Origin of the sequence: Streptomyces sp. NPDC051909 (assembly GCF_040681095.1) — a bacterium.
Lineage (GTDB): Bacteria > Actinomycetota > Actinomycetes > Streptomycetales > Streptomycetaceae > Streptomyces.
Genome location: NZ_JBFAYA010000021.1, coordinates 1 through 108,917, shown reverse-complemented (window position 1 = coordinate 108,917; position 108,917 = coordinate 1). Strand labels below are relative to the sequence as shown.

Below are 108,917 nucleotides of genomic sequence, written 5' to 3'. Positions count from 1 at the left end.
CCGCTCGACCAGCGCCGCGTCCAGATCGGCCTCCAGACCGTTCTTCTCACCATCGACGATCCGTCGCTTCAGCCGCTCCTCCAACGGAAGCGCAAGCAGCTCCTCCGCCTTGCCGGCCTTCAACGACTTCGCCGTCGCGCCCTCGAACAGCTCAAGGAGCTTCTGCAACGGGTCATAGCCCTCCCGCCGCCGGTCGTAGATCAGATCGAGCGCGACCTCGACCTGCTCCGGCTCCAGGCGCGCGATCGGCAGGATCTTCGACGCGTGCACGATCGCCGAGTCCAGACCCGCCTTCACGCACTCGTCCAGGAACACCGAGTTCAGGACGATCCGTGCGGCCGGATTGAGCCCGAAGGAGATGTTGGAGAGCCCCAACGTGGTCTGCACATCGGGGTGGCGCCGCTTGAGCTCGCGGATCGCCTCGATCGTGGCGATGCCGTCGCCCCGCGACTCCTCCTGACCCGTGCAGATCGTGAAGGTGAGGGTGTCGATCAGGATGTCGGACTCCCTGATCCCCCACCGCCCCGTCAGGTCCTCGATGAGCCGCTCCGCGATCGCGACCTTGTCCTCGACCGTGCGGGCCTGGCCCTTCTCGTCGATCGTGAGCGCCATCAGCGCCGCGCCGTGCTCCCGCGCGAGGGTCGTGACCTGCGCGAACCGCGACTCGGGCCCGTCGCCGTCCTCGTAGTTGACCGAGTTGAGCACCGCCCGGCCGCCCAGCTTCTCCAGGCCTGCCCGCAGCACCCCCACCTCGGTGGAGTCGAGCACGATCGGCAGCGTGGAGGCCGTGGCGAAGCGCCCGGCCAGCTCCGCCATGTCGGCGGCGCCGTCCCGGCCGACGTAGTCGACGCACAGGTCGAGCATGTGCGCGCCCTCGCGGATCTGGTCGCGCGCCATCTCGACGCAGTCGTCCCAGCGGCCCTCCAGCATGGCCTCGCGGAACTTCTTCGAGCCGTTGGCGTTGGTCCGCTCGCCGATGGCCAGATACGAGGTGTCCTGCCGGAACGGCACATGGCTGTAGAGCGAGGACGCACCCGGCTCGACGACCGGCGTCCTGGCCGGCACGGCCGCGCCCCGCACCCGGTCCACGATCTCCCGCAGGTGCTCGGGTGTCGTACCGCAGCAGCCGCCCACCAGCGCCGGGCCGTAGTCCCGTACGAACGCCTCCTGGGCGTCCGCCAGTTCCCTCGGCGACAGCGGATAGTGCGCGCCGTCCGACGTGAGGACCGGCAGGCCGGCGTTCGGCATCACGGACACCGGGATCCTGGCGTGCCGCGACAGATGCCGCAGGTGCTCGGCCATCTCCGCGGGTCCGGTCGCGCAGTTCAGGCCGATCATGTCGATGCCCAGCGGCTCCAGGGCCGTCAGGGCGGCGCCGATCTCCGAGCCGAGCAGCATCGTGCCCGTCGTCTCGACCGTCACCTGCACGATCAGCGGCAGGTCCATGCCGAACTCGTCAAGGGCCCGCCGGGCGCCGATGACGGCCGCCTTCGTCTGCAGGAGGTCCTGCGAGGTCTCCACGAGCAGCGCGTCCGCGCCGCCCGCGAGCAGCCCCTCGGCGTTCTGCCGGTACGCGTCCCGCAGCGGCTCGTACGTGACGTGGCCGAGGGTCGGCAGCTTCGTGCCCGGGCCCATCGAGCCGAGCACCCAGCGGGTCCGCCCGTCCCGTGCCGTGAACCCGTCCGCGACCTCGCGCGCGATCCGCGCGCCCGCCTCCGACAGCTCGTACACGCGCTGCTCGATGCCGTACTCGGCGAGCGCCGCCAGGTTCGCGCCGAAGGTGTTGGTCTCGACGCAGTCCACGCCCACCGAGAAGTAGGCGTCGTGGACGGAGGCGACGACATCGGGCCGTGTGACGTTCAGGATCTCGTTGCAGCCCTCCAGGTTCTGGAAGTCGTCCATCGACGGGTCGGCGGCCTGGAGCATGGTGCCCATCGCCCCGTCGGCGACGACGACCCGCCTCGCGAACTCCTCACGGAGGGACGGCCTCGGGGATCCACTCATGTCAGCCCCCTCAGATGGGTGACGAGCGTCGCCGTGCAGCCGACGCCGTACGTCGTGCGGATCCGGTCCAGGAGGGAGTCCCGGTGCAGCCGGTACTCCTGCGTCCCCACGTAGTCGAGGACGGTCGCGGCGACCGCGCAGCCCAGCTGGGCCGCGCACCGCTCGGGCACGCCCCACAGGGTTCCGGCGAGGAAGCCGGCCCGGAAGGCGTCGCCGACGCCGGTGGGGTCGACCACGCCCGCGACCGGCACCGCCGGCACGGCGAGCGGGTCCCGGCCCTCGCCCCGGACGCGTACCCCGGCCTCACCATGGGTGGTGACCCAGGTGCCGACGTGCTGGAGCACCCGCGCCTCGCTCCAGCCGGTCTTCTCCAGGAGCAGCGCGGTCTCGTACTCGTTGGTGAACAGGAAGCGGGCCCCGTCCACCAGTTCCCGCACCTGGCCGCCGTCGAGCCGGGCCAGCTGCTGGGACGGGTCGGCGGCGAAGGGCACCCCGAGCTCGCGGCAGGCGCGGGCGTGCCGCAGCATCGCCTCGGGGTCGTCCGGGGAGACGAGCACCAGGTCGAGGCGCCCGGTGCGGGTGAGGACGTGGCGCAGGTCGATCTCGCGGGCCTCGGCCATCGCCCCGGCGTAGAAGGTGGCGATCTGGTTCTGCGCCCGGTCGGTGGTACAGACGAACCGGGCGGTGTGGAGCGACTCGCTGACGCGCACCGAGTCGGTGTCCACACCGTGGTCCTTCAGCCAGATCCGGTACGGCTCGAAGTCGGCGCCCACCGCCCCCACGAGGACCGGGCGCAGGCCGAGCACGCCGAGTCCGAAGGCGATGTTCGCTGCCACTCCGCCGCGCCTGACCTCCAGGTTGTCGGCGAGGAACGACAGGGAGACCGTGTCGAGCCGGTCGGCGATCAGCTGCTCGCTGAACCAGCCGGGGAAGGTCATCAGATGGTCGGTCGCGATGGATCCGGTGACAGCGATACGCATCTCTTCGCAGCTCCCCTCAGATCCCCGCGGCCTGCTTCAGCGCGTCGACCCGGTCGGTGCGCTCCCAGGTGAACTCCGGCAGCTCGCGGCCGAAGTGCCCGTACGCCGCCGTGGCCGCGTAGATGGGCCGCTTCAGGTCCAGGTCGCGGATGATCGCGGCCGGCCGCAGGTCGAAGACCGCGCTGACGGCCTCCTGGATCCGCTCGTCGGGCAGAGTTCCGGTGCCGAAGGTCTCCACGAACAGACCGACCGGCTCGGCCTTGCCGATGGCGTACGCGACCTGCACCTCGGCGCGCCGGGCCAGTCCCGCCGCGACGATGTTCTTGGCCACCCAGCGCATGGCGTACGCGGCGCTGCGGTCCACCTTCGACGGGTCCTTGCCGGAGAAGGCCCCGCCGCCGTGCCGGGCCATGCCGCCGTACGTGTCGATGATGATCTTCCGGCCGGTGAGGCCGGCGTCGCCCATCGGGCCGCCGATCTCGAAGCGCCCGGTCGGGTTCACCAGGAGCCGGTAGCCGTCGGACTCCAGGCTCACGCCCTCCTCGGCCAGCTGCTTCAGGACGTGCTCGACGACGTGCTCGCGCACGTCCGGGGCGAGCAGGCCCTCGACGGAGATGTCCGCGGCGTGCTGGGAGGACACCACCACCGTGTCGAGGCGGACCGGCCGGTCGCCGTCGTACTCGATGGTGACCTGGGTCTTCCCGTCCGGGCGCAGGTACGGCACGGTGCCGTCCTTGCGGACCTCGGTCAGGCGGCGGGAGAGGCGGTGCGCGAGCGCGATCGGCAGCGGCATCAGCTCGGCGGTGTCGTCGCAGGCGTAGCCGAACATCAGGCCCTGGTCGCCGGCGCCCTGGGCGGCGAGCTCGTCGCCCTCGCCCTCGACGCGGGACTCGTAGGCGGTGTCGACGCCCTGCGCGATGTCCGGGGACTGCGCGCCGATGGACACCGAGACGCCGCACGAGGCGCCGTCGAAGCCCTTCGCGGAGGAGTCGTAACCGATGTCGAGGACCGCGTCGCGCACCAGCTGGGCTATCGGCGCGTAGGCGGCGGTGGTGACCTCGCCGGCGATGTGCACCTGGCCGGTGGTGATCAGGGTCTCGACGGCGACGCGGGAGTGCGGGTCCTGGGCGAGGAGCGCGTCGAGGATCGTGTCGCTGATCCGGTCGGCGATCTTGTCGGGGTGGCCCTCGGTGACGGACTCCGAGGTGAAGAGGCGGCGGCTCATGCCTGCACCGCCGTCTTGAAGAAGTGCTGCTCGATGGCGGCGAGGGTCCGGATGGAGTCGACCTCCAGGGTCTCCATCTGGATCGCGGTGCCGCTCTCCTGCTCCAGCAGGAAGACGAACTCGACGAAGGACAGCGAGTCGATGAGCCGGTTCTCGATCAGGTCGAGGTCGGGGGCGATGTCCTCGCGCTCCGGGTGACGCTCGAGGATCCAGCTCTTCACCGTCTGCAGGCCGTCGGCCATGATGCTTCTCCTTTGAGCTACTGCTCGATCGAGGTGCTGGTTGCGTAGGGGGCGGTCGTGGGGGTGGGGGCGATGATCGGCGCGGCGACCGCGACCGCGTAGTCCACGTCGTGGCTGATGGACACGGTGATCTCGGAGATGCCGGACTCCCGGGCCATCCCGGCCGCGGGTCCGCGCAGCTCCACCAGCGGCCAGCCGCCCTCGGAGCGGCGTACGACGATGTCCGTCCAGGGCAGGAACCTGCCCCTGACGCGTAACGTCTTGAAGGCCGCTTCCTTGGCCGCGATCCGGCCGCACAGGCTCAGGATGTCGAGCCCGCCGGCCGTGCGGCAGTCGTCGAGTTCGCCGGGGGTGAGCATCCGCTCGAAGAACTTCTCCCCGTACTGCGAGAGGAGTCTGCGGACACGGTTGACGGACACGATGTCCATGCCGAGGTTCGCCCAGCCCAGGCCGCCCGCCGGCGGGGCCACGGGACGGGCCGGCACGTCAGATCACCGGCCCGGCCGCGAGACTCGCATCGGTGCGCATGCGGGCGTTCGCTTCGAGGACCGCCTCGGTCGCGGCGGCCCAGCCGCCGTGCCGGCGGGTCAGCGCCGACAGCCAGCGTTCCAGGCCGAAGGCGACGCAGCTGGTGAAGGCGGGACCGCCGGAGGACTCCAGGGTGATGTCGCAGCGGTCGCCGAAGAAGTTCCGGTGCGTGTTGACCGAGGCGATGGCCAGGTCCTCGTACAGGAACTCGTACTTCACCGGGGTGAGCCGCTGGAGGACGGCCTTGGAGCTGCCCTTGTCGAAGAAGGGGTCGCAAGCGGCCTCCCTGCGCAGCGGCAGGTCGAGCGCCGCGGCGAAGGCCTGGATGCGGGCGGTGAAGTCCGCCAGGTGGTGCTCGGCGTGCTCGCGCCCGCCGATGGCCACGATCTCCCGCATGCGGAAGCCGAGTTGGCGCCGCATCCCCTCGTAGTGGGTCTCCTTGCGGAAGCACCAGGAGCAGATCGTGACGAGGGTGTCGTCGGCGACCCGGGTGCCCTGGTGGGTCAGATAGACGGCGTAGCAGGACGCCGAGGGCAGTCCGAGCGCGGCCGGTTCGAGCGCGGCGGTCGGAAAGCAGCCGGTGTCGGTGGAGAAGGGCTCGGTCGCGCGGCGCTCCAGGTCGAGCGGGGCGGCGACGACGGCCTGATGGGGGAAGTTGTCGTAGTAGTCGAGCCGGGCCAGGTCGGCGGCCGGGAGCAGCGGGGGCATGGTCATCGGGCGGGCGCCCGCGGTCACGCCCCAGCCCTCGAAGGTGTCGTCGAGGAGGCGCAGCAGGCGCGTCCCCTCGGGGCCGAGCACGGGAAGTCCCCGTGTCGCGCCCTTGGTCTCCCCGGCGGTCTGCTTCGCGGGGGTCGTCACGGTCATGATCTCTTCACCTCTCGGGGCGGGTCCCGGCGCTCAGAGGACCGGCAGGGTGTCGTCGGAGAAGATCCCGATCTTCTGGAAGAAGGCCAGCGGCTTGCGGATGATCTTGCGCTCGACGGCGCGGCGGCGCTCGTCGGCGATCAGGCTCTTGCGCAGGGCGAGCGGGTCGGCGATGCCGGCGTCCTTGTACACCTGCGGGTTGTAGAGCGAGTTGACGCTGAAGACGACGTACCGCTTGAGGTACGCCTCGACCTCGCGGACCCGGTCGGCGCTGACCGCCTGGCACATGCGGGTGTAGAGCAGCGAGACCAGCTCGCGGCCGAAGGCGATGTGGCGGGACTCGTCCTGGTGGTGGATGCGGTTGACCTCGCGGATGGTGTGGCACAGGGACATGTCCTTGCCCATCAGCGAGTTGTGGTTGTCGACCAGCTCCTCGAAGAACAGGATGCGGGTGAAGACGAGGAAGTTCTCGATCTCGGGTTCCCAGGCGGAGTCCGCGCTCATGGCCGGGGAGCCGTAGATCTTGTTGCCGTAGCGCCGGCAGAACTCGGAGAAGAACCACATGTGTTCGTTCTCCTCGCCGATGAAGTGGTGGAAGAAGTCCGAGGGGACCTCGAAGCCCGGCATGTGGATGCGGCCGACGACCTCGATGAGGAGCTCGCGGATGCCGTGCACGTTGAGGCTGTAGAAGTTGATGGACTCCCACTTCGACAGGCGCTTGAGCGTGTCCTCGCCGAGCGTGTCGAAGTGGTCGGTGCCGTAGACGCTGAGCAGTTCCGGCGTCATCCAGAACTCGTTCTCCTCCAGCGTCTCGGGCCACTGGAAGGTCTGGTACGGGTTGTAGTAGTCCTCGACGGAGCGCTCGCTGAGGCGCGCGAGGACTTCCATGAACCGGTCGGTGATCGGCAGGGCGGCGGTGGTCGCCATCGGGCGGTCCCTTCGGAGTGGGGTTACGGCCGGACTTCGTAGACCGCGTTGACCGGGGTCTCGGTGGCGCGGCGCCAGCGGGTGAAGCCGGCCTCCTCGGCGATGGCGCGGAAGGCCTTCTCGCCGGAGTGGTTGCCGAGCGCGTGCGGGCCGCGCTGGGCGACCGCGACGGGCAGGCACATCACGGCGGACAGGGCCATGAACATGCGGGCGGCGGGGGTCTGGGTGTCGATGTCGGCGGGCGACACGTTCGACTCGACGAGCATCCAGGTGCCGTCGGCGTCGAGCGACTTGTGCACGTGCTGGGCGGCGGCGACCGGGTCGCCCATGTCGTGCAGGGCGTTGAAGAAGCAGACCAGGTCGTAGCCGGAGCCCGGGTAGTCGTCGGCCGAGGCGACGTCGAAGACGACGCGGTCGGACAGACCGGCCTCCTCGGCGAGCTGCCGCGCGATGGAGATGGCCTCCTCGGAGTAGTCGAAGCCGTGGACGGTGGCGTTCGGGAAGGCCTTGGCGATGAGCAGGGTGGTGTGGCCGACGCCGCAGCCGACGTCGGCGACGGTGCCGCCGGCCCCGAGCTTGTCGGTCACCTCGTGCAGGGACGGCAGCCAGTCGGGGACGAGCTTGTGCTCGTACGTCGGCTGGAAGAAGGAGCCCATGCCGGTGTCGAGCGCCGCGTCGTGCTCGGCCCAGCCGACGCCGTCGCCGGTCCGGTACGCCTCGACGAGCAGGTCCTCGGTGGCGTACAGCGCCTTCAGGGCGGTGAAGAACCCGGCGGCGTACGTGACGGCGGTCGGGTCGGCGAGGACCTCGACGTGGTCGGCGGGCAGGGTGTACGTGAGCGAGCTCGGGTGCCGCTCCACGTACCCGGCGGAGAGCTGGGCGTGCAGCCACTCCTCGATGTAGCGCTCGTTCGTGCCGGTCTTCTCGGCGAGCTGCTCGGCGGTGAGGGGGCCGCTCTCCGCCAGCGCCTTGTAGAGGCCGAGCCGCTCGCCGAGGGCGACGGTCAGTCCGCGCACGGCCGCGCCGGCGTCGGTGATGACCTTCTGGTGGAAGTCGTGGGCGCTCATGCGGCCACCTCCTGCGGGCTCGAAGGGAGGTCACACGTGAAGAGGAAGGAGCGGGGCACGCGCGGGACGTCGCGGGCCGGCACCGGGTAGGGCCAGCGGTCGAAGTCGGCGCCGGGCTCGCCCGGCTGCTTGACCTCGCGCACCGCCCAGCCGCAGGCGTCGAGCAGCGCCTCGGGCTCCTCGGTGCCGAAGAGCCACGGGTTGCCGTCCTCTTCAAGGGCCTTCATGAAGGACCGGGCGAGCGGGTTCTCCAGGGCGGCCTTGGAGATGACGTCGCCGAGCAGCACGGAGCCGGGGGCGGCGTGCGCGGCGAGCAGCGAGATGAGGGTGCGGACGGCCTGCTCGGGCAGGAAGAACAGCAGGCCCTCGACGACCCAGAGGACCGGCTCGTCGCTCTTCCAGCCGGCCTCCTTCAGCGGGCCGGTCCAGTCCTGGGTGAGGTCGACGGGGACGGTGATCCGGGTACGGCCGGCCGGCGCGGGCTCCTGGGCCAGCATCTCGGCCTTGGCCGCGAGGAGCGCCGGGCGGTCCAGCTCGTAGACGGTGACGCCGTCGGGCCAGGGCAGCCGGAAGAAGCGGGTGTCCATGCCGGCGGCGAGGAAGACGACCTGCTTGATGCCGCGCTCCTCGACCGTCTTCACGATCTGGCGGTCCAGGTAGGTGGTGCGGATGGCGAGGAACGGCACGGTGCCGCCGCCGGCGTAGCGCTCGAGCAGTTCGAAGCCGATCTGGTCGGCGACGGTGCGCGCGTAGGGATCGGCGAACAGCCGGTCCTCGCGCTCGGTCTCCAGGGCACGCGCGGCGGCGGTCCACTGGGCGGTGCGGGATACGGCCTCCACGGGAGGTCTCCCTTCACTGGTGGCTTCAGGGGTCGTTTCAGGGGTCGCTTCAGGGGTCGTTTCACAGGTGGGGGGGGTGTTCGGACGGCCGTGTTCAGGGCCGGGCCCGACGGCGGACGGATCCGTCGGTGCCTCAGGCGCTCATGGCCGCTGCGACAGGGCTCTTCCTCGTACCGCCGCAGCACCCGGCGGGGTCCGCGGCCGCGGGCATCGACGACAGATGACCGGCCTCGGAACCGGCGGGACGGCGCCGGAAGATGCTGTGCAGGATCATGCTGAACACGGCCGTCCCGTCGGCGGCCACCAGCGTGCAGCGCGGCTTGACGGTGCCGCTGGTGGGGTTGAACGGCGACGGGGTCGCGCCGAGGATCTCGACGCGCGCCTTCAGGACGTCGCCGGGGCGTACGGGACGCAGATAGCGGACCTCGTCGATGCCGGGCGAGCCCATGCAGGCGCTGTAGGCGAGCAGCCCGTCGACGTAGCGGCGCATGAACATCGCCTGCGTGTGGAAACCGCTGGCGATCAGTCCGCCGAACTGCGAGTCCTTGGCGAGCTCGGGGTCCGTGTGGAAGGGCTGCGGGTCGAAGCGCTTGCCGAACTCCAGCACCTCCTCCGCCGTGACGGTGACGGTGCCCAGCTCGTGGACGTCGCCGGGCCGGAAGTCCTCGAAGTAGCGCATCTCGCGCCCTCCTTGACCTAGGAGTGGTCGTTTCCTGGCATCACCCAATCTACGAATCGATCATTTATTTTGTCAACCCAAAAGAAGCCGGAACCTGCCCCTGAACCACCCCCGAACCACCCCCGAATCACCCCCAGTCGAGGGCCTGTCGGACGTCCGCCCAGAGGTCCTCGACGTCCTCGACGCCGACCGACATGCGGACGAGCCCGGGCGCGATGCCGGCGGCCGCGAGCGCCTCGGCGTCCAGCTCGCGGTGGGAGGTGGAGGCGGGGTGGGTGACCAGCGATTCCACGCCGCCGAGGGAGAGCGCGAGCTTCGCGACCCGTACGCCCTCGATGAAGGCCCGCCCGGCCTCCCGGCCGCCCGCGAGCTCGAAGGACAGCAGCCCGCCGCCGCCCGCGAGCACCTTGCGGGCCGTGGCGTACGAGGGATGGCCGCCCAGCCACGGGTAGTGCACGGCCGTGACGTCGGGGCGCGAGGCGAGCCGTTCGGCCAGGACGGCGGCGTTGGCGCAGTGCTCGCGCATCCGCAGCGGGAGGGTGGGAATGCCGCGCAGGGTCAGCCAGGCGGCGAACGGGTCGGCGCACGCGCCGAGTTCGACCGTGCGCGGCCAGACGGCGCGGCGCAGCGCGTCGTCGGCGAAGACGGCGGCACCGCCGAGGACGTCGGAGTGGCCGGAAAGGTACTTGGTGGTGGAGTGCACGACGACGTCCGCGCCGAGTTCGAGCGGCCGGCACAGGACGGGCGAGGCGAGGGAGTTGTCGACCAGGCTCGCGACCCCGATCCGGCGGGCGGCGGCGAGCAGCCCGGGCAGCTCGGGCACCTGCCCGGTGGGGTTGGCGATCGTCTCCAGGACGAGCAGCCGGGTCGCCGGGTGCTGTGCGGCCGCCTCGAACTCGGCGACGTCGTCACCGGATATGTACGTGACGTGGATGCCGTAGCGCGCGGCCAGGTCGGACAGGACGGCGTAGGTCCCCCCGTACAGGCAGCGCTGCGCGACCACCCGGTCCCCGGGCTTGAGCAGCGCGAGCAGCACCCCGCTGATCGCGCCCATCCCGGACGCGAAGGCGATGGCCCCGGCGCCCCCTTCGAGCCCGGCGAGGGTCTGCTCCAGGGCCCGTACGGTCGGATTGCCGCGCCGGCTGTAGACGTACTGCCCGTCGGGCCCGGCCATCGCCTCGGCGAGCTCGTCGGCGGAGGAGAAGGCGAAGGCGGAGGACTGGACGAGGGGCACGGAGAGCGGGTGACTGCCGGGCGGGAGGGGCGGGTTGGCGATGTGCACGGCACGGGTGGTGAGCTCCACGGTGTTCCTTCCGTTCTGGACCTGTGGATACGGGAAAGGGGCCGCCCGACCTCCGGCGTACCGGACATCGGGCGGCCCCTCGGGGTCGGTTCGGGGTGGGTCAGGCGTCTACGCGGAGACCTTCTCGCTCTGCGGGGCGGCGGCCGGGGCGTCGGCGGCGGGCGCCTTGTCGGACTTCATCACCAGGAGGGTGATGACTCCGCCGGCCGCGGCGATGATCGCGGCGCCGATGAAGGCGGAGGAGAAGCCCTCGGTCAGCTTGGGCAGGTTGCCGAGCTGGTCGGCGCCCTGCGACATGGCGACGGCGGTGAGCGCGGCGAGGCCGAGCGCGGAGCCGACGTTGTAGGTGGTGTTGACGATGCCGGAGGCGAGACCGGCCTGCTCCTGCGGGGCGCCGGACATGGCGGTCATCATCGTGGGGATGTAGGCGAGGGACATGCCGAGCGCGGCGACCAGCGAGGCCGGCAGGACGTCGACCAGGAAGGTGCCGGTGGGCTCGACGGCGGCCAGCCAGACCAGACCCGCGGCGAGGACGAGCAGACCGATGCCGATGAGGGGCTTGGCGCCGACCTTCGCCATCAGGCGGGCGGTGATGGCCGTCATGAAGATCATGAGGAGCACGGTCATCGGGAGCAGCGCGGCGCCGGAGGCGAAGGCCCCGTAGCCGAGGACCTGCTGGAGGTAGAGGTTGAGGAAGTACCACATCGGGATCCAGGCGGCGCCGAGCAGCGTCATCGCCAGGTTGGCGGAGCCGAGGCGCGGGACCCGCCAGACGCTGAGCGGCATGAGCGGCTCGCGGATGGCCTGCTGGATCACGAAGAAGAGACCGATGAGGACGGCGGCGCCGATCAGCTCCAGGACGGTGGCGGTGGCGCCCCAGCCGACCTCGGGGGCACGGACGACGGCGAAGACACCGAGGGCGAGACCGGCGGTCACGGCGACGGCGCCGATGACGTCGACGGAGCCGCGACGGGACTCGACGTTCGGGAGGAGCTTGGTCGCGGCGAGGGTCGCGAGGCCGATCGGGACGTAGATGACGAAGCACAGCTGCCACCAGGCCCACTCGGTGAACACACCGCCGAGGAAGACGCCGGCGGTGCCGCCGGCCGGGGCCGCGGCGCCGTAGAGGGCCATCGCCTTGCCGAGCTCACGCGGGTCGTGCATGAAGAGCATCATCAGCAGGGTCATCGCGGAGGGTGCGATGAGCGCACCGCCGACGCCCTGGACGGCGCGGCCGACGATCTCGACCCAGGCGGTCTGGGCGGCCGCCGCGACGATCGAGCCCGCGATCATGATCGCCCAGCCGGAGACGAAGATCCTGCGGGCTCCGACGAGGTCGGAGAGGCGGCCGCCGAGGAGCAGCAGACCGCCGAAGACGATCACGTAGGCGTTGAAGACCCACTGCAGCTCGCCCTGGGAGAAGCCCAGCTCCTGCTGCATCTTCGGCAGCGCGACGCCGATGATCGAGGTGTCCATGATGACCATGAACTGCGCGGCGGCGAGCACGGCAAGTGCCCACCAGCGCCGGGGATTGACGGTTGACATTGCCCTGACCCTTCACTCGCGGTTCCATACCCCTGGGGGGTACCTGCACGGAGGACCGTAGCATACCCATGGGGGGTATGTAAGAGTGAGATGAGGGCGCCGCGCGGAAGAGCCGGGAACGGCTGGAAACCGCTGGAGACCGCTGAAGGCCGCTGACCGCTGGAGACCGCTGGAGACCGCTGGAGACCGCTGGAGACCGCTGGAGACGAGTGCGCCCCGGAGTCCTGGGGACTCCGGGGCGCACTCGCCGTCCTTCCGGCCGTTCTTCCGTTCCGGCAGACCTGAGCCGCTCAGCGCAGTACGGCCTCCAGCAGGTCGGTCCCCAGCGCCGCCAGATCGGTCAGACGGGCGGAGTAGCGGACGTAGCGCCCCTGCCGCCGGGCCGTGACCAGGCCCGCGCGGCGCAGGACGGCGAGATGGCGGGAGACCTCCGGGGGCGAGAGCTCCCAGGCGCGGGCCAGCTCACCGTTGGTGTGCGAGCCGCGGGCCAGGGTGCGCAGCAGCCGCAGCCGTACCGGATGCGCGAGCGCTTCGAGCCGTAGCGTGACCGTCTCCAGTGACACCGGCTCCGGCGAACTCGCCTCGGCCACGGGGTACTGCACCACCGGCTGCCACCCGGGCGCGTGGACCACCACCAGGTGCGGACGGCCGAAGACACTGGGGAGGAAGGTGACCCCGGCGCCGTGGGCGGCGGTCGCGTTGTCCTGCAGCTTGTCCACGATGATGCTGTTGCCGTCCGGCGCCAGGGTCACGGCGCCGGAGACCGATGCGAGTGCCGCCCCGACGCCCTGGCGCTTCAGCAGGTCGTTCTTCAGGCGCAGGTCGGTGCCGAGTCGCACGGCGACATCCGCCCAGGCGGCGTCGAAGAAGGCCTCGGCGCACTGTTCGAGGGTGTGCCGCACCCGTGCCCGCACAGCGGCCGGGTCCGCGAGCAGCCGTTCCGCGAAGGTCTCCTGCAGCGCGCCGCGGGCCTGGGCCAGGTCCAGGGCCCGCTCGCGCGCCGCCGCGTCGGAGAGCGGCGACGGCGCGGCGAAGTGGACCCGGTTGCTGCCGCACGTGGTGACCAGCGCGGCGGTCACGTACGTCTCGTCGTCGATCCGGTCCACGTCGTCCAACTCCTCGGCGAGGGTGGCCCGGGGACGAGCCGGGACCAGGAAGTCCGCCCGTGAGGAACGCCAGAGGAACTCCGCCTCCCTGAGCCGCTCGGCCAGCTCCGGCCGCAGCCCGGCCCAGACGTCCCCGGCCCAGCCGGCGAGCTGCGGGTGATGCCCGGGTTCGGCCAGCACATGCAGCATCGCGGTCAGCTCGGCCAGCGGAGAGGCGGCGAACCTCAGTCGTCCGGACGGCAGGCCGCCGATGTCGATCCTCAGCGTCATCCCCTCAGCATCGCCGGTCGGACGGCCGACGACCGCGCCGTTTGACGGTGACCGTCAACCGACATGGCCGGCCCGGCGGCCGAACGGACCGTTGGCGTCATGGCAACTCTCACCAAGAACCCGACCCCGGCCCCGGCCCGGCGGGGAGTCTTCCGGCCGCGCGCCCTGGTCCGTGCCTCCGGAGGCCCCCGCTATGCCGTCGCCCTGGCCGTGGACGCGCTCGGCACCGGCCTGCTGCGGCCCTTTCTGCTGCTCTACGGGGTGACGGTGCTGAGGCTGTCCGCGTCGGCCACCGGCATCGCCATGACGGTCGGCGTCGTCACGGGTCTGGCGTGCATGCCCGCTGTCGGCCGATGGCTCGACCGGGGCGCGCGCAGCACGGTCGTGGCGGCGTCGATGCTGGTGCGGGTCCTTGGCGTGGCGCTGCTGCTCGCCACCCCGGCGGGGCACGTCTGGCTGTTCGCGACGGCGGCGCTCTTCCTCGGTATCGGCAACCAGGCGTGGCCCGCCGCCCACGCGGCCCTCGTGGCCACGGTCGCCCAGGGCCGCGAGCGCGACGCCGCTCTCGCGGGCGGCCGCGCCCTGCGCAACGCCGGCCTGGGCGTGGGCGCCCTCCTTGCCACCGCCTGCCTGGCGGGCGGCACCACCGCGCTACGGGCGCTGGCAGCCGTCACCGGACTCGCCTATCTCGCCGCGGCGGCCCTGGCACGGTCGGTCCACCTGCGCGCGGATCCGGCCGCCGCCCCGGCCGAGGACGGGGCCGACGGGCCGGTCGACGGACCCGCCGACGGGCCGGTCGACGGGCCCGCGCCCCGGATGCGCGCGCTGCTCGCCGCCAACGTGATCTACGTCTTCTGCCTCAACGTCCCCGAAATCGCGCTCCCCCTCATCCTGGTGACGCAGTTGCATGCGTCCCCCGTGTGGTCGGCGGCGATCTTCGTGGCCAACACGGTGCTCGTGGTCACCCTGCAGGTTCCGGTCACCGTCCTGTTGTCCCGCTTCTCCCGGCGGACCGTGCTGGCTCTCGCCGGCGTGGTCCTCGCCGTGTCCTACCTCGGCTTCCTCGCGGCCACCGCGCTGGAACACGGCTGGGGTGCTCCGGCCGTCGCCACGGTGTCCGTGGTCTGCACCCTCGGCGAGATCGTGTACGCCGGCAGCGCGACGGCGCTCGTCACCACCCTCGCCCCGGCCCATGTCCTGGGGCGCGCCCTGGCCCGCTTCCAGCTCTCGACGGGCTTCGGCCTCGCCGTGTCCCCGGCCGTCATCACCGCTCTCGCCTCCCGGGGCCCGGCCGCCCTCTGGGGCGGCCTCGCCGCCGCGACGCTGCTGTCCGCCGGCGCTGTCGCCACCGCCGAGAAGGACGCCTGAGGGGTACGCCGGGTCGCGGGCGGCAGAATGCCCTCATGACCGCCCCGATGAAGGCAGACCAGGCAGACCGGGAGCAGGAACTGCTCCACCGCTGGACCACGACGCTGCTCGCGGCGCGGGCCGGCCGCGAGGGGCCCGACCCCGTCCCGTACGGCCGCAATCTCCTCCACCGCTGGAATGAACCCCAGCGCCGCTATCACACCGTCGACCACCTGCGGGCGGTGCTGAGGCGCATCGACGAACTGGCCGACCAGGGCGGCGAGGGCGGGGAGCTGGAACTCGTACGCCTCGGCGCCTGGTTCCACGACGCCGTCTACCGTCCCGACCGCAGCGAGAACGAGGAGCGCTCCGCCGCCCTGGCGGAACTGGCCCTCACCGAAGCCGGTCTGACGAAGCACGAGGTCGCGGAGGTCGCCCGCCTCGTCCGCCTCACGGTCACCCACGACCCGTCCCCCGGCGACCTGAACGGCGAGACGCTCTGCGACGCGGACCTCGCGATCCTGGCGAGCGACCGGGATACCTACAGGGGGTATACGGCGGCGGTCCGCGAGGAGTACGCCTTCGTCCCGGACGACGCCTTCCGCGAGGGCCGCGCCGCCATCCTCCGCCACCTCCTCTCCCTGCCCCGCCTGTTCCGGACCCCGTATGGCGCGGCGGCCTGGGAGGAGCGGGCCCGGGAGAACCTGGAACGGGAGCTGAGGGAACTCACGGATTCGGCGGGATGAAGGCCTGAACGCGGTTCTGTAGTCTCCGAGTTGATCATTCGAATGATCAACGGATCAGCGTGAACGGGGAAGACATGAGCATGCGTGACATCCGAGCGGTGACCCGGGTCGTCGGCCGCCGAACCGCGCTGCGCTACCTGGCCATCGGCGCCGGAGCCTCGCTGCTCGCCGCCTGCGGCACGGGTAACGGCGGTGGCGGCAAGAGCAAGAGCGGGGACGGAAGCGGGAGTACGGGCGGGACCGGCGGGACCGGTGGCGGCCAGCCGAAGCCGAAGCCGACGGTCGCCGAGCGGGCCCTCACCGCGTTCGTGAGCGGCAAGTGGTCGATCACGTCGCAGATCGCAGGCGACGAGAAGCCCGTCACCTACACCGCGAACATCACCGATGGCTGGTGGACCCTGGAATTCGGCGAGGGCCAGACATCGAACAGCATGTGGGACATCTCCGGCGGCCGCCTGTCCGTGCAGGTGCCGGAGAAGCTGGGCAGCGGCGAGGACGGCGACGTGGAGGAGGCTGCGGCCTCGAACGTCCCCGCCACCGTGGGCGACGCCTTCTCCCTGGTCCTCCCCTGGCAGCCGCCCGGCGCCTCCGGCACCGGCGGCGGCGAGAAGCTCAGCGTGGACTACTCGGCCAAGACCGGCACGCTGCGCATCCGCCACATCGACGGCAGCAGCGTGAGCACGCACACCTGCACCCGGGTCTGACCGCCGCACAGCCCGTCCCGGAGTCCGAGCCGCGCAAATCCTGACTTCGTCAGGCCTCGGCCGGACGCCGGGCGACCGGACGGTCTGGCTCTGGGAGTACGACCCTGATGGCGGTGCTCGCCGCGCTCGCCGACTTCGGGCCGCACGCGCAGCGGGAGCCGGTGGTACGGCTCGGGGTGGACGCCAGTGACATGACCAAGGTGATCGACCAGCTGGCCGCGGCCGGCTGGGTCGAGCGGCGTGTCCTGCACGCCCTGCTGCTCCGTGTGTACCAGGAGCTGTAGGTCCCGACCCGTCCCGTCCCGCCCGTCCCGTATCGCGAGATGTTCACTCACCGAGGAATGACAGGCACAAACCGCAGGTTGCCCATGTCATGCCGCCTTCTTCCGCCGAGACCGCCGCCCCGCCCACCCGCATGCCCCTGGCCGTCTACATCCTCGGCCTCTCCGTCTTCGCGCTCGGCACGAGCGAGTTCATGCTCTCCGGGCTGCTCCCGCCCATCGCGGAGGACATGAACGTGTCCATCCCGCGCGCCGGCCTGCTCATCTCGGCCTTCGCGATCGGCATGGTGGTGGGCGCGCCGCTGCTCGCCGTGGCCACCCTCCGGCTCCCCCGCAAGACCACCCTGGTCGCCCTGATCACGCTCTTCGGCCTCGGTCAGGTCGCCGGCGCGCTCGCGCCGAACTACGCGGTGCTCTTCGTCTCGCGCGTGGTCAGCGCACTCGCCTGCGCCGGGTTCTGGGCGGTCGGCGCCGCCGTCGCCATCGCGATGGTGCCGATGGGCGCCCGCGCCCGCGCCATGGCCGTGATGATCGGCGGCCTGTCCATCGCCAACGTGCTCGGTGTCCCGGCCGGCGCCTTCCTCGGCGAGCACCTCGGCTGGCGGTCCGCCTTCTGGGCCGTCGCCGTCGCCTCCGCGATCGCCCTCGTCGGCGTCGTCACCCGCATCCCGCACATCCCCCTCCCCGAGACGAAGCCCCGGCTCAAGGGCGAGCTGGTCATCTACCGCGACCGGCAGGTGCTGCTCTCCGTCCTGGTCACCGCCCTCGCCGCCGGCGGCGTCTTCTGCGCCTTCTCCTACCTGGCCCCGCTGCTCACCGACGTGTCCGGCCTCGACAAGGGCTGGGTCTCCGGCGTCCTCGCCCTCTTCGGCATCGGCGCCCTCCTCGGCACGTACATCGGCGGCCGCGTCGCCGACGCCCACCTCTTCGGCGTCCTCCTCACCGGCATCACCGCCTCCACCGTCTTCCTCGTCGCCCTGGCCCTGTTCGCGTCCAGCCCGGTGGCGACCGTCGCGCTGACCTTCCTCCTCGGCGTCTCCGCGTTCTACACGGCCCCCGCCCTCAACGCCCGCATGTTCAACGTCGCGGGCGCCGCCCCCACCCTCGCCGGCGCCACGACCACCGCCGCCTTCAACCTCGGCAACACCGGCGGCCCCTGGCTCGGCGGCACGGTCATCGACGCCGGCCTCGGCTTCGCCTCCCCGGCCTGGGCGGGCGCCGCGATGACCCTCCTCGGCCTGGCCGCGGTCGCGCTCTCGCTCCGCCTGAGCACGTCCCGCTCGCGCGTGGTCATGGGCGTGTCGACGACGACGGAACCGGAGCGGACCCCAGTCGCATCCCGCTGAGCGACGACACGGCCGCCCACTGAGCGTCGGTCAGACGACCGACGGGCGCCCCTTCGGCCGGCGCAGCCCCGCCGCCGTCAGCCTGCGCAGCAGCTCCTTCGAACCGACCTCGACCGCGCCGGCCGCGACCGCCGCCGCGTAGTAGTCGGAGGGCACGTCGTAGTGGTCGCGCTCGAAGGCGCGGGGCGGGCAGCCGATCGACGCCGCGAAGACATGAAGCTCGTCGAACGAGACGTCGCTGACCAGGTGGGACCACATGCGGCCGTGGCCGGGCCAGGTGGGCGGGTCGATGTAGAGGGTCACGTCAGGCCGCCCACCGGGGCGACGACGACTCCCTGCTTGCCGCAGACCCAGTGCGGGTCCGGTCCCATCTCCGGCTCGACGTCGAGCGCGTGCGGGTCGCCGGAGGAGCAGACCGGGCACAGCGGCCAGCGCCCGTACCGTTCGAGGAGGGCGTCCTGGACGTCCTGGGCGACCAGGCCCGCCACGAACGCCCGGCCCTCCGGCCACTGCTCGACCCACCAGCGCCGGTGCGCGACGGCGTCCTCCACCATCGACACGACCTCGGCCATGGCGACCTCGCGGGCCGCGAGGTCGGCGAGGACCAGGGCGCGGGCGGCATGGAGGCACTGCTCCACGGGGTCGATGTCGTCCATGTTCACATTGTCACCCTTGTTCGGGCCCTTGACGGTCCCCACAGCCGAAAATATCTTTCACGTGTGACCAATGATGTGAAGGAAAGTTTCACCGGCGCGACCGGGCAGGCGCCGACCGGGCAGCCGGCGACCGGCCAGCCGACGACCGCGTCCGGCCAGCCCGCCGCCGCCCCGCCCGCCCCCGCAGCCCTCGCGGCGAAGGTGCGGACCCTGGCCCCCTCCATGACCCGCTCCATGCAGCGGGTCGCCGAGGCCGTCGCCGGGGACCCGGCCGGCTGCGCCGCCCTCACCGTCACCGGTCTCGCCGAGCTCACCGGCACCAGCGAGGCGACCGTCGTCCGCACCGCCCGCCTCCTCGGCTATCCGGGCTACCGCGACCTGCGGCTCGCGCTCGCCGGCCTCGCCGCGCAGCAGCAGTCCGGCCGCGCGCCCTCGGTCACCGCCGACATCGCCGTCGACGACCCGGTCGCCGACGTGGTCGCCAAGCTGGCGTACGACGAGCAGCAGACCCTCGCCGACACCGCCGCCGGGCTCGACACCGTCCAGCTCGGCGCCGCCGTCGCCGCGCTCGCCGCCGCCCGCCGCATCGACATCTACGGCATCGGCGCCTCCGGCCTGGTCGCCCAGGACCTCGGCCAGAAGCTGCTGCGCATCGGCCTGATCGCGCACGCGCACAGCGACCCGCACCTGGCGGTCACCAACGCCGTGCAGCTGCGCTCCGGCGACGTCGCCATCGCGATCACCCACTCCGGCTCGACCGGCGACGTCATAGAACCGCTGCGCGTGGCCTTCGACCACGGCGCCACGACGGTCGCCATCACCGGCCGCCCGGACGGCCCGGTGGCGCAGTACGCCGACCACGTACTGACCACCTCCACCGCCCGCGAGAGCGAGCTGAGACCCGCGGCCATGTCGTCCCGCACCAGCCAACTCCTGGTCGTGGACTGCCTGTTCACCTGTGTCACGCAGCGTACGTACGAGACGGCGGCCCCTGCCCTCGCGGCCTCGTACGAAGCCCTGGCGCACCGCCACACCCCCCGCAACCGCTGACAGCAGCCGAACGCCTGAGAGAGCCGCCCCCGTGCCCACGCCGTCCACTTCGTCCGCCTCATCCGCGTCGTCCGCGTCGTCCGCGTCGTCCGCGTCCAGTCACTCCGATGCCTCCGACCACTCCGACACCTCCGACTACTCCGAGCTGCGCGCCCAGCTCGCCACCCTCACCACCGAGGCCTTCCGCCCCGAGCTCGCCGAGATCGACCAGCTGCCGACCGCCGAGATCGCCGCGCTGATGAACCGCGAGGACCAGACCGTCCCCGCCGCCGTCGCCAGGCAGCTCCCGGCCATCGCCGCCGCCATCGACGCCACCGCCGAGCGGATGTCCCGCGGCGGCCGGCTGATCTACCTGGGCGCCGGGACCGCGGGCCGGCTCGGCGTGCTCGACGCCAGCGAGTGCCCGCCCACCTTCAACACCGACCCCTCCGAGGTCGTCGGCCTGATCGCCGGCGGCCCGTCCGCCATGGTCAAGTCCGTCGAGGGCGCGGAGGACTCGAAGGAACTCGCCGTCGAGGACCTGACCGCGCTCGGGCTCACCGCCGCCGACACGGTGGTCGGCATCTCCGCCTCCGGCCGCACCCCGTACGCCATCGGCGCCGTCGAGCACGCGCGCGCCCTCGGCGCACTCACCATCGGCCTGTCCTGCAACCTGGACAGCGCGCTCGCCGCGGCCGCCGAGCACGGCATCGAGGTCGTGACGGGGCCCGAACTCCTCACCGGTTCCACCCGGTTGAAGGCCGGCACGGCGCAGAAGCTCGTACTCAACATGATCTCGACGATCACCATGATCCGGCTCGGCAAGACCTACGGAAACCTGATGGTCGACGTCCGCGCCTCCAACGACAAGCTCCAGGCCCGCTCGCGCCGCATCGTCGCGCTGGCCACCGGGGCGCCGGACGAGCAGATCGAGACCGCGCTCGCCGCCGCCGACGGAGAGGTGAAGACGGCGATCCTGATGATCCTCGCCGACATCGATGCCAAGGCCGCCGACCAGCGGCTTCGCGACACCCACGGCCACCTGCGCGCGGCGCTGCACGCATAGGCCCCGAGCCCCCCGACCCCGCACAGCAAGGCACCACCGCACATGAGCACAGACGACAAGAACCGCGCCATCGCCGCCGCGATCCTCCCCCTCGTCGGCGGCCCGGAGAACATCGGCTCCGTGGCCCACTGCATGACCCGGCTCCGCCTCGGTCTGCGGGACCGCTCGCTCGTCCAGGACGAGGCCCTGAAGGCCCTGCCGTCCGTGATGGGTGTGGTGGAGGACGACACGTACCAGATCGTCCTGGGCCCGGGGACGGTCGCGAGGGTGACCCCGGAGTTCGAGGCGCTGGTGGCGGAAGCGGCGCCCCAGCCCCCACAGCACGGCGCGGCAGAACTGGCGGACCGGGGCGCGGCCATCAAGGCGGCGCAGAAGGCCAAGAACGCGACCCCCTTCAAACTGCTCCTCCGCCGGATCGCGAACATCTTCGTCCCGCTGATCCCCGCCCTCATCGGCTGCGGCATCATCGCCGGCCTCAACGGCCTGCTGATCAACCTCGGCGTACTGCCCGGCGTCACCCCGGCACTCGCCGCCATCGCGAGCGGCTTCATGGCGCTCATCGCGGTCTTCGTCGGCTACAACACGGCCAAGGAGTTCGGCGGCACGCCCATCCTCGGCGGCGCGGTGGCCTCCGTCATCGTCTTCGCGGGCGTCGCGAAGATCGAGGTCTTCGGCCAGACCCTCTCCCCCGGCCAGGGCGGTGTGCTCGGCGCGCTGGGCGCGGCGGTCCTCGCCGTGTACGTGGAGAAGTGGTGCCGCCGCTGGGTCCCGGAGGCCCTCGACGTCCTCGTCACCCCGACCCTGACCGTACTGGTCTCCGGCCTGGTCACGGTCTTCGGCCTGATGTACGCGGCCGGTGCGGTCTCCCAGGCCATCGGCGACTTCGCCGACTGGCTCCTCGCCCACGCGGGCGCGGGCGCGGGCTTCGTCCTCGGCGGCCTGTTCCTGCCCCTGGTGATGCTGGGCCTGCACCAGGCACTCATCCCCATCCACACCACACTGATCGAGCAGCAGGGCTACACCGTCCTGCTCCCGATCCTGGCGATGGCGGGCGCGGGCCAGGTCGGCGCGGCCATGGCGGTCTACCTTCGGCTCCCCCGCAACGGCTCGATCCGCCGCACCATCAGGTCCGCCCTCCCGGCCGGCCTCCTCGGCGTCGGCGAGCCCCTGATCTACGGCGTCTCCCTCCCCCTGGGCCGCCCCTTCGTCACCGCCTGCGTCGGCGGCGCCTTCGGCGGCGGCTTCGTCGGCCTCTTCAACATGCTGGGCGACAAGGTCGGCTCCACCGCCATCGGCCCCTCCGGCTGGGCCCTCTTCCCCCTCCTCGACGGCGACAAGGGCCTCGGCGAGACGGTCGCGATCTACGCGGGCGGGCTGCTCGTCGGCTATCTGGCGGGCTTCGTGGCGACGTACTTCTTCGGCTTCAGCAAGGAACTCCTGGAGGAGTTCGACGTGAACACGGAAGCGGAAGCGGAAGCGGAAGCGGAAGCGGAAGCGGAAGCGGAAAAGGACGGGGCGGAAAAGGAAAAGGACGGGGCGGGGAAGGCCGAACCGCCGACAGCGCCCACCGATGACGACCGACTGCCCACTCCGGCGTGATTCCGTACTGGAAGCTCGAATACGACCTCCGGGCCCGCCCTCGCGCCACACCGGCGCGGGGGCGGGCCCACTTGTACCGCCTGCTTGACACAAGCCCACCCCTCTGGCCATCTTGTACTCACCATTTGATACAAGTGCGCTCGGAGACCGTCATGCAGCCCCTCGACCCGCCCGTACCCCTGCCCCGCACCCTCCACGCGGGCCTGGCCGCCCGCTGGACGGGGCTCGTGCTCGGCGCCGGGCTCGCCTGGCTGCTGGCGGGCACCGACCGGCTCGGGATCGGACCCGGGCTCGGCCTGCTCGGGGCCGTGCCCGCGTTCGGGCTGTGCGCCGTGGCCGGGGTGCTCGTGGGAGACGCCCTGACGCCGAAGCAGACCGGCACCGTGCGCAGCGCCGCACTCACGCCGCGCCGGGTCCGCGACTTCCTGCCGCTCCGCCTCGTGTACGTGCTCACCGGCCAGGCCACCGTCCTGGTCACCCTGCTCACCGGCGCCGCGCTCACCGCCTCCGCCGACGACCTGGGCAGGGCCGGTCGCGCTCTCACCGCCGCCTGCGGCAGGCTGACCGAGTCGCACGGCCCCTGGCCCGGCCTGTTCTACGGCGTGCCGATCCTTGGCGCCCTCGCCCTCACCACCGCCGTCTGCGGCTACGCCCTGCACCGCGTCACCCGCCGCCCGGCCCCGGCCCCGACCGCGACCGCCGAGGCACGCGAGTCCGACGAACGGCAGCGCCACGACCACGCCCGCGCCCTCACCGCCGCCTGGGGCCTGACGGTCTGCGTCCCGCTCGCCGGATCCGCCTTCTTCGCCTGGGGCTCGCTGACCTCGCTGTCCTGCCTGGGCGCCACGGCCCAGACGCTCGGCTGGCTCCTGCTACCGGTCGCGGTGACGGCCCTCGGCACGGCGCTCTGGCTGCTGTTCACCCTCGTCACCCCTCGTACCACCACATGACCGGCGCGAACGGCACGAGCGGCACGAGCGGCACGAGCGGCACGAGCGGCACGAGCGGCACGAGCGGCACGAGCGGCACGACCGTACGCGTCGACACGGCGAGCCCGGTCCCCCCGTACGAACAGATCCGCGCCCGACTCGCCACGTTGATCCGCTCCGGGCGGCTCCCGACCGGCGAACGACTGCCCACCGTCCGCCAGCTCGCCGCCGACCTCGGCCTCGCCCCCGGCACGGTCGCGCGCGCCTACAAGGAGCTGGAGGCCGCCGGCCTGATCCGCACCCGCAGAGGCGCGGGCACGCGAGTCGCCCAGCCGCCGACGCGGCCGGACCCCGCCCCACTGGCCCGGCTGGCCGAGGAGTACGTCGCGGCCGCCCGCGCGCTGGGCGCGGACGACCAGGCGGTCCTGGCCGCCGTCGAGACCGCCCTGCGCTCCGCCCCCTGACGCCCTATCGGCAGGTCACATCGGCGGCCGGCCGCTCACCCGTCAGCAGGAAGCGGGTGACCGTCCGGTCGCCGCACGCGTTGCCGTTGGACAGGTACATGCCGTGGCCGCCGCGGTCGACCGAGACCATGCGGGCGCGGTCGCCGAGGGCCTCGCGCATCTTGAGGGCGGAGGAGTGCGGGGTGGAGGGGTCGCGGAGGCCCTGGATCATGAGGATGTTGGAGGGGCCGTCGGAGGTGAGGCGGGTGGGGCGCTCGACCGGGAGGTCCCTCCCGGCGCCCTTTCCGGCATCCTTCCAGGCGTCCTTCCAGAAGGAGCAGGGCGTGATGTTCACCGGCATGCCCGCCGTCAACGGGTGCGCGGCGCGGTCGGCGGCGACGGCACGACGGAAGGTCGGGACCTCGCCGCGCCAGCGCACGTCGTTGCACACCACGCCGACCGTGACGGCCGCGTCCGCGTCGGGCATCGGGCCGGCGAGCATCTGCGGCAGGACGGGGACCCCGGCCGGGTCGGAGGCCTGCTTGACCAGGCGCGCGAAGTCGGCGAAGGCGGCGTCGGAGTAGAGGGCGCTCTGGAGGGCCTGGCGCAGCAGGTTGCCGGTCAGCGGCACCCCGGGCGTGGTCGACGGCTTCGGCGCGCGGTCCAGGCGGGCGGCCAGGTCGAGGACCAGCGTCCGTACGTCCTCGGGCCGGTCCGCGAGCCGCAGGCCACCGCCCCCGGGAAGGTCCCGGTCCGGGTGCGCGGCCCAGGCCGCGAAGTCGGGGAAGCGGTCGTCGGCACCGCGCGCCATGTCGCGCAGCCAGCCCTGGGCGACCGTCGCCGGGTTCGGGTCGGCGCTGCTGTCGAGGACGATCCGGTCGGTGCGGCGCGGGAACCTCTGCGCGTACTGCGCGGTGACGTACGTGCCGTACGAGTTCGCCCACGCCGAGATCCGCCGCTCGCCGAGCGCCTGCCGCAGCCGGTCCATGTCCCGCACCTGGTTGGGCGTGGTCAGGCTGCGCAGCACGGCGCCGCCGTTGCGCGCGCAGGCCTCGGCCACCCGCCGCGACCGCTCGACGTTCTCGTCGATCGAGCCGTCGGCGGCGGGCCAGCTGCGCAGCGTCACCAGATGCCGGTCCGCCGCGTCGAGCCCGCAGTGCGCCTTCACGCTGCCGCCGACCCCGCGCGGATCGAAGGTCACCAGGTCGTACGCCCCGCCCAGCTGCTCCTTCAGCGCCGCGCCCTTCGTACTCAGCCGCTGCACGCCCGAGCTGCCGGGCCCGCCGGCCACCACGAGCAGGGTGCCTCGCCGGGCGCCGGGACCCGTGGCCCGGATACGGGACACGGCGAGGCCGACCTGGGGACCGCCGGGCCGGGCGTAGTCGAGCGGCACCCGGAGCGTGGCGCACTCCTGCCCGAGCCCGGCCGGCCCGCAGGCGCTCCAGGAGAGGGGCGGGGAGGCAGGGGAAGCAGGAAGAGCGGGGGAAGCGGGAGAAGCGGGGGCTGCCGGAGCGAGTCCAAGTGCCAGCGCGAGGGCGGCGGTTCCTGCGATGCCTGTGTAAGTTGTCATGGCACAAGACTTGTTGATTCACCATCAGCACCCCATCCGGCAGGCACGCCGGTACGGGGTGGGGCCAGCCCCCTAATATCCACGGCATGACCGACGCCCGAACCGCCGCCCTCGCCGCCGACCTCGCCCCCACCGGAACGCTGCGCGCCTCCATCAACCTCGGCAACCCGGTCCTCGCCCAAGGCACCCCGGAAGCCCCCGCCGGCATCACCGTCGACCTCGCCCGCGAGATCGGCGCGCGCCTCGGCGTGCCCGTGGAGCTGCTCTGCTTCGACGCCGCCCGCAAGTCGTACGAGGCGATGGCGACCGGCCGCGCCGACCTCTGCTTCCTCGCGGTGGACCCGGCCCGGGAGGCGGAGGTCGCGTTCACCGCCCCGTACGTCCTCATCGAGGGCGTGTACGTGGTGCCGCGCGACTCCGCGCTGCGCACCCCCGAGGACGTGGACGCGCCCGGCGTACGCGTCGGCGTGAAGGCGGGCTCCGCCTACGACCTCCACCTCGGGCGCACGCTGGCGCACGCCACCGTCGTACGCGGCGAGGAAGGCGTCGACACCTTCGCCGAGCAGGCCCTGGAGGCGGGCGCGGGCATCCGCCAGCCGATGGCGGCGTATGCCGCCGCGCACCCGGAGGTCCGGCTGATCGACGAGCGTTTCATGGAGATCCGCCAGGCCGTCGGCACGACCCTCACCCGCTCCCCGGAGACCGTCGCCTTCCTCCGCGCCACGGTGGAGGAGCTGAAGGCGAACGGCTTCGTCTCCGACGCCCTGGCCCGCGCCGGCCAGGACCCGGAGCTCCTCGCCCCGCCCGCGTGATGCCGAGTTCGAGCATCGCTCAGAACCGCAGCGGCACCTCCGCCGGCAGATCGGGATAGACCTTCTGCCACACGCTCGTCACGCAGTCGACCACCCACGTCTCGTCCCCCGCCGAGCGGGCGAAGTCCCGGAGGTTCCGCTCCCCCGCCGTCAGCCGGACACCGCGCCGCCGCAGACAGTCGCCGACGGCTGTGCGCAGCGGCGCGTCCATCGTCTGCGGCCGCGCCTCGACATAGGTCGGCGCGACCATCGACAGATGCGCCAGATTGCAGTCCTGTACGGCGTTGTTGTACGTCGTCGGGTCGCCGCTCGGCGTGATCTCGTAGATCAGGGTCAGCCGGTCGGCCGGGCTGACGACCGGCTCGGTCACCGGATATCCGGCCTTCCTGACGCACGCCACGAACCGGCCCGTGGCCGTGCGGTACTCGGCCGCGTCCACCCGGCCGTCCTTCAGCGCCCACTCCTGCCCGGGCAGCGGTATGTCGCCGCTCTCCCGGCCACCGTCCGCGGGCAGCGCCTGCGCGCAGCCCGCGACGGTGGCCAGGAGCAGTGCGACGACGAGCCCGGCGCGCGTCGCCCTGCGTCGCATGGGTCAGGAGTAGGTGACGTTGCAGTTGTCACAACCCCAGTGCAGGCCGTTGCGGGCCTTGTAGGAGGAGTTGTAGCTGGCGTACGCGGAGGTGCTGGAGCCGTAGACACGGGTGGTCCAGTAGCCGTCGCTGCGGATGAGGGCCGCGCTCAGCCGGCCCGCGCAGTCGCCCGAGACCTTCTTGGTCTGGGCCCAGTTCTGGCTGCCGTTGAACCCGCTGCCGACGTAGTTCGTGCCGCAACTGCGCGACACCACACGGTTGTTACCGAGCGCATGCGCGTCGGTCGCGACGAGCAGGGGCGCCACCGCGACGAGCGCGGTCAGACCGGCCGCCGCCATGCTCTTCCGTACCGTCCGAACTGCCATTGACACTCACGATCCTTCCAGATCCGGGAGTTCCTTGGTGAGGACGCTACGGAGCGGAGACGCCCGGACGAACCCTTTGCGTCCTGATGCAAAGCCCTCTCAACCGCCGCCGTGCACCAGGCTCGTCCCCAGCGCCGTCCGCGTGTGCCGTACGGACGTCCCCAGCCGCTCCGTCACCACCAGGCCCGCCCCGCGCAGCGCGGCGGCGTGCCGGCTGGCGGAGGAGTCGGAGGTGCACAGCCGGGCGGCCAGTTCGCTCGTGCTGTGCCCGGTGTCGAGGAGGCGGAGGGCGGCGGCGCGCGTCGGCCCGATGAGCACGTCCAGTTCCGCCCCGGCCGGGGTCGCCGCCTCGCGCGGGATCCACAGCGGCCCCCTGACGACGGGGAAGACGAGCACCGGCGTCAGCTCGGGGTCGGCGAGCGCGATCGGATGGTTGTGGCAGAAGAAGCTCGGTACGAGGAGGAGCCCGCGCCCGGCGAGGTCGAGCCGGCGGACCACCGGATAGTCGACCTCCAGGACCGGCGGCCGCCAGCGCAGCTGCGGCCCGAGCCCGCACAGCAGCGCCTCGCTGCCCCGTTGGAGCACCTGCCGGGCGTGCCGGGCGGCGTCACCCCGGGCCAGGGCCGCCGCGGCGGGCGCGTACGGCGCGAGCGTGACCGCGTGGTAGCGGCGCAGCGCCCCGCCCAGGTGCCGTAACGCGGCGGGGCGGCCGCCGGCGATCCCCTCGAACCGGACCGGCCGCCCCGGACCCGTCCCCGCCACCGGAGCCAGCCGGCCGATCTCGACGCGCAGCCGCTCCTTGCCGGTGGACAGGGCGGTGTCGATGCCGGTCTCCAGGCAGGTCGTGTGCCCGGGCGGGGTGAGGAAGTCGGGGAAGTACGAGCTGGGCGGGACGAGTTCGGTGAGCATCCGCACGTCCCGGCCGAGCCCCGCCCGCGCAAGGGCCCGGCGGGCGAGCCGGCTCCACGGGCCGAAGAACGGGTCGGGGCGGACGAGTTGGTGCAGGCTGAGGGCCGTTTCCCACATGACGTCCGGCTCCGCGGCGAGCCGGAGACGCCCGAGATCGGCGCCGCTGAAACGAATGCTGAGCACAAGTCCCCCTTGTGGTCGCGCATGGTCTCCGACACATGAGACATCGATGCTCTAAACACCCCATTGACGTCTCGTTGCCGGGCCCTCCGCGCCCCCGAGGCCCTCACGGCATACGGGCCTCCCGGTTGAGCGCCCGCACACGGGCCCGCAGCACCTCGCCCGGCGGCGCGGGCGCCAGGGCCTCGGGCGGACAGTCCCACTCCCGCCCGCCGCCGGGCGGCCGCAGTTGCAGGCAGGGCCCTTCGTGCCCCATGACCTGCCCGATCCGCCCGTCGCGGGTGTCGATCGCGTACTCCCCCGCCTTCACCGCTCGTCCTCGCGCACGACCGGGCCCGCGAGGGCGACGACGAGCCGCTGCGCGGTGTCGAGGTTGCAGCGCCCGAGCTCGACGAGGGGGTGGGTGAAGGTGCCCCCGGAGGCGGCGAGGGTGACGGGGTCGAGGCCGAGGGAGGGAAGGGTGATGCCGTGGGAGGCGAGTCCGGCCTTGAGCCGACTGACGACGTCCTGAACCTGAACGTGAGCCGTGACGGGCGAGGTGGGCATTGTAGCGACCTTTCCACTCTGTGTATCGATTTCGCTTACGGAGAGTGTCGGCCGGGTGCATGCTGGGGAACAGTGAGTTCGCCCCAACAACCCCAGATGCCCAAGCGGGAGTTGATATGGCTGATGCCAGGAAGAAGAAGGACCCGTCACTGTCCCCCAGGGCGATAATCGGCGCGGAACTGCGCCATGCGCGAGAGCGCAAGGGCCTGAGCCAGGAGGCCCTGGGCGAGCTGGTCTTCGTCAGCGGCTCGTACATCGGCCAGATGGAGGCGGGCACGCGCCGCATCCGCCCGGAGATGGCGGTCCAACTGGACGAGGCGTTGGGTACGAACGGCTTCTTCGAGCGCAACTGCAAGGCGGCGAACAAGTCGAAGTACCCGGACCACTTCGCGGAGGCGGCGGAGGCGGAAGCGGAGGCGACGGGAATCAAGGAGTTCGCCCCGCTGCTGATCCCGGGCCTGCTCCAGACCCCGGCGTATGCGCGGGAGGTCTTCCGCGCGTACCAGCCGACGGCGACGGAGGACGAGATCGACGAGCTCATGTCGGGCCGGATGGAACGCGGCCGGCTGCTCGACGACCCAACAAAGCCGCTGTTGTGGGTGGTGTTCGGCGAGGCGGTCCTGCGGCAGGTAGTCGGGAGCCCGGCGGTGATGGCGGAGGCATTGCGCCACATCGCAGAGTTGGCGCGGCGGCACAGGGTGATCGTGCAGGTGCTGCCGTTCGCGGCAGGCGCGTACGGCCCGATGGAAGGCTCGTTGAAGCTGATGTCCTTCGAGGACGCCCCACCGTTGGCGTACCTCCAGGGCCTGGGCACTGGCCTCTTGGAGGACGATCCGGCCACGGTCGCGCAGCATACCCTCACCTACGATCTGCTCGGGGCCATCGCGCTGTCCCCGCGCGATTCCCTGGCCCTGATCGAGTCCGTGGCGGAGGATTACGCGCATGAAGATCGAGATCTCTGAGTACGACCTGAGCAAGGCCGTGTGGTTCAAGTCCAGCTTCAGTGGAGGCAGCGGCGGCGACTGCGTCGAGGTCGCCACCTGGCGCAAGTCCTCGTACAGCGGCGGCGACGGCGCCAACTGCCTGGAAGTGTCCGACGGGCACCCCGGCGTCGTCCCCGTCCGCGACTCCAAGGTCCCGGACGGAGCGAAGCTCGTGTTCCGCACCGGCGCCTGGTCCGTCTTCGTGGACGCCCTGAAATAGGGCACCGTGCGGCCGCCCTCTTTCCGAGAGTCGCACCCTCCACCGCCGCGTCAAGGGCGCCTTCGGCGTCGCTCCGCGATGGGCTTCGCCCACCCTTGACCCGGCGGCTCCGGGCGCGTTGAAAACTCTCGGAGGGCGGCCCGGGGCCCGGCCACGCGGAAAGCCCCGGGTATCGGCCGGCCGTCGTGGGCGGGTGACGGGCCGGTGGTGGGTGAGCCCGGGTATCGCTCCGGACGGCGGGCGTTCAACTGCCCGGTGGGTGGGGGCTCGGTTCGCGGCGGGGGCGGGTGGGGCCGTGTCCGCTGTCGGGGGTGCGCGGTCGTGGAATGGGGCGGCCGGGCCCGGCCTGGCGACCATCGGCCGTCATCGGGTGGGGACTCATGCCCCGCTGATCACGGCCGGTGATGCAAACCCTGCTCGCGCGAGGCATCGGGGCGCCGTAACCGTCTCTGAAGTCACACGTGCCCCATCCATCCCACCGGGGGGCGGGGATCGCGGACTCTGCATCGCCCGGCAGGAGCAGACGAGAGCTGCGGGCATGCGAACTCCGCTCGCGCGGTCCCCCCGTCGCCGCAGACCATCACTGGAGCCACAGAAGTTCACCCCACCCCCATCCCGGCTGCGGACCACCGACCTCGCTCCACCTGGCAGCTCTCCGGCAAAGTGCGGGCGTGCAAACGCCGTTGGCGCGAGGCACTGCTCCCCACAGATCACCTTCAGGGTCACACGAGTCCCATACGCCCCGCCCCACGGCGGGGATTTCAGGCTCTGCACCGCAGAGCGGGACTCCGGCCGGGCATCGGCGTGCAAACCCAGGAATCGCGGACTGTGGATCCCCGCAGAACACCCCTGGAGTCACACAAGTCCCACCCGCCTCACCCAGGGACGAGGATTCCCGACTTCGCCCGCCCATCACCCCCGTCCGCCCCTGCCGGGCGATGCAAAGCCCGCAATCCCGGCGTCCCAGGCCTCGCGCGAGCGGGGTTTGCCTCACCCATGGCCGTGACCAGCGAGGCATGAGCCCCGGCCGGAGGATCGCCGTCGCCCGCTGAACCCGGAATGGGCACCCCGTTTCACTCCCGCGCACCCCAGACCGGGCGGGATCCGACTCCCCGGCCTCGGCCGCGAACCGAGCCCCTACCCACCGGCCTCCAGGGACTCCCCCTGTCCGGAGCGATACCCGGGCTCACCCACCACCGGCCTCCGCCCGCCTACGGCGGGACGGGCTACCCGGGGCTTTCCGCGTGGCCGGGCCCCCGGCCGCCCTCCGAGTGTGTAAAGGCCCCCGGAGACACCGGGTCAAGGGTGGCCGCAGGCCATCGCGCAGCGACGCGACCGAAGGGAGCGCCCTTGACGCGGTGGCGGAGGGGGCCACACTCGGAGAAAGGGCGGCCACACCAGAAACCCACAAGAAACGGCCACCCCTTGGGCCCAAGACCCGCACCCGGATCCGGTCGAGAAACCGTCCCGGGCGCCGCCCGAAAACCCCTTCAGGCGGCCCGGGGCGCCCCCTTCCCGCCCCCGCCGCGCCTCCCGCGACCCCAGGGCGCCGCCCCCTCCCCGTACCCCCTCCAAGCCCCCGGCCAGACCCTCACCACACCACCTCTGACCTGGGCTTTTACGCCCTCCTCCCCTACCGTTTCCCTTACACGGAAGGGGACCCGCATGGACCGCTTTGACCGCTCGACCCGCACCGCCGACGACGTACTCCGTCTCCTCGACGGGCTGTTCGCCGAGGACGCCGACAAGTGGCAGGGCTTCTACGACGACCGGACGCGACCGGTGCCGTTCTTCGTCGACAAGCCGGACGAGTGTCTGGTCGCGCACGTCGAGGCCGGGCTCGTGCCGGCGGGCGGCCGTGTCCTCGACCTGGGGTGCGGGCCGGGGCGGAACTCCCGCTATCTCGCCGAGCAGGGCTTCGCGGTCGACGCGGTGGACCTGTCGGCGGGCGCGCTGGCGTGGGCGCGGGAGCGGGCGGAGCTGTCCGGTCTGGAGATCCGTTTCCTGCACGGCGACGCCTTCACGACGCCCGGCCTCGTGGACGGCGGCCCGTACGACCTGATCCACGACTCGGGCTGCTTCCACCACATCGCGCCGCACCGCCGCGTCACGTACCTCGACTTCCTCGCCCGCCACCTCGCTCCCGGCGGGCACTTCTCCCTCACCTGCTTCGCCGCCGGCCCCGGCGGCATGGGCTCCGAACTCCCCGACGCCGCCTTCTACCGCGACGCCTCCCTCCACGGCGGCCTCGCCTACACCGCCGACGCCCTGCGCACCCTCTTCGCGGCCTACGCCGAGGTCGAGCTCCGCCGCATGCACGCCGAACCCGCCGACTCCCCGCACTTCGGCGAGTCCTTCCTCTGGACCGGCCTCTTCCGCCGCCCCGGCGCCAATTCCGTGGCCGGACGGGCGTCCGGCTCCTAGCCTGTCCCGCATGGGCTATACGAAGACCTCGTACATCTGCCTGCCGTGCCGCGCCTCGTACAAGCAGCCGTACGACGCCTGGCGCGAGCGGCGCTGTCCGCGCTGCGCGCGGGTGTTGATCCACGCGGGCTCGGCCTTCCAGCCGCCCAAGCGGCGTGACCGGGACGCCTGGCGCGCCCTGTCCGTCGTCCTGAACGCCGGCATCGCCTTTCACAAGAGCTGCTGCGGCGGCCCCGGCTGGCGCCCGCGCACCCTCCGCGAGGTCAAGGAACGCACGGCCTACGCCCGCCGCACCGGCGAGCCCATCGCCCGGGCGCTCCTGCGCCACGACCTGCCCTGAGCCGGCACGTGAACCACCCGAACGAGAAGGAGCCCGACCGGCACACCGGCGGCGCGGGCAGAGGGTACGGTCACCCCGTCCGCGTCATCGTCTTCAGGTGCCCCGCCAGCCGGTCGTACTGCTCTCGCACGCCCGACTCCATGCCCGCCTCCAGCGCCTGGTCCCGGATCTCCGTGGTCGGCCAGAAGGACGTGCTGGTCAGGGCGGTGCCGCCGTCGGGGGTGGCGTCGAAGGAGAGGATCACGCGGACCGGGTCGGCGTCCGGCATCTGCTCGAAGACCTCCGTGTAGACCAGGCGCTCGGCGGGGACGATCTCCTCGTACGTGCCGGAGAAGACGATCTCCTGGCCGTCGGGGCCGCGCTGGCCCCAGCGCCACGCGCCGCCCGGCCGCAGGTCGATGTCGCAGACGAACATGGTCAGGGCGGCGACGCCGTACCACTGCCGTACGTGCTCGGGCCGCGTCCACGCCTCCCAGACGCGGGTCACCGGCGCGTCGAAGGTGCGGGTGATGACCAGCTCGCGGTCCGCCGGTGTCGTCAGCAAGGTGATCATGGCGTACTCCCGGGCTCCAGGGGCTCCCCTCACCAGCATCACCCCGAACGCCCGAGGGCGGCACCCCCGGCTGGGAGTGCCGCCCTCGGCAGGACTGAAGTCGACCCCGATCGCCGGACGGATTCCGGCGCGTCGAGAGGATCGGACTCAGAAGTCCATGTCACCGCCCGGCATGCCGCCGCCGGCCGGCGCGGCGGCCTTCTCCGGCTTGTCGGCGATGACAGCCTCGGTGGTGAGGAACAGGGCCGCGATGGAGGCGGCGTTCTGCAGCGCGGAGCGCGTCACCTTGGCCGGGTCGATGATGCCCTCGGCGATCATGTCGACGTACTCGCCGGAGGCGGCGTTCAGGCCGTGGCCGACGGGCAGGTTGCGGACCTTCTCCACCACGACGCCACCCTCGAGGCCGGCGTTCACGGAGATCTGGGTCAGCGGGGCGGCCAGCGCCTTGCGGACGATCTCGGCACCGGTGGCCTCGTCGCCGTCGAGCTCCAGCTTCTCGAAGACCGAACCGGCCTGCAGCAGCGCCACGCCACCACCGGCGACGATGCCCTCCTCGACGGCGGCCTTCGCGTTGCGGACGGCGTCCTCGATGCGGTGCTTGCGCTCCTTGAGCTCGACCTCGGTCGCGGCACCGGCCTTGATGACGGCGACGCCACCGGCGAGCTTCGCCAGGCGCTCCTGGAGCTTCTCGCGGTCGTAGTCCGAGTCGGAGTTCTCGATCTCGGCGCGGATCTGGTTCACGCGACCGGCGACCTGCTCGCTCTCGCCGGCACCGTCGACGATGGTGGTCTCGTCCTTGGTGATGACGACCTTGCGGGCGCGGCCCAGGAGGTCGAGACCGGCGTTCTCCAGCTTGAGGCCGACCTCCTCGGAGATGACCGTGCCGCCGGTGAGGATGGCGATGTCGTTCAGCATGGCCTTGCGGCGGTCGCCGAAGCCCGGGGCCTTGACCGCGACGGACTTGAAGGTGCCGCGGATCTTGTTGACGACCAGGGTCGACAGGGCCTCGCCCTCGACGTCCTCGGCGATGATCAGCAGCGGCTTGCCGGACTGCATGACCTTCTCCAGGAGCGGGAGCAGGTCCTTCACGGAGGAGATCTTGGAGTTGACGATGAGGATGTACGGGTCCTCGAGCGCGGCCTCCATGCGCTCCATGTCGGTCGCGAAGTACGCCGAGATGTAGCCCTTGTCGAAGCGCATGCCCTCGGTGAGCTCCAGCTCCAGACCGAAGGTCTGGGACTCCTCGACCGTGATGACGCCTTCCTTGCCGACCTTGTCCATGGCCTCGGCGATGAGCTCGCCGATCTGGGTGTCGGCGGCGGAGATGGAGGCGGTGGAGGCGATCTGCTCCTTGGTCTCGACCTCCTTGGCCTGGTCGAGCAGCGCACCGGAGACGGCCTCGACGGCCTTCTCGATGCCGCGCTTGAGGGCCATCGGGTTGGCGCCGGCGGCGACGTTGCGCAGGCCCTCGCGGACCAGCGCCTGGGCGAGCACGGTGGCGGTGGTCGTACCGTCGCCGGCGACGTCGTCCGTCTTCTTGGCGACTTCCTTGACCAGCTCGGCGCCGATCTTCTCGTACGGGTCCTCGAGCTCGATCTCCTTGGCGATGGAGACACCATCGTTGGTGATCGTGGGGGCGCCCCACTTCTTCTCGAGGACGACGTTGCGGCCCTTCGGGCCGAGGGTGACCTTGACGGCGTCAGCGAGCTGGTTCATGCCGCGCTCGAGACCGCGCCGGGCCTCCTCGTCGAACGCGATGATCTTGGCCATGTGAAGTGGTCCTCCCGGACTGGGGTGGATAACGCTCCTGGACCGCGCCGACGCCCGCGACGGACGGCCCGCGCTCCTCGTGGGTTCCTTCCCCACTCGGTCCGCGACCTCGTCTGCCCGATCCTCGTAAGCACTCTCAGCGTGAGAGTGCTAACGCCAATGATTAGCACTCGCCCTAGGCGAGTGCAAGCGACTCTCGAAGATCGGGCGCCCCGCGCAGGGCGCGGCAGGTACCCCTGGGAACGCGCGAGGGGCCCGCATCCCCACGGGATGCGGGCCCCTCGACGGAAGTGCGTCGGTGGCCGATCGCGCCGCGCTCAGGCGGTGGCGAGCTTGACCATGTCCGCCTGCGGACCCTTCTGGCCCTGCGAGATCTCGAACTCGACCCGCTGCCCTTCTTCAAGGGTGCGGTAGCCGTCCATCTGGATCGCGCTGTAGTGGACGAAAACATCCGCACCACCGTCGACCGCGATGAAGCCGTAGCCCTTCTCCGCGTTGAACCACTTGACGGTGCCCTGAGCCATGCCTAACTCCCCTATTACTGGCCCTTGCGCGGATCCGCACTTCGCGGACCCGGGTCAGACCCTGCGCCGGAACGCGTCGACCGCGGCTGAATGTATCTGCCCAACTGCCCTCTGCAACAGGTCATTCGGACGAGAATTCTGGGCACACCGGAAAGGGGAATTGGGGAGAATTTCCTTGATTACGGGGCAAGTCGGGCCCGGCAAACGGCGCAGATGGGGCACAAGGCGCGGGCACTTTGGCTGCTTCTTGTCAGGTCGGGGCGCATTCTCATATGCACCTGGCATGAGCAGCGGAGGGGGCTTCCCCAACTCTATCGCGCTCAACCATGCAGAATTGCCCCTTCCGCTTCTTCTCGCGGAAGGGGCAATTCTGCACTCATCTGTACTGAACGGTAGTACCGCCAGTAAGTCGGCTCAGCCCGACTCGACCCAGCCGACTCGACTCAACCCGACTCGGCTCAACCCGACTCGGCTCAGCAGCCGCCGGCGACGGCCGGGATGATCGAGACGCCGGCGCCGTCCGGCGTCGCCGTCTCCAGGCCCTGCTCGAAGCGCACGTCGTCGTCGTTGACGTACACGTTGACGAAGCGGCGCAGCTTGCCCTGGTCGTCCAGGACGCGGGCGGCGATGCCCGTGTGGTTCTTCTCCAGGTCGGCGATGACCTCGGCGAGGGTGCCGCCCTCGGCGGGGACCTCGGCCTGGCCGCCGGTGTAGGTGCGGAGGATGGTGGGGATGCGGACGTTCACGGCCATGTCTTCGTAACCTCTCAGCGTTCGGGGCGGGTCTCAGTGGGCCAGGCCGGCGTCGCGGAACGCGTCCAGGCTCGGGCGGATGGTGGCGGTCGCCTGAGAAGTCTCGGCAACGGCGTCCAGGGTCTTGAGGCCGTCACCGGTGTTGAGGACGACGGTGGTGAGGGTCGGGTCGAGGAGACCGGCCTCGACGAGCTTCTTCGTCACGCCGACGGTCACGCCGCCCGCGGTCTCGGCGAAGATGCCCTCGGTCTGCGCGAGCAGCTTGATCGCGTCGACGACCTGCTCGTCGTTCACGTCCTCCACGGCGCCGCCCGTGCGGCGGGCGATGTCGAGGACGTACGGGCCGTCGGCCGGGTTGCCGATGGCCAGCGACTTGGCGATGGTGTTCGGCTTCTGGGGCCGTACGACGTCGTGGCCGGCCTTGTAGGCGACGGAGACCGGCGAGCAGCCTTCGGCCTGGGCGCCGAAGAGCTTGTACGGCTTGTCCTCGACCAGACCCAGCTTGATGAGCTCCTGCAGACCCTTGTCGATCTTCGTGAACTGGGAGCCGGAGGCGATCGGGATGACCAGCTGGTCGGGCAGCCGCCAGCCGAGCTGCTCGCAGATCTCGTACGCGAGCGTCTTGGAGCCCTCGCCGTAGTACGGGCGGAGGTTGACGTTCACGAAGCCCCAGCCCTCGCCGAGCGGGTCGCCGATGAGCTCCGAGCAGAAGCGGTTGACGTCGTCGTAGTTGCCCTCGATGCCGACGAGGTCACCGCCGTAGACGGCGGCCATGACGACCTTGCCCTGCTCCAGGTCGTGCGGGATGAAGACGCAGGAGCGGAAGCCGGCGCGGGCGGCGGCGGCGCCGACGGCGCCGGCCAGGTTGCCGGTGGAGGAGCAGGACAGGGTGGTGAAGCCGAAGGCGCGGGCGGCCTCGATGGCCTGGGCGACGACCCGGTCCTTGAAGGAGTGGGTCGGGTTGCCGGAGTCGTCCTTGACGAACAGCTTGCCGGGCTCGACGCCGAGCTCGCGGGCCAGGTTGTCGGCCTGCACGAGCTTGGTCCAGCCGGGGTTCAGGTTCGGCTTCTCGGCGACGTCGGCCGGGACGGGCAGCAGCGGGGCGTAGCGCCAGATGTTCGCGGGGCCGGCCTCGATGCGCTTGCGCAGCTCCTCGGGGTCGCCGGCCGGCAGGTCGTAGGCGACTTCGAGAGGCCCGAAACAGAGTTCACAGGCGAAGATCGGGCCGAGCGGGAAGGTCTCACCGCATTCGCGGCAGGAGAGGCCGGACGCGGGACCGAGGTCGACGGAGGTGGTCGCGGATGCGACGGTCTGAACAGCCATGGAGGCGAGGCCCTTTCTCCTCATCTTCCTCATGGCGAACGTCGCCATGAGACGGATTTGGCACCTTCCCTAGTCGGGGGACCTCGCTGGAGGACGAGTAGTGACCGACTGGAGGGTTGCCGGGGCTTCAACGGGCCGTATCCCTCTGCCCCTCTGGATGAGCGGTATTCGATTGTGAGACGCGGTCGGCACCCCGACATGCATCGGGCATCCGCGTTGTTCAAGACTGTAACCGAAGCCTTCGAGGGTGGAACCGGTCGTCCGATCCGCGAGATGGAGATCACGTTGCTGGAAGAAGTGGAGCGCTGGCTGTCCCGGCGGTCCTGGTCCGTGGCCGACCGTCCGCTGGAGAGGATCCTCGCCGCCAAGCGGGGGACGACCGTCAGCGTCGTCCTGCCCGCGCTCAACGAGGAGGCGACGGTCGGGGACATCGTCGGCGTGATCCGGCGCGAGCTGATGACGGAGGCGGTGCCGCTGGTGGACGAGCTGGTGGTGATCGACTCGGGCTCCACGGACCGCACGGCGGCGGTCGCCGCGGCGGCCGGCGCGCGAGTGGTGGCGCGCGACGCGATCCTGCCGCGGATACCGGCGGTGCCCGGCAAGGGCGAGGTGCTGTGGCGGTCACTGATGGTGACCGGCGGTGACATCGTCTGCTTCGTGGACGCGGATCTGAAGGACTTCTCGGCGGACTTCGTCACGGGCATCGTGGGCCCGCTGCTCACCGACCCGGACGTGGCCTTCGTGAAGGCGATGTACGACCGTCCGCTCGGCACGGAATTCGATCAGCTCGCCTCCGGCAAGACTCCTGGTCAGGGCGGTCGGGTGACGGAGCTGGTGGCGCGGCCGCTGCTCAATCTGCACTGGCCGCAGCTGGCCGGTCTCGTGCAGCCGCTGGGCGGCGAGTACGCGGCACGGCGCTCGCTGCTCGAACGGCTGCCCTTCCCGGTCGGTTACGGAGTGGAGCTGGGGCTGCTCGTCGACGCACTGCACACGGTGGGCCTGGACGCCCTCGCACAGGTGGACGTGGGCGTGCGCAAGCACCGCCACCAGGACGGGCAGGCGCTCGGCCGGATGGCGGCGGCGATCTACCGGACGGCCCAGCTGCGCCTCTCGCGCGGGCACCTGGTGCGGCCGCGGCTGACGCAGTTCGAGCGGAGCGAGGACGAGGGCGGGGAGCGGCGCTTCATCCCCCGTACGTACGAGGTGGACACGGAGGAGCGGCCGCCGATGGTGGAGATCGCGGAGTACGCGGAGCGGCGCCGCGTGGCGTAACGCCCGATAATGAGGATTTCTGCCTAAATTTCCATCCCATGCGGTTCACAACGGATAGGGGCGGCCGGGCGGGAATCCTGCTGCCAGTCGTGGCACTCGGGGCACTCCTGCTCACCGGCACAAGCGCGGGAACTGCCTCGGCCGAGGTGATCGAGTCCCTCGGCAAGCGCTACCAGGCCACGCTGTACGGCGACTTCACCCCGAGCGCGAACCCGAGCACGAACCCGGGCACGAACCCGGGCACGAACCCGGGCGAGTCCTCGGTCGGGACCGCGGCCACACCGAGCCCGACCTTGGCCGAGACCGGCGGCGCCGACGAGCGCCTGTGGCTGCTCGGCGCGCTGGGCGTGGCCCTGGCGGCGACCGGGGTGGTGGCGATGGCGGCGCTACGGGGCCGCAGGGACTCCTGAGGCGGCTGGGACGCCCGGGGCGGCTGGTGCGCGCCTGGCCCGAAACCGCACGTCTGGAATACGTACGTTTGAGCGTTTACCGGACGGGCTAGGTTCGCCGTATGGCTTCTGTCCTCGTGGCATCCAACCGCGGCCCCGTCTCGTACACCGTGCGCGACGACGGTTCGCTCGCCCCCCGGCGGGGCGGCGGCGGCCTGGTCTCGGGCCTGAGCGCGGTGTCGTCCGAGGACAGTGTGTGGGTGTGCGCGGCGCTCGGCGAGGGCGACCGGGAGGCCGTGCGGCGCGGGGTGGCCGAGCCGGGCGTGCGGATGCTGGACATCGACCCGGAGGTGTACGCCGACGCGTACAACGGCATCGCGAACTCGGTGCTGTGGTTCCTCCACCACCATCTGTACGACATCCCGCGCGAGCCCGTCTTCGACGCGGAGTTCCTGCGCCGCTGGGAGGCGTACCGGGCCTACAACCGGGCCTTCGCCGAGGCGCTGGCCGAGGCCGCCGACGAGGGCGCGGCGGTGCTGGTGCAGGACTACCACCTGGCGCTCGTCCCCGGGATGCTGCGGGAGCTGCGCCCGGATCTGCGGATCGGACACTTCACCCACACGCCGTGGGCGGAGCCCGGCTATCTCGCGATGCTCCCGGACGACATCCGGACGGAACTGCTGCGGGGCATGCTGGGCGCGGACGAGCTGGGCTTCCACACGCACACGTGGGCGTCGGCGTTCGAGGCCTGCGCGGGCGACCTCGGACGCACCCGGGTCCGTGCGTACCCGCTCGGCGTCGACGGCGACGACCTGCTCGCCCTCGCCCACCGCCCCGAGGTCGACGAACGGCTCGCCGCGCTGCGCGCCGAGGTCGGGGACCGGAAGACCATCGTCCGGGTCGACCGCACCGAGCTGTCGAAGAACATCCTGCGCGGCCTGCTCGCCTACCGGGAGCTGCTGACCACCCGCCCCGAGTGGCGCGGCCGTGTGGTCCACCTCGCCTCCGCGTACCCCTCCCGCCAGGACCTGGAGGTCTACCGCTCGTACACCGCGGCCGTGCGGGACCTGGCGGCGCGGATCAACGAGGAGTTCGGCACCCCCGACTGGCAGCCGGTCCTGGTCTCCGTGAAGGACGACTTCACCCGCTCCCTCGCCGCGTACCGCCTGGCGGACGTGGCCCTGGTCAACCCGGTCCGCGACGGCATGAACCTGGTCGCCAAGGAGATCCCGGTGGTCTCCGAGGCGGGCTGCGCGCTCGTCCTGTCCCGCGAGGCCGGCGCGTACGAGGAGCTGCGCCAGGACGCCCTCACCGTCAACCCCTTCGACGTCACCGAGACCGCCGACGCCCTCCACCGCGCCCTGTCGATGCCCCCCGCGGAACGCACCGACCGCACCAAACGCCTCGCCGCCGCATCCACCGCCCTCCCACCCCAACGCTGGTTCCTGAACCAGCTGGAGGCCCTGCGCGGTTCCTGAGCAGAAACCGGACCCTGCCCCTCCCCTACTGCACCCCTATGTACGGAGAGGGAATTCCTCGGGGTCTCCCCCCTCCTCGTGCGCGTCCTTCCGTGCCAGACTCGCGCCGATCGTTCCCCCAGGCGATCCGTAAGTCTCCTACGGAACCACGCGAACCATGCGGCACCCCGCATGTGAGCGAAGGGATCGCGCAGCCTTGAAGAAGAAGATCGTTGTGGGCATGACCCTAGGGTCGGCGCTCACCGCACTCCTCGCCGCGGGACTCACCCCCGCCGCGGCACAGGAGGCCCGGGACGGCGGCACCAGCGGTGCCGGGACGGCGCACCGGGCGGACGACCGGCCCGGACCGCTCAGCAAGCAGCGCAGCGAGCTGCGCAAGCAGGCGATCGACCTGGTCGCCAAGGGCAAGGCGAAGGCGAACGCCCGCGGCGTCGTCGAGGTCGCGCCCGGCAAGTTCGCCGAGACCGAGACCACCACCGCCGTCCGGCAGGAGAAGATCTTCACGATCCTCTCCGAGTTCGGCGACCAGAGCTCCGGCAGGCTCGGCTCGGTCCCCGGCCCCCTGCACAACCAGATCCCCCAGCCGGACCGCAGCACGGACAACTCCAACGCCTGGACCGCGGACTTCTCCAAGGCCCACTACGAGGAGCTCTTCAACGGCTCGGGCGAGTCGATGAAGACGTACTACGAGAAGCTGTCGAGCGGCCGCTACTCGGTCTCCAACACGGTCGAGGACTGGGTCAAGGTCCCCGGCAACGCCTCCACCTACGGAGACAACTCCGTCGAGGACACCGGCGGTTCGTGGGCCTTCATCCAGGACACCGGCGACGCCTGGTGGAACGCGCAGCTCGCGGCCGGCAAGACGCCCGCCGAGATCGACGCGTACCTCGCGCAGTTCGACGTCTGGGACCGCAACGACTTCGACCACGACGGCAACTTCGACGAGGCCGACGGCTACATCGACCACTTCCAGGCCGTGCACGCCGGCATGGGCGAGGACGCGGGCGGCGGCGCGCAGGGCGAGGACGCCATCTGGTCGCACCGCTGGTACGTCAACGGCGACGACTTCGGCCTGACCGGCCCCGACGTCTCCGGCTCCCAGAACAAGGCGGGCGGCGCCCGCATCGGCCAGTCGAAGTACTGGCTCGGCGACTACACCACCGAGCCCGAGAACGGCGGACTCGGCGTCTTCTGCCACGAGTTCGGCCACGACCTCGGCCTGCCGGACTTCTACGACACCAACGGCGGCGAGAACTCCACCGCCTTCTGGACCCTGATGAGCTCCGGCTCCTGGCTCGGCCACGGCGCCGCCGCCAACCAGGGCATCGGCACCCACCCGGGTCTGATGGGCGCCGAGGAGAAGCTGTTCCTCGGCTGGCTGGACTACGCCGACGCGCCGCTCGGCGCCACCGGCTCGTACACCCTGAGCCCCGCCGCCCTCCAGGTCGCCGGCAAGGCGCAGGCCGTCCGCATCGCGCTCCCCGACAAGGCGAGCAGCACCACCTACACGACGCCCACCTCGGGCTCGCACGCCTGGTGGACCGGCTCGGCCGACGGCCTCAACCAGTCCCTCACCCGCTCCGTCGCCGCCACCTCGCGGGTCACGGTGAAGGCGAACGCCTGGTACGAGATCGAGGCGGACTTCGACTACCTCTTCGCCGAGTACTCCCTCGACGGCGGCGCGAACTGGCAGCGCGCCGGTGCGGCCGTGTCCGGCTCCTCGGCCGGCAAGTGGACGACGCTGCGCTTCTCGTACGACGCCGCCGGCCAGCCCTCGCTGTTCCGCTTCCGCTACCAGACCGACGGCGGCGTGCACTTCGCCGGCGCCTTCCTCGACGACATCACCTTCGGCTCCGGCGGCACGACGCTCGCCTCCGACGACGTCGAGCAGGGCACCGGCGCCTGGACCGCGCAGGACCGCTGGAAGATCTCCACCGGCACCGAGTCGGCCACCTACCCGCGCTTCTACCTGGTGGAGAACCGCGAGTACGTCGGCGCCGACGCGCTCCTCGCCGAGGGCCCGTACCAGTTCAGCAAGGGCATCACCGCCCCCGACTGGGTCGAGTTCTTCAAGTTCCAGAACGGCATGCTGGTCTGGTACGTGGACCGCTCGTACGACGACAACAACGTCAGCGACCACCCCGGCGGCGGCTCGGCGATGGTGGTCGACGCCCGTCCGACCCCGTTCCGCTACGACGACGGCACCGCGCCCAGCAACCGCCGTCAGCCCTTCGACGCCACCTTCGGCCTGGAGCCGACGGACGCGACCTGCCTCCACAAGGAGGTGCTGGTCGGCAAGGGCAAGCAGCAGACCGTCGCGGCGAAGGCCGCCTGCGCGCCCTCCGTCCCGGGCATGCCGGTCTTCGACGACACCGACCCGAACGCCTACTACGACCCGACGGCCCCCCAGGCCAGCGTGAAGGTCGCGGGCCACGGCACGAAGGTCACGATCACCGGTGACGCGGGCGACGACCTGACGATCACCGTGGCGAACCCGTAAGGCCCACCAGGCCGGCGACAAGCCACCGGGCCCCGGACCGCAGCACGCGGTCCGGGGCCCTTCGCCTGGTCACGCCGCCATCGCCTCCGCGAGCCCCGCGAGCAGGTCCACCACCGCCGCCGGTCCCGGCACCGTGAGGTCGGCGCGGGCGGCGAGGTCGGGAACCGCGGAGGACTCGGCGGCGGAGCAGACGAGCAGGCCGGGGGTGCCGTCGGAACGGAGCTTCTCGACGGCCGCGTAGGCGGCGAGGTCGCCCAGGTCGTCGCCCGCGTACAGGACGGCTCCGGCGCCGGTCTCGCGGAGGTAGTCGGCGAGGGCCACGCCCTTGTCCATGCCCGGCGGGCGGAGCTCCAGGACCAGGCGGCCCGGCTCCAGGACCAGGCCGTGGTGGGTGGCCAGGTCGCCGAGCGGGCCCTTCAGGGCCTCGAAGGCGCCCTGGGGGTCCTCGGCGCGGCGGGTGTGGACGGCGACCGCGCGGCCCTTCTCCTCGATCCAGACGCCGGGCCAGGCGCCGATCCGGTCGAGGAAGCCGGGGAGCTCGGCGCGGGCCGAGGCGACCCCGGGGTGCGGGGCGGCGGCCTGGACCGTACCGGTGACGGCGTCCCAGCGCTCCGCGCCGTAATGGCCGAGGACGACCAGGTGCTCAAGGCCGGGCACCCCGGCGAAGCCGCCGTACCGTACGGCCACTCCGGCCGGGCGGCCGGTGACCACCACGACGGCGGCCACCCGCGGGGCCAGGGCGGCGAGGGCCGGCACGGCGCCCGGGTGGGCGCGGGCCCGCTCCGGGTCGGGGACGATCTCGGCGAGAGTCCCGTCGAAGTCGAGGGCGACGACGGCCTTCTCGGGCCGCGCGAGGAGCGCGGCGAGACCGTCGCGGCCGGCGGCAGTGGTCGGGTGCGGCAGGCTGCTGACCATGTTCACGACCCTACCGACGGATGCCGGTCCCGTCAGTGGGACGGTCAGCGGAAAGGCCGGCGGAACGGTCAGCGGCGCGAACGCTTCTCGTCACGCACCCGGCGCAGGCGGTTGACCGTGACCGGGTCGTGCGCGAGCGCGCGCGGGTCGTCCAGGAGGGCGTTGAGCAGCTGGTAGTAGCGGGTGGCGGACAGGCCGAGCTGTTCGCGCACCGCCCGCTCCTTGGCGCCGGGGCCGGGCCAGGAGCGCCGTTCCACGGCGAGGACGGCCCGCTCGCGCTCGCCGAGCCCGCCGCGCTCGCCGCCCGTACCGCCGTTTTCGCTCGTCATACAGACCAATTTATTCGGCGGACGCGGCGCCGGTCACTCCGCGCTCTCCGCCGCCGTCGCCTGCCGGGCCAGCCGGCCAAGGACGTCCGCCGGCCGCCCGCCCGGCTGCACCGCCTTGCCGATGTCCTTCTTCACGCTGCTGCTGACCTGCGCCCAGGAGGTCTTGCCGACCGGCGGCAGCTGGGAGTCCGGCAGTGCCTCCAGGAACTCGCGCAGGTCGGCCGACTCCGCGTCGGACTGCATGGTCGCGGAGGCCGTGACGGTGGCCGGCAGCAGGTCGTTGTCGCCCGCGAACTTCAGGACGTTCTCGTCGCTGAAGACGAAGTCGAGGAAGGCGCCGATCTCCTTGCGGTGCCCGTTCTGCTTGAAGCCCATGATCCAGTCGGCGACGCCCATGGTGGCCTTGGCCTTGCCGTCGGCGCCGGGCAGCGGCACCTTGCCGACCTTGACGCCCTGCTTGGCGGCCTCCTGCATGAGCGAGGGGTGCCCGTTGAGCATGCCGACCTCGCCGCGCGCGAAGGCGGCGAAGGCCTCCTTGCGGTTGAGCCTGCCGGGGGACGTGGGGCCGGTGAGGCCGGGGGTGACAAGGTTGTCGCGCAGCCAGGCGAAGGTGCGGAGGTTGGCGTCGGAGTCCAGGTTGTAGTGGCCGGTGGCGTCGATGTAGCCGCCGCCACCGCTGAGCAGCCACATCAGGGTCTCCGCCTGGGCCTCCTCGGGACCGAGGGGCAGCGCGAAGGGGTACGTGACGCCCTTCCTCTTCAGCTTCTTTGCGGCCGCGGCCAGCTCGTCCCAGGTGGTCGGGGCCGCGGCGACGCCGGCCTTCTCGAACAGCTCCTCGTTGAAGAAGAGCAGGCGCGTGGAGGCGACGAAGGGCAGTCCGTACTGGGTGCGCTTGTACTCGCCGGCGTCGACGAGCGGCGCCAGGAAGTTGGCCTGTACGGGGATGGAGAGGAGTTCGTCGGCGGCATAGAGCTGCCCGGCGGCGGCGTAGTCGGCGTAGGCGCCGATCTGGGCGATGTCGGGGGCCTGGCCGGCCTTGACCATCTCGGCGACCTTGCGGTCCACGTCGTTCCAGGACTCGATCTGGACCTGGATCTTCACGCCGGGGTTCTTCGCCTGGAAGGCGGCGACCAGGCCGTCCCAGTACTTCTTGGTGGAGTCGCCGCCGGTCAGGTCGTAGTCGGCGGCCACGAGCCTGAGCGTGACGTCGCCGGTGTCGCCGCCGAGGGTTCCGCAGCCGGGGAGGCCGGCGGTCAGTCCGAGTGCGGTGGCCGCCGCGGCCAGTCCCAGGAATCGTCGCCGCTGCACAGCCGTAACCCACCCTTTGCTCGTCGTCGAGACCATGTTCGACCGCAAGTTTCTCCCGGGTTTTCACCGGAGGTCTACACCACTCGCATATCGCTTCGGCAACGCCGCAGCCCTCACGGGCCCGAATTTGTATCTGAGCGCAACAATCCTCCGCAGTGGACTAGACCTTTCGGGCCCTGACGCGCGAGACTGTCCCCGTGAGACACGTCATCGCCCTCGATGTGGGCGGCACCGGCATGAAGGCCGCCCTCGTCGGGGCGGACGGCACCCTGCTCCACGAGGCCCGTCGCGCCACCGGCCGCGAGCGCGGGCCCGAGGCCGTCGTCGAGACGATCCTCGGATTCGCGCAGGAGCTGCGCGCGCTCGGCCGGGAGCGGTACGGCGAGCCCGCCGCGGCCGCCGGCGTCGCCGTCCCCGGCATCGTCGACGCCACGCACGGCATCGCCGTCTACGCCGCCAACCTCGGCTGGCGCGACGTCCCGATGCGCGCCCTACTCAGCGAACGCCTCGGCGGCATCCCCGTGGCCCTCGGCCACGACGTGCGCACCGGCGGCCTCGCCGAGGGCCGGATCGGCGCGGGCAACGGCGCCGACCGCTTCCTCTTCGTACCGCTCGGCACCGGCATCGCCGGCGCCATCGGCATCGGCGGCGAGATCGAGGCCGGAGCGCACGGTTACGCGGGCGAGATCGGCCACATCGTCGTACGCCCGGGCGGTACGGAGTGCGGCTGCGGCCAGCGCGGCTGCCTGGAGCGCTACGCCTCCGCCTCCGCCGTCTCCGTCGCCTGGGCCGAGGCCTCCGGCGACCCGGACGCCGACGCCGCCGACTGCGCCAAGGCCGTCGAGTCCGGCGACCCGGTCGCCGGCCGGATCTGGCAGGACGCGGTCGACGCGCTCGCCGACGGCCTGGTCACCGCGCTCACCCTGCTCGACCCCCGCACGCTCATCATCGGTGGCGGTCTGGCCGAGGCCGGGGAAACCTTGTTCACACCGCTGCGGGCCGCCGTGGAAGCACGCGTCACCTTCCAGAAGCTGCCCGCCGTCGTCCCCGCGGCCCTCGGGGACACCGCCGGATGCCTGGGCGCGGGCCTCCTCGCCTGGGACCTGCTCGCTCACGGCTCACTCGAATCCGACTCGGAGGTATCCGCCTGATGGCCGTATCCACAGTTCTCACCGGGGCCCGTGTGGTGCTGCCGACCGGGACCGTCGAGAACGGACGAGTGATCGTCGAGAACGGCCGCATCGCAGGAGCCGCCCATGCGGACGCCCCCGCGCTCGACCTCACCGGCCACTGGCTCGTGCCCGGCTTCGTCGACCTGCACAACCACGGCGGCGGCGGCGCGTCCTTCACCTCCGGCACCGTCGACGAGATCCTCACCGGTGTCCGCACCCACCGGCAGCACGGCACCACCACCGTCGTCGCCTCCTTCGTCACCGGCGACATGGACTTCCTCACCCAGCGGGCCGGGCTGCTCTCCGAACTCGCCGAGCAGGGCGAGCTCGCCGGCATCCACTTCGAGGGCCCGTTCATCTCGCCGTGCCGCAAGGGCGCCCACGACGAGACCCTGCTGCGCGACCCCGACCCCGCCGAGGTGCGCAAGCTGATCGACGCCGCGCGCGGCCAGGCCCGCATGGTGACCCTCGCGACCGAGCTGCCCGGCGGCCTCGACTCCGTACGGCTGCTCGCCGAGCACGGCGTGATCGCCGCGATCGGCCACACCGACGCCACCTACGAGCAGACCCGGGCGGCCATCGACGCGGGCGCCACCGTCGCCACCCACCTCTACAACGCGATGCCCGCCCTCGGGCACCGCGCGCCCGGCCCCATCGCCGCGCTCCTGGAGGACGAGCGGATCACCGTCGAGCTCATCAACGACGGCACCCACCTGCACCCGGCCGCCCTGCAGCTGGCCTTCCACCACGCCGGTCCCGAGCGGGTCGCCTTCATCACCGACGCCATGGACGCGGCCGGCTTCGGCGACGGGCGCTACATGCTCGGCTCGCTGGAGGTCGAGGTGAAGGACAGCGTCGCACGGCTCGTCGAGGGCAGCTCCATCGCGGGCTCCACGCTGACGCTCGACCGCGCGTTCAAGCGCGCCGCGACCGTCGACGGGCTGCCCGTCGAGTCCGTCGTCCAGGCCATCTCCGCCAACCCGGCGAAGCTGCTCGGCGTGTACGACCGGGTCGGCTCCCTGGAGCCCGGCAAGGACGCCGACCTCGTGGTCCTCGACGCGGACTTCGAGCTCAAGGGCGTGATGCGCAAGGGCGCCTGGGTGGTCGAGCCCGAGCTGAGCTGATTTCGCCCCCGCCGTCTCCAGGCGGTTGGTCCGGGGGTCTGGGCCAACCGCCTTCTCTTTGACATGATCAGGGCGCCGACGGCCGGTGACGGGGAGACGAACAGGGAGGTGGGCCGATGATTCTGACGGTCACCCTCAACACGGCGCTCGATCTCACCTACCGCGTCCCCGCCCTCGTCCCGCACGCCTCGCACCGCGTCACCCAGGTCATCGAACGCCCCGGCGGCAAGGGCCTGAACGTCGCCCGCGTGCTCGGCGCCCTCGGCCACGAGACCGTCGTCACCGGCTTCACGGGCGGCGCCACCGGCGAGACCGTACGCGACCTGCTCGCCGCCACGACCGCAGGACAGCCCGTCCACGACGCCCTGGTCCCGATCTCCGGCGCCACCCGCCGCACCGTCGCCGTCGTCGACGCCGCCAGCGGCGACACCACCCAGCTCAACGAGCCCGGCCCGGTCATCACCCCGGAGGAATGGGCCGCGTTCACCGCGCGCTTCACCGAACTCCTCGACGGGGCCCGGGCCGTGGCCCTCTGCGGCAGCCTCCCGCCCGGCATCCACGTCGGCGCGTACGCCGAACTCGTCCGGCTCGCCCGCGCCGCCGGCGTCCCCGCGCTGCTCGACACCAGCGGCGAACCGCTGCGTCGCGGCATCGCCGCCCGCCCCGAACTCATCAAGCCCAACGCGGCCGAACTCGCCCAGCTCACCGGCTCCCGCGAGCCCTACCGCGCCACCCGCGACGCCCGCCGCCGCGGCGCCCACGCGGTCGTCACCTCGCTCGGCCCCGAGGGCCTGCTCGCCGCCACCCCCGACGGCCTGTGGCAGGCCGCCCCGCCGGCCCCCGTGAAGGGCAACCCGACCGGCGCCGGCGACTCGGCCGTCGCCGCGCTCCTCGCCGGCCTCGTCGACGGCGCCGACTGGCCCACCCGCCTCAGCCACGCCGTGGCCCTGTCCGCCGCGACCGTACTCTCCCCGGTGGCCGGCGAGTTCGACGAGTCGGCGTACGAGGCCCTGCTCCCCCGCATCACCGTCCACGACCGGGCGGCGGCGTGACCCCGATACGGAAACGGGCCCCCGAAGGGGCCCGTTCCGTACGCTGGGCGACTACCCGTTCGGCCGGATCTCCAGCCAGTCGAAGATCACGTCGCACTGGTTGCCCGGCTCGCACGACATCTTGATCGTGTTCTGCCCCTGCTTGAGATCGACCGGCGCCCAGGTGGTCTGCCAGTTCTTCTCCAGGTTCGGGTCCGAGGAGTTGATGAAGTTCTTCAGGCCTATCGGGTTCGTGTTGGCCTTGTCGTTGACCGTCAGCGTGGCGTTGGCGTCCTTCGCCGGGATCGCGTAGCGCACGTACAGCTTGTAGGTGCCGGCCTTCTCGACGTCCGCCTGCCAGGTCACCGAGGACCCGAGCGCGTTGAACCCGGTGACGTAGTTGCCGTCCGCGCCCTCCGCGCCCTTGATGTCCTTGGCCAGCGCCGCCGAGCCGCCCAGCTTCAGGGTCGCCGCGTCCTGCTGCGGCAGCGCCTGCGGGGCCTTCGAGGACTGGCTGGGGTCGACCGAGGGGGACTCCGAGACCTGGGTCGGCGCGCCGGTCGGCGAGCCGCCCGTGCCGCCCGCGTCGTTCGTCTTGTCGCCGCTGTTGGCGATCACCGCGGCGGTGATGCCGGCCACGACCACCGCGACGACCGCGACGGCGCCGATCAGCAGACCCCTGGTGTTGGGGCCGCGGCCGCCGCTGCCACGGCCACCCGGCTGCGCCGGGCCGGGCCGGTGGGCGCCGCCGCCGGGGTACGTCTCGGGGGCCGCGTACTGCGGGTTCGGCTGGCCGTAGCCCTGCTGCTGCGGGAACGGCGCCTGCGCCTGCTGCTGGTGGCCGCCGTACTGCCGCTCGCCGACCGTGCGGACCTGGTTGTACGAGGTGCGGGGCACGCCCGGCTGAGCGGCCGGACCCGGGTAGCCGTAGCCGCCGCCGGAGGGGGGCTGAGCACCCGCCGCCTGGCCGTCGGCATACAGATAGCCGAACGGATCGTCGTCCTCGGGCTTGTTCGTGCCGTCGTTACCGGCAGCCATCCGGGTCACTCCTATCCACTGCTCGCCAGCCGTCGCCGACCGGCCGAGCCTACCTCGTACGGCCATGTCACCGGTTCGGCGCTTCGTGTACGTCCGGTGAACGGCGGCGCGTACCGGCCCCGGTGCGGCGCTATCCGGCCCGCCGGTGGACCTTGGAACGCGACCGCTTCTCGATGTACATCCGCTGGTCGGCGCTGTTCAGGACCTCTTCGACGGTCATGCCGCACTCGGCCCAGCCGATGCCGAAGCTGGCCCCGACCCGCACCGCCCGTCCGTCCACCCGGATCGGCGGGATGATCGCGTTCCGCAGCCGGACCGCGAGGTCGGCGGCGTCGGCCGAGCCGAGGCCGTCGGCGAGGACGACGAACTCGTCACCGCCGAGCCGGGCCACCGTGTCCCCGTCCCGCACCCCGGTGGTGAGCCGCCGGGCCACCTCGATGAGCACGGCGTCGCCGGTGTGGTGCCCGAAGCGGTCGTTGATCGACTTGAAGCCGTCGAGGTCGCAGAAGAGGACGGCGAGGCCCTTCGTGCCGTCGTCGACGTCGCCGCCGGTGGGGGCGACGGAGTGCACGTGCCCGTCGTACCCCCCGGCGGCGCCGGCGGCCGGGGAGAAGCCGAAGCCGTGCTCGTGCTCGTAGTCGTACTCGTCGTAGCCGTACGGCGGCTCGAAGCCGGGCGTGCCCTCGGGGGCGGAGGCGGCGAAGGGGCGCTCGCAGAGCCGGGCGGAGAGCCGGGAGCGCAGTTCGGCGCTGTTGGGGAGGCCGGTGAGGGCGTCGTGCGAGGCGCGGTGGGCGAGCTGGAGCTCGTGCCGCTTGCGCTCCTCTATGTCTTCGACGTGGGTGAGGAGGAAGCGGGGGCCGTCGGCGGTGTCGGCGACGACGGAGTTGCGCAGGGAGACCCAGACGTACGTGCCGTCGCGGCGACCCAGCCGCAGCTCGGCGCGCCCGCCCTCGGCGGAGGTGCGCAGCAGGGTGCCTATGTCCTCGGGGTGGACGAGGTCGGCGAAGCTGTAGCGGCGCATCACGGAGGCGGGGCGGCCGAGCAGCCGGCACAGGGCGTCGTTGGTGCGCAGCAGGCGCCCGTGCTGGTCGCCGCCCATCTCGGCGATGGCCATGCCGGACGGCGCGTACTCGAAGGCCTGCCGGAACGACTCCTCGCTGGCGCGGAGGGCCTGCTGCTCGCGCTCCAGGCGGATCAGGGCGCGCTGCATGTTGGAGCGGAGCCGGGCGTTGCTGATGGCGATGGCGGCCTGCGAGGCGTACATCTGGAGCGCCTCGCGGCCCCAGGGGCCGGGGTGCCGTCCGTTGCGCGGGCGGTCGACGGAGATCACGCCGAGGAGCTCACGGCCGGAGCCGGAGGCGTACATGGGCGCGTAGAGGCGGTCGTGCGGGTGCCACTCGTCCTCGAAGCGGGGGGCGGGGCCCTCGGTGTGCCACTGCGGGACGTCGTCCTCGATGAGCACCCAGCCCTCGGTGTGCGGGATGAAGCGCAGATCGCCCCAGGCCTCGCCCATGGCGAGCCGCCGGTCCCAGGAGGTCCGGGAGCCGACCCGGCCGGTGATCAGGGCCTCGGCGGCGGGGCTGCCGGCGAAGGCGGAGACGATCAGATCGCCGTCGGGGCGCACGAGGTTGACGCAGGCCAGCTCGTAGTTGAGGCCCGCGACGATCCCGTCGGCGACGGCCTGCACGGTGTCCGCAAGGCTGCGGGCGGTGTTGAGGTCCCCCACGACCTGATGCAGCTGACGCAGGGTCGCAAGACGGACGTACGGCTCCGACTCGGTCTCCATCGCTCGCTCTCCCCGAGACCTCGACAGCTGACTCCAGGGTTCTCATCGGCTTCATCGGCTTTGGTGCACTGTCCCCGCCACTGAATCACAGCGAGCTGTGCACCCGGTACACAGGGTCAACAAATACTGCTCTCTGTGACTCAAGTCACAAGGCGTCGCGGGGGTTTGCGAACGGTGGGTGAACGGCATGGGTCGGGCCGGAGAAGGGCTCCCGGAGGCGGCGGGTCCTAGGACCGGCGAGGCAGCCGGCCTGGTACCGGGGCCCGATGCCCTTGGGGCCGCGCCCGGATTAGCGTGCGAGGGTGCTGCAGAAGACGCCCACGACGGCTACCACCGCCCTCGACCTGGCCATCCCTCATGCTGAGGGGGTGAGCAACGACGAGTTCAAGGCCGCCATGTCCCGCCTGGCGGCCGGCGTGGTCCTTGTCACGGCCCACGACCCGGACGACGGGCCGCACGGCGAGGACGTCGGCATGACCGCCACCGCCTTCCTCTCCGTCTCGCTCGACCCGCCCCTGGTCCTGGTCAGCCTGCGCAACGACTCCCGGATGGACGACCTGCTCGCGGACGTGCCGGTGTGGGCGGTCTCGCTGCTCTCCGAGAGCCAGCGGCACGTGGCCGGACGCTTCGCCATGAAGGGCCGGGTCAGCGACCGGCTGCTCTTCGCGGACCTGCCGTACACCCGCGGCGAGCACAGCTCCGCCCCGCTGATCGGCGGCGCGCTCGCCACCCTGGAGTGCCGCACGGAGAGCCGGGTGGTCGCGGGCGACCACACCCTCGTCATCGGCCGGGTCCTCGACACGAAGCTGCCCTCTGCGGAGGGCGGCCCGCTCACCTACTTCCGCGGGAAGTACCGCAGGCTGGGCTGAGCGCCTGCGGCACGCGCCGGTACGGCCGGGACGAGCGGCGTGCAGGGCCTGGGGCCCACGGGCCTGCCGGGCCCGCAGCGGCCCGCCTCGGCTCGTCAGCTCCAGTCGCGGGCCTGGCGGCCGCGCTTGGTCTCCGAGCGCTGTTTCTTCTCCCGCAGCCGCCGCTCGTTGATCCCGCGCGGGATCTTCGTCGCACGGCGCGGCTTCGGCGGGGGCGCGGTGGCCTCCGCGAGGAGGGCGGCGAGGCGCACGGCGGCCGTCTCCCGGTTGCGCCACTGCGAGCGGTGCTCCGAGGCCCGTACGGTCACGACCCCGTCGACCAGCCGGCTCGCGAGCCGCTCCAGGGCACGCGCCTTCCACACCTCGGGCAGGGCCTCGGTCGCCGCCAGGTCGAAGCGCAGCTCCACCTGCGAGTCGCTGGTGTTGACGTGCTGCCCGCCCGGCCCGGACGACCGCGAGAAACGCCACATGAGCTCGGCCTCGGGCAACGAGACGGAGCCGCGGATCAGATACGGACCGGACATGTGTCCCATGGTCCCGGAGCGCCACGCGCCCGTCATCTCCTTTTGGCGGCGCGGGGTCATGGAACCGCCTCGGCTCCCTGTGCGTTAATGCGAGCGACGAGTTCGACACCCGCAGGACCTCAGAAAGGGACATCCCATGGCTGTAAGCCTCTCCAAGGGCGGCAACGTCTCCCTGACCAAGGAGGCCCCCGGCCTCACCGCCGTCACCGTGGGCCTCGGCTGGGACGTCCGTACGACCACGGGCACCGACTTCGACCTGGACGCCTCCGCCATCGGCGTGGACGCCATGGGCAAGGTCGTCTCCGACGGCCACTTCGTCTTCTTCAACAACAAGTCCACCCCGGACCAGACCATCGTCCACACCGGTGACAACCGCACCGGCGAGGGCGGCGGCGACGACGAGCAGATCAACGTCAACCTGGCGGGCCTGCCGGCCGGCGTCGACAAGATCGTCTTCCCGGTCTCCATCTACGACGCGGTGAACCGCTCGCAGAACTTCGGCCAGGTCCGCAACGCGTACATCCGCATCGTCAACCAGGCCGGCGGCGCCGAGATCGCCCGCTACGACCTGTCGGAGGACGCCGCCGTCGAGACCGCCATGGTCTTCGGCGAGCTCTACCGCAACGGTGCCGAGTGGAAGTTCCGCGCGGTCGGCCAGGGCTACGCCTCCGGCCTGGAGGGCATCGCCCGCGACTTCGGCGTCAACCTCTGACGTACGCCTGAGTGTGCGTAGGCACAGAGCCCCGGCACCCGGCACGACCGGGGGCCGGGGCTCTACGCTTTCCCGATGATCGTCGAACCGCTGACCGCCAGGGACCCGTACGCCCTCCCCGGCCCGCTGATCACCGAACTCACCGAGCTGTACGCGTCGAACGAGGAGTTCCAGCAACTGAGCGGCGACTTCCCGGAGCCGGACCGGATCCTGCCCGAGCAGGTCGCCGCCGCCCTCGCCGACGAACTCGCGCACCCGGACGCCGAGGTGCTGCTCGCCCGCTCGGAGGGCCGGCTGGTCGCGATCGCCATCACCCTCGCCCACCACCCCGACCCGGCCCAGCCCGACCCGTGGCTGGGCCTCCTGATGGTCCACGCGGGAGCGCACCGCGCGGGCTTCGGGCGCCGCCTCGCCGCGTACGTCGAGGACTCCTTCCGCTCCCGCGGCCGCGCCGGGCTGCGCCTCGCGGTCCTGGAGAACAACCCGCGGGCGCTGGCCTTCTGGACCTCGCTCGGTTACGAGGAGACCGCGCGCAGGCCCGACCTGGCGCACGGCCGCCCGTGCGTCGTGATGCGCAAGAGCCTCCGGGCCACGGCGCTCTAGTCGGTGATGTGCGCGGGCTTCCCGTCCCCGTACAGCCACACGTCCCACACGTCCGACAGGTCCTCGTCCGTCATCGAGTCCACGTACGCGATGAAGTCCTCGGTGGTGGCGTTGGCGTGCCGGTACTTCGCCGGCCAGCCGGCCAGGATCTCGTAGAAGGTGTCGTCGCCGACCTCCTGCCGGATCCGGTGCAGGACCATCGCGCCCCGCTGGTACACGGGCGTGCCGAACAGGTTCTCGGCGGTGGGCGGACGGGCGGGCGAGTAGGCCCAGGCGTCCTCGTTCGCGTACTGCTTCTCGAAGTTCTTCTGCGCCGGGGTGTGCGCGAAGTCCTCCTCGTACAGCCACTCCGCGTAGGTCGCGAAGCCCTCGTTGAGCCAGAGGTCCGCCCAGGTCGCGGGCGAGACGGAGTCGCCGTACCACTGGTGGGCGAGTTCGTGCACGAGCGTCGGGGCGTCGAAGGAGGAGAGGGGGAAGACCGGCCGGGTCTGGGTCTCCAGGGCGTAGCCGATGTCGCCGTCGCGCTCGACGACCGCGCCGGCGGAGGCGAAGGGGTACGGCCCGAAGTTCTCCGCCTGCCAGTCGAGGATCTCGGGGATGCGGGCGCGCAGCGCGGCCGTCTGCTCGGCCACCTCGGGGTCGGCGGCGGACAGCACCGGGACCCGGGCCCCGGCCTTGCCGGGGGCGGTGCCGGTACTCGTGTCGTACCGCCCGATGGCGAGCATCGCAAGGTAGCTGGCCATCGGCTCGGCGGCGTGCCAGACGGAGGTGGTGCGCCCGTCGGCCTCCTTGCGCTCGGCGGTGCGCACGCCGTTGGAGAGCGCGGTGAGCCCGGCCGGGACGGTGACGGTGATGTCGTACGTCGCCTTGTCGGAGGGGTGGTGGTTGCCGGGGAACCAGGCCATGGAGCCGTTGGGTTCGCCGAGCGCGACGGCGCCGTCGGCGGTCTTGAGCCAGCCCTCCTCGGCGCCGTCCGAGTCGGTGACGGTCTCCGGGGTCCCGGAGTAGCGGACGACGGCGCGGAACTCCGCCCCGTCGTCGATGTCCTCGCGGGGGCGCAGGGTCAGTTCGTTCCCGGCCCGGTTGACGGCGGCGGGCTCGCCGTCGACGGTGGCGTCGCGCACGGTGAGCCCGGCGAGGTCGAGGTTGAAGGCGCTGAGGTCCTGGGTGGCCTCGGCGGTGATCTCGGCGCGCCCGTCGAGCCGGCCGGAGGCGGGGTCGTACGACAGGGTGAGCGCGTAGTGGCGCACGTCGTAGCCGCCGTTGCCCTGCTTGGGGAAGTACGGGTCGCGCAGCCCGGCCGCGCCGGGCGTGCCCTGCACCCCGCCGCTGCCGCCGCTCGTGCAGGCCGCGGCGAGCAGGGCGAGGGCGACGGCCAGGGCGCCGGTCCGGACGCGGCTGCGGCTGCTTGTGTTCACGAACCGATCCTAAGCAGACATAAGAAGTCAGATGCGCAGGCAGGAACGTGTGTACGAGCGGAGGCGTCCGTTCAGTCGTTGAGCGAGGCCACACCGGCCTGGGCGAACTTCTCGTCCAGGTCACCGGAGGGCGCGCCGGCGACACCGATGCCCGCGATCGGGCCGCCGTCGGCGGTGACGGGGGCGCCGCCCGCGAGGAAGAGGGTGCCCGGGATGTCCTTCAGGGTCGGCACGTTGGTGAGCCGCTTGACCAGCTCGGAGGTCGGGGCGTTCCAGGAGACGGCGGTGAACGCCTTCTTCACCGCCGACTCGTAGGACTGCGGGCCCGCGCCGTCGCCGCGCAGGGTGACGATGGTGTTGCCGTTGCGGTCCACGACGGCCACGGAGACGCGCTGGTTCTCCTTCTCGGCGGCCTTCAGGGTGGCCTGCGCGGCCTTCGTCGCGGCCTCGATGGTCAGGTGGGTCGTCCGGCGCGTGTTGTCGCCCTCGGCGTCGGCCTTGGCGACGACCGCGGCCGGGGCGGCCTGCGGCGCGGAGGAGGCGTTCGCTGAGACGGCGCCGAAGGTACCGGCGGCGAGGACGACGGCGGCGGTGGTGCCGAGGAGGAACTTCTTCTTCATTGCGGGCTCCTGGTGTGGGCTCGGGAGTGGGGCGGAGGAGGGAGCGTCTGTGCCGTTCGTTCGCTCTGCATCGATCCTCCGCCGGGATCCGGCCCCGGCCGGTCCGCGTTCCGGCTGCCGTCGGCGCGCATAGTGGACGACAGGGAGGTCAGCCGATCGGTTGATGCCGCCCTGGCCCCACCGGGCCAGGATGGATACGTATTCCCAGGTCAAGTGCTACACGGAGCAGGTGGACGATGGAACGGGACCCGGATGCCCGCTGGCTGGCGCGGGTCATGCACGTGGCCTTCTTCCTGCTCCTCGGCGCCTCGCTCGCCCGCTTCCTGCTGCGCCACCCCTGGGAGGCCCGCAGCCCCTGGATCGTGGCGCTGTCCGGCGCGCTCGCCGCCCTCTACCTCCTCGGCCCGGTGCTCGGCACCCGCGCCACCCCCCGCCGGATCGCGTGGCTGTGCACGGTCGTCGCCGTGTGGGTGCTCCTCGTCGTCCTCGCGCCGAGCTTCGCGTGGTGCGCGGTCCCGCTCTTCTACACCGGTCTGCGGACCCTGCCGCACAAGGCGGCGCTCGGTCTGGTCGCCCTCCTCACCGCCTTCGTCGTCTTCGCGCAGGTACAGCTCTCGCACGGTGGCTGGGACCCCAACCTGATCGTGGCCCCGCCGGCCGTCGCCGCCATCGCCACCGGCGTCTTCGTCCACGCCGAACGGCAGGCCGAGCGGCAGCGCAGGCTCATCGAGGACCTCATCCGCACCCGCCGCGAGCTGGCCGCGATCGAGCGCCGCGAGGGCACGCTCGCCGAGCGGCAGCGGCTCTCGATGGAGATCCACGACACCCTCGCGCAGGGCCTCTCCAGCCAGCAGATGCTGCTCCAGGCCGCCGACCGCACCTGGGACAGCGAGCCGGCGACCGCCCGCCGCCATGTCCGTACGGCCGAGTCGATCGCCGAGCGGAACCTCGCCGAGGCCCGCCGCTTCGTGCACGACCTCGCGCCCGCCGACCTCGCCGAGGGCGGCGGCCTGGAGGAGGCGCTGCGCGGGCTCGCGGGCCGGGAGTCGGCCGAGTTCCGGGTCGACGGCCTGCCCGTACCGCTGCCCGACCGGGTGCAGTCGGCGCTGCTGCGCATCGCGCAGGGCGCCCTCGCCAACATCCGCGAGCACGCGGAGGCCGCCTCGGCCGCGATCACCCTGACCTATCTGGACGACCAGGTCGTCCTCGACGTCGCCGACGACGGGCGCGGCTTCGACCCGGCGGCCCGGGCGGCCTCGGGCGCGGGCGCGGACGCCGGGGTGCGCGGCCACGGACTCCCCGCGATGCGGGTGCGCGCCCGGCAGCTGGGCGGCACCCTGACCATCGAGTCCACCCCGGGCGAGGGCACCGTGCTCTCCGCCGCGATCCCGCTGGAGGTACGCCCGTGAACGCGCCGGCAGGCGAACCCGCCCGCGAGCCCGTACGCATCCTGCTCTGCGACGACCACGCGGTGGTCCGCGCCGGGCTGCTCGCGCTGCTCGGCAGCGCGCCCGGCATCGAGGTGGTCGGGGAGGCGGGCAGCGGCGAGGAGGCCGTGGCGATGGCCGCCCACCTGCGCCCGGACGTGGTCCTGATGGACCTCCAGCTGGGCGCCGGCATCGACGGCGTCGAGGCCACCCGCCGGATCGCGCCGACCGGTGTGCACGTCCTGGTCCTCACCACGTACGACACGGACGCGGACATCACCCGCGCCATCGAGGCGGGCGCCACCGGCTACCTCCTCAAGGCCGAGCGTCCGGAGGAGCTGTTCGCCGCGATCCACTCGGCCGCACAGGGCCGGACCACACTGTCGCCGCCGGTCGCCAGCCGCGTCATGGACCGGATGCGCGGGGCCGCGGGCCCGTCGCTCACCGACCGCGAGCGCGACATCCTCGGACAGCTGGCGCACGGCCTCGGCAACCGGGAGATCGCCCGTGCGCTGTTCATCAGCGAGGCCACGGTGAAGACCCACCTGGGCCGCATCTACGCGAAGCTCGGCGTCGACACGCGGGCGGGCGCGGTGGCAGTGGCGAAGGAGCAGCGCCTGCTTCCATAGGACTGCTACTGTGCGTTGCCACTCAGGCGCACTGTGTCATGTCCTCGTGGGAGCGCAAGTGAAGATCACCATCGTCGGCGGCGGGCCGGGGGGCCTGTACTTCTCCATCCTGATGAAGCGCCAGGACCCCTCCCACGAGATCACCGTGTACGAGCGGAACGCCGAGGGCTCCACGTACGGCTGGGGCGTCACCTACTGGGCGGCTCTCCTCGACAAGCTGCGCGCGGGCGACCCGGAGTCGGCGGAGGCCATCGCCGCCGCGTCGGTGACCTGGACGGACGGCGTGGCGATCGTCCGCGACGAGCGGACCGTGCACCGCGGCGACGCGGGCTTCGGCATCGGCCGGCGCCGGATGCTGGCGCTGCTCGCCGACCGGGCGCGCGAGCTCGGCGTCCGCGTCGAGCACGAGCACCCGGTGAACGGCCCGGACGCCCCCGAGCTCGCCGGCGCCGATCTCGTCGTGGCCGCGGACGGTGTGAACAGCCAGCTGCGCGAGGCGCGGCCGGAGCGCTTCGGCACCGAGGTCACCAGCGGCCGCAACCGCTATGTGTGGCTGGGCACGACGAAGGTCTTCGACTCCTTCAGCTTCGCCTTCAAGGAGACCGAGCACGGCTGGATCTGGTGTTACGCGTACGGGTTCAGCGGCGAGCAGTCGACGTGCGTGGTGGAGTGCGGCCCCGAGACGTGGTCGGGCCTGGGCCTGGACCAGCTGAACGCGGACGACAGTCTGCGCCTCCTTGAGAAGCTGTTCGCCGACCTCCTCGACGGCGAGCCGCTGATCGGCCGCGAGCAGCACGGCGACGGCGCCCCGGCCCAGTGGCTGAACTTCCGCACCCTGACGACCCGGTCCTGGCACGACGGCAACACCGTGCTCCTCGGCGACGCCGCCCACACCACCCACTACTCGATCGGCGCGGGCACCACCCTGGCCCTGGAGGACGCCCTCGGCCTCGCCGCCGCCCTGCGCACCCACGGCACGGACCTGCCCAGGGCCCTCACCGCCTACGGCCGGCGCCGCCGCGCCGAACTCGTCCCGGCCCAGAGCGCGGCCCACTACAGCGCCCAGTGGTACGAGAACCTCCCCCGCTACATGCACCTCCCCCCGCACCGGATGTTCGCCCTCCTCGGCCAGCGCCACTCCCCCCTGCTCCCCCACATCCCCCCACAGCTCTACTACCGCCTCGACCGCGCCGCCGGCAGCCTCGAACCCCTCCGCCGCCTCAAGCGCTGGCTCGGCCCGAAGGTGGCGAAGGCGGCCCACCGGGGCTGAGCCCGGGCCCCGGGACCTCCGGGGCGGGTTCCGGCACCCGTGCGGGGTCCGGGGCGCGCGCGGCATGGGACCATCGACGGGTGCTCGACATCGGCTACTCGCTCTCCCGCCGCTTTCCGGACCCCCCGCAGACGAACTACCGCGCGGCGGACGTCCACTCCCTGCGGCACGACCTGTTCTGCGGTGACGTGTACCTCGCGGACACCGTGAAGGACCAGGAGGTGTCCACAGCCTGGGGATGGGTGCCGGTGCTCGACTTCGCGTGGGCGCTGTGCGACATCGTCGAGCAGCTGGACCGCGACCCGAAGGGCAGCCGCGCCTCCCGCCCCCAGTACGCGGAGCTGGACTTCACCGAGTCGTCCGACCGCATGCTGTTCGAGCGGCGCTTCGGCTGGGTGGACGTCGAGGCCGACTGGATGCCGGGCGACGAGCCGGCGCTCACCTTCAACCACGGCGAACTGCGCCGCGAGGCCCGTGACTTCCTGCACGACCTGATCGCCGACCTCACCGACATGCACGAGGGCCTGGCGGACAACCCGGTGATCTGGGACCTCCAGGCCCGCTTCCCCCGCCTCCCCTGACCGACTCCGCCTCCCCTGACCGGCAGGGCTACGCGTCCTCCACCCGCACCCCCAACTGCGCCGCGAACACCGGCGCCAGGTCGAGCAGCTGCGCCGTGGAGATCACCGCCCCCGCCAGGGCGTCCACCCCGCGGGCGATCTCGATCCGCTGGACGGTGCGCAGGTCGACGTCCTTCAGCCGCGCCCCGCTGAAGTCGGCCCGGGTCACGACACAGTCCCGGAACTCCACCCTCTCAAGGGCCGCGCCCCCGAAGTCCGGCTCGTCGAGCACGCACCCCTCGAAGACGACGTCCTTCAGCTTCGCCGACCGCAGGTTCAGATAGTCGATCTTCCCTCCGCGCACCCAGACCCGCTCCAGCACGGATCCGTGCAGCTGCACCCCACCGAGGCGCGCGTCCACCAGCTCCACGTCCCGCAGCTGCGCGCCCGCGAGATCGGTGCCCACCCCCCGTACCCCCGTCAGCACCGAGTCGAGGAACCGCGCCGCCGTCAGCCGGGCCCCGTCCAGCCCGCAGTCGCGCACCGCGCAGTCGAGGAAGCGCGCCCCCGCACCGTCCTGGCCGGTCAGATCGAGGCCGACCAGCTCAAGGCCGTCATAGTCCCCGTCGGGCTCCAGACCGCCCTCGTACGGCTCCAGCGGGGGCAGCCCGACCTCGGGCTCGCGGGGCCTCGCCACGTTCTTCCTCTTCATGCCGTCCATCGTGACGCACGCCACTGACATCGCCCCGTCCGCGATGTCACGGACCGGGTCCCGCCGCTCGTCCCATGCGTGAAACCCATCGGAGGGAGCCATGGACATGCGGAAGATCACGATCATCGGCGGCGGCTTCGCCGGACTCACCGCGGCCGTCACCGCCGCCGAGGCGGGCGCCCGGGTCACCCTGTACGAGGCCCACCACACGCTCGGCGGGCGCGCCCGCACCGCCGAGGGCCCGTACCTGACCAACGAGGGCCCGCACGCGATCTACAACGGCGGCCCGCACTGGACCTGGCTGCACCAGCGCGGCCTGCTCGGCGAGCTCGCGCCGCTCCCGCTGCGGGAGGCCGCCAAGCTGCGCTTCCACCACCGCGGCGCGCTGCGCCGGGTCCCGCCGCTCGGGATGCTGCGCCAGACCCTCCGTACGGGCGAACAGGCGCCCGTCGACGTCGACTTCCGGACCTGGGCGACCCGGCTCGCCGGCCCGGAGGCGGCCCGCGCCGCCGCCGCGTACAGCGGGGTGGCGCTCTACCACCACGACCCGGGCGCGCTGTCCGCCCGCTTCGTGCAGGAACGGCTGCACCGGGCCGCCGCGCTCCCGCCCGAGGCCCACTTCGTCAAGGGCGGCTGGGGCCGGCTGATCGAGCGGATGGCGGCGCGCGCCCGGCAGACGGGGGTACGGATCGAGACCTCGGCCCGGATCGGCTCGCTCGGCGACCTGCCGCGCGACGCCGGCCCGGTGGTCGTCGCGACCGCGCTGCCCGCCGCCGCCCGGCTGCTCGGCGACCCGTCGCTGACCTGGGAGTCGGGCCGCACCGTGCTGTTCGACCTGGCGCTGCGTTCGCGGAAGGGCGACCCGTTCGCGATCTCGGACCTGGACGCGCCGGGCTGGGTGGAACGGTTCACCACCCAGGACCCGGGCCTCGCGCCGGCCGGCCAGGAGCTGATCCAGGCGCAGCTGCCGATCGCCCCGGACGAGTCGAAGGCGGACGGCGTCGCGCACGCGGAGCGGCTGCTGGACCTGGGCTTCGCGGGCTGGCGCGAGCGCGCGGTGTGGCGTCGGGAGGCCGTGAGCAACGGACGTACGGGCGCGGTGGACCGCCCCGGCACGACCTGGCGGGACCGGCCGGCGGTGGACCGGGGCGACGGCGTGTACCTGGCGGGCGACCAGGTGGCGGCGCCGGGCGTGCTCGCGGAGGTGTCGTTCACGAGCGCGGTGGAGGCGGTGTCGCTGGCGATGCGGGCGGAGCACCTCCGCACCGAACCCCTTGACCTCAAGTCCGCTTGAGGTCGGAGGCTGGCCCTGTTCGGGAAGACATCCGTCGATCACCGGGGAGCCCACCATGCACGCCATCCGCCTCCACGCCTTCGGCCCGGCCGAGAACCTGACGTACGAGGAGGTCCCGGACCCGGTCCCGGGCCCCGGCCAGGTCCGCGTCAAGGTCACGGCGGCCGGGGTGCACCTGCTCGACACGGCCCTGCGCGAGGGCGGCACCGGCCCCTTCCCGGCCCCCGCCGCCCTGCCCACCGTCCCCGGCCGCGAGGTCGCCGGCACCGTGGACGCACTCGGCGAGGGCACCGACCCGGCATGGCTGGGCCGACGGGTCGTGGCGCACCTCGGCATGGCGCCGGGAGGCTACGCGGAGCTCGCCGTCACCGACGCCGCCCGGCTGCACGCGCTGCCCGACCACCTCGGGGACGCCGAGGCGGTCGCGATGATCGGCACGGGCCGCACGACGCTGGGAATCCTGCGGTTCACGGAGCTCGGCCCGGACTCGGTGGCGGTCGTCCCGGCCGCGGCGGGCGGCATCGGCACGCTGCTCGTGCAGTACGCGAAGAACGCGGGCGCGGTCGTCGTCGGCCTGGCCGGCGGCCCCGAGAAGGTGGCCCGGGTCCGCGCGAACGGCGCGGACCTGGCGGTCGACTACACGGCGCCGGACTGGCCGGCCGAGGTCCGCACGTACCTCGGCTCCCTGGGCAGGCAGGCGACCGTGGTCTTCGACTCGGTGGGCGGCGAGACCGGGCGGGCGGCCGTGGACCTGCTCGGGAAGGGCGGGCAGCACCTCGTCTTCGGCTGGTCCGGCGCCGGCCTGCACGACGGCGAACCGCTCACCTTCACCCCCGAGGAGCTCGCCGCCCGCGGCATCACCTCGGAGTCCGTCCTCGGCCCCGTCATGCTCCAGAAGGCGGGCGGCGACATCCGCACCCTCGAACTCGCCGCCCTGGCCGCGGCGACGGACGGCACCCTGCGCCCGGCGGTCCACCGCTTCCCCCTCGCGGAGGCGGCGCGGGCCCACCGGGCGCTGGAGACGCGGGGCACGATCGGCAAGGTGGTCCTGGTCCCGTAGCCGGCCGTGAGACGGCTAGGGCCTGTCCGGCGGATCAGGGTCGGACAGGCCGCGGCGTCTGGTGCGGTGAATGGCAAGGCGCCGGAATGTCTCGATAGCGGAGCTATCGGGATGTTTCGGCAACGCGGCCAGGTGCCGTGCCAGGCGTCGCGGCCCCGGCCATGATCCGCCGGACAGGCCCTAGATCCCGAGGACGTCCCAGGAGTGGCCCTTGAACTCCTTCAGGAAGTCCGGGTGGTCCTCCCACATCCGGGCGATGGAACGCAGCACGTCCCAGTTGTGCTCCAGGGCCTGGTCCACCACCTGCCGCAGCTCCGGCGCCGACGCCCGCTGCTCCAGCAGCCCGTTCACCGCGGACGCGGCCTGCACGGTGTACCGGAGCGCGCGCAGGGCACGTGAGGTGTCGTCCATGCCGAAGCCGTGGTCGCTGCCGTTCTCGGGGTCGAAGAGGGGGGTGAGCCGCGCCTCGACGAAGCCGGTGATGCGCTCGAACCGCTGCTGAATGTCCTTGTCCATGCCCCCTTCCTACACTCCCCGGGCCGACGCCCCCGATCCCGCTCCCGATCCCGCTCCCGAACCCAGCGTCTTCAGCGCCCCGTCCGTGAGCCGGTAGACCGTCCACTCGTCCTGCGGGCGGGCGCCCAGGGACTCGTAGAAGTCGATGGAGGGCTTGTTCCAGTTCAGGACGGACCACTCCAGGCGCTCGTAGCCCCGCTCCACACAGATGCGGGCCAGTTCGGCGAGGAGGGCCTTGCCGTGGCCGCCGCCGCGGAGGTCGGGGCGGACGTAGAGGTCTTCGAGGTAGATGCCGTGGACACCGCGCCAGGTGGAGAAGTTGAGGAACCAGAGCGCGAAGCCGGCGATCTCGCCGGTGTCGGTCTCCGCGATGTGGGCGAAGGCGGCCGGGCGGTCGCCGAAGAGGGCCTCGTGGAGCTGGTCGGGGGTGGCGCGGGCCTCGTCGAGGGCCTTCTCGTACTCCGCGAGGTCGCGGACCATGCGGTGGATGTGGGGGACGTCGGCAGGCGTGGCGGTACGGATCATGAGCTCAGGGTGCACCCCGTCAGGGGTGCCTGGCCAGCAGGTTCCGGGCGATGGACACCTGGTCGGGGCCGAGGGACACCGCGCCCTCCTCCACCTCCCACAGGCCGTTCTGCAGCACCCGTCCGAGGGTCCACGCCCGGGCCCGCGCCCGGTCCAGGCCGAGCCGCTCCGTGAGCAGGTCGAAGCGCCACCGGGTCTCCGCCGGGTCCGGGTCCCACCGGTTGACCAGGGCCGGGAGCAGCTCGAAGCCGGGGTCGCCGGCGAGGGGCTTGGGGTCGATGGCCAGCCACGGTTCGCGCTGGGCGGCCAGGACGTTGTCGTAGTGCAGGTCCCAGTGCAGCAGCCGGTCGCCGGGCTCGCCCATGACCTCCCGTACCGCCGCCGCGCAGTCCCGGAGCAGCGCCGCCTCGCCCGGGTCCGCGAGCCGGGCCGTCGCGGCGGGCGTACGGTCCACCATCCGTGCCGCCACGTCGCCCAGCCGCCGAAGGCCGGGCGGCGCGGGCACCGCGACGAGCCGGGCCAGCAGGTCCGCCAGGATCGCCACCGCCTCCCGCACGTCCGTCATCTGCGACAAGTGCCGCCCCCCTCCCCCAGAGCCTCCGGCCTGGGAGGTGCCCCCAGCCTGTTCGAGCAGCATCGTGCCCGTCCCCGGGTCATGCTCCAGGAGCCGTACGGCCCCGTCCCCGGCCCACGCTCGCAGCGCGACCGGCTCCCCCTCCGTCTCCTCGTCGAGCAGCTGGAGCTTCAGCACGGCCGGGACGCCGTCCCGCGCCACCATCACGGGCAGCACGAGCGACGCCACCCCGTGCATCGACGGCCCGGTCACCCGCAGCCCCCACCGCTCCAGGAACTCCTCCGCCCGCGCGGGCAGCGCGGCGATGAAGGCCCGCCCCGCCTCGCCGTTGTACTTCGCCTGCGACGCCGCCAGTTCCGCCGGGATCTCGATCACCCACCGACCCTAGAGCCTGGATCGCCCGCGCCGCCCCCGGGTAACCTCCGCGCACGGACCCGGAAGAGGGATACACATGAGCACGACCAGCCAGCAGCTCAGCACGGTGAACGGCGGAATTTCCTTCTGGTACGCGCAGGAGGGCGCCCCCGCGCCCCGCGAACCGCTGCCCGGCGACACGACCGCCGACGTCTGCATCGTCGGCGGCGGCTACACCGGCCTGTGGACCGCCTACTACCTCAAGAAGGCCGTCCCCTTCCTCAACATCACCGTCCTGGAGGCCGCCTTCTGCGGTTACGGCGCCTCCGGCCGCAACGGGGGCTGGCTCTACAACGGCATCGCCGGCCGCGACCGCTACGCCAAGGAGCACGGCCACGAGGCCGCCGTACGCCTCCAGCGCGCCATGAACGACACCGTCACCGAGGTCGTCGACGTCTGCGCCGCCGAGGGCATCGACGCCGACATCCACCGCGGCGGCGTCCTGGAGGTCGCCACCTCCCCCGCCCAACTCGCCCGCCTCAAGGACTTCCACTCCGCCGAGATCGCCTTCGGCGAGAAGGAACGCGAACTCTACGGAGCCCGCGGGACCGCCGAACGCATCCGCGTCACCGGCGCCGTCGGCTCCTCCTGGACCCCGCACGGCGCCCGCCTCCACCCGGTCAAACTGGTCAAGGGCCTGGCCGCCGCCGTCGAGGCGCTCGGCGTCACCATCCACGAGTCCACCCCGGTGACCGAGATCCGCCCCAAGCACGCCGTCACCCCGTACGGCACGGTCCGCGCCCCGTACGTACTGCGCTGCACCGAGGGCTTCACCGCCTCCCTCGCCGGCCAGCGCCGCACCTGGCTCCCCATGAACTCCTCCATGATCGCCACCGAGCCGCTGACCGACGCCCAGTGGGAGTCGATCGGCTGGGACGGGCTGGAGACCCTCGGCGACATGGCGCACGCCTACATGTACGCCCAGCGCACCGCCGACGGCCGCATCGCGCTCGGCGGCCGGGGCGTCCCGTACCGCTACGGCTCGAAGACCGACAACGACGGCCGCACCCAGCCGCAGACCGTCGAGGCCCTGCGCGAGATCCTGATCCGCTTCTTCCCGCAGCTCGCGGGCGTACGAGTGGCCCACGCCTGGTCCGGCGTCCTCGGCGTGCCCCGCGACTGGTGCGCCACCGTCACCCTCGACCGCTCCACCGGCCTGGGCTGGGCCGGCGGCTACGTCGGCTCCGGCGTCGCCACCACCAACCTCGCCGCCCGCACCCTGCGCGACCTCATCAAGGAGGACTCCGGCCAGGGCGGCCCCACCGACCTGACGGCGCTGCCCTGGGTCGACCACCGGGTGCGCAAGTGGGAGCCGGAGCCGCTGCGCTGGCTCGGCGTGCAGACCATGTACGCGGCCTTCCGCGCCGCCGACCGCCGCGAGACCGCCGCCCGCAGCGCCGCCACCGACCGCATCGCGGTCATCGCCAACCGCCTCAGCGGCCGGTGACGACCCGCTCGGACACGGGGCTCACATCCCGCTCAGGCTCGCGATCGCGTCCTGCGCCCACTGCTGCGACCCGGCCGTCGCCCCTGCCGCCACCCCGGTGGCGACCGGCGCGAGCGCGCCCCGCAGCAGGGTGAGGGCGCGGCGCAGCCGCCCCGGCTCGGGCTCGGCGGTCCCGCTGATGGTGTCGAGGACCTCGTTGGCCGCCGCCTCGGTGTCCTCGCGCTCCGTCTCGCCGAGCCCCTGCTCGGGCAGTCGCGCCAGCAACTCCCGTACGAGCTCGGCGAGTTCCGTGTGCTCGGGGGCGACCTCCGCGGCCGCGGTGTAGTTGATCTGGTTCTGGGTCACCTGCTCGTTGCCCACGGCGATCTGGCCGGTCACGTTCCCGTGGATGTGAAGTCCCGACGTCTGGTTCGCCGTGGCGTCGTGCCGGGGATCGCTCATGCGGGAGCTCCGTCCTCGTCGGTCTGCTGCCGGGTGATGTACTGGTTCATCTCGACCCGTTCATTGCCCACGGCGACCTGACCGGTCACGTTCCCGTGGATCGTCACCCTGTTGTTGATGTAGGTGACGTGCGCGGGCGGCTTCTGGTTCGCCTTCTCATCCCATTCCCTCACCGGCAGCGAGGTCTCCAGCGACGCGAGCGACACCAGCCCGTTGTGCCACACCCCCACCCCACGCGTACCGGACACCGTGCACCTCACGAACCTCCCCCCGGCCTTGCCCGTGAAGCACGCACCGATGTCCGCGCAGTCGGCGAACTCGCTGTCGGAGACGTCCAGGACGGCCTGATCGTGGACGGAGAGGCCGATCGACCCCGAGCCCCTCACCCTGAGCCGCTCGGCGACCAGGCGCCCCTTCCCGAGCGCCGCCGCCCCGGCCGAGTCCACGTCACGCACGCCGCAGTCCGCGACGAACAACTGCGCCTGCTCGGCGACGGCGAAGCCCACCATGCCACGCTCGGCGGTGACCTGACGCAACGTCACCCTGGACTGCCCGAGCGCCTCCACCGCCGACAGGGAGAAGTCCTCGAACACCCCGCCCTCCACCTCGGCGGTCGTGCCCGCGTCACCCCGCGTCTCCAGATGCGTCGGGCAGCGCTCCACCCGCACGTCCTGGAAGACGGCCTTCCCGCCCTCGTACGCCCGCAGCGCGACGCTCGTCAGATCCGCCACCCGGACCCCGGTGAAACGGCCCCGGGACCCGGTGTCCTGGACGACGACGCCGACATTGCCCCGCACCACCCGCAGGCCGCGCACCTCCGGGGCGCCGCCCCCGAGCACGAACACGCCGATGTTGCCGGCCTCGGCGACCTCGCACTCCTCGAACCGGCCGCGCCCCGCCCGTACGTTGATCCCGGTGTCCCGGCAGCCGGTGAAGACACCGCCGCGCACCACCGGATCGGAGCCGTCCGCGACCGCGATGCCGTGCTCGGAGTCCGTGACCCGCACCCGGTCCACGGTGCCGCGGGACTGCTGGATGTACCCGATGCCCTCCGCGCCCGCGTCGGCGACCGTGCAGTCGGCCACCGCGAGCCAGGCCTGCGTGTCCGCGAACAACGCCGCCCGGCCCGTCCCGGAGAACCCGCAGCCGACCACCTCGGCCTGCGCACCGCTGACCCGCACCCCATGGAACCGGGCCCCCGCGAACCGGCTGTCCCGCACCGTCACCCGCGCACCCTCGATCGCGGCCAGCGCGTTGTCGGCGGCGTCCCGTAGCTCACACCGCTCCACGACACCGCTCGCCCCGGCGAACAGCACCCGCCCCTGCCGCACCACGGAGTCCCGCAACGTCACCGCCGTGCCATGCACCGCGTGCACCGCGACACCCTGGTACGCCCGGATCTCGCCCTGCTCCACGGTCAGGGTCCCCGCCCCGCACCGCACCACATCGGCGTCCCGCCCCTCGATGACGAGACCCCGCACCCGCACCACCCCGCCGGCCTCCAGCACGGTGCCGCGCGGCGCGCTCACCACCACCGACCCGGGCTCGCCCCGTGCCACCAGCTCGACCTCACCCCGCACGACGAGCGGCCCCGCGTAATGCCCGGGCTCGATCTCGATCCGCGCCGCCCGCCCCCGCCGCCCCGCCTCGGCCACCGCGGACGCGATGTCCCCGTACGCCCGCCGCCCGCCCCGCGGCGAAACGACAAACCTGACAGCCATCCGCACCTCCCCCGGTGCTCCCACAGGACGAAGGCCCCGCCGCCCGCACGGACGACAGGGCCTCGGACCTGCTGCTGTTTCGAGAGCCCCCTGTCGGGTTCGAACCGACGACCCCCGCTTTACAAGAGCGGTGCTCTGGCCAGCTGAGCTAAGGAGGCAGCGAGTGCAGTGTAACGAACACCCGCCCGCCGACGGTCGGAAATCTCACGTACCCCGGAGTGCTGACAGATCGGGCATCGCCAGGTAGCGTCACGTGCAGTTCACCCAGATGGCCTAGACCTCAATCCTTCCTTTACTCGGATCGTCCGGCACGTTCCTGCCGGTGAAGGGACACATCACCATGGCTTCCGTCACCTACGACAAGGCGACCCTGGTCTACCCCGGCGCCGAAAAGCCCTCCGTCAACGAGCTGGAGATCGAGATCGCCGACGGCGAGTTCCTCGTTCTCGTCGGCCCCTCCGGCTGTGGCAAGTCGACCTCGCTGCGCATGCTGGCCGGTCTGGAGGACGTCACCGACGGCGCCATCCGGATCGGTGACCGTGACGTCACGCACCTGCCGCCGAAGGACCGGGACATCGCCATGGTGTTCCAGAACTACGCGCTGTACCCGCACATGACCGTCGCCGACAACATGGGCTTCGCCCTCAAGATCGCCGGCGTGAACAAGAGCGAGATCCGCACGAAGGTCGAGGAGGCGGCGAAGATCCTCGACCTCACCGAGTACCTGGACCGCAAGCCGAAGGCGCTCTCCGGCGGTCAGCGCCAGCGTGTCGCCATGGGCCGCGCCATCGTGCGTGAGCCGCAGGTCTTCCTCATGGACGAGCCGCTGTCGAACCTCGACGCCAAGCTCCGCGTCTCGACCCGTACGCAGATCGCGAGCCTGCAGCGCCGGCTCGGCATCACCACCGTGTACGTGACGCACGACCAGACCGAGGCCCTCACCATGGGCGACCGGGTCGCCGTCCTCAAGGACGGTCTGCTCCAGCAGGTCGACACCCCGCGCAACATGTACGACAGGCCTGCCAACCTCTTCGTCGCCGGCTTCATCGGCTCCCCGGCCATGAACCTGATCGAGGTCCCGATCACCGACGGCGGCGTGAAGTTCGGCGAGAGCATCGTCCCGGTGTCCCGCGAGGCCATCGCCGCCGCGGCCGCCAAGGGCGACCGCACCGTCACCGTCGGCGTGCGCCCCGAGCACTTCGACGTGCAGAGCGCCACCGGCAAGGACGGCCTCGCCGTGACCGTGAACGTGGTCGAGGAGCTCGGCTCCGACGGCTTCGTCTACGGCTCCACCCGCGTCGGCGGCGAGGACAAGGACGTCGTGGTCCGCGTCGGCGGCCGCGAGGTCCCGGCCAAGGGCTCCACCCTCCAGGTCGTCCCGCGCCCGGCCGAGCTGCACGTCTTCTCGACCTCGACCGGCGAGCGACTCTCCGACTGACGCCCCGCCCGCAGGCGCCCCGCCCCCAGGGGCCCTGCACCCCCAGGTGCCCTGCACCAGGCCGCTCCTCACGGCCCCGTTCCCGCTTGCGGGTGCGGGGCCGTTGGCGTACAGGAGGCATGAAACCCGAAGTCGGCGAAAACCCCGGCAGAACTGGGCAATCGGGCGCCGGCCCCCACCTCCGCGTCAACACGGGATTCGAAAAGGCGCCTCGAACCATCCCCCGCGAGAGTGACTAAATGTCGCCATGTCATTACCGGCCGCTACGCTCACCTGCGTGACGCACACTGCCCGCCGTATCGGCCGATCTCTCGCCCTCGTCCTGCCCGTCGTCCTGGTGCTCTCCGGAACGCTCGCGGTGTCCGCCGTTCCGTGGGTCGGCCAGGGCTCCGGGACCCAGATGCTGACCGCGTCCTCCACGGACGTCTCCACCCGGGCCAAGTCCCGTGCCCCGCAGGACGTTCTCCGCGACAAGCTCCTCGCCGAGCTCCAGGAGAAGGACCCCGCGGTCGCCCTGACCCACCTGCAGCGCGAGGTGGAGAACCGCCCGTCGCTCGCCAAGCACTGCATGTCCATCGCCCGCTCGCTCGGCACCGCCGCCGTCCAGCGCTACGGCCCGACCAAGGCCCAGACCTTCTCCCGCCCGGTCTGCGACACTTCCTTCGCCTACGGCGTCATGCACGCGAGCTGATCGGGGCCCGGGCCGCATATCGTTCCCGGTATGAACTCCTCCCCGACGCAGGCCGTGGTCCTGGCGGGCGGCCAGGGCTCGCGGCTCCGCCCGTACACCGACGACCGCCCCAAGCCGATGGTCGAGATCCCGGGCACCGGGACCCCGATCATCGGCCATCAGCTGTCCTGGCTCGCCGCCGAGGGAGTCACCGACGCCGTCGTCTCCTGCGGCCATCTCGCCGAGGTGCTCCAGGAGTGGCTGGAGACCGCCGACCTGCCGCTGAAGGTGACCACGGTCGTCGAGTCCGAGCCGCTGGGCCGCGGCGGCGGCCTCAAGTACGCCGCCGCGCATCTGCCCGAGCCGGACCGGCCCTGGTACGCCACCAACGGCGACATCTGGACCCGCTTCTCGCTGCGCGAGATGGCCGAGTTCCACGCCGAGCGCGACGCCACCGCGACCCTCGCCCTGGCCCGTCCGCGCATCCCCTGGGGCGCCGTCGAGACCGACGCCTTCGGGCACATCACCGACTTCATCGAGGCGCCGCCGTCCCCGTACCTCATCAACGCCGGCGTGTACGTCTTCTCCCCCGCCTTCACCGGCCTCCTGCCGGACCGTGGCGACCACGAGCGCACCACCTTCCCCCGTCTGGCCCGTGAGCGGCGCCTGGCGGGCTTCCCGCTGCCCCAGGGGGCGTACTGGCGGGCCATCGACACCGCGAAGGACCTCACCGAGGCGGCCAGGGAGCTCGCCGCGCAGGCCTGAGCCCGCGGCTTTCCCGCCGTACGACGAAGCCGGTACGACGAAGAGGGGCGGCACCACGTGTTCGTGGTGCCGCCCCTCTCGTCCGCTCCGTCAGCCCAGCAGGCCGCCGATCGGGTTCCGCGCCCCGCCCGAGGTCGAGCCGCCGTCCGACGTGCCGCCGGTGGTGCTGCCGCTCGTCGGGGTGCCGCTGGTGCCGCCCGAGGTGGAGTCCGAGGTCGACGAGCTCGGCGAGCTCGTACGCGTCTGGCTCGGGCTCCGGGTGCTCGTCGAGGCGCTCGGGGTGCGCTCCTGGGTGCGCGTGGTCTCACGCGCCGACTCCGAGGGCGTGGCCTCCTTCGTCGGCTCCTTCGTGCCGCTCGCCCCGCTCGTCGCCGTGGGGCGCGGGCTCTTGGGGGCCTTGCGGGACGGGCTGCTCGTGCCCGGCTCCGCCGGCAGCGGCTCGCCGGGCAGGTGGTTGACCGGGTCCTCGTTCGGCCCGGGCACGGTGACCATGGTCGTGGAGCGGACCGCGCCGCCCAGCATCGAGCCGATGAGCAGGGTGAGACCGACGACGACGGCCGCGACGATCGTGCCGCGGCGCAGCACCCGGCGGCGCAGCTCCCACAGCTCGGAGCGCGGGCCGAGGGTGCGCCAGGCCTCGCCGGCGAGGCGGCCGTCGACCGAGTAGACGGGGGCGCCGGCGATGATCAGCGGCGACCAGGCGGCCAGGTAGATGATGTCGGCGGAGTCGTAGACCGGGACGGTCTTCCAGCTGACGGTGAGCAGGAGGGCGGCGGAGAGCAGGCCGCCGACCACGGCGGCGACACGCTGCCACAGGCCGAGGACGGTGAGGACGCCGACGACGACCTGGAGGAAGGCGACGGTGAGGCCGGCGCCGACGGGGTGCTGGAGCGCGAAGTCGCGGAGCGGCTCGGCCAGTGCCCACGGGTGCAGGGAGTTCAGCCACTTGACCATGGAGCCGCGCTCGCCGCCGTCGAAGTAGACGGGGTCGCAGAGCTTGCCCATGCCCGCGTAGATGGAGATGAAGCCGAGGAAGACGCGGAGCGGGAGGAGGACCACTCCGAGGTTCATCCGGCGGCCGGGGTAGTAGGCGTGCCGGACGCCCGCCGCGGCAGCGGCTGATGTCCACGCGGGGCCGTGCCGGTGGGCGCCGCGGGCGTCCGGGTCGGCGCCCTGGTCCCCGTACCCGTCGGGCCCGATCTCGTACACCTCGTCGTACGCCCCCTCCGCGCGCCGCATCGGCGGCAGCAGCGGGGCGGCGGGCGCCGGGGGGACCACCGGGGTGGGCATCGTGTCGTCGATGCGCGGGATGGTCTGGGTGGTCGGCTCCAGGGTGGAGACGCCGCCCGGCCGGCCGGGGCCGGAGGTGTCGCGGACGGCCTGCAGCAGCCCGGTCGCGCCGGGGGCGGCCTTGCCGCTCCAGACGACGGGCCGGCGACGGCCCGCGCCCGCGGCGCCACCCGCGGCGACACCGGTCATCCCGGCGGCTCCGGCGAGCGCGGCGATACGGGGGTTCGCGGCGAACTTCGGCTGGCCGGCCGGCGCGAGCCGCACACGGAAGCTGGCGTGGTTCACGATCACCTGGGCGGGATCGGAATCCACCTTGACCATGCTCAGCGGGGGCTGATCGTCGAACCCCGGCCGGGGCGTTCTGGTGTCCACACTCATCTAACCGAGTGACGCGCGGTTAGGACACTGCCTTGACGGCCCCGAAATGTCCGAGGCCCGTCAAGATCACGGCCGGGGTGATTAACCCTTTCGGGTCAGCTCCTCTTGGGGGGTACGGGTACGAGTACAGGTACGGGTACGAGTACAGGTACGGGTACGAGTACAGGTACGCCTGCGGGCTCAGCCCATACGGCGGCGCGCCGCCTCGTACAGCACCACGCCCGCGGCCACACCCGCGTTCAGCGACTCGGCGCCGCCCGGCATCGGGATGCGCACGAGGAAGTCGCAGGTCTCGCCGACGAGCCGGGACAGGCCCTTGCCCTCGGAGCCGACCACGATGACGACCGGGCCGGACAGCGCGTCCAGCTCGTGCACCTCGGTGTCGCCGTCCGCGGACAGGCCGACGACCGTGAGGCCGGCCTTCTGGTACTGCTCCAGGCAGCGGGTCAGGTTGGTGGCGCGGGCCACGGGCGTGCGGGCTGCGGTGCCGGCGGAGGTCTTCCAGGCGCCCGCGGTCATGCCGGCCGCGCGCCGCTCGGGCACGACCACGCCGTGGCCGCCGAACGCGGAGACGGAGCGGACGACGGCGCCGAGGTTGCGCGGGTCGGTGACGCCGTCGAGGGCCACGATCAGCGGGTCCTCGTGGTCGTCGTAGGCCGCCTCGGCCAGGTCCTCGGGGTGCGCGTACTCGTACGGCGGGACCTGGAGGACGAGGCCCTGGTGGTTCAGGCCGTTGGTCATCCGGTCCAGCTCGGGGCGCGGCGCCTCCATGATGTTGATGTTGCCGCGGCCGGTGGCGAGGTTCAGGGCCTCGCGCACGCGCTCGTCGTTGTCGATGAACTGCTGCACGTAGAGCGTGGTGGCGGGCACGCCGTCGCGCAGCGCCTCGAAGACCGGGTTGCGGCCGACGACCATCTCGGACTGGCCCTTGCCGCCACGGCGGGCGACGGGCTTGCGCTTGGCCGCGTTCCGGGCCATCGCGTTGGAGACGCGGTACGCCTTGTGGCCCTTGCGGTTCTCGGCCTTGGGCGTCGGACCCTTGCCTTCGAGGCCCTTGCGCCGCTGGCCACCGCTGCCGACCGTCGCGCCCTTCTTGTTGGACGTGCGACGTCCCCTGCGCTGGCTGTTCCCGGCCATGACTGCTACCTGTTCCTCGGTTTGCGTGCGTAAGTCTGTGTCTGTAAGTGAAGTGTGCCGCCCGGAGCCCCGGACGGCACACTCTCCTCGGTGCTAGCGGCCGGTGACCGACCAGCGCGGGCCGTCCGGGCTGTCCTCGATGGCCAGGCCGGACCTGTTCAGCTGGTCGCGGATCGCGTCCGCGGTCGCCCAGTCCTTGCGCGCCCGCGCCGCCTCGCGCTGGTCGAGCACGAGCCGTACGAGGGTGTCGACGACGCCGTGCAGCTCCTCGCCGCGGTCGGACTCGTCGGCCCAGTGCGGGTCGAGCGGGTCCAGGCCGAGGACGCCGAGCATGGCGCGTACCTCGGCGAGGCGGGCGATCGCCTCGTCCTTGTCGTCGGCGGCAAGCGCGCTGTTGCCCTGCCGGACGGTGGTGTGGATGATCGCGAGCGCGTGCGGCACGCCCAGGTCGTCGTCCATGGCCTCGGCGAAGGCCGGCGGCACCTCGGCGGCGGGGGCGACGGGCGCTCCGGCCTTCTCGGTGGCGCGCTGCACGAAGCCCTCGATGCGGCCGAACGCGGCCTCGGCCTCGCGCAGCGACTCCTCGCTGTACTCGATCATCGAGCGGTAGTGCGGGGTGCCCAGGTAGTAGCGCAGGACGATCGGGCGCCAGTTCTTCACCATCTCGGAGACGAGGACGCTGTTGCCCAGCGACTTCGACATCTTCTCGCCGCTCATGGTGACCCAGGCGTTGTGCACCCAGTAGTGCGCGAACTCGTCGCCGAAGGCCTTGGCCTGGGCGATCTCGTTCTCGTGGTGCGGGAAGATCAGGTCGAGGCCGCCGCCGTGGATGTCGAAGGCGGAGCCCAGGTACTTGTGGGCCATCGCCGAGCACTCCAGGTGCCAGCCGGGACGGCCGCGGCCCCACGGGGTCTCCCAGTCGGGCTCGCCCGGCTTGGTGGCCTTCCACATGGCGAAGTCGCGCGGGTCGCGCTTGCCGGTGATGCCCTCCTCGGCGGGCTGGCGCAGGTCGTCGATGTCCTGGTTCGACAGCTCCAGGTAACCCGGGAAGGAGCGCACGTCGAAGTAGACGCTGCCGTCGGCCTCGTAGGCGTGGCCGCGCTCGATGAGGCCGCGCATCATCTCGACCATCTCGGTGACGTGGCCGGTGGCGCGCGGCTCGTAGGTGGGCGGCAGGCAGCCGAGGGCCTTGTAGCCGTCGTTGAACGCGCGCTCGTTCTCGTAGCCGATGGACCACCACGGGCGGCCCTGCTCGGCGCCCTTGGTGATGATCTTGTCGTCGATGTCGGTGACGTTGCGGACGAACGTGACGTCGTAGCCGCGGTACTCGAACCAGCGGCGCATGATGTCGAAGTTCAGGCCCGAGCGGATGTGCCCGATGTGCGGGGCGGCCTGCACGGTCGCGCCACACAGGTAGATCGAGACGCAGCCCGGCTTGATCGGGGTGAAGTCACGGATCTGCCGGGCGCTGGTGTCGTACAGGCGAATAGTCACCCCCCCAGGGTAGTGGGCGGGGGGCAGTGCCCCGCGACCCCTTAGGGGACCGCGGGTCACGTTTTTCCTCGGACGGGTACCGCGGAGGGGGTACGGGGATCAGCGCACCGGGTACACGAGCGCGGTCGCGAGCGCGGCCAGGCCCTCGGCGCGGCCGGTGAGGCCGAGGCCGTCGGTGGTGGTGCCGGAGACGGAGACGGGCGCGCCGGCCGCCTCGCCCAGCGCCTTCTGGGCCTCGTCGCGGCGCTTGCCGATCTTGGGGCGGACGCCGACGACCTGGACGGCGATGTTGCCGATCTCGTAGCCCTCGGCGCGGACGATCCGGGCGGCCTCGGCGAGCAGGGTGACGCCGGAGGCGCCGGACCACTCGGGGCGGGAGGTGCCGAAGTGGGCGCCGAGGTCGCCGATGCCGGCGGCGGAGAAGAGCGCGTCGCAGGCGGCGTGGGCGGCGACGTCACCGTCGGAGTGCCCGGCGAGCCCGTACCCGTCGCTGTCGGGGCCTTCCCAGAGGAGGCCCGCGCACCACAGCTCGCGGCCCTTCTCGAAGGCGTGGACGTCGGTGCCGATGCCGGTCCGGGGGAGGACCGGGGGCGTCAGGGGCTGGTCAGAAGCCATCGTTGGCCCTCCTGCGGGCGAGTACGGCCTCGGCGAGGACGAGGTCGAGGGGGCGGGTCACCTTGAAGGCCTCTTCGTGGCCGGGCACGACCACCACGGGCGCGCCGAGCTTCTCGACCATGCCGGCGTCGTCGGTGGCGCCGTCGCCGATGAGGGCGACGGTGGCGTGGGCGTTGACCAGGGTCTCCCGGTCGAACCCCTGCGGGGTCTGTACGGCGCGGAGGCGGGCGCGCACCGGGGTGGCGACGACCTGCTCGGGGTCGCCCGGGCGCTCGGCCGGCTCGACCTCCTTGACGGTGTCGGCGACGGGCAGCGCCGGGACGACGGCGACGGCCCCGTCCCGTACCGCCTCGATGACCGCGTCGACGGTGTCGACCGGCACCAGCGGGCGCGCGGCGTCGTGGACGAGGACGACGGTGAAGTCGTCGGGCACGGCCTTGAGGCCGAGGTGGACGGACTCCTGGCGGGTCTCGCCGCCGGGGACGACCACGTAGTCGGTGCGGTCGGGCAGGGCGTGGGCGTCGAGGAGGTTCTTCACCTCGGCGGCGCCGTCGGACGGCGCGACCACGACGACGAGGGAGACGGCGCGGGAGGCGGCCATCGCCCGGACGGCGTGGATGAGCATGGGGGTGCCGTTCAGCGCGCGCAGCGCCTTGGGGGCGCCCGGGCCGAGGCGCACGCCCCGGCCGGCCGCGGGAATCACCACGGCGGTGCGAGGAGGACGCGCTTGGTCTGTCATCGGTTGCACTCCGGCAGGTTTGTTTCCGAGGGCGTCGTGGGTATGGCGTCAGCGGGCTTGCTGCGACGCCTCGACCGGGCCCTTCCGTGACGACGGTCGGGGCGTCGCCATGCGAGAGCCGCTGGGGATGGGTTGTCGGTCGTCGGTCGGTCGGTCGGGAGAGAAAGAGAAGAACAGGGATATGAACATGCCGCAGTGCCCGGCGACGGCACTGTGGAATCGATGGGATTCACAGCGCGCCGACGGGCACCGCGGCATTGATGCTGCGCTTGCTGGGCATGGCGGGTGGTGCGCCAGGCGTCAAGCTGCTTCAGGCGACAGGAGCCGGCGTCAGGACGCGAGCACCTCGTCGAGGAGCGCCTCGGCCTTGTCCTCGTTGGTGTTCTCCGCGAGGGCCAGCTCGCTCACCAGGATCTGACGAGCCTTGGCGAGCATGCGCTTCTCACCGGCGGAGAGACCGCGCTCGCGCTCACGACGCCACAGGTCGCGCACCACTTCGGCGACCTTGATGACGTCGCCGGAGGCGAGCTTCTCCAGGTTTGCCTTGTAGCGACGGGACCAGTTCGTCGGCTCTTCGGCGTACGGCGCACGCAGCACCTCGAAGACCCGGTCCAGCCCGTCCTGACCGACCACGTCGCGAACACCGACGAACTCCGCATTGTCCGCCGGCACACGAACCGTCAGGTCGCCCTGCGCGACCTTGAGCACCAAGTAGGTCTTGTCCACGCCTTTGATCTGGCGAGTTTCGATGGCCTCGATCAGCGCGGCCCCGTGATGGGGATAGACCACGGTGTCGCCAACCTTGAACGTCATGTGACAGGTACCCCTTCCGTGGCTATCCAGGGTAACACGGATACGGCTTCTTCTGAATGGCGTTTTCGCAGGTCAGGGCATATCTCGGGGCTTGACAAGTGTGTCGCCCGCATGCTGCGGCGGCCTTCCGGAAGGCGGTATTCGCAGGTCGGAGCGGCTGCATCGACGCAGCGAAACGTCCACGTCACAGACTTCGGAGGGGGCCGGGAGGAGGGGTGATGTCCCGGTTTGCCGGGTTGGATGTGGCCCGCTTCACGTACTCCGTTCGAGGATCGGCCACCCGTACGGACGGATTCCCGAATTGATCAACGGCGGTTTCTCGAATGTCGCCGACTCCTCGTCGATGGCGTAATGCGCGGCCGGCGGCCGAATTGATCACGACACTTATGTGAACGACGCACCAATGCGTCGTGTTCCGGCCATGACGGCGAGTTCTCGACGTGGGGCGAGGGCGGGGGCGCGGGCGGGGCGGGAGAGGGGGCGAGCGGGGGGCGGCGGACCGGCCTCGGGGTGCCGGTCGGGGCGGCGGTCGGGGCAGCGGCGGGGCGTCGGGGGGACGTCGGGGGGACGCACCTGTACGTAGGGGGCGGGTCGGGTGCGGGACGGAGAGTGCGGCTCGGTAACCTAAGCGCGCTGACACACCTTTAGCCGTTCCTGTTCCTAAGCCTGTCCGTACGTCCTAGGAGTTGCCGCCGCCGTGAGCCGCAGCCTTCGACGCGGCGCCCTCGCCGCCACCGCCGTCGTGATCTCGATCGCCGCCCTGTCCGCCTGTGGTGCGGGCAACGACGCACAGACGCTCGGCGTGAAGCCGGACAACGTCGCCGTCACGGTGGACGACGTCAAGATCCAGAACGCGCTCGTGATCACCCAGCCCGACCCGGGCGTGGTGGGCCCGGCGGTCGTCTCCGCCACCGTCTTCAACAACGGCCAGACCCGCCAGACCATCGACTCGATCACCCTGCCGGGCGCCGTCGGCACCGTGAAGCTCAAGGCGGCCGAGGGCGACGGCCCGATCGTCGTCCCCGCCGGCGGCTCCGTCGTCATCGGCGGCAAGGGCAACGCGTCCGCCGTGATCGAGGGCGGCCTGCGCGAGGCCAAGAACGGCGACTCGCAGGCGGTCGTCTTCAAGCTGAGCCAGACCGGCGACGTGGCGCTCCGCGCCCTCGTCGTCCCGGCGTACAGCTACTTCAAGGAGTACGGTCCGTCCGAGCTCCCGAAGGCCCCGGCCACCACCCCGACCGCGAGCGCCACCGCCACGGCCACCCCGACCGGCACGGCGACCCCCACGGGCGAGGCCACGCCGACCGGCGAAGCCACCCCGACGGGCGAGGCGAGCCACGCGGCCGCCGGCCACTGAGTCGTACGACGCACATACGTAAGGGGCGCCCCCTCCGAGGAGGGGGCGCCCCTTACGTATGCCGACCTACGGGTTCGCTCTACGGCTCGAACTTGTAACCGAGGCCCCGCACCGTCACCAGATACCGCGGCGCACCCGGATCGGGCTCAAGCCCCTGCCCGCACTGCGCCGGTCTCCGCCCGGCGGTCGTGGGCCGGGTTCGCTCTACGGCTCGAACTTGTAGCCCAAGCCCCGCACCGTCACCAGATACCGCGGCGCACCCGGGTCCGGCTCGATCTTGGCGCGGAGGCGCTTCACGTGGACGTCGAGGGTCTTCGTGTCGCCGACGTAGTCCGCGCCCCAGACGCGGTCGATGAGCTGCATACGGGTGAGGACGCGGCCCGCGTTGCGGAGCAGCATCTCCAGGAGGTCGAACTCCTTCAGCGGCAGGTCGACCTTGCCGCCCGCGACGGTGACCACGTGGCGGTCGACGTCCATGCGGACCGGGCCGGCCTCAAGGGCGGCGGGGGTGACCTCCTCCGGCTCGCCGCGGCGGCGCAGCACCGCGCGGATGCGGGCGACCAGCTCCCGCGAGGAGAAGGGCTTCGTCACGTAGTCGTCGGCTCCTATTTCCAGGCCGACGACCTTGTCGATCTCGCTGTCCTTCGCGGTCACCATGATGACCGGGACGTTGGAGCGGCTGCGCAGCTGGCGGCACACCTCCGTACCGGGCAGACCCGGCAGCATCAGGTCGAGGAGGACGAGATCCGCTCCGTTGCGCTCGAACTCGTCGAGGCCGTCGGGCCCGGTCGCCGCGACGGCGACCTCGAAGCCCTCCTTGCGGAGCATGTACGACAGGGCGTCGCTGAAGGATTCCTCATCCTCGACGACAAGCACACGGGTCACGGAAGGACCTCCGGGGCGGGGAGTGGTTCGGTCATGAGATCGGGGGTGGGGGAGGTGGAGGCGGCACCGTGGCCGGAGCCGAACCCGCCGCCGCCTTCGGCGTCGGGCCCGTCCTCGTCGGATCGGCGGTTCCGCGCGGCGCCCGCCTCGGGGAGCCGCAGGGTGAAGGTCGAGCCCTGGCCCTCGGTGCTCCACACGGTGACCTCGCCACCGTGGGAGGCGGCCACGTGCTTGACGATGGCCAGGCCGAGTCCCGTACCGCCGGTGGCACGGGAGCGGGCCGGGTCGACCCGGTAGAAGCGTTCGAAGATCCGCTCGCGGTCCTTCTCCGAGATGCCGATGCCCTGGTCGGTCACCGCTATCTCGATCAGGTCGCCCCCGGGCGCCGCCACCCGGCGGGCGGCGATGCCCACCCGGGTGCGGGCCGGCGAGTAGTTGACGGCGTTCTCCACGAGGTTGCCGAGGGCGGCGGCGAGCTGCCCCCGGCTGCCCCAGACGGACAGGTCGGCCGTGCCACCTGAGGCCATGGTGATCTGCTTGGTGGACGCGGTGTGGCGGGAACGGTCGATCGCCTCGGCGACCAGCTCGTCCACCCGCACCGGCTCGGAGTCCTCCAGCGGGTCGTCGTTCTGCACCCGCGAGAGGTCGATGAGCTCCTGCACGAGGTTGGTGAGACGGGTGGCCTCGATCTGCATCCGGCCCGCGAAGCGGGTGACCGCCTCGGGGTCGTCCGAGGCGTCCATGACCGCCTCGGAGAGCAGGGAGAGCGCGCCGGTCGGGGTCTTCAGCTCGTGGCTCACGTTCGCCACGAAGTCGCGCCGCACCGCTTCGATGCGCCGCGCCTCCGTCAGGTCCTCGACGAGCAGGAGCACGAGCCGGGACCCCAGCGGGGCGACCCGGGCGGAGACGGCGAGGGCCTCGCCGCGTCCGGTGCCGCGCCGTGGCAGGTCCAGCTCGACCTGCCGTATCTCCCCGTCCCTGCGGGTGTCGCGGGCCATGTTGAGCATGGGCTCCACGGCCAGCTTCCCGCCGCGGACCAGGCCGAGCGCGTACGCCGCCGAGCTGGCCTTGACCACCGAGTCGCTCTCGTCGAGGACGACCGCGGAGGAGCGCAGCACGGACAGCACGGTGTCGACGCCGGGCGGCAGCACGGCGTCGGTGTGCAGGGTGGTACGGGTGGGTCGCGCCTGGTCGCGCTCGCTCCAGCGGAATGCCAGCATGGCGATCACGCCGGTGCACACCCCGGCGATCGCGGCCAATGCGGCGACCGCCGCGTTCACGTCCATGCCATCCAGGTTATGCGGGACGAATGACACTCTCCCAGCCGTCCGAGTGGCTGCTCGAACAGTCGTCGCCCAGAGTTCACCGAGGGGACGGGCCGGGTTCATTTGCCCTGATCGGGACTGCGGCGTCCGTTGCCCAGAGTTCACCTGGGTGACAGGGGTGATTCACGCAAGGGGCTGGTGCTCGACGCGTAGGGGGCCGACCGTGTGAGATGCGATGCGCGGAGTCGCATCCGCACAGGCCGACAGGCCTACAGGCTTACAGACGTACCGGCGTACAGGCGCACAGCAGAGGCGTGTACAGCAGAGGCGTAACAGAGAGGGACATCGATGCGGGACGCGTACCACGAGGAACTTGACTCGATCGGCGAGGGCCTGGTCGAGATGGCCCGCCTGGTCGGGTCCGCGATCGGGCGCGCCACCACGGCCATGCTGGACGCCGACCTGAAGCTCGCGGAGAGCGTCATCGCCGCGGACCAGAAGGTCGACGACCTCCAGCACGACCTGGAGGCGCGGGCGATCGCGCTGCTCGCCCGGCAGCAGCCGGTGGCGACGGACCTGCGGATCGTGGTGACCTCGCTGCGGATGAGCGCCGACCTGGAGCGCTCGGGCGACCTCGCCCAGCACGTGGCCAAGCTGACCCGGCTGCGTTTCCCGGACCGGGCCGTGCCGAACGACCTGCACGCGACGATCCTGGAGATGGGTCAGCTGGCGCAGCGCCTGATGGCGAAGGCCGCCGAGGTGATCATCACCAAGGACGTCGACCTGGCGATGCAGCTGGAGCAGGACGACGACGAGATGGACCTGCTGCACCGCACGCTCTTCCAGCACCTGATGGACGACCGCTGGAAGCACGGCATCGAGACCGCCGTGGACGTGACGCTGCTCGGCCGCTACTACGAGCGGTTCGCCGACCACGCGGTGTCGGTGGCCAAGCGCGTGGTGTACCTGGTGACGGGCGAGCACGCGGACGAACTGCAGCAGTCGGACGTGCCGGTCGAGGGCGCGTAAGGCGCGGCGGGGCGCGTGGGGGGTTCGGGGCCAGGCGGTCGCACATCAGTGCGCCGTTGATGCGCCCTGAGCGGTGGGCATGCAATGGGGGGAGGCGAGGTACGCCTCTCAGGGAGGGACCCCATGGCCGACACCGCTCCGATCACCGACCCCCCGCAGGAGCCGCTGGCCCCGCGCGGCGCCGAGTTCCTGCCCGTCCTCGGCGCCTGCGGCTGTGGCTCCGGCTGCGGCTGCGGCTGCCAGTCCGGCGGGCCGTGCCAGTGCGGGGGCTGCTCCTCGTAGGACTCGGGTGTGGGGCCTGCCGCGCGGCGGGCCCCGTGCCCCTGTACGAGGTCGCTGTACGAGGTCGCTATACGAGGTCGAGTACGCCGACGGCCTGGTCGCCGGCCAGTTCGCCGGTCTCGCGAAAGCCGAGCCGGCGGTAGAAGTCGCCGGGCCCGTGCTCGGCGCCGATGTTCAGCCGCCACAGACCGCCGCGCCGGTCGGCCGGGGCCCCCTCGGCGTTCCACCGGATGTCGACGAAGGCGCCTGGCGCCGCCCTCCGTCAATGCCTTGCGCTGTTCGCGGGCGCCGCCAGGATGGGCGTATGTCCGCCGTACCCGCGCTCCTCCGCCGTACCGTCCTCGCCCGGGCGAACGCCCCCGAGGACGTGTCCCCCGCGCTGCGCCGGCAGCTGATCGACTGCTGGATCGCGGTCACCAACGCGGGCGGCGCCGCCGGTTTCCCCTTCCCGCCGGTCGCGGAGGCGGAGGTCGCCCCGGTCGCGGACGCGCTGATCGCGCGCCTCGCGCCGGACGGACACCGCCTGATCACCGCGACGGTCGGCCCGCGGCTCGCCGGCTGGGTGGTGCTCGGTCACGACCCGAACCCGCTGGTCGCGCACTGGGGCTCGGTCCACCATCTGCAGACCCACCCCGACTTCCGCGGCCACGGCCTGGGCACGGCCCTGATGCGCGAGCTGCACCGGGTGGCCCGCGACGAGCTCTCGCTCACCCGTCTCCGCCTCGCCGCCCGCGGCGGCGAGGGCCTGGAGGCCTTCTACGGCTCCCTCGGCTGGACCGAGACCGGCCGCTGGCCCGACGCCCTGCGCCTGGGCCCGGCCCCGGAGGACCTCCGGGACGAGGTCCTCATGGGTCGGGACCTCCGGCCGGCGGCCGACGCCGCGGTCAGCGGCTGAGGAGGACCACCGAGCGCAGCTTCAGGCGGTCCGAGGCCGGGCGGCGTTGCCCTACGGCATGAACACCTGGTCCAGACGGTGGATCGCGCCGTCCTCGCCCACCTCGTAACGGAACACCAGACCGGAGTCCGGGTGCGCGTTCACCCAGTCGATGAGCTCCTGGACACCGATCCGCTGGTTCTCGGTGCTCGTGACGATGGGGTTGGTGGCGGTGACGTACGCCGCCTGGTCGAGCGCCCAGCGGCTGTCCTCGCCGCTGACGACGAACGGCGCGCCGTCGCTGTCCGGGGTGCCGCAGCCCCAGGCCCCGTGCTGGAGGACGAGGTTGACCTTGCCGGTGCTTCCGGGAAGCTCCTCGATGCGGTAAAGGGCGAACTCGTCAGGGTCGTACGCGTCGGGGTTCGGCGCGCTGGTCACGCAGCCGGGCGTCGCCGTACCGCCACCGCTCGCGCTGCCGGAGGTGCTCCCCTTCGCCGACCCCTTCTTGGTGCCCTTGGACGTCTTCTCGGTGCCGGACGTGGAGGAGGGCTTGGAAGCGGGTGCGGCGGTGGGCGCGTCCGTGGTCGGGGCGGGCGCCGGAGCCTTGGTCGGGGTGGTCGAGGTGGTCGGAGCGGCCGGGGCGGGGGCCGCCGCGTGGTCCTTCTGACACCCCGTGAGCGCGGCGGTCAGTGCGACGGCGGCGAGCGCGACGGCGGCGGATCTGAAGCGCGTGACGTTCATTCCGGGACTCCCCCTCTTCTACGGCGGCCATCCGAAGCCGCATCCCGGTCCGGAACGTAGCAACGCACCACCCACAGGCGCGAGATCCGGCCACGCTCTGTCGCACACCCGGGACATTCCCGTCACGCGACCCGAACGCCCGGATCCCACCCATCCCAGGCGCCACAGGAGCATCGCCCACAAACGAAGAGCCCCCGCCCCGCCGGACACCGGCAGGTCGGGGGCTCTTTCGCGAGTAAGAACTACTTCTTGCCCTGGGTCTGGAGGGCCCGTTTTTCACCCCTGGTCAGGGGGCTACGCGCCCCAAGTGACCTGCAGCCGAGCAGTCGTTGTTGGTCGCTGGTGGTCGTCGCCGGTCACCCTCGGAGGGCCCAGAGAGGGCCCAGCTCGGGGCGAGCCGGGCCGCCGCCCGTACGCCCGTGCCTGCTATGCCCTGGCCCGAATCCTGGGGACGACGGTGTGGGACCTGTGGCCCGCGCTGCGTCCGCAGGAGACGCGGCAGGCGCCCGCCGTGGTGCCGATGCCGCCGGTGCTGCTGGCCGCCGCGCGGGACGCGCTGAGCCGGGTCGAGAACCTCGACCTCGGCAGCGCGAGCCCGACCGCGATGGCCATGCACCTCGGCTCCCTGTCGGCCGCCCTGCGCACGGTGCTCGACCTGGTCGACGTCTCCGGGGTGAACGCGTGAGCCTGCACGCCCGCCCCCAGATGAACACCGCCCGCCGGCGCGCCCGCAAAGCACAGCTCGCCGCCCGTGACGGCTGGCGGTGCACCTACTGCTGGCGCCGCTTCCGCCACCTGCGGGAAGCGACGATGGACCACGTCGTGCCGATCTCGCTCTACCGGACCTGGTCGGCGAACTCGCTCGTACTCGCCTGCGAGCCGTGCAACAAGGCCAAGGCCGACCGGCTGTTCCTATCGATCGCGCTGCTCCTGGTCTGGTCGACCGACCTTACGTTCACGGGTGTTCGATCGACCCCTGAACAGCCCGGAGAGGCGTTCACGGCACCCGACCGATCCACCCCCGACGACCCGATCCAGCTCGGGCCCGACCAGGTCGACTGGTTGATGCTCGCCCGGCTCGTTCAGGACCGTTCACAGGCCGAGCAGTTGGGATCCGACCAGCGCGAACGCGCCCGACCGGTCGACCGCCGCGTACGGGTCGGTCGAATCGAGCACGCTCGCCGATCGGCCCGGATGAACGCCTGTGAGCAGTCGACCGATCGAGGGGTGAGCGCGTGAACACGACCAGCCAGGCCATGAACGGCACCACCCGACCGATCCACCCCAACCAGTCGACGGCGAGCACCGACCCGGCGTCCATGAACACCGGATCGGCCACCGTGAACAAGCGCCCGCCGGCCGCCGACGACGGGGGCAAGAAGCCGTCGGCCGCCGTGCGGCTGGTCCAGCTCGCGAAGGAGCGGTACCGGTTCGTCGTCTCGGCCGACGGACGGCCGTACGCGGTGGCGATCGACGGCCCGAACATCGCTCTCCCGCTGCGTGGCCGCTCCGGGGTCCGTCAGAGGCTCGCCCGGCTGTACGCGGAGACGTACGAGGGGGACGTGGCCTCCCAGTCCGCTCTCGCGGACGCCATGACCGTGCTGGAGGGCATCGCGGAGGACGACGACCCCGTCCCGGTCCACCTGCGGGTGGGTCAGGATGACCTCGGCACGATCGTGGTCGACCTTGGCACCGCCGACGGGCGCGCCGTGGCCGTGTCGGCCGGCGGCTGGCACGTGGTCGACCGCTCGCCGCTGCTGTTCCGCCGATCCGGCGCCATGGCTCCCATGCCCGCACCGGTCCTGGAGGGCGACGGGCTGTCCATGCTGCACAGCCTGCTGAACATGGATGAGTCCGCGTTCCGCCAGCTCGTGGCGTGGCTGATCGCCGCGTGGATGCCGAACATCCCTCACCCGGTGCTGACGTTCAAGGGCGAGCAGGGGACGGGGAAGTCCGCGACCGCGCAGATGGCCGTCAACCTGGTCGACCCGACCCCCGCGGCGAAGCGCTCCGCACCGAGGGACATCAAGTCCTGGGGCACACAGGCCCACAGCTCGTGGGCACTCTGTCTGGACAACATCTCCGCCATCCCCGGATGGCTGTCCGACACCCTGTGCAAGGCCGTCACCGGCGACGCCATCGTGGACCGGGCCCTGTACACGGACGACGACGTGGTGGTCCTCACCTTCCGCCGTGTCCTCGCGATGACCACGATCGACGCCGGGGCGCTGGCCGGTGACCTGGCCGAGCGGCTGCTGATGCTGGAGCTCCAGTTGATCGCCCCTGGGCGGCGCCGCACCGAGGAGGAGTTGGCGACCGCGTTCGAGACGGTACGCCCGGCCGTCCTCGGCTCGCTCTTCGACCTCTTGGCCACGGTCCTGGCGGTGCTGCCGAACGTGAAGCTCGACTCGATGCCGCGCATGGCGGACTTCTCCCGCGTCCTCGCGGCCGTCGACCAGGTCATGGACTGGCACACCCTGGACGACTACCTTGCCGCGTCCGCAAACGTCGCCGGAGACGCGTTGGAGGGCGACCCGTTCGGCTCCGCCGTCGTCGCCCTGGTCGACCAGTGCGGCACCTGGACCGGCACCGCCGCCCAACTCCTCGAACAGGTCCAACCCCCGGGCGGCATGCGCCCACCGTCGTGGCCCAAGGACGCCACCCGCGCCGGCGGGAAGGTCAAGCGGATCGCCCCGCTCCTGCGGACCGTCGGCATCACCGTGGACGACACGCAACGTAGCCGGGACCGGCACCGCCACAAGCTCTTGGTGCTTACTCGGACCGCTCTTCCTGACGAGTCAGCGTCCGCACTAGCGTCCGCAGCCCTCAATCCATCTGACCTGGGACAACGGGCCGGTGCGGACGCTGGGACGCTGCGGACGCTGAAATACACCAACTCTCTAGGACGGCCACCGGCACCACTCCCACCTTCCGTGCACCGGACACGAGGAGTCACCGAATCCCATGGCCAGCAAGCCGCTTGAGACCCTGCGCGCCGGGCTCCCGGACCGCTATCTCATCCCCGAGGACATCGCCGCGATGTTCTCCGTCCCCATCGAAACCGTCTACCGCTGGCGCAAGCAGCGCACCGGCCCGCCCGGCTTCCGCGTCGGCCGCCACGTCCGCTACGCCCCCGCCGCCGTCCACGCCTGGGTTCAGCAGCAGGAAGCCCACGACCTCGACGCGTAACGGCCCTGCGGCTGTCGCCCGGGATTCGAACCCGGGGTTCCGCAGCCGGGCGAACCGGCGTACGGAGTCCTCGGCCGCTAGACGACGACAACCGCGCGCAGCGTATCCGGTCAGGGAGGCAGGGAGAACTCCCTGACCGCCTCCCTGACCCGCCTCCCTCGCCCTGACCAGGGCAACACCCCGCCAGGGAGGCAGGGAGGCACCCTCCCGAACCCCCTCAGAACCCCTCCGTAGTCGCCTCCACGGCACCCCCTTGCCTCCCTCCCTGAGGGCAGGCACACCACCCACCCGAGAGGACCCAGCCCACATGGCCGGCAGCATCCAAGACCGTTGGTTCAAGACCGAGACCGACGCCAACGGCAGGATCATCCGCACCAAGACCGCCCGCCACGGCAGCGGCCTGCGCTACCGGGCCCGCTACTTCGCGCCCGACGGAAAGCGGAAGTCCAAGTCCTTCGCCGACGGGCAGAAGCGCCTCGCCGAGCAGTGGCTCAGCAGCATCAGCGCGGACGTGGCCCGGGGCCAGTACATCGACCCGAGCGCGGCACGGACGACCTTCCAGGAGTTCGCGGAGAGGTGGCTGGCGAGCCAGAGCGGCGACCCGAACACCAAGGCGTCGATGCAGTCCCAGCTCAAGCTCCACGCCTTCCCGCGGATCGGGTCCCGCCCGTTGGGCTCGTTCCAGCCGAGCCACATCCGCGAGTTCGTGACGCAGCTCGAAGCTTCCGGCATGTCCGGCTCGTACGCCCGCGTCATCTTCTCCAACGTGCGAGCCATCCTGAGCGCGGCCGTCGAGGACGGCTGCCTGCCCCGGAACCCCTGCAACTCGCGCACGGTGACGCTCCCGGAGATGGGCGCGCGGCGCGTGGTCCCCTGGTTGCCGGAACGAGTCTTCGCCATGCGCGCCGCCCTGGTCGAGCGGTTCCAGCCCATGGTGGACGTAGGCGCCGGATGCGGTCTCCGGCAGGGCGAGATCCTCGGGCTGTCCGTCGAAGAGCTGGACTTCGACAACGGCACGCTGCACGTCGTGCAGCAGCTCAAGCTGAGTCTGAGTCAGCCGGTGTTCGCCCCGCCGAAGGGCGGCAAGCTGCGGGACGTGCCCCTGCCCGACCCCGTGGCGGACGCGCTCAAGGCCCACATGAAGCTCTTCCCGCCGGTGGAGATCACGCTGCCCTGGATGCGCGCCGGCGGTCCACCGGTGACCAAGCGTCTGCTCTTCACCGGCCCGCTGGGCGGGCACGTCTGGCGCACGTCCCTGAACGAGGACCACTGGAAGCCGGCGCTGGCCAAGGTCGGCGTCATCCCCACCGCGAAGAGTCGGGAGCACGCCGCCGCGCGGGAGCACGGGATGCACGCACTGAGGCACTTCTATGCCTCGGTGCTGCTGGACGCCGGAGAGAGCATCAAGGCCGTCAGCGAGTACCTGGGACACTCGGACCCGGGGCTCACGCTGAAGGTGTACGCGCACCTGATGCCGAGCAGCCGGGACCGTGCACGGCAGGCACTCGGCAGGGCCCTGAGGCCTGACGATTCCCCGCGCTGAGGGCCCAGGGTGGGCCCAGAGAGCGAAAATGCCCCTGATCTGCGCCGTGAGCGCAGGTCAGGGGCATGATCACTATCCCTACTTCTTCTTGCCCTGGTTCTTCACGGCCTCGATGGCCGCGGCCGCCGCGTCCGGGTCCAGGTACGTGCCGCCCGGCTTCAGCGGCTTGAAGTTCTCGTCCAGCTCGTAGGCCAGCGGGATGCCCGTGGGGATGTTGAGGCCCGCGATGTCGGCGTCCGAGATGCCGTCGAGGTGCTTGACCAGGGCGCGCAGGCTGTTGCCGTGGGCGGCGATCAGGACCGTGCGGCCGGCGAGGAGGTCGGGGACGATGCCGTCGTACCAGTACGGGAGCATGCGCTCCACGACGTCCTTCAGGCACTCGGTCTGCGGACGCAGCTCCGGCGGGATCGACGCGTAGCGGGCGTCGTCGGCCTGGGAGAACTCGGCGTCGTCGGCGAGGGCCGGCGGCGGGGTGTCGTAGGAGCGGCGCCAGAGCATGAACTGCTCCTCGCCGAACTCCGCGAGGGTCTGCGCCTTGTCCTTGCCCTGCAGCGCACCGTAGTGGCGCTCGTTCAGGCGCCACGAGCGGTGGACCGGGATCCAGTGGCGGTCGGCGGACTCGAGGGCGAGCTGCGCCGTGCGGATGGCGCGCTTCTGCAGCGAGGTGTGCAGCACGTCGGGCAGCAGGCCGGCGTCCTTCAGCAGCTCACCGCCGCGGACCGCCTCCTTCTCGCCCTTCTCGGTGAGGTTGACGTCCACCCAGCCGGTGAACAGGTTCTTCGCGTTCCATTCGCTCTCGCCGTGGCGGAGGAGGATCAGCTTGTACGGTGCGTCGGCCATGTGTCCGAGCCTAGACGACGCCCGTCGATTGACGCGCACCGTCAATTCACTGGCGTCCGGCCTATGAGATTCGTAAGTTACGAGGGCTGCAAGCGGGACTTACTCACAGGGGGCCGGGCCACACATGTCCATCGATTCGCTCAGACGATCAGCGCGCGCCACCGTCTCGGGACTGCCGGGCGGGTTCTGGTGGCTCTGGCTGTCGACCCTCGTCAACCGGACCGGCGCCTTCGTCCTCACCTTCCTCTCCCTCTACCTCACCCAGGAGCTCGGGCTCTCCGCCTGGTTCGCCGGACTCGTCGTCGCCCTGCACGGCCTCGGCGGCGTCGCCGGCTCCCCGCTCGGCGGCATGCTCACCGACCGCTGGGGCCGCCGCCCCACCATGGTCACGATGCACCTCGCGGCCGCCTCCTGCGCCGTGCTGCTCGCGCTGGTCACCAGCGCCTGGGGCATCGCCCTCGTCGTCCTCCTCATGGGCGTCGCCATGCAGGGCGTCCGGCCGTCCATCAATGCCGCCATCGCCGACATGGTCCCGGCCCACGAGGTGCGCCGCGCCTACGCGCTCAACTACTGGGCGCTCAACCTCGGCTTCGCCATCGCCGCCATCGGTGGCGGCGCCGCGATCGTCCTCGGCTACCGCACCCTCTTCCTCGTCGACGCCGCAGCGACCGCGCTCTGCGCCCTGATCGTCTTCCTCCGCCTGCCGGAGACCCGGCCCGCCGCCGCACTCGACGCGACCACCGGCGAGGCCGTCGCCGAGGAGAAGGTCAGCGTCCTCACCGTGCTGCGCGACGCGCCCTTCCGCACCCTGGTGGCCCTCAACCTGCTCGTCTGCCTGGTCTTCACCGCGCCCTGGATCGGTCTGCCGCTCACCATGACCGGCGAGGGCCTGAAGCCCTCGGCGTACGGCGCGGTCATCGCCGTCAACGGCATCGTCATCGTCGGCTTCCAGCTGCTCGTCAACAAGGTCACCGACAAGCGCTCGCCGGTGCTCCTCCTGTCCGTCTCCTCCCTCCTCTTCGCCCTCGGCACCGGCGCAACCGCCCTGGCCGGCAGCTCCGTCGCCTTCGCCGCGACCGTCGTCGTCTGGACCATCGGCGAGATGATCCACGTCCCGACGAACGCCGCCGCCACCGCCCGCCTCGCGCCCGAGCACGCCCGCGGCCGCTACCAGGGCGTGATGGGCATGTCCTGGGCGGTGGCCGGTTTCGTCGCCCCGATCCTGGCCGGCTGGATCGTGGACGGGCCCGGCCCGGACGTGCTGTGGATCTCCTGCGCCGTGATCGGCGCCGTCGCCGCCCTCGGCTACCAGACCCGGCTGCGGACGGCCCTCGCCGACGCCGAGGAGGACGAGGTCCACGAGGCGGCGCCCGCGCCGACCGCCAAGCCCTCCAAGGCCTCCAAGCCCTCCGCCGAGGAGAGGGTCAGCTCCTCCTGAACCGCCTCTGCGCCTCGTACAGGTTCCGGGGGCGTACGGCGCCGGGCGCGCCGTACGCCTCCAGGCGCGCGTGCAGCTCGCCCGCGAAGTCGGGCACGTCGATCTGGTCGAACTCCCGCACCTCGCTGATGCCGACGGTCGCGCTGTACGGGGCGATCCCGTCCAGCTTCACGAGCCCCGCCCGGCCGTTGGTCACCGTGACGTTCCAGTGGGCGAACCGGGCGCCGTAGAGCGGCCCGGCGGAGGCGTCGCCGCCGTGCCGGCCGTCGTTCTCGACGGTGATCTCGGTGCGCACGTTGGCGAAGGGCATGCCCCGGTGGGTGTCGAAGGTGCCCGTCCCCATCACCCCGCGCGACCACACGTTGTGGCTGGACAGGCCCTCGACGTTGATGCCGTGCAGCTGGGTTCCGGGCGCGGCGGGGACGCTGCGGGCGCCGATCCGGAAGTCCTCGACGAGGTTGTCGTGCGCGCCCTCGCGGCAGAAGTACGGGTGGTGGGCGCCGCGCCCCTCGACGGCGGTGCGGCGCAGGGTGCAGGCGGAGGCGGCGACGAGCCCGAAGCCGTTGTCGACGTGGCGGACGACCACGTCCTCGGCCCAGCAGTCGTACGCGCACTGGAAGGTGACGCCGTTGAAGCCCTTGTCGAGGAGGTGCGGGGACTGCGGGATGAGCGGCGCCTCCAGGGTCAGGCCGGTGACCCCTGAGCCGGTGAGCGGGGTGATCCCGGAGATGAGCCGGGGGTCCCACTCGGGGCGGACGTCGAGCGGCAGCGGGCGTTCCAGGTGCACCCGGTGGCCCTCGACCCGGGTGATCCGTACGGGCCACTCGTAAGGGACGTAGCTCGTCAGCTTGGTCTTGTCGTCCCAGGTGTACGCCTCGGGGCCGGGGCCGCCGCCCGCCATGTGCTCCAGGAGGGTGTGCCCGGGGTCGTCGGCGAGCCGGAGGATCACGAACCGCCCGCGGCGCAGCGCGGCCGGGTCGTCGACGGTGACGGTGCGGTCGCCGCGCCGGGCGGGGCGTACGGGGGTCAGCGTGGTCCACTCGTCGCGCCGGTTGCCGGTCCAGCCCTCGAAGGGCCAGGCCTTCTCCCGTATCGCGGCGAGGAGGGCGGTGTGCCGGGCCCGGGGCGAGAGCCAGATCAGGCCGCCGGCCCAGGACCAGGCGGACTTGGTGCCGCCGTAGCGGGACCCGTAGGGGCCGAGGAGTTCGGTGAGGCTGCGGGTGGCCCTCAGGGTCGTACGGCCGGAGCCGGCGCCGCGCAGCACCACGCCGCTGTCGCCGATGTGCACGTAGCCGTCGATCCGGTACGTCCCCGGCGGCACGAGCACGCTGCCGCCGCCCCGCTCGCCCGCCGCCGCGAGGGCGCGGTCGAAGGCGGGGGTGGAGTCGGTGGAGCCGTCGGGGGTGGCCCCGTAGGCGAGGACGTTCGCGACGACGGGCGGGCGCGGGAGGCGGGCGGCGCCGCCGTGGGCGCCTGCGGAGCCCACGTAGGGGATCTGGGGGTGGGTGTAGGGGGCGTCGAGGTACTCCTCCCAGAGGGAGGAGCGGGCGGTGGTCGTGAATCCCGTGGTGGTCCCGACCGCCGCGGCCACCCCGATCGCGCCGCCCATGAAATTCCGTCTGCTGAGCCTGCCGAGTGCCATGAACCTGAGCCCTTCACGTATATGAATGGTGTTCAGATCTGCGATGGCGGTGAGCATGGCAGGGCGAAGCCCTTACGGGAAGGGGGCGAGAAGGGGTCAGTTCGCCGGCTTCTGGGTCAGGTTCTTGAACGCGTCGAGGTTGCGGGTCGACTCCCCGCGCGACACCCGCCACGCGTACTCGCGGCGGATCGCCGACGCGAAGCCCAGCTCCAGGAGCGTGTTGAAGTCGCCGTCCGCCGCCTCCAGGACGGACCCGAGGAGCCGGTCCAGCTCCTCCGGGGTGACGGCCGCGAGCGGGAGCTTGCCGGCGAGGTAGATGTCGCCGAGCGGATCGATCGCGTAACTCACCCCGTACAGGCGCAGATTGCGTTCGAGCAGCCAGCGGTGCACGCCGGCCTCGTTCTCGTCGGGGTGCCGGATGACGAAGGCGTTGAGCGAGAGGGAGTGGCGCCCCACGCGCAGCGACAGCGTCGTGAACAGCTTGCGCGTGCCCGGCAGCTTGACGACGTAGGAGCCCGGTTCGGTGGACTCCCACTCCAGTTCCGCGTCCTTGAAGGTGTCCTCGACGATCCGCCGGACGTCCCCCGCCCCCACTGCCTCCGCTGCCTCAGCCATGGTGCGAGCGTACGCGACGCCGGTGCTCGCGCAGTTCGCGCAGCTCGCGCAGCCCGTGGTCGTGGCGCGCCCGGTGGTCGTGCATGGCGGCCGTGTACACGTCCGCCGTCGCCGAGGCCGCCGTGTCCCAGCCGAAGGAACCGGCGTGCCGCGCCGCCGCCGCGCCCATCCGGTCGGCCAGCCGCGGCTCGGCCACGAACCGCTCCAGGGCGCGGGCGTAGTCCGCCGGGTCGTGCCCCTGCACGAGGAAACCGGTCGTGTCGTCCCGTACGGCCACGGGCAGACCGCCCACCGCCGCCGCGACGACCGGGGTGCCGGCCGCCTGGGCCTCGATGGCGACCAGGCCGAAGGACTCGCTGTACGAGGGCACGACGAGCACGCTCGCGGCGCGGAACCAATCGGCGAGCCGGTCCTGCCCGACCGGCGGATGGAAGCGCACGACATCGGATATGCCGAGCTTGGCGGCGAGCTTCTGCAGCCCCTCCGGCTTGGCGAGGCCGCTGCCGCTGGGGCCGCCGACCACCGGCACGACCATCCGGGAGCGGAGGGAGGGGTCGCGGTCGACGAGGATCGCGGCGGCGCGAAGGAGTATGTCGGGGGCCTTGAGGGGCTGTATGCGGCCCGCGAAGGCGGGGATGAAGGCGTCCTGCGGCAGCCCGAGCCGGGCGCGGGCGGCGGCGCGGCCGTCGGCGGGGCGGAAGTGGTCCAGGTTGACCCCGGGGTGCACCACGGCGATCTTGGCCGGATCGGCGTCGTAGAAGCGGGAGAGCTCGTCGGCCTCCTCGGCCGTGTTGGCGATGAGCCGGTCGGCGGCCTCGACGATCTGCGTCTCGCCGATCACCCGGGCGACGGGCTCGGGGGTGTCGCCCTCCGCGAGCGCCGCGTTCTTGACCTTGGCCATGGTGTGCATGGTGTGGACGAGCGGGACGCCCCAGCGCTCGGCGGCGAGCCAGCCGACGTGGCCGGAGAGCCAGTAGTGCGAGTGCACCAGGTCGTAGTGCCCGGAGCGGTGTCCCGCCCAGGCCTGCATGACGCCGTGCGTGAAGGCGCACAGCTGCGCCGGCAGCTCCTCCTTCGCCAGGCCCTCGTACGGACCGGCGTCCACGTGCCGTACGAGCACGCCGGGCGCGAGCTCGACGACGGGCGCGAGGCCGCCGGTGGTGGCGCGGGTGAAGATCTCCACCTCGACGTTGATCGCGGCGAGCCGCTTGGCCAGCTCCACGATGTAGACGTTCATGCCGCCCGCGTCGCCGGTCCCCGGCTGGTGCAGCGGCGAGGTGTGCACACTGAGCATGGCCACCCGGCGCGGCCCGCGGTGCCGGCCGGGAAGCCGGAGCCGGGACTGCGTCGCCAGGGTGCCGGCGAACCGGGACACGTACTGGCTCACGTCGGCGGTCCTTCCACTGTGGTTCCGCTGTCGGGCATGGCTGAGGGAGGGTGCGGAACACCCACCGGCCTCCAGAACACCGGAATGCCCGCATTCATTTCCGTCCGGGGCCTCGCTTTGCCAATTCATTACGGCGGGCGAGGGGCGCTTCACACCCCTCACGCTCGCTTACGCTCGTGGCATGGCCCGCCGCACCACCAGTACCGCCGTCGTCCGACCCGTCGGGACGGTGACGCGTGGGACCACGAATCCGAACCGCCTGCGGCGCCAGGACCGGTGGATCGCGGCCGTGCACGGCCCGGCGCTGCGACGCTCGGAGGCGGCGCCGGTCGCCGTGGACCTCGGGTACGGGGCGGCGCCGTGGACCGCGGTGGAGCTGCTCGGGCGGCTGCGGACGGCCGATCCGCGGGCACTGGTCGTCGGGGTCGAGATCGAGCCGGCCCGGGTGGCGGCGGCGCGGCCGTACGAGCGGGAGGGGCTGACCTTCCGGCACGGCGGCTTCGAGGTGCCCGTGCCCGGCGAGGTCTCGCTGATCCGGGCCGCGAACGTGCTGCGGCAGTACGACGAGGAGCAGGTCGCCGCCGTCTGGGAGCGCCTGTGCGGTCGGCTCGCGCCGGACGGGCTGCTCGTGGAGGGCACCTGCGACGAGATCGGGCGCCGGCACGTCTGGGTCGCGCTCGACCGCTCCGGCCCGCGCACGGTGACCTTCGCGACCCGCCTCGGCTCGCTCGACCGCCCCTCCGACCTGGCCGAGCGGCTGCCCAAGGCGCTCATCCACCGGAACGTGCCCGGCGAGCCCGTGCACGCCTTCCTCCGCGACTTCGACCGCGCCTGGGCCGCCGCGGCGCCCTTCGCCTCGCTCGGCGCCCGGCAGCGCTGGATCCGCTCCGTCCGCGCGCTCGCGGCGGACTGGCCGCTCACCGACGGGCCCCGGCGCTGGCGCCAGGGCGAGGTGAGCGTGCGCTGGGACGCGCTGGCGCCCCGTAAGGGCTGAGTGTCCCGTACGGGATGAGCGCCCCGTAAGGGCTGAGTGTCCCGTACGGGATGAATGAACTCCCCCTGAATTTCCCCGGACTGGGGAACGCGCCCCGCGCGGCGCTCGTCCACCGTGGGGGGAGGTGACCCGACAGGCCCGGCTTTCCCCTGTTGCTTTCGGGTTCGGCATGGCACTATCGCCAAGGTCACCAGCAAGTTACTGACGGTAAATCAGATATCAGCACCACAGAGAGATCTCGGTGTCCTGAGGGGGAGCCAGTGAACCGACGCCGCCACGCCATCGCCACGCTCACCGTGGTCTGCGCCCTGACGGTGCTTGCCTCACCCGTGCTCACGCTCCAGGCCGCCGCGGCCCCGCTCCCGCCCGGGCCGCCCGCGCAGCCGAAGAAGACCCTCGAAGAGGTCCGCAAGGAGATCGACGGGCTCTACCGTCAGGCGGCCGCCGCCACCGACGCGTACAACCTGGCCGAGGAGAAGGCCCAGGAGCAGTCCGACGAGATCGTGAAGCTCGCCCAGCAGATCGTGGCCGGCCGGGAGAAGATCGACGACCTCAAGGCCCGCGCCGGCGCCGCGGCCCGCGCGCAGTACCGCAACGGCGGACTGCCGGACGGCGCGCAGTTCGTCCTCACCAACGACCCGCAGCTCTTCCTCGACAACGCCGGGCGCCTCAAGGAGGGCCACAAGGCCACCAAGGACCTGCTCGCCGAGATGACGAACACCCAGGCCCTGCTGACCGCCTACGCCAAGGACGCCAGCCTCAACTGGACGAAGCTGGAGGCCAACCGGGTCAAGCAGGCCAAGGCGAAGAAGGAGATCAACGACAAGATCGAGGCGGCGAAGACGCTGGAGTCCCAGCTCGCCGCCGAGGAGCGGGCCCGGCTGCTGCGCCTGGAGGAGCAGGAGCACTACCGGGCACAGACCGCCTGGATCAATTCCGGCGTCCTCAAAGGTCTCAGCGAGGAGGCCACCCCGGAGGGCAGGCGGGCGGTGGAGTTCGCGACGGCGCAGATCGGCAAGCCGTACGTCTGGGGCGCCGAGGGCCCCCGCTCGTACGACTGCTCCGGCCTCACCCAGTCCGCCTGGGCGGCGGCCGGCCGCCCGATCCCGCGCACCTCGCAGGAGCAGTGGCGGCTGCTGCCACACGTGGACATCAAGGACATGCGCCCCGGCGACCTGATCGTCTACTACAAGGACGCCAGCCACATCGGGATGTACGTGGGCAACGGCGCCATCGTGCACGCGCCGCGCCCCGGCCGGAACGTGACGATCGCGGGCGCCGGCTCGATGGAGATCCTGGGCGTGGTGCGCCCGGCCTAGGCCGGCCGTGTCTTCCGGATCCTGCCGGGGTCGGTCCTCCCCGACGTGACGTTTCTCATCGCTCGGAACGCCGCCCCGTACGCCGTCACGGCCTCCGGGCGGCGACTACCTCCCCATCCGTGGCATATGCCATACCGCCGTGCCGGTTCACTCGGTGATCGCCATTCCGCTGCGCCCCGCCGTACCGCTATGGTCGGTGCCGGCCCTCGGGGGGAGGGAAGGAAACCCAGACCGATGCCCGTACCCGTACCGCGCCAGAGAATCGATTCTCCCGCGGCACCCGTGACGCCCGGCACCGCCCACGACCTCACGCTCCTGGTCGTCGAGGACGACCCGGCCGGCGCCCTCGCCGTACCCGAGCTGCTCGACGCGGCCGGCACCCGGGTCCGTATCCGCACCGCCCGTAACCTCACCGAGGCCGAGCGGCTGCTCACCGACGACGTGCACTGCGTCCTCGTCGACCTCGCCCTGCCCTCCCCCCGCGGGGCCGAGGACGACCTGCTCGCACCGCTGCGGCACATCCTGCGGCTCGCGCCGCGGCACGCCGTGCTCGCGCTCGCGGCGTCGGCGGACGCGGAGCTCGCGGCCGAGGCGGTACGGGTCGGGGCGCAGGACCACCTCTTCAAGGAGGAGCTGGACGGACGGGTGCTGAGCCGCGCCATCCGCTACGCGGTCGAGCGCAAGCGCAACGACGTCGTGAAGATCAAGCTGGCCGAGTCGCGGCTGCGCGCCCAGGAGAACGCCCGGCTGGAGCGCGGGCTGCTGCCCACGCCGCTCCTGGAGGGCTCCGACCTGCGGTTCGCGGCGCGCTACCGGCCCGGCCGGTCCCGGGCGCTGCTCGGCGGCGACTTCTACGACACCGTGCGCACCCCGGACGGCACCGTGCACGCGATGATCGGCGACGTCTGCGGCCACGGCCCGGACGAGGCGGCGCTCGGCGTGGAGCTGCGGATCGCCTGGCGCGCGCTGACCTTCGCGGGACTGTGCGGGGACGAGCTGCTCTCCACGCTCCAGCAGGTGCTCGAGCACGAGCGGGCGAGCGACGAGATCTTCGCGACGCTGTGCACGGTCGACATCTCGGCCGACGGCCGCCGCGCCGGGCTGTGCCTGGCGGGCCACCCCTCGCCGCTGATCGCCCGGCACGGGCGGGCGGCGGAGCTGCTGCCGTACGAGGACGGGGGCCCGGCCCTGGGTCTGCTGCCGCGCGCCCGCTGGCCGCGCCGGCAGGTGGAGCTGGGCGGTTCCTGGAGCCTGCTGATGTACACCGACGGCCTGATCGAGGGCCGCTCGGCGGGCCCGGACTCGCCGCGGCTCGGTCAGGACGGCATGGTCGAGATGATCAACCGGCAGCTGGCGGAGGGGCTGCGCGGCGAAGAGCTGCTCGACGCGGCGGTGACGGAGGTGCGCTCGCTGAACGGCGGGGAGCTGACGGACGACGTCGCGGTGCTCGTCCTGGAACGGGACAAGGCCCGGGCGTGACGCCCGGACCTTGATCGCACTCTCTTCTACGTTCTTTCGTTCTTACGCTCTTACGGCCGTCGGCTACCGGCTACCGGCCGCCGTTGTACGGGCCGTACGGGCCGTCGCTGCTGGAACCGCCGCGGCGGCCGCCACCGGAGATCTGGCGGATGGCCGGCCGCACGTCGACCATGAAGACAATGGCGGCGATGAGCCCGGCGATCTGCAGGAACAGCATCGGCAGCAGCAGATTGAGGATCAGGTTGATGCCGAGCAGGATCAGCCAGAACTTCTTGGTCTGCTTGTCCGCCGCGCGGTACGCGTCCTCGCGCGCCGTGGCGGCGAAGGCGAACGCGACGACGGCGAAGCCGGTGAAGACCAGGAAGGTCACCAGGGAGAGGATCGAGTCGAAGCCGTTCGCCAACATGCTGAGCACCGCCTAGGTGTGTGGGTGGAGCGCCTCGCGGCCAAGGTACCCGGTACAACGCTCCGGACACCGGGTTTGGTGCCCGGACCGCCCGCCCGGCGCTACTCGGCGGTCTCGGCGGCCGCGGCCTTCTTGGCCGGCGCCTTGCGGGTGCTGGTCTTGCGGGCGGGAGCCGCCTTCTTGGCCTCGGGCTCGGCCTGGGGCTCCTCGGCCTTGGCCTCGGCGGCCGGCTCGGGGTCGGGCTCGACGACGACGGCGATCTCGGTGATCTCCTCGGCGACCTCGCCGCGCCAGGCCTTCACGGTCTCCTCGCCGTGCGCGGCGAGCTCCTCGTACTTCTCGCGCGCCTTGACCGCGTACTCGGCGGCGACGCCGACCCCGCGCAGCGCCAGGTCCTGGGCCTGCTCGCCGAGCTTCTTCAGGTCGGTGTCCAGACCGCCGACGAACTCGGCGAACTTCGCCTGCGCCTTCTCCTGCACCGCCTTCGTGTCCGTGTTGCGCACGGCCTCGATGCGGGCGGGCGCGTCGGCGGCGAGCTGCTCGATCAACCCGGGCACCTTCTTGGCCTGCTGCGCGGCGAGGTCGGCGGCGCCGGCGGCGAAGTAGAGGGGGGTACGGAGTTCGTCGATGATGGCCATGGTCGTGGTCCTCCCGGAGGTTCAGGTACTACGTGTCGGTGGGCTGCGCCTGCTGGTCTGCCTGCTGCGCCTGCTGCTGCTCGGCGGCGTTCTCCTTGCGGAAGGAGTCGTAGATCTGGAGCAGCACCTGCTTCTGCCGCTCGTTGATCGAGGGATCGGCCAGGATGACGGCCCGCGTCTCCAGCTCGTCCCGCTCCTGCTCGTCGAGGATCCCGGCGCGCACGTACAGCGTCTCGGCGGAGATCCGCAGCGCCTTGGCGACCTGCTGCAGCACCTCGGCACTGGGCTTGCGCAGCCCCCGCTCGATCTGACTCAGATACGGATTCGACACCCCCGCCGCCTCGGCGAGCTGCCGCAGTGACAACTGCGCGGTGCGCCGCTGCTCACGGAGGTACTCACCGAGATTGCCGACGTTGAGTGAAGCCATGCTCCGACCATGCCAGCTGCCGCTAACTATTGCAAGCACCTGCTTGCAATAGTTGCCCGTACACGTACATGTCCCGCCGCTCCGCGCCCACCTGCCGCCAGCCGCGCAGCAGGCCCTCGCGGCGGAATCCGGCCTGTTCGGCGGTGCGGAGGGGGAGGTCGGTGAGGCGCCAGGGGCGGAGGGTGAGGCCGGACGGGGTCGGGAGGACGGGGACGGCGAGGGGCATCCGCCGATCCTGCCCGAGCCCCGCACCGTCCGCGCCGGGGGCGGCGCTCACGCTCCCACGTAGTCCGCCAGGTGGCGGCCCGTGAGGGTGGAGCGGGCGGCGACCAGGTCGGACGGGGTGCCCTCGAAGACGATGCGGCCGCCGTCGTGGCCGGCGCCGGGACCGAGGTCGATGATCCAGTCGGCGTGGGCCATGACCGCCTGGTGGTGCTCGACGACGATGACGGACTTGCCGGAGTCGACGAGGCGGTCGAGCAGGCCGAGGAGCTGCTCGACGTCGGCGAGGTGGAGACCGGCGGTGGGCTCGTCGAGGACGTACACGCCGCCCTTGTCGCCCATGTGCGTGGCCAGCTTGAGGCGCTGACGCTCGCCGCCCGACAGGGTGGTCAGCGGCTGACCCGCCGTCAGATAACCGAGGCCGACGTCCACCAGCCGCTCCAGGACGCGGTGCGCGGCCGGGGTGCGGGCCTCGCCCGCGCCGAAGAACTCCTCCGCCTCCGCCACCGACATCTCCAGGACCTCGGCGATGTTCCGCCCGCCGAAGCGGTATTCGAGCACCGAGGCCTGGAACCGCTTCCCCTCGCACTCCTCGCAGACGGTCGCGACCCCGGCCATCATCGCCAGGTCGGTGTAGATCACCCCGGCGCCGTTGCAGGTGGGACAGGCGCCCTCCGAGTTCGCGCTGAACAGCGCCGGCTTCACCCCGTTGGCCTTGGCGAAGGCCTTGCGGATCGGCTCGAGGAGACCGGTGTACGTGGCGGGGTTGCTGCGCCGCGAGCCCCGGATGGCGCCCTGGTCGACCGAGACGACGCCCGCGCCCGCCGGGATCGACCCGTGCACCAGGGAGCTCTTGCCTGACCCGGCGACGCCGGTGACGACGGCGAGCACCCCGAGCGGCACGTCGACGTCGACGTCCTGGAGGTTGTTGGCGTGGGCGCCGCGGATCTCCAGGGTGCCGGTGGGCGTGCGCACCGAGTCCTTGATCTTGGCACGGTCCCCGAAGTGCCGGCCGGTGACCGTGCCGCTCTTCCGCAGCCCCGCCACGGTGCCCTCGAAGCAGACGCTGCCGCCCGCCGAACCCGCGCCCGGGCCGAGGTCCACGACGTGGTCGGCGACGACGATCGTCTCCGGCTTGTGCTCCACCACCAGGACCGTGTTGCCCTTGTCGCGCAGCCGCAGCAGCAGGTCGTTCATGCGCTGGATGTCGTGCGGGTGCAGACCGGTGGTCGGCTCGTCGAAGACGTACGTGACATCGGTGAGGGAGGAGCCGAGGTGCCGGATCATCTTGACCCGCTGCGCCTCGCCGCCGGACAGCGTGCCCGAGGGCCGGTCGAGCGCCAGATAGCCGAGGCCGATCTCCACGAACGAGTCCAGGGTCTGCTGGAGGGTGGCGAGCAGCGGCGCGACGGAGGGCTCGTCGATGCTGCGCACCCACTCCGCGAGGTCGCTGATCTGCATCGCGCAGGCGTCGGCGATGCTCACCTTGCCGATCTTCGAGGAGCGGGCCCCCTCGTTGAGCCGGGTGCCGTCGCAGTCCGGGCAGGTGGTGAAGGTGACGGCGCGCTCCACGAAGGCGCGGACGTGCGGCTGGAGGGAGTCGACGTCCTTCGACAGCATCGACTTCTGCAGCTTGGGGATCAGGCCCTCGTAGGTGAGGTTGATGCCCTCGACCTTGATCTTGGTGGGCTCGCGGTGAAGCAGGTCGGCCAGCTCGCGCTTGGTGTAGCGGCGGATCGGCTTGTCCATGTCGAAGTAGCCGCTGCCGCTGAAGATCCGCCCGTACCAGCCGTCCATCGTGTAGCCGGGGATGGTGAGCGCGCCCTCCGCGAGGGACTTCGAGTCGTCGTACAGCGCGGTGAGGTCGATGTCGGAGACCGTGCCGCGGCCCTCGCAGCGCGCGCACATGCCGCCGGTGACGGTGAAGGTGCGCTTCTCCTTGACCGTCCGGCCGCCCTTCTCGACGGTCACCGCGCCGGCGCCGCTGATCGAGGCGACGTTGAAGGAGAAGGCCTTCGGGCCGCCGATGTGCGGCTCGCCGAGCCGGCTGAAGAGGATCCGCAGCATCGCGTTGGCATCGGTGGCGGTGCCGACGGTGGAGCGCGGGTTGCCGCCCATCCGCTGCTGGTCGACGGTGATCGCCGTGGTCAGACCGTCGAGGACGTCGACCTCGGGGCGGGCGAGGGACGGCATGAAGCCCTGCACGAAGGCGCTGTACGTCTCGTTGATCAGCCGCTGCGACTCGGCGGCGATCGTGTCGAAGACCAGGGAGCTCTTGCCCGAGCCCGAGACGCCCGTGAACACCGTGAGGCGGCGCTTGGGGATCTCGATGCTGACGTCCTTCAGGTTGTTCTCGCGCGCGCCGTGCACGCGGATCAGATCGTGGCTGTCGGCGGCGTGCGGCTTGGTCATCGTCTCTCCCTGCGGCCCCGTGTCATGTCCTGGGAGCCAGGCTAGGCGCGGGCCCGCCGCCGTGCTTCTCGATTCCTGCCCACCTGTGGAAAACCTGATCGCCCCTTGATGCCCTGTGGACAACCGGGGGGCCGGGCGGGGCCTCGTGCCATCCTGGAGGTTGTGACGCCACCCACCCTCGACGACCTGGTCAGACTGCGGCGGGCCCGGGACATGATGGACCGCGACTACGCGGAGCCGCTGGACGTCCCGGCCCTGGCACGGGCCGCCCTGATGTCGGCGGGGCACTTCCAGCGCAGCTTCCGCGCCGCGTACGGGGAGACGCCGTACAGCTATCTCATGACCCGCCGGGTCGAGCGGGCGAAGGCCCTGCTGCGGCGCGGCGACCTGAGCGTGACGGAGGTCTGCTTCGCGGTGGGCTGTACGTCGCTGGGGTCGTTCAGCACGCGGTTCACGGAGCTGGTCGGGGAGAGCCCGAGCGCGTACCGGGCGCGGAACCACGACGCGGGCGAGCCGATCCCGGCGTGCGTGGCGAAGTTCCTGACCCGCCCGACCCGGGCGCCCCGCGCCAAGCCGGTAGCGAAGGAACCGGTCACGGAGCCTGTCGCGGAACCGGTCAGGAACGGAGAAGCGGAAAGCCCGGCACCCTCGTAGCGTCGACGGCATGAACAACACCATCAATCTCGCCCAGTGCTTCATCGCCGTCGACGACCACGACAAGGCGCTCACCTTCTACCGCGACGCCCTCGGTCTGGAGGTGCGCAACGACGTCGCCTTCGAGGGCATGCGGTGGGTGACCGTCGGCTCCCCCACCCAGCCGGACGTCGAGATCGTCCTGGAACCGCCGCTGGCCGACCCGAACGCCCCCGCCGCCGACCGCCAGGCCGCGGCCGAACTCCTCGCCAAGGGCATGCTGCGCGGCGTCATCTTCCGCACCGACGACGTCGACGCCACCTTCGAACGCGTCCGCGCGGCGGGCGGCGAGGTCCTCCAGGAGCCCATGGACCAGCCGTACGGCGTCCGCGACTGCGCCTTCCGCGACCCGGCGGGCAACATGCTCCGCTTCAACCAGCCGCGCGCCTAGGGCGTGTCCTCAGCCGGCCGAGACGGTGGCCCAGAGTGCGAGCCCGAGGAAGATCGGGAGGGCCGCCGCCCCGGCGGCGAGGAAACGGCGCGGCACGGTCAGCCGCCTCACGGCGGGCGTGCAGGCGACGACCGCCGGCACTGCCACGGCGGGGAGCCCGAACAGCACGCCGCGCACCAGCAGTTCGCCGGCGGATTCGCCGCCGAGGAGCAGCAGGAACGCCAGCAGGGCGAGCCAGTGGAGTACCAGCACCACAACCGCCCACACCACGCCCGCCGCGACCGCGACCGCCGTGTCCCGCCCCCGCGCCCCCGGCGCCGCCCGGCCCGGCCCGTACAGCCGTGTGGAGGTCTGGGGGTTCATGGGCGGGCTCCTTGGGCCGGGGGGGCGGGGCGGGTTCCCCAGGACGTTCCCATCCTGTCCTCGCCCCCGTGCCGGCTCCTGAGCACCTGCGCTCATCTTCCCGGCGCCCGCGTACTCAGCCTCAGCCGTGCCGCGCCAGCCACTCCCGCACCGCCGTGAAGTCCGCCTCCGTGAGGCCCGTGTGAGAGGCGACGCGGTGGAGGAGGGTGGGGGCGGGGTGGTGGGTGTGGGTCCAGGTGCGGTCGGTGGGGGTGATCTCGTCGTCGAGCCAGACGTACGGGCGCCCCGCCGCCCACGCCGCGAGCGGGCGGGTCTTCCAGTGCAGCCCGCCGCCGGCCTCGGTCTCGTCCTCGTCCTCGTCCCCGTCCGGCCAGTCGACGACCGGCAGCGGCGGCAGTCCGAGGCGCGGGGCCAGGACCTCGTTGGCCTCGGAGGTCCAGGTGGTCGCCCAGACCAGCTCGCCGCCGAGGGCCGCGAGCCGGAGTCCGTGGGCCGGGTCGACACGGCCGAGCAGGGGGTGGGCGTCCGGCGCGGGGTTCGGGGCGAAGGTCGGGTGCGGAGCGGGGCCGCCGAAGGGGATCAGGGGGCCGTCCACGTCGAGGAAGATCAGGGGCCGCATGGCTCCACCCTGCCACCGTCCGCCCGCCGATCGTCCGCAACGGAACGTTCCTCGTTACCCTGGCCGCATGACTGCCATGGCGCCCACCCGGACCGAGCCCGACCTGTCCTATCTCCTCGACCACACCAGCCACGTGCTGCGCACGCAGATGGCCGCCCGGCTCGCCGAGATCGGGCTGACCGCCCGGATGCACTGCGTCCTGGTGCACGCCCTCGAGGAGGAGCGGACGCAGGCGCAGCTCGCCGAGCTCGGGGACATGGACAAGACGACGATGGTGGTCACCGTCGACGCGCTGGAGAAGGCCGGTCTCGCGGAGCGGCGGCCGTCCAGCAGCGACCGGCGGGCGCGGATCATCGCCGTCACCGAGGAGGGGGCGAAGGTCGCCGCGCGGAGCCGGCGGATCGTCGACGAGGTGCACCAGGGTGCGCTGGGCTCACTGCCGGACGACGAGCGCGCGGCCCTGCTCAGCGCGCTGAACCGGCTGGTCACCGGGCATCTCGAAACCCCGGCCGAGGGCCCGTACACCGCCCGCCGGGCACGGCAGAAGGCCTGACCGCGATTCGCCCCACAGACCATCGATAGACCATCGATAGACCATCGATCCGAGATAGATGGTCTGCAACAAAACTATCTGCTAGCGTCCTGCCTGTCGCCTCACCCGACAGGAGAACCGCCATGCGCACATCCCGCCACCGCACCTCCTCCCCATGGACCGCCCTCGGCGTCCTCGCCACCGCCCTCCTCATGACCGTCCTCGACGGCAGCATCGTCACCGTGGCCATGCCGGCCATCCAGGCCGACCTCGGCTTCAGCCCGGCCGGGCTCAGCTGGGTCGTGAACGCCTACCTCATCGCCTTCGGCGCCCTCCTCCTGCTCGCCGGGCGCCTCGGCGACCTCCTCGGCCGCAAGCGGATGTTCCTCGCCGGGACCGGCGTCTTCACCGCCGCCTCGCTGCTCGCCGGCGTCGCCGCCTCCCCCGCCGTCCTGATCGCCGCCCGATTCCTGCAGGGCGTGGGCAGCGCGATGGCCTCCGCCGTCAGTCTCGGCATCCTCGTCACGCTCTTCACCGAACCCCGCGAACGCGCCAAGGCCATCGCCGTGTTCAGCTTCACCGGCGCCGCCGGCGCCTCCATCGGACAGGTCGCGGGCGGACTGCTCACCGACGCCCTGTCCTGGAACTGGATCTTCTTCATCAACCTCCCCATCGGCATCGCCGCCCTGCTGCTCGCCCTCCCCGCGCTCCCCGCCGACCGCCCGGCCGAGGCAAGGGGCGGCGCGGACGTGATCGGCGCCCTGCTGGTCACCTCCGGACTCACCGCCGGCATCTACGCCGTCGTCACCATCGGGGAGTACGGGGCCGGTTCGGCCCACACGCTCGGTCTCGGCGCGCTCGCGCTCGCCCTCCTCGCCGGCTTCCTGGTCCGCCAGGCGACCGCCGCGCGGCCCCTGATGCCGCTGCGGATCCTGCGCTCACCGGCCGTCGCCGGGGCCAATCTGGTGCAGATGCTGATGGTGGCCGCGCTGTTCTCCTTCCAGATCCTGGTCGCGCTCTACCTGCAGAAGGTGCTGGGTTACGGCGCCGCCGAGACCGGCCTCGCGATGCTGCCCGCAGCGGTCGTGATCGGCGCGGTCTCCCTCGGCCTCTCGGCCCGGCTGATCGCCCGCTTCGGCGAGCGGAACGTGCTGCTCACCGGCCTCGTCCTGCTCGTCGGTGTGCTCGGTCTGCTCGCCCGGGTGCCGGTCCGCGCCTCCTACGCCGTCGACCTGCTGCCGGTGATGCTGCTCGCCGCCGGGTTCGGCCTCGCGCTGCCCGCGCTCACCGGGCTCGCCATGTCGGGCGCCCGGGAGGAGGACGCGGGCCTCGCCTCCGGCCTCTTCAACACCACCCAGCAGATCGGCATGGCCCTCGGCGTCGCCGTCCTGTCCACCCTGGCCGCCTCCCGCACCGAATCCCTCGCCGCAGCCGGCCGGCCCACCGCCGAGGCCCTGACCGGCGGCTATCACCTCGCCTTCGCCGTCGGCGCCGGACTGCTCGTCGCCGCCGTCGCGGTCGCCTTCGCCCTCCTCCGCAAGCCGCAGGCGACGCCCGGGCCGGAACCGGAGGCAGAGCCACAGCAGCCCACCGCCCGGCCTCACCGCGCGCACCTCACCTCCTAATGATGTTGTCAAGCTGCAGTGGTGACGGGGAGGTTGCTTTGGTAGCACTGTCCGTCACGGATGAGAGCCCACAGGACGTTCACGCGGCGACGGGCCAGGGCGAGCACGGCCTGAGTGTGCCGCTTGCCTTCGGCGCGCTTTCGTTCGTAGAAGCGGCGCGACTGGTCGCAACTGCGGATGCTGATCAGCGCGGAGGTATAGAAGACGCGTTGCAGGCCTCGGTGGTAACGACGGGGACGGTGCAGGTTGCCGCTGACGTTGCCGGAGTCGCGAGGGACCGGGGCGACGCCGGCGAGGCTGGCCAGGCGGTCGGCGGTGCCGTAGCGGCTCATGTCCCCGGCGGTGGCGGCCAGGAACTCGGCCCCCAACAGCGGGCCAATTCCTGGCAGGCTCTCGATCACTTCGGCAAGTTCGTGCTCGCGAAACCGGGCCCCAAAGAGCTTGTCGATCTCGGCGATCCGTTCGTTGAGGCTCATCACCTCCTTGGCCAGGGTGTGGATCACTTGTGCGGTGATCTTCTCCCCGGGGACGGCGGTGTGCTGGCGCTCGGCCGCCTCCAGGGCGGCTGTGGCGAGGGCTTCGGCGCCGCGGACGTGGCGGTTGTGCAGCCACGTCTCCAGCCGCCTCCGGCCCGTGCGGCGCAGGGCGGCCGGGGTCTGGTAGCCGGTCAGCAAGATCAGTGGTCCAGTGTTGCCGAGGTCGAGTACCCGCTCCAAGGCCGGAAAGATGCTGGTGAGCTGGCCGCGCAGGCGGTTGATCCGGCGAGTGCGGTCGGCGGTCAGGTCGGTCCTTCGGTTGGTGAGGACACGCAGCTCGATGGCATGCTCACTGTCCGGCCGCAGGACTGTCAGGTCCCGGCGCATCCTGGCCTGGTCGGCGATGACGATGGCGTCCTTGGCGTCGGTCTTGCCCATGCCTCGGTAGCCGGCCGAGGCTCGGTTGACCGCCAGGCCAGGTATGTAGACGAGGTGCTGGCCGTGGTTGAGCAGCACGCTGATCCACAGTCCGGCCATGCCGTCGGCGACATCGACCGCCCAGACCACGTCTTCGCCAAGGGCCAGCACGTCCGCGAGCAGGGCCAGCAGTTCCGGCTCGTCGTTCAGCACA

Annotated in this window: 113 protein-coding genes, 1 tRNA gene, 2 pseudogenes and 1 riboswitch; of the genes and pseudogenes, 52 read left to right on the top strand and 64 right to left on the bottom strand. The window is 72.0% G+C overall.

What is annotated here, in order from left to right:
- From AB0M18_RS28565 to AB0M18_RS28505, 13 genes are all read right to left on the bottom strand, one after another.
- The coding region (locus AB0M18_RS28565; RefSeq protein ID WP_365762926.1) for a homocysteine S-methyltransferase family protein at positions 1-2,004 on the bottom strand (2,004 nt) is incomplete at its 3' end.
- Positions 2,001-2,984 (bottom strand): carbohydrate kinase family protein, encoded by a 984-nt coding sequence (locus AB0M18_RS28560; protein ID WP_365762924.1) that lies wholly within the window; start codon positions 2,982-2,984, stop codon positions 2,001-2,003. The genes AB0M18_RS28560 and AB0M18_RS28565, both read right to left, overlap by 4 nt.
- Before the next feature lie 16 nt (positions 2,985-3,000).
- Complete coding sequence (gene metK / locus AB0M18_RS28555) at positions 3,001-4,209, bottom strand: methionine adenosyltransferase (RefSeq protein WP_365762922.1); 1,209 nt, start codon at positions 4,207-4,209, stop codon at positions 3,001-3,003.
- A complete protein-coding gene (locus AB0M18_RS28550; RefSeq protein ID WP_365762920.1) occupies positions 4,206-4,451 on the bottom strand; it encodes an acyl carrier protein in 246 nt (81 codons plus the stop codon). The genes metK and AB0M18_RS28550 overlap by 4 nt, the downstream gene beginning before the upstream one ends.
- A 17-nt stretch (positions 4,452-4,468) precedes the next feature.
- Positions 4,469-4,936, bottom strand: coding sequence for a holo-ACP synthase (gene acpS, locus AB0M18_RS28545; protein ID WP_365762918.1), 468 nt, complete (start codon positions 4,934-4,936; stop codon positions 4,469-4,471).
- A gap of 1 nt (position 4,937) precedes the next feature.
- Positions 4,938-5,843, bottom strand: a complete 906-nt coding sequence (locus tag AB0M18_RS28540) for a hypothetical protein (protein ID WP_365762916.1) — start codon at positions 5,841-5,843, stop codon at positions 4,938-4,940.
- 33 nt (positions 5,844-5,876) lie between these two features.
- The gene (locus tag AB0M18_RS28535; protein WP_365762914.1) at positions 5,877-6,770 is read right to left on the bottom strand and encodes a diiron oxygenase; all 894 of its coding nucleotides are present in this window, start codon (positions 6,768-6,770) and stop codon (positions 5,877-5,879) included.
- Positions 6,771-6,793: 23 nt separating this feature from the next.
- The gene (locus AB0M18_RS28530) at positions 6,794-7,837 is read right to left on the bottom strand and encodes a class I SAM-dependent methyltransferase (protein ID WP_365762912.1); all 1,044 of its coding nucleotides are present in this window, start codon (positions 7,835-7,837) and stop codon (positions 6,794-6,796) included.
- Positions 7,834-8,676 carry an SAM-dependent methyltransferase gene (locus AB0M18_RS28525; RefSeq protein WP_365762910.1) on the bottom strand — a complete coding sequence of 281 codons (843 nt, stop codon included), beginning with the start codon at positions 8,674-8,676 and terminating at the stop codon, positions 7,834-7,836. The genes AB0M18_RS28530 and AB0M18_RS28525 overlap by 4 nt, the downstream gene beginning before the upstream one ends.
- A 133-nt stretch (positions 8,677-8,809) precedes the next feature.
- Positions 8,810-9,355, bottom strand: a complete 546-nt coding sequence (locus tag AB0M18_RS28520; protein ID WP_365762908.1) for a MaoC family dehydratase — start codon at positions 9,353-9,355, stop codon at positions 8,810-8,812.
- Positions 9,356-9,482: 127 nt separating this feature from the next.
- Positions 9,483-10,658 (bottom strand): aminotransferase class I/II-fold pyridoxal phosphate-dependent enzyme, encoded by a 1,176-nt coding sequence (locus tag AB0M18_RS28515; protein WP_365762906.1) that lies wholly within the window; start codon positions 10,656-10,658, stop codon positions 9,483-9,485.
- A gap of 108 nt (positions 10,659-10,766) precedes the next feature.
- A complete protein-coding gene (locus AB0M18_RS28510; protein WP_365762904.1) occupies positions 10,767-12,203 on the bottom strand; it encodes an MFS transporter in 1,437 nt (478 codons plus the stop codon).
- Positions 12,204-12,493: 290 nt separating this feature from the next.
- A complete protein-coding gene (locus tag AB0M18_RS28505; protein ID WP_365762902.1) occupies positions 12,494-13,579 on the bottom strand; it encodes a helix-turn-helix domain-containing protein in 1,086 nt (361 codons plus the stop codon).
- A 99-nt stretch (positions 13,580-13,678) separates the two neighbouring features.
- On the opposite strand from AB0M18_RS28505, the gene AB0M18_RS28500 reads away from it, so the two are divergent.
- From AB0M18_RS28500 to AB0M18_RS28480, 5 genes are all read left to right on the top strand, one after another.
- Positions 13,679-14,947 (top strand): MFS transporter, encoded by a 1,269-nt coding sequence (locus AB0M18_RS28500; RefSeq protein WP_365762900.1) that lies wholly within the window; start codon positions 13,679-13,681, stop codon positions 14,945-14,947.
- A 35-nt stretch (positions 14,948-14,982) separates the two neighbouring features.
- A complete protein-coding gene (locus tag AB0M18_RS28495) occupies positions 14,983-15,672 on the top strand; it encodes a hypothetical protein (protein WP_365762898.1) in 690 nt (229 codons plus the stop codon).
- 80 nt (positions 15,673-15,752) lie between these two features.
- A complete protein-coding gene (locus AB0M18_RS28490) occupies positions 15,753-16,376 on the top strand; it encodes a hypothetical protein (RefSeq protein ID WP_365762896.1) in 624 nt (207 codons plus the stop codon).
- Positions 16,377-16,483: 107 nt separating this feature from the next.
- Positions 16,484-16,660 carry a MarR family transcriptional regulator gene (locus AB0M18_RS28485; RefSeq protein WP_365762894.1) on the top strand — a complete coding sequence of 59 codons (177 nt, stop codon included), beginning with the start codon at positions 16,484-16,486 and terminating at the stop codon, positions 16,658-16,660.
- A gap of 131 nt (positions 16,661-16,791) precedes the next feature.
- Positions 16,792-18,003: a Cmx/CmrA family chloramphenicol efflux MFS transporter gene (locus AB0M18_RS28480; RefSeq protein WP_365762942.1), complete on the top strand. Its 1,212-nt coding sequence runs from the start codon at positions 16,792-16,794 to the stop codon at positions 18,001-18,003.
- Positions 18,004-18,033: 30 nt separating this feature from the next.
- Here the strand turns inward: AB0M18_RS28480 and AB0M18_RS28475 are convergent, their stop codons facing one another.
- Positions 18,034-18,306, bottom strand: coding sequence for a DUF4031 domain-containing protein (locus tag AB0M18_RS28475; RefSeq protein ID WP_365762893.1), 273 nt, complete (start codon positions 18,304-18,306; stop codon positions 18,034-18,036).
- Positions 18,303-18,659, bottom strand: coding sequence for a hypothetical protein (locus AB0M18_RS28470; protein ID WP_365762891.1), 357 nt, complete (start codon positions 18,657-18,659; stop codon positions 18,303-18,305). The genes AB0M18_RS28475 and AB0M18_RS28470 overlap by 4 nt, the downstream gene beginning before the upstream one ends.
- A 63-nt stretch (positions 18,660-18,722) precedes the next feature.
- On the opposite strand from AB0M18_RS28470, the gene AB0M18_RS28465 reads away from it, so the two are divergent.
- From AB0M18_RS28465 to AB0M18_RS28445, 5 genes are all read left to right on the top strand, one after another.
- Positions 18,723-19,709, top strand: coding sequence for a MurR/RpiR family transcriptional regulator (locus tag AB0M18_RS28465; RefSeq protein ID WP_365762889.1), 987 nt, complete (start codon positions 18,723-18,725; stop codon positions 19,707-19,709).
- Between the two features lie 145 nt (positions 19,710-19,854).
- Positions 19,855-20,754 (top strand): N-acetylmuramic acid 6-phosphate etherase, encoded by a 900-nt coding sequence (gene murQ, locus AB0M18_RS28460; RefSeq protein WP_365762940.1) that lies wholly within the window; start codon positions 19,855-19,857, stop codon positions 20,752-20,754.
- A 42-nt stretch (positions 20,755-20,796) separates the two neighbouring features.
- Entirely contained in the window at positions 20,797-22,353 is a 1,557-nt protein-coding gene (locus tag AB0M18_RS28455; RefSeq protein WP_365762887.1) for a PTS transporter subunit EIIC, read from the top strand.
- Positions 22,354-22,505: 152 nt separating this feature from the next.
- Complete coding sequence (locus AB0M18_RS28450; protein ID WP_365762885.1) at positions 22,506-23,303, top strand: hypothetical protein; 798 nt, start codon at positions 22,506-22,508, stop codon at positions 23,301-23,303.
- The gene (locus AB0M18_RS28445; protein ID WP_365762883.1) at positions 23,300-23,746 is read left to right on the top strand and encodes a GntR family transcriptional regulator; all 447 of its coding nucleotides are present in this window, start codon (positions 23,300-23,302) and stop codon (positions 23,744-23,746) included. Before AB0M18_RS28450 ends, AB0M18_RS28445 begins: the two co-directional genes overlap by 4 nt.
- A 4-nt stretch (positions 23,747-23,750) precedes the next feature.
- Here the strand turns inward: AB0M18_RS28445 and AB0M18_RS28440 are convergent, their stop codons facing one another.
- A complete protein-coding gene (locus AB0M18_RS28440) occupies positions 23,751-25,295 on the bottom strand; it encodes an alpha/beta hydrolase (protein ID WP_365762881.1) in 1,545 nt (514 codons plus the stop codon).
- Between the two features lie 86 nt (positions 25,296-25,381).
- Between AB0M18_RS28440 and AB0M18_RS28435 the strand changes: the two genes are divergently transcribed.
- Positions 25,382-26,107, top strand: coding sequence for a transporter substrate-binding domain-containing protein (locus AB0M18_RS28435; protein ID WP_365762879.1), 726 nt, complete (start codon positions 25,382-25,384; stop codon positions 26,105-26,107).
- A 19-nt stretch (positions 26,108-26,126) separates the two neighbouring features.
- Here the strand turns inward: AB0M18_RS28435 and AB0M18_RS28430 are convergent, their stop codons facing one another.
- The 5 genes from AB0M18_RS28430 to AB0M18_RS28410 form a co-directional block, all read right to left on the bottom strand.
- On the bottom strand, positions 26,127-26,696 hold the full coding sequence (locus tag AB0M18_RS28430) for a hypothetical protein (protein WP_365762877.1): 570 nt from the start codon (positions 26,694-26,696) through the stop codon (positions 26,127-26,129).
- 3 nt (positions 26,697-26,699) lie between these two features.
- On the bottom strand, positions 26,700-27,062 hold the full coding sequence (locus tag AB0M18_RS28425; protein ID WP_365762875.1) for a hypothetical protein: 363 nt from the start codon (positions 27,060-27,062) through the stop codon (positions 26,700-26,702).
- Between the two features lie 99 nt (positions 27,063-27,161).
- Positions 27,162-28,154 (bottom strand): transcriptional regulator, encoded by a 993-nt coding sequence (locus tag AB0M18_RS28420; protein WP_365762873.1) that lies wholly within the window; start codon positions 28,152-28,154, stop codon positions 27,162-27,164.
- A gap of 103 nt (positions 28,155-28,257) precedes the next feature.
- Positions 28,258-28,461, bottom strand: coding sequence for a hypothetical protein (locus AB0M18_RS28415; protein ID WP_365762944.1), 204 nt, complete (start codon positions 28,459-28,461; stop codon positions 28,258-28,260).
- Positions 28,458-28,697, bottom strand: a complete 240-nt coding sequence (locus AB0M18_RS28410) for a hypothetical protein (RefSeq protein ID WP_365762871.1) — start codon at positions 28,695-28,697, stop codon at positions 28,458-28,460. The genes AB0M18_RS28415 and AB0M18_RS28410 overlap by 4 nt, the downstream gene beginning before the upstream one ends.
- 116 nt (positions 28,698-28,813) lie before the next feature.
- Between AB0M18_RS28410 and AB0M18_RS28405 the strand changes: the two genes are divergently transcribed.
- The 4 genes from AB0M18_RS28405 to AB0M18_RS28390 all read left to right on the top strand — a co-directional run bounded on the left by AB0M18_RS28405 (position 28,814) and on the right by AB0M18_RS28390 (position 32,664).
- Positions 28,814-29,659: a helix-turn-helix transcriptional regulator gene (locus AB0M18_RS28405; RefSeq protein WP_365762869.1), complete on the top strand. Its 846-nt coding sequence runs from the start codon at positions 28,814-28,816 to the stop codon at positions 29,657-29,659.
- Positions 29,640-29,900 carry a DUF397 domain-containing protein gene (locus AB0M18_RS28400; protein WP_365762867.1) on the top strand — a complete coding sequence of 87 codons (261 nt, stop codon included), beginning with the start codon at positions 29,640-29,642 and terminating at the stop codon, positions 29,898-29,900. The genes AB0M18_RS28405 and AB0M18_RS28400 overlap by 20 nt, the downstream gene beginning before the upstream one ends.
- A gap of 1,665 nt (positions 29,901-31,565) precedes the next feature.
- Complete coding sequence (locus AB0M18_RS28395) at positions 31,566-32,324, top strand: class I SAM-dependent methyltransferase (protein ID WP_365762865.1); 759 nt, start codon at positions 31,566-31,568, stop codon at positions 32,322-32,324.
- A gap of 10 nt (positions 32,325-32,334) precedes the next feature.
- Complete coding sequence (locus AB0M18_RS28390; protein WP_365762863.1) at positions 32,335-32,664, top strand: deoxyxylulose-5-phosphate synthase; 330 nt, start codon at positions 32,335-32,337, stop codon at positions 32,662-32,664.
- A gap of 70 nt (positions 32,665-32,734) precedes the next feature.
- On the opposite strand, the gene AB0M18_RS28385 is transcribed toward AB0M18_RS28390, so the two are convergent.
- The 5 genes from AB0M18_RS28385 to thrC all read right to left on the bottom strand — a co-directional run bounded on the left by AB0M18_RS28385 (position 32,735) and on the right by thrC (position 37,610).
- Positions 32,735-33,217, bottom strand: a complete 483-nt coding sequence (locus tag AB0M18_RS28385) for an SRPBCC domain-containing protein (protein WP_365762861.1) — start codon at positions 33,215-33,217, stop codon at positions 32,735-32,737.
- Between the two features lie 147 nt (positions 33,218-33,364).
- Positions 33,365-34,987, bottom strand: coding sequence for a chaperonin GroEL (groL, locus tag AB0M18_RS28380; protein ID WP_265867324.1), 1,623 nt, complete (start codon positions 34,985-34,987; stop codon positions 33,365-33,367).
- 317 nt (positions 34,988-35,304) lie between these two features.
- Positions 35,305-35,511: a cold-shock protein gene (locus AB0M18_RS28375; RefSeq protein ID WP_046911137.1), complete on the bottom strand. Its 207-nt coding sequence runs from the start codon at positions 35,509-35,511 to the stop codon at positions 35,305-35,307.
- Positions 35,512-35,984: 473 nt separating this feature from the next.
- Positions 35,985-36,263 (bottom strand): MoaD/ThiS family protein, encoded by a 279-nt coding sequence (locus tag AB0M18_RS28370; RefSeq protein ID WP_043226131.1) that lies wholly within the window; start codon positions 36,261-36,263, stop codon positions 35,985-35,987.
- A 33-nt stretch (positions 36,264-36,296) separates the two neighbouring features.
- Complete coding sequence (gene thrC, locus AB0M18_RS28365; RefSeq protein ID WP_365762938.1) at positions 36,297-37,610, bottom strand: threonine synthase; 1,314 nt, start codon at positions 37,608-37,610, stop codon at positions 36,297-36,299.
- Positions 37,604-37,750, bottom strand: a riboswitch (SAM riboswitch). Its footprint overlaps the gene before it by 7 nt.
- Before the next feature lie 121 nt (positions 37,751-37,871).
- Here thrC and AB0M18_RS28360 point away from each other — a divergent pair.
- From AB0M18_RS28360 to AB0M18_RS28345, 4 genes are all read left to right on the top strand, one after another.
- Entirely contained in the window at positions 37,872-38,858 is a 987-nt protein-coding gene (locus tag AB0M18_RS28360) for a glucosyl-3-phosphoglycerate synthase (RefSeq protein WP_365762936.1), read from the top strand.
- 89 nt (positions 38,859-38,947) lie between these two features.
- Positions 38,948-39,268 carry a hypothetical protein gene (locus AB0M18_RS28355; RefSeq protein WP_365762858.1) on the top strand — a complete coding sequence of 107 codons (321 nt, stop codon included), beginning with the start codon at positions 38,948-38,950 and terminating at the stop codon, positions 39,266-39,268.
- 101 nt (positions 39,269-39,369) lie between these two features.
- Positions 39,370-40,725: a trehalose-6-phosphate synthase gene (locus AB0M18_RS28350; protein ID WP_365762856.1), complete on the top strand. Its 1,356-nt coding sequence runs from the start codon at positions 39,370-39,372 to the stop codon at positions 40,723-40,725.
- 220 nt (positions 40,726-40,945) lie between these two features.
- The gene (locus AB0M18_RS28345) at positions 40,946-43,225 is read left to right on the top strand and encodes an immune inhibitor A domain-containing protein (protein ID WP_365762854.1); all 2,280 of its coding nucleotides are present in this window, start codon (positions 40,946-40,948) and stop codon (positions 43,223-43,225) included.
- A gap of 69 nt (positions 43,226-43,294) precedes the next feature.
- On the opposite strand, the gene otsB is transcribed toward AB0M18_RS28345, so the two are convergent.
- The 3 genes from otsB to AB0M18_RS28330 form a co-directional block, all read right to left on the bottom strand.
- On the bottom strand, positions 43,295-44,140 hold the full coding sequence (gene otsB, locus AB0M18_RS28340; protein WP_365762852.1) for a trehalose-phosphatase: 846 nt from the start codon (positions 44,138-44,140) through the stop codon (positions 43,295-43,297).
- Positions 44,141-44,208: 68 nt separating this feature from the next.
- Positions 44,209-44,469 carry a DUF3263 domain-containing protein gene (locus AB0M18_RS28335; RefSeq protein ID WP_365762850.1) on the bottom strand — a complete coding sequence of 87 codons (261 nt, stop codon included), beginning with the start codon at positions 44,467-44,469 and terminating at the stop codon, positions 44,209-44,211.
- A gap of 33 nt (positions 44,470-44,502) precedes the next feature.
- Entirely contained in the window at positions 44,503-45,813 is a 1,311-nt protein-coding gene (locus tag AB0M18_RS28330) for an extracellular solute-binding protein (RefSeq protein WP_365762848.1), read from the bottom strand.
- A gap of 161 nt (positions 45,814-45,974) precedes the next feature.
- Between AB0M18_RS28330 and AB0M18_RS28325 the strand changes: the two genes are divergently transcribed.
- The 3 genes from AB0M18_RS28325 to AB0M18_RS28315 all read left to right on the top strand — a co-directional run bounded on the left by AB0M18_RS28325 (position 45,975) and on the right by AB0M18_RS28315 (position 49,125).
- Entirely contained in the window at positions 45,975-46,928 is a 954-nt protein-coding gene (locus tag AB0M18_RS28325; protein ID WP_365762846.1) for an ROK family protein, read from the top strand.
- Positions 46,928-48,073, top strand: a complete 1,146-nt coding sequence (nagA, locus tag AB0M18_RS28320; protein WP_365762844.1) for an N-acetylglucosamine-6-phosphate deacetylase — start codon at positions 46,928-46,930, stop codon at positions 48,071-48,073. The genes AB0M18_RS28325 and nagA overlap by 1 nt, the downstream gene beginning before the upstream one ends.
- Before the next feature lie 116 nt (positions 48,074-48,189).
- Complete coding sequence (locus tag AB0M18_RS28315) at positions 48,190-49,125, top strand: 1-phosphofructokinase family hexose kinase (protein ID WP_365762842.1); 936 nt, start codon at positions 48,190-48,192, stop codon at positions 49,123-49,125.
- Between the two features lie 51 nt (positions 49,126-49,176).
- On the opposite strand, the gene AB0M18_RS28310 is transcribed toward AB0M18_RS28315, so the two are convergent.
- Both AB0M18_RS28310 and cdgB read right to left on the bottom strand, forming a co-directional pair.
- The gene (locus AB0M18_RS28310) at positions 49,177-50,142 is read right to left on the bottom strand and encodes a CBM35 domain-containing protein (protein WP_365762840.1); all 966 of its coding nucleotides are present in this window, start codon (positions 50,140-50,142) and stop codon (positions 49,177-49,179) included.
- 130 nt (positions 50,143-50,272) lie between these two features.
- Entirely contained in the window at positions 50,273-51,928 is a 1,656-nt protein-coding gene (gene cdgB, locus AB0M18_RS28305) for a diguanylate cyclase CdgB (RefSeq protein ID WP_365762838.1), read from the bottom strand.
- Positions 51,929-52,230: 302 nt separating this feature from the next.
- Here cdgB and AB0M18_RS28300 point away from each other — a divergent pair, with 302 nt between their 5' ends.
- Positions 52,231-52,797, top strand: a complete 567-nt coding sequence (locus AB0M18_RS28300) for a flavin reductase family protein (protein ID WP_365762836.1) — start codon at positions 52,231-52,233, stop codon at positions 52,795-52,797.
- 95 nt (positions 52,798-52,892) lie between these two features.
- Here AB0M18_RS28300 and arfB read toward each other — a convergent pair whose 3' ends face one another.
- Positions 52,893-53,330, bottom strand: coding sequence for an alternative ribosome rescue aminoacyl-tRNA hydrolase ArfB (gene arfB / locus AB0M18_RS28295; RefSeq protein ID WP_365762934.1), 438 nt, complete (start codon positions 53,328-53,330; stop codon positions 52,893-52,895).
- 127 nt (positions 53,331-53,457) lie between these two features.
- Here arfB and AB0M18_RS28290 point away from each other — a divergent pair, with 127 nt between their 5' ends.
- Both AB0M18_RS28290 and AB0M18_RS28285 read left to right on the top strand, forming a co-directional pair.
- The gene (locus AB0M18_RS28290; protein WP_362523027.1) at positions 53,458-54,033 is read left to right on the top strand and encodes a TerD family protein; all 576 of its coding nucleotides are present in this window, start codon (positions 53,458-53,460) and stop codon (positions 54,031-54,033) included.
- Positions 54,034-54,108: 75 nt separating this feature from the next.
- Positions 54,109-54,636, top strand: a complete 528-nt coding sequence (locus tag AB0M18_RS28285; RefSeq protein ID WP_365762834.1) for a GNAT family N-acetyltransferase — start codon at positions 54,109-54,111, stop codon at positions 54,634-54,636.
- Here AB0M18_RS28285 and AB0M18_RS28280 read toward each other — a convergent pair.
- Positions 54,633-56,054, bottom strand: a complete 1,422-nt coding sequence (locus AB0M18_RS28280; protein ID WP_365762832.1) for a M1 family metallopeptidase — start codon at positions 56,052-56,054, stop codon at positions 54,633-54,635. The genes AB0M18_RS28285 and AB0M18_RS28280 overlap by 4 nt on opposite strands.
- A 71-nt stretch (positions 56,055-56,125) precedes the next feature.
- Positions 56,126-56,674 carry a heme-binding protein gene (locus tag AB0M18_RS28275; protein WP_365762830.1) on the bottom strand — a complete coding sequence of 183 codons (549 nt, stop codon included), beginning with the start codon at positions 56,672-56,674 and terminating at the stop codon, positions 56,126-56,128.
- A 236-nt stretch (positions 56,675-56,910) separates the two neighbouring features.
- On the opposite strand from AB0M18_RS28275, the gene AB0M18_RS28270 reads away from it, so the two are divergent.
- From AB0M18_RS28270 to AB0M18_RS28255, 4 genes are all read left to right on the top strand, one after another.
- Positions 56,911-58,083, top strand: coding sequence for a sensor histidine kinase (locus AB0M18_RS28270; RefSeq protein ID WP_365762828.1), 1,173 nt, complete (start codon positions 56,911-56,913; stop codon positions 58,081-58,083).
- Complete coding sequence (locus AB0M18_RS28265) at positions 58,080-58,730, top strand: response regulator transcription factor (protein WP_365762826.1); 651 nt, start codon at positions 58,080-58,082, stop codon at positions 58,728-58,730. Before AB0M18_RS28270 ends, AB0M18_RS28265 begins: the two co-directional genes overlap by 4 nt.
- Positions 58,731-58,788: 58 nt before the next feature.
- Entirely contained in the window at positions 58,789-60,000 is a 1,212-nt protein-coding gene (locus AB0M18_RS28260; RefSeq protein WP_365762824.1) for an FAD-dependent monooxygenase, read from the top strand.
- Positions 60,001-60,080: 80 nt separating this feature from the next.
- Complete coding sequence (locus tag AB0M18_RS28255) at positions 60,081-60,581, top strand: hypothetical protein (RefSeq protein WP_365762822.1); 501 nt, start codon at positions 60,081-60,083, stop codon at positions 60,579-60,581.
- Between the two features lie 28 nt (positions 60,582-60,609).
- On the opposite strand, the gene AB0M18_RS28250 is transcribed toward AB0M18_RS28255, so the two are convergent.
- Positions 60,610-61,281, bottom strand: a complete 672-nt coding sequence (locus tag AB0M18_RS28250; RefSeq protein ID WP_365762932.1) for a pentapeptide repeat-containing protein — start codon at positions 61,279-61,281, stop codon at positions 60,610-60,612.
- Between the two features lie 97 nt (positions 61,282-61,378).
- Here AB0M18_RS28250 and AB0M18_RS28245 point away from each other — a divergent pair, with 97 nt between their 5' ends.
- Both AB0M18_RS28245 and AB0M18_RS28240 read left to right on the top strand, forming a co-directional pair.
- Positions 61,379-62,566, top strand: coding sequence for an FAD-dependent oxidoreductase (locus AB0M18_RS28245; protein WP_365762820.1), 1,188 nt, complete (start codon positions 61,379-61,381; stop codon positions 62,564-62,566).
- A 55-nt stretch (positions 62,567-62,621) separates the two neighbouring features.
- Positions 62,622-63,626, top strand: a complete 1,005-nt coding sequence (locus AB0M18_RS28240; protein ID WP_365762818.1) for a zinc-binding dehydrogenase — start codon at positions 62,622-62,624, stop codon at positions 63,624-63,626.
- A 180-nt stretch (positions 63,627-63,806) separates the two neighbouring features.
- On the opposite strand, the gene AB0M18_RS28235 is transcribed toward AB0M18_RS28240, so the two are convergent.
- From AB0M18_RS28235 to AB0M18_RS28225, 3 genes are read right to left on the bottom strand one after another with little or no spacing between them, the layout of a single operon-like run.
- On the bottom strand, positions 63,807-64,142 hold the full coding sequence (locus tag AB0M18_RS28235) for a hypothetical protein (protein ID WP_365762816.1): 336 nt from the start codon (positions 64,140-64,142) through the stop codon (positions 63,807-63,809).
- Positions 64,143-64,151: 9 nt separating this feature from the next.
- Positions 64,152-64,667 carry a GNAT family N-acetyltransferase gene (locus tag AB0M18_RS28230; protein WP_365762814.1) on the bottom strand — a complete coding sequence of 172 codons (516 nt, stop codon included), beginning with the start codon at positions 64,665-64,667 and terminating at the stop codon, positions 64,152-64,154.
- A gap of 19 nt (positions 64,668-64,686) precedes the next feature.
- Positions 64,687-65,616: an aminoglycoside phosphotransferase family protein gene (locus AB0M18_RS28225; protein ID WP_365762812.1), complete on the bottom strand. Its 930-nt coding sequence runs from the start codon at positions 65,614-65,616 to the stop codon at positions 64,687-64,689.
- Between the two features lie 76 nt (positions 65,617-65,692).
- Between AB0M18_RS28225 and AB0M18_RS28220 the strand changes: the two genes are divergently transcribed.
- Complete coding sequence (locus AB0M18_RS28220; RefSeq protein WP_365762810.1) at positions 65,693-67,102, top strand: FAD-dependent oxidoreductase; 1,410 nt, start codon at positions 65,693-65,695, stop codon at positions 67,100-67,102.
- Between the two features lie 21 nt (positions 67,103-67,123).
- Here the strand turns inward: AB0M18_RS28220 and AB0M18_RS28215 are convergent, their stop codons facing one another.
- The 3 genes from AB0M18_RS28215 to AB0M18_RS28205 form a co-directional block, all read right to left on the bottom strand.
- The gene (locus AB0M18_RS28215) at positions 67,124-67,543 is read right to left on the bottom strand and encodes a hypothetical protein (protein WP_365762808.1); all 420 of its coding nucleotides are present in this window, start codon (positions 67,541-67,543) and stop codon (positions 67,124-67,126) included.
- Positions 67,540-69,264, bottom strand: coding sequence for a right-handed parallel beta-helix repeat-containing protein (locus tag AB0M18_RS28210; protein ID WP_365762806.1), 1,725 nt, complete (start codon positions 69,262-69,264; stop codon positions 67,540-67,542). Before AB0M18_RS28210 ends, AB0M18_RS28215 begins: the two co-directional genes overlap by 4 nt.
- A gap of 84 nt (positions 69,265-69,348) precedes the next feature.
- A tRNA-Thr gene (locus tag AB0M18_RS28205) sits at positions 69,349-69,422 on the bottom strand.
- A gap of 182 nt (positions 69,423-69,604) precedes the next feature.
- Here AB0M18_RS28205 and ugpC point away from each other — a divergent pair.
- From ugpC to AB0M18_RS28190, 3 genes are all read left to right on the top strand, one after another.
- Positions 69,605-70,702, top strand: coding sequence for a sn-glycerol-3-phosphate ABC transporter ATP-binding protein UgpC (gene ugpC / locus AB0M18_RS28200; protein WP_365762804.1), 1,098 nt, complete (start codon positions 69,605-69,607; stop codon positions 70,700-70,702).
- A 277-nt stretch (positions 70,703-70,979) separates the two neighbouring features.
- On the top strand, positions 70,980-71,393 hold the full coding sequence (locus AB0M18_RS28195; protein ID WP_365762802.1) for a hypothetical protein: 414 nt from the start codon (positions 70,980-70,982) through the stop codon (positions 71,391-71,393).
- Between the two features lie 30 nt (positions 71,394-71,423).
- Positions 71,424-72,137 carry a nucleotidyltransferase family protein gene (locus AB0M18_RS28190; RefSeq protein ID WP_365762800.1) on the top strand — a complete coding sequence of 238 codons (714 nt, stop codon included), beginning with the start codon at positions 71,424-71,426 and terminating at the stop codon, positions 72,135-72,137.
- 90 nt (positions 72,138-72,227) lie between these two features.
- Here AB0M18_RS28190 and AB0M18_RS28185 read toward each other — a convergent pair whose 3' ends face one another.
- From AB0M18_RS28185 to AB0M18_RS28160, 6 genes are all read right to left on the bottom strand, one after another.
- Positions 72,228-73,805, bottom strand: a complete 1,578-nt coding sequence (locus AB0M18_RS28185) for a DoxX family membrane protein (RefSeq protein ID WP_365762798.1) — start codon at positions 73,803-73,805, stop codon at positions 72,228-72,230.
- A gap of 180 nt (positions 73,806-73,985) precedes the next feature.
- Complete coding sequence (gene rlmB, locus AB0M18_RS28180; RefSeq protein ID WP_365762796.1) at positions 73,986-74,942, bottom strand: 23S rRNA (guanosine(2251)-2'-O)-methyltransferase RlmB; 957 nt, start codon at positions 74,940-74,942, stop codon at positions 73,986-73,988.
- 93 nt (positions 74,943-75,035) lie between these two features.
- Positions 75,036-76,436, bottom strand: a complete 1,401-nt coding sequence (gene cysS, locus AB0M18_RS28175; RefSeq protein WP_365762794.1) for a cysteine--tRNA ligase — start codon at positions 76,434-76,436, stop codon at positions 75,036-75,038.
- Positions 76,437-76,535: 99 nt separating this feature from the next.
- Positions 76,536-77,051 carry a 2-C-methyl-D-erythritol 2,4-cyclodiphosphate synthase gene (ispF, locus tag AB0M18_RS28170; protein WP_365762792.1) on the bottom strand — a complete coding sequence of 172 codons (516 nt, stop codon included), beginning with the start codon at positions 77,049-77,051 and terminating at the stop codon, positions 76,536-76,538.
- Entirely contained in the window at positions 77,041-77,790 is a 750-nt protein-coding gene (gene ispD, locus AB0M18_RS28165) for a 2-C-methyl-D-erythritol 4-phosphate cytidylyltransferase (protein WP_365762790.1), read from the bottom strand. The genes ispF and ispD overlap by 11 nt, the downstream gene beginning before the upstream one ends.
- A gap of 330 nt (positions 77,791-78,120) precedes the next feature.
- Positions 78,121-78,603: a CarD family transcriptional regulator gene (locus AB0M18_RS28160; RefSeq protein ID WP_003953493.1), complete on the bottom strand. Its 483-nt coding sequence runs from the start codon at positions 78,601-78,603 to the stop codon at positions 78,121-78,123.
- Between the two features lie 697 nt (positions 78,604-79,300).
- On the opposite strand from AB0M18_RS28160, the gene AB0M18_RS28155 reads away from it, so the two are divergent.
- Entirely contained in the window at positions 79,301-79,960 is a 660-nt protein-coding gene (locus tag AB0M18_RS28155; RefSeq protein WP_365762787.1) for a DUF461 domain-containing protein, read from the top strand.
- A gap of 79 nt (positions 79,961-80,039) precedes the next feature.
- On the opposite strand, the pseudogene AB0M18_RS28150 reads toward AB0M18_RS28155, so the two are convergent.
- From AB0M18_RS28150 to AB0M18_RS28140, 3 genes and pseudogenes are all read right to left on the bottom strand, one after another.
- A pseudogene (locus AB0M18_RS28150) lies at positions 80,040-80,111 on the bottom strand (DNA-binding response regulator); the annotation flags it as partial.
- 53 nt (positions 80,112-80,164) lie between these two features.
- Positions 80,165-80,845 carry a response regulator transcription factor gene (locus AB0M18_RS28145; protein ID WP_362522980.1) on the bottom strand — a complete coding sequence of 227 codons (681 nt, stop codon included), beginning with the start codon at positions 80,843-80,845 and terminating at the stop codon, positions 80,165-80,167.
- Positions 80,842-82,131 (bottom strand): ATP-binding protein, encoded by a 1,290-nt coding sequence (locus tag AB0M18_RS28140; RefSeq protein WP_365762785.1) that lies wholly within the window; start codon positions 82,129-82,131, stop codon positions 80,842-80,844. The genes AB0M18_RS28145 and AB0M18_RS28140 overlap by 4 nt, the downstream gene beginning before the upstream one ends.
- 327 nt (positions 82,132-82,458) lie before the next feature.
- On the opposite strand from AB0M18_RS28140, the gene phoU reads away from it, so the two are divergent.
- Both phoU and AB0M18_RS28130 read left to right on the top strand, forming a co-directional pair.
- Positions 82,459-83,139, top strand: coding sequence for a phosphate signaling complex protein PhoU (gene phoU / locus AB0M18_RS28135; protein WP_365762783.1), 681 nt, complete (start codon positions 82,459-82,461; stop codon positions 83,137-83,139).
- Positions 83,140-83,262: 123 nt separating this feature from the next.
- Complete coding sequence (locus tag AB0M18_RS28130; protein WP_365762781.1) at positions 83,263-83,421, top strand: hypothetical protein; 159 nt, start codon at positions 83,263-83,265, stop codon at positions 83,419-83,421.
- A 67-nt stretch (positions 83,422-83,488) separates the two neighbouring features.
- Here the strand turns inward: AB0M18_RS28130 and AB0M18_RS28125 are convergent.
- Positions 83,489-83,665: pseudogene (locus AB0M18_RS28125) on the bottom strand (N-acetyltransferase); the annotation flags it as partial.
- Positions 83,666-83,725: 60 nt separating this feature from the next.
- Here AB0M18_RS28125 and AB0M18_RS28120 point away from each other — a divergent pair.
- Positions 83,726-84,316: a GNAT family N-acetyltransferase gene (locus AB0M18_RS28120; RefSeq protein ID WP_365762779.1), complete on the top strand. Its 591-nt coding sequence runs from the start codon at positions 83,726-83,728 to the stop codon at positions 84,314-84,316.
- Positions 84,317-84,367: 51 nt separating this feature from the next.
- Here the strand turns inward: AB0M18_RS28120 and AB0M18_RS28115 are convergent, their stop codons facing one another.
- Positions 84,368-85,036 (bottom strand): hypothetical protein, encoded by a 669-nt coding sequence (locus AB0M18_RS28115; protein ID WP_365762777.1) that lies wholly within the window; start codon positions 85,034-85,036, stop codon positions 84,368-84,370.
- Positions 85,037-85,493: 457 nt separating this feature from the next.
- On the opposite strand from AB0M18_RS28115, the gene AB0M18_RS28110 reads away from it, so the two are divergent.
- From AB0M18_RS28110 to AB0M18_RS28090, 5 genes are all read left to right on the top strand, one after another.
- On the top strand, positions 85,494-85,721 hold the full coding sequence (locus tag AB0M18_RS28110; protein WP_365762775.1) for a hypothetical protein: 228 nt from the start codon (positions 85,494-85,496) through the stop codon (positions 85,719-85,721).
- A 20-nt stretch (positions 85,722-85,741) separates the two neighbouring features.
- Entirely contained in the window at positions 85,742-86,275 is a 534-nt protein-coding gene (locus tag AB0M18_RS28105) for an HNH endonuclease signature motif containing protein (protein WP_365762773.1), read from the top strand.
- Complete coding sequence (locus tag AB0M18_RS28100) at positions 86,272-88,020, top strand: ATP-binding protein (RefSeq protein WP_365762771.1); 1,749 nt, start codon at positions 86,272-86,274, stop codon at positions 88,018-88,020. The genes AB0M18_RS28105 and AB0M18_RS28100 overlap by 4 nt, the downstream gene beginning before the upstream one ends.
- Positions 88,001-88,225: a helix-turn-helix domain-containing protein gene (locus AB0M18_RS28095; protein WP_365762769.1), complete on the top strand. Its 225-nt coding sequence runs from the start codon at positions 88,001-88,003 to the stop codon at positions 88,223-88,225. The genes AB0M18_RS28100 and AB0M18_RS28095 overlap by 20 nt, the downstream gene beginning before the upstream one ends.
- A 307-nt stretch (positions 88,226-88,532) precedes the next feature.
- Positions 88,533-89,768, top strand: coding sequence for a tyrosine-type recombinase/integrase (locus AB0M18_RS28090; RefSeq protein ID WP_365762767.1), 1,236 nt, complete (start codon positions 88,533-88,535; stop codon positions 89,766-89,768).
- 78 nt (positions 89,769-89,846) lie between these two features.
- On the opposite strand, the gene AB0M18_RS28085 is transcribed toward AB0M18_RS28090, so the two are convergent.
- The gene (locus AB0M18_RS28085) at positions 89,847-90,608 is read right to left on the bottom strand and encodes a phosphoglyceromutase (RefSeq protein WP_365762765.1); all 762 of its coding nucleotides are present in this window, start codon (positions 90,606-90,608) and stop codon (positions 89,847-89,849) included.
- Positions 90,609-90,732: 124 nt separating this feature from the next.
- Here AB0M18_RS28085 and AB0M18_RS28080 point away from each other — a divergent pair, with 124 nt between their 5' ends.
- Positions 90,733-92,046: an MFS transporter gene (locus AB0M18_RS28080; protein ID WP_365762763.1), complete on the top strand. Its 1,314-nt coding sequence runs from the start codon at positions 90,733-90,735 to the stop codon at positions 92,044-92,046.
- On the opposite strand, the gene AB0M18_RS28075 is transcribed toward AB0M18_RS28080, so the two are convergent.
- The 3 genes from AB0M18_RS28075 to mshA all read right to left on the bottom strand — a co-directional run bounded on the left by AB0M18_RS28075 (position 92,033) and on the right by mshA (position 95,690).
- Positions 92,033-93,688 carry a glycosyl hydrolase family 28-related protein gene (locus AB0M18_RS28075; protein WP_365762761.1) on the bottom strand — a complete coding sequence of 552 codons (1,656 nt, stop codon included), beginning with the start codon at positions 93,686-93,688 and terminating at the stop codon, positions 92,033-92,035. The two genes, AB0M18_RS28080 and AB0M18_RS28075, sit on opposite strands and share 14 nt — an antisense overlap.
- A 96-nt stretch (positions 93,689-93,784) precedes the next feature.
- Positions 93,785-94,303, bottom strand: a complete 519-nt coding sequence (locus tag AB0M18_RS28070) for a YbjN domain-containing protein (RefSeq protein WP_365762759.1) — start codon at positions 94,301-94,303, stop codon at positions 93,785-93,787.
- On the bottom strand, positions 94,296-95,690 hold the full coding sequence (gene mshA / locus AB0M18_RS28065) for a D-inositol-3-phosphate glycosyltransferase (protein WP_365762757.1): 1,395 nt from the start codon (positions 95,688-95,690) through the stop codon (positions 94,296-94,298). Before mshA ends, AB0M18_RS28070 begins: the two co-directional genes overlap by 8 nt.
- 181 nt (positions 95,691-95,871) lie before the next feature.
- Here mshA and AB0M18_RS28060 point away from each other — a divergent pair, with 181 nt between their 5' ends.
- The 3 genes from AB0M18_RS28060 (at position 95,872) to AB0M18_RS28050 (ending at position 99,482) form a co-directional block, all read left to right on the top strand.
- The gene (locus AB0M18_RS28060) at positions 95,872-96,684 is read left to right on the top strand and encodes a class I SAM-dependent methyltransferase (protein WP_365762755.1); all 813 of its coding nucleotides are present in this window, start codon (positions 95,872-95,874) and stop codon (positions 96,682-96,684) included.
- Positions 96,685-96,944: 260 nt separating this feature from the next.
- Positions 96,945-98,003, top strand: coding sequence for an NlpC/P60 family protein (locus tag AB0M18_RS28055; RefSeq protein ID WP_365762753.1), 1,059 nt, complete (start codon positions 96,945-96,947; stop codon positions 98,001-98,003).
- A gap of 234 nt (positions 98,004-98,237) precedes the next feature.
- Entirely contained in the window at positions 98,238-99,482 is a 1,245-nt protein-coding gene (locus AB0M18_RS28050; RefSeq protein WP_365762751.1) for a fused response regulator/phosphatase, read from the top strand.
- Positions 99,483-99,552: 70 nt separating this feature from the next.
- Here the strand turns inward: AB0M18_RS28050 and AB0M18_RS28045 are convergent, their stop codons facing one another.
- The 5 genes from AB0M18_RS28045 to AB0M18_RS28025 form a co-directional block, all read right to left on the bottom strand.
- The gene (locus AB0M18_RS28045; protein ID WP_365762930.1) at positions 99,553-99,888 is read right to left on the bottom strand and encodes a DUF2516 family protein; all 336 of its coding nucleotides are present in this window, start codon (positions 99,886-99,888) and stop codon (positions 99,553-99,555) included.
- Positions 99,889-99,989: 101 nt separating this feature from the next.
- Positions 99,990-100,526, bottom strand: coding sequence for a hypothetical protein (locus tag AB0M18_RS28040; RefSeq protein ID WP_365762749.1), 537 nt, complete (start codon positions 100,524-100,526; stop codon positions 99,990-99,992).
- A 28-nt stretch (positions 100,527-100,554) separates the two neighbouring features.
- A complete protein-coding gene (locus AB0M18_RS28035; RefSeq protein WP_265867403.1) occupies positions 100,555-100,953 on the bottom strand; it encodes a helix-turn-helix transcriptional regulator in 399 nt (132 codons plus the stop codon).
- Positions 100,954-100,975: 22 nt separating this feature from the next.
- Positions 100,976-101,179 carry a hypothetical protein gene (locus AB0M18_RS28030; protein ID WP_365762746.1) on the bottom strand — a complete coding sequence of 68 codons (204 nt, stop codon included), beginning with the start codon at positions 101,177-101,179 and terminating at the stop codon, positions 100,976-100,978.
- A 47-nt stretch (positions 101,180-101,226) separates the two neighbouring features.
- The gene (locus tag AB0M18_RS28025) at positions 101,227-103,587 is read right to left on the bottom strand and encodes an excinuclease ABC subunit UvrA (protein WP_365762745.1); all 2,361 of its coding nucleotides are present in this window, start codon (positions 103,585-103,587) and stop codon (positions 101,227-101,229) included.
- Positions 103,588-103,800: 213 nt separating this feature from the next.
- On the opposite strand from AB0M18_RS28025, the gene AB0M18_RS28020 reads away from it, so the two are divergent.
- The gene (locus AB0M18_RS28020; protein ID WP_365762928.1) at positions 103,801-104,241 is read left to right on the top strand and encodes a helix-turn-helix transcriptional regulator; all 441 of its coding nucleotides are present in this window, start codon (positions 103,801-103,803) and stop codon (positions 104,239-104,241) included.
- 10 nt (positions 104,242-104,251) lie between these two features.
- Positions 104,252-104,671, top strand: coding sequence for a VOC family protein (locus tag AB0M18_RS28015; RefSeq protein WP_365762743.1), 420 nt, complete (start codon positions 104,252-104,254; stop codon positions 104,669-104,671).
- Positions 104,672-104,680: 9 nt separating this feature from the next.
- Here AB0M18_RS28015 and AB0M18_RS28010 read toward each other — a convergent pair whose 3' ends face one another.
- The gene (locus AB0M18_RS28010; RefSeq protein ID WP_365762741.1) at positions 104,681-105,034 is read right to left on the bottom strand and encodes a hypothetical protein; all 354 of its coding nucleotides are present in this window, start codon (positions 105,032-105,034) and stop codon (positions 104,681-104,683) included.
- A 121-nt stretch (positions 105,035-105,155) separates the two neighbouring features.
- The gene (locus AB0M18_RS28005) at positions 105,156-105,653 is read right to left on the bottom strand and encodes an HAD domain-containing protein (protein WP_365762739.1); all 498 of its coding nucleotides are present in this window, start codon (positions 105,651-105,653) and stop codon (positions 105,156-105,158) included.
- Between the two features lie 67 nt (positions 105,654-105,720).
- On the opposite strand from AB0M18_RS28005, the gene AB0M18_RS28000 reads away from it, so the two are divergent.
- Together AB0M18_RS28000 and AB0M18_RS27995 are read left to right on the top strand one after the other, a co-directional pair.
- Positions 105,721-106,206, top strand: a complete 486-nt coding sequence (locus AB0M18_RS28000; protein WP_365762737.1) for a MarR family winged helix-turn-helix transcriptional regulator — start codon at positions 105,721-105,723, stop codon at positions 106,204-106,206.
- 122 nt (positions 106,207-106,328) lie between these two features.
- Entirely contained in the window at positions 106,329-107,810 is a 1,482-nt protein-coding gene (locus AB0M18_RS27995; RefSeq protein WP_365762735.1) for an MFS transporter, read from the top strand.
- Positions 107,811-107,818: 8 nt separating this feature from the next.
- On the opposite strand, the gene AB0M18_RS27990 is transcribed toward AB0M18_RS27995, so the two are convergent.
- On the bottom strand, positions 107,819-108,917 hold a 1,099-nt coding region (locus tag AB0M18_RS27990; RefSeq protein WP_365762733.1), incomplete at its 5' end, for an IS110 family transposase.

Bases quoted from the DNA above. Each gene is read 5' to 3' on its own strand.
- AB0M18_RS28550 (WP_365762920.1), bottom strand. From the start codon at position 4,451: ATGGCCGACGGCCTGCAGACGGTGAAGAGCTGGATCCTCGAGCGTCAC.
- AB0M18_RS28500 (WP_365762900.1), top strand. From the start codon at position 13,679: ATGGCAACTCTCACCAAGAACCCGACCCCGGCCCCGGCCCGGCGGGGA.
- AB0M18_RS28560 (WP_365762924.1), bottom strand. From the start codon at position 2,984: ATGCGTATCGCTGTCACCGGATCCATCGCGACCGACCATCTGATGACC.
- nagA (WP_365762844.1), top strand. From the start codon at position 46,928: ATGGCCGTATCCACAGTTCTCACCGGGGCCCGTGTGGTGCTGCCGACC.
- AB0M18_RS28010 (WP_365762741.1), bottom strand. From the start codon at position 105,034: ATGAACCCCCAGACCTCCACACGGCTGTACGGGCCGGGCCGGGCGGCG.
- AB0M18_RS28215 (WP_365762808.1), bottom strand. From the start codon at position 67,543: ATGAGCGATCCCCGGCACGACGCCACGGCGAACCAGACGTCGGGACTT.
- AB0M18_RS28185 (WP_365762798.1), bottom strand. From the start codon at position 73,805: ATGAGTGTGGACACCAGAACGCCCCGGCCGGGGTTCGACGATCAGCCC.
- otsB (WP_365762852.1), bottom strand. From the start codon at position 44,140: ATGGTCAGCAGCCTGCCGCACCCGACCACTGCCGCCGGCCGCGACGGT.
- AB0M18_RS28405 (WP_365762869.1), top strand. From the start codon at position 28,814: ATGGCTGATGCCAGGAAGAAGAAGGACCCGTCACTGTCCCCCAGGGCG.
- AB0M18_RS28520 (WP_365762908.1), bottom strand. From the start codon at position 9,355: ATGCGCTACTTCGAGGACTTCCGGCCCGGCGACGTCCACGAGCTGGGC.
- AB0M18_RS28390 (WP_365762863.1), top strand. From the start codon at position 32,335: ATGGGCTATACGAAGACCTCGTACATCTGCCTGCCGTGCCGCGCCTCG.
- AB0M18_RS28345 (WP_365762854.1), top strand. From the start codon at position 40,946: ATGACCCTAGGGTCGGCGCTCACCGCACTCCTCGCCGCGGGACTCACC.
- AB0M18_RS28285 (WP_365762834.1), top strand. From the start codon at position 54,109: ATGATCGTCGAACCGCTGACCGCCAGGGACCCGTACGCCCTCCCCGGC.
- AB0M18_RS28220 (WP_365762810.1), top strand. From the start codon at position 65,693: ATGAGCACGACCAGCCAGCAGCTCAGCACGGTGAACGGCGGAATTTCC.
- AB0M18_RS28330 (WP_365762848.1), bottom strand. From the start codon at position 45,813: ATGGTCTCGACGACGAGCAAAGGGTGGGTTACGGCTGTGCAGCGGCGA.
- AB0M18_RS28410 (WP_365762871.1), bottom strand. From the start codon at position 28,697: ATGCCCACCTCGCCCGTCACGGCTCACGTTCAGGTTCAGGACGTCGTC.
- AB0M18_RS28130 (WP_365762781.1), top strand. From the start codon at position 83,263: ATGGCCGACACCGCTCCGATCACCGACCCCCCGCAGGAGCCGCTGGCC.
- AB0M18_RS28070 (WP_365762759.1), bottom strand. From the start codon at position 94,303: ATGGCTGAGGCAGCGGAGGCAGTGGGGGCGGGGGACGTCCGGCGGATC.
- groL (WP_265867324.1), bottom strand. From the start codon at position 34,987: ATGGCCAAGATCATCGCGTTCGACGAGGAGGCCCGGCGCGGTCTCGAG.
- AB0M18_RS28290 (WP_362523027.1), top strand. From the start codon at position 53,458: ATGGCTGTAAGCCTCTCCAAGGGCGGCAACGTCTCCCTGACCAAGGAG.
- AB0M18_RS28480 (WP_365762942.1), top strand. From the start codon at position 16,792: ATGCCCCTGGCCGTCTACATCCTCGGCCTCTCCGTCTTCGCGCTCGGC.
- AB0M18_RS28370 (WP_043226131.1), bottom strand. From the start codon at position 36,263: ATGGCCGTGAACGTCCGCATCCCCACCATCCTCCGCACCTACACCGGC.
- AB0M18_RS28445 (WP_365762883.1), top strand. From the start codon at position 23,300: ATGACCGGCGCGAACGGCACGAGCGGCACGAGCGGCACGAGCGGCACG.
- AB0M18_RS28120 (WP_365762779.1), top strand. From the start codon at position 83,726: ATGTCCGCCGTACCCGCGCTCCTCCGCCGTACCGTCCTCGCCCGGGCG.
- AB0M18_RS28230 (WP_365762814.1), bottom strand. From the start codon at position 64,667: ATGATCCGTACCGCCACGCCTGCCGACGTCCCCCACATCCACCGCATG.
- AB0M18_RS28040 (WP_365762749.1), bottom strand. From the start codon at position 100,526: ATGGCCATCATCGACGAACTCCGTACCCCCCTCTACTTCGCCGCCGGC.
- AB0M18_RS28535 (WP_365762914.1), bottom strand. From the start codon at position 6,770: ATGGCGACCACCGCCGCCCTGCCGATCACCGACCGGTTCATGGAAGTC.
- AB0M18_RS28490 (WP_365762896.1), top strand. From the start codon at position 15,753: ATGCGTGACATCCGAGCGGTGACCCGGGTCGTCGGCCGCCGAACCGCG.
- AB0M18_RS28250 (WP_365762932.1), bottom strand. From the start codon at position 61,281: ATGGACGGCATGAAGAGGAAGAACGTGGCGAGGCCCCGCGAGCCCGAG.
- AB0M18_RS28045 (WP_365762930.1), bottom strand. From the start codon at position 99,888: ATGTTGGCGAACGGCTTCGACTCGATCCTCTCCCTGGTGACCTTCCTG.
- AB0M18_RS28430 (WP_365762877.1), bottom strand. From the start codon at position 26,696: ATGCGACGCAGGGCGACGCGCGCCGGGCTCGTCGTCGCACTGCTCCTG.
- AB0M18_RS28335 (WP_365762850.1), bottom strand. From the start codon at position 44,469: ATGACGAGCGAAAACGGCGGTACGGGCGGCGAGCGCGGCGGGCTCGGC.
- AB0M18_RS28310 (WP_365762840.1), bottom strand. From the start codon at position 50,142: ATGGCTGCCGGTAACGACGGCACGAACAAGCCCGAGGACGACGATCCG.
- ugpC (WP_365762804.1), top strand. From the start codon at position 69,605: ATGGCTTCCGTCACCTACGACAAGGCGACCCTGGTCTACCCCGGCGCC.
- AB0M18_RS28000 (WP_365762737.1), top strand. From the start codon at position 105,721: ATGACTGCCATGGCGCCCACCCGGACCGAGCCCGACCTGTCCTATCTC.
- AB0M18_RS28140 (WP_365762785.1), bottom strand. From the start codon at position 82,131: ATGGACGTGAACGCGGCGGTCGCCGCATTGGCCGCGATCGCCGGGGTG.
- thrC (WP_365762938.1), bottom strand. From the start codon at position 37,610: ATGAGGAGAAAGGGCCTCGCCTCCATGGCTGTTCAGACCGTCGCATCC.
- AB0M18_RS28400 (WP_365762867.1), top strand. From the start codon at position 29,640: ATGAAGATCGAGATCTCTGAGTACGACCTGAGCAAGGCCGTGTGGTTC.
- AB0M18_RS28540 (WP_365762916.1), bottom strand. From the start codon at position 5,843: ATGACCGTGACGACCCCCGCGAAGCAGACCGCCGGGGAGACCAAGGGC.
- AB0M18_RS28385 (WP_365762861.1), bottom strand. From the start codon at position 33,217: ATGATCACCTTGCTGACGACACCGGCGGACCGCGAGCTGGTCATCACC.
- ispF (WP_365762792.1), bottom strand. From the start codon at position 77,051: ATGGCTTCTGACCAGCCCCTGACGCCCCCGGTCCTCCCCCGGACCGGC.
- AB0M18_RS28025 (WP_365762745.1), bottom strand. From the start codon at position 103,587: ATGACCAAGCCGCACGCCGCCGACAGCCACGATCTGATCCGCGTGCAC.
- AB0M18_RS28060 (WP_365762755.1), top strand. From the start codon at position 95,872: ATGGCCCGCCGCACCACCAGTACCGCCGTCGTCCGACCCGTCGGGACG.
- AB0M18_RS28035 (WP_265867403.1), bottom strand. From the start codon at position 100,953: ATGGCTTCACTCAACGTCGGCAATCTCGGTGAGTACCTCCGTGAGCAG.
- AB0M18_RS28160 (WP_003953493.1), bottom strand. From the start codon at position 78,603: ATGACGTTCAAGGTTGGCGACACCGTGGTCTATCCCCATCACGGGGCC.
- AB0M18_RS28270 (WP_365762828.1), top strand. From the start codon at position 56,911: ATGGAACGGGACCCGGATGCCCGCTGGCTGGCGCGGGTCATGCACGTG.
- AB0M18_RS28090 (WP_365762767.1), top strand. From the start codon at position 88,533: ATGGCCGGCAGCATCCAAGACCGTTGGTTCAAGACCGAGACCGACGCC.
- AB0M18_RS28005 (WP_365762739.1), bottom strand. From the start codon at position 105,653: ATGCGGCCCCTGATCTTCCTCGACGTGGACGGCCCCCTGATCCCCTTC.
- AB0M18_RS28075 (WP_365762761.1), bottom strand. From the start codon at position 93,688: ATGGCACTCGGCAGGCTCAGCAGACGGAATTTCATGGGCGGCGCGATC.
- AB0M18_RS28210 (WP_365762806.1), bottom strand. From the start codon at position 69,264: ATGGCTGTCAGGTTTGTCGTTTCGCCGCGGGGCGGGCGGCGGGCGTAC.
- AB0M18_RS28190 (WP_365762800.1), top strand. From the start codon at position 71,424: ATGAACTCCTCCCCGACGCAGGCCGTGGTCCTGGCGGGCGGCCAGGGC.
- AB0M18_RS28015 (WP_365762743.1), top strand. From the start codon at position 104,252: ATGAACAACACCATCAATCTCGCCCAGTGCTTCATCGCCGTCGACGAC.
- AB0M18_RS28240 (WP_365762818.1), top strand. From the start codon at position 62,622: ATGCACGCCATCCGCCTCCACGCCTTCGGCCCGGCCGAGAACCTGACG.
- AB0M18_RS28530 (WP_365762912.1), bottom strand. From the start codon at position 7,837: ATGAGCGCCCACGACTTCCACCAGAAGGTCATCACCGACGCCGGCGCG.
- AB0M18_RS28350 (WP_365762856.1), top strand. From the start codon at position 39,370: ATGGCTTCTGTCCTCGTGGCATCCAACCGCGGCCCCGTCTCGTACACC.
- AB0M18_RS28085 (WP_365762765.1), bottom strand. From the start codon at position 90,608: ATGGCCGACGCACCGTACAAGCTGATCCTCCTCCGCCACGGCGAGAGC.
- ispD (WP_365762790.1), bottom strand. From the start codon at position 77,790: ATGACAGACCAAGCGCGTCCTCCTCGCACCGCCGTGGTGATTCCCGCG.
- AB0M18_RS28485 (WP_365762894.1), top strand. From the start codon at position 16,484: ATGGCGGTGCTCGCCGCGCTCGCCGACTTCGGGCCGCACGCGCAGCGG.
- AB0M18_RS28030 (WP_365762746.1), bottom strand. From the start codon at position 101,179: ATGCCCCTCGCCGTCCCCGTCCTCCCGACCCCGTCCGGCCTCACCCTC.
- AB0M18_RS28275 (WP_365762830.1), bottom strand. From the start codon at position 56,674: ATGAAGAAGAAGTTCCTCCTCGGCACCACCGCCGCCGTCGTCCTCGCC.
- AB0M18_RS28395 (WP_365762865.1), top strand. From the start codon at position 31,566: ATGGACCGCTTTGACCGCTCGACCCGCACCGCCGACGACGTACTCCGT.
- AB0M18_RS28020 (WP_365762928.1), top strand. From the start codon at position 103,801: ATGATGGACCGCGACTACGCGGAGCCGCTGGACGTCCCGGCCCTGGCA.
- AB0M18_RS27995 (WP_365762735.1), top strand. From the start codon at position 106,329: ATGCGCACATCCCGCCACCGCACCTCCTCCCCATGGACCGCCCTCGGC.
- AB0M18_RS28105 (WP_365762773.1), top strand. From the start codon at position 85,742: ATGAACACCGCCCGCCGGCGCGCCCGCAAAGCACAGCTCGCCGCCCGT.
- AB0M18_RS28375 (WP_046911137.1), bottom strand. From the start codon at position 35,511: ATGGCTCAGGGCACCGTCAAGTGGTTCAACGCGGAGAAGGGCTACGGC.
- AB0M18_RS28315 (WP_365762842.1), top strand. From the start codon at position 48,190: ATGATTCTGACGGTCACCCTCAACACGGCGCTCGATCTCACCTACCGC.
- cdgB (WP_365762838.1), bottom strand. From the start codon at position 51,928: ATGGAGACCGAGTCGGAGCCGTACGTCCGTCTTGCGACCCTGCGTCAG.
- AB0M18_RS28245 (WP_365762820.1), top strand. From the start codon at position 61,379: ATGCGGAAGATCACGATCATCGGCGGCGGCTTCGCCGGACTCACCGCG.
- arfB (WP_365762934.1), bottom strand. From the start codon at position 53,330: ATGGGACACATGTCCGGTCCGTATCTGATCCGCGGCTCCGTCTCGTTG.
- AB0M18_RS28505 (WP_365762902.1), bottom strand. From the start codon at position 13,579: ATGACGCTGAGGATCGACATCGGCGGCCTGCCGTCCGGACGACTGAGG.
- AB0M18_RS28095 (WP_365762769.1), top strand. From the start codon at position 88,001: ATGGCCAGCAAGCCGCTTGAGACCCTGCGCGCCGGGCTCCCGGACCGC.
- AB0M18_RS28470 (WP_365762891.1), bottom strand. From the start codon at position 18,659: ATGGACGACATCGACCCCGTGGAGCAGTGCCTCCATGCCGCCCGCGCC.
- AB0M18_RS28495 (WP_365762898.1), top strand. From the start codon at position 14,983: ATGACCGCCCCGATGAAGGCAGACCAGGCAGACCGGGAGCAGGAACTG.
- AB0M18_RS28050 (WP_365762751.1), top strand. From the start codon at position 98,238: ATGCCCGTACCCGTACCGCGCCAGAGAATCGATTCTCCCGCGGCACCC.
- metK (WP_365762922.1), bottom strand. From the start codon at position 4,209: ATGAGCCGCCGCCTCTTCACCTCGGAGTCCGTCACCGAGGGCCACCCC.
- AB0M18_RS28455 (WP_365762887.1), top strand. From the start codon at position 20,797: ATGAGCACAGACGACAAGAACCGCGCCATCGCCGCCGCGATCCTCCCC.
- AB0M18_RS28435 (WP_365762879.1), top strand. From the start codon at position 25,382: ATGACCGACGCCCGAACCGCCGCCCTCGCCGCCGACCTCGCCCCCACC.
- phoU (WP_365762783.1), top strand. From the start codon at position 82,459: ATGCGGGACGCGTACCACGAGGAACTTGACTCGATCGGCGAGGGCCTG.
- AB0M18_RS28450 (WP_365762885.1), top strand. From the start codon at position 22,506: ATGCAGCCCCTCGACCCGCCCGTACCCCTGCCCCGCACCCTCCACGCG.
- AB0M18_RS28510 (WP_365762904.1), bottom strand. From the start codon at position 12,203: ATGTCAACCGTCAATCCCCGGCGCTGGTGGGCACTTGCCGTGCTCGCC.
- AB0M18_RS28080 (WP_365762763.1), top strand. From the start codon at position 90,733: ATGTCCATCGATTCGCTCAGACGATCAGCGCGCGCCACCGTCTCGGGA.
- AB0M18_RS28425 (WP_365762875.1), bottom strand. From the start codon at position 27,062: ATGGCAGTTCGGACGGTACGGAAGAGCATGGCGGCGGCCGGTCTGACC.
- AB0M18_RS28115 (WP_365762777.1), bottom strand. From the start codon at position 85,036: ATGAACGTCACGCGCTTCAGATCCGCCGCCGTCGCGCTCGCCGCCGTC.
- AB0M18_RS28235 (WP_365762816.1), bottom strand. From the start codon at position 64,142: ATGGACAAGGACATTCAGCAGCGGTTCGAGCGCATCACCGGCTTCGTC.
- rlmB (WP_365762796.1), bottom strand. From the start codon at position 74,942: ATGGCCGGGAACAGCCAGCGCAGGGGACGTCGCACGTCCAACAAGAAG.
- AB0M18_RS28440 (WP_365762881.1), bottom strand. From the start codon at position 25,295: ATGACAACTTACACAGGCATCGCAGGAACCGCCGCCCTCGCGCTGGCA.